The sequence below is a fragment of the Corynebacterium sp. MSK150 genome, assembly GCF_030229215.1.
Taxonomy (GTDB): domain Bacteria; phylum Actinomycetota; class Actinomycetes; order Mycobacteriales; family Mycobacteriaceae; genus Corynebacterium.
Window position 1 is genome coordinate 115,344 of the sequence record NZ_JASPHM010000002.1, and the last position, 115,343, is coordinate 230,686.

101 protein-coding genes and 4 tRNA genes (2 of these 105 cut by a window edge) are annotated in these 115,343 nt (G+C 57.9%); 63 read left to right on the top strand and 42 right to left on the bottom strand.

The genetic code is table 11. The features are described from left to right. Nucleotides 1-848, top strand: partial view of an electron transfer flavoprotein subunit alpha/FixB family protein gene (locus tag QP941_RS01740; protein WP_284867783.1) — the 3' portion only. 94 nt of this gene lie to the left of the window's left edge; 848 of the gene's 942 nt are visible here — the last part of the coding sequence; the start codon falls outside the window, past its left edge; the stop codon is at nucleotides 846-848. After that, nucleotides 848-1,963, top strand: a complete 1,116-nt coding sequence (locus QP941_RS01745; RefSeq protein WP_284766265.1) for a cysteine desulfurase family protein — start codon at nucleotides 848-850, stop codon at nucleotides 1,961-1,963. Before QP941_RS01740 ends, QP941_RS01745 begins: the two co-directional genes overlap by 1 nt. On the opposite strand, the gene QP941_RS01750 is transcribed toward QP941_RS01745, so the two are convergent. Next, the gene (locus tag QP941_RS01750) at nucleotides 1,960-3,129 is read right to left on the bottom strand and encodes an HNH endonuclease signature motif containing protein (protein ID WP_284867784.1); all 1,170 of its coding nucleotides are present in this window, start codon (nucleotides 3,127-3,129) and stop codon (nucleotides 1,960-1,962) included. The genes QP941_RS01745 and QP941_RS01750 overlap by 4 nt on opposite strands. Nucleotides 3,130-3,337: 208 nt before the next feature. Between QP941_RS01750 and QP941_RS01755 the strand changes: the two genes are divergently transcribed. After that, nucleotides 3,338-4,498 carry a glycoside hydrolase family 25 protein gene (locus QP941_RS01755; RefSeq protein WP_284867785.1) on the top strand — a complete coding sequence of 387 codons (1,161 nt, stop codon included), beginning with the start codon at nucleotides 3,338-3,340 and terminating at the stop codon, nucleotides 4,496-4,498. Here QP941_RS01755 and QP941_RS01760 read toward each other — a convergent pair. Further along, nucleotides 4,479-5,315: a spermidine synthase gene (locus QP941_RS01760; protein ID WP_284867786.1), complete on the bottom strand. Its 837-nt coding sequence runs from the start codon at nucleotides 5,313-5,315 to the stop codon at nucleotides 4,479-4,481. The two genes, QP941_RS01755 and QP941_RS01760, sit on opposite strands and share 20 nt — an antisense overlap. 94 nt (nucleotides 5,316-5,409) lie before the next feature. Between QP941_RS01760 and mnmA the strand changes: the two genes are divergently transcribed. Beyond that, on the top strand, nucleotides 5,410-6,495 hold the full coding sequence (gene mnmA / locus QP941_RS01765; RefSeq protein WP_284867787.1) for a tRNA 2-thiouridine(34) synthase MnmA: 1,086 nt from the start codon (nucleotides 5,410-5,412) through the stop codon (nucleotides 6,493-6,495). On the opposite strand, the gene QP941_RS01770 is transcribed toward mnmA, so the two are convergent. Then, a complete protein-coding gene (locus tag QP941_RS01770) occupies nucleotides 6,488-6,856 on the bottom strand; it encodes a PH domain-containing protein (RefSeq protein ID WP_284867788.1) in 369 nt (122 codons plus the stop codon). The two genes, mnmA and QP941_RS01770, sit on opposite strands and share 8 nt — an antisense overlap. Before the next feature lie 77 nt (nucleotides 6,857-6,933). On the opposite strand from QP941_RS01770, the gene QP941_RS01775 reads away from it, so the two are divergent. Next, nucleotides 6,934-7,848, top strand: a complete 915-nt coding sequence (locus tag QP941_RS01775) for a uroporphyrinogen decarboxylase/cobalamine-independent methonine synthase family protein (RefSeq protein ID WP_284867789.1) — start codon at nucleotides 6,934-6,936, stop codon at nucleotides 7,846-7,848. Here the strand turns inward: QP941_RS01775 and QP941_RS01780 are convergent. The 4 genes from QP941_RS01780 to QP941_RS01795 all read right to left on the bottom strand — a co-directional run bounded on the left by QP941_RS01780 (nucleotide 7,845) and on the right by QP941_RS01795 (nucleotide 11,508). After that, nucleotides 7,845-8,966, bottom strand: coding sequence for an ATP-binding protein (locus tag QP941_RS01780; protein WP_284867790.1), 1,122 nt, complete (start codon nucleotides 8,964-8,966; stop codon nucleotides 7,845-7,847). The two genes, QP941_RS01775 and QP941_RS01780, sit on opposite strands and share 4 nt — an antisense overlap. A 340-nt stretch (nucleotides 8,967-9,306) precedes the next feature. Beyond that, nucleotides 9,307-10,299: a serine hydrolase domain-containing protein gene (locus tag QP941_RS01785; protein ID WP_284766258.1), complete on the bottom strand. Its 993-nt coding sequence runs from the start codon at nucleotides 10,297-10,299 to the stop codon at nucleotides 9,307-9,309. Next, the gene (locus QP941_RS01790; RefSeq protein ID WP_284766257.1) at nucleotides 10,299-10,796 is read right to left on the bottom strand and encodes an ArsR/SmtB family transcription factor; all 498 of its coding nucleotides are present in this window, start codon (nucleotides 10,794-10,796) and stop codon (nucleotides 10,299-10,301) included. The genes QP941_RS01785 and QP941_RS01790 overlap by 1 nt, the downstream gene beginning before the upstream one ends. A 40-nt stretch (nucleotides 10,797-10,836) precedes the next feature. Continuing rightward, nucleotides 10,837-11,508 (bottom strand): 3'-5' exonuclease, encoded by a 672-nt coding sequence (locus QP941_RS01795; RefSeq protein ID WP_284867791.1) that lies wholly within the window; start codon nucleotides 11,506-11,508, stop codon nucleotides 10,837-10,839. A 45-nt stretch (nucleotides 11,509-11,553) separates the two neighbouring features. Here QP941_RS01795 and ligA point away from each other — a divergent pair, with 45 nt between their 5' ends. After that, nucleotides 11,554-13,623 carry an NAD-dependent DNA ligase LigA gene (gene ligA / locus QP941_RS01800; protein ID WP_502869188.1) on the top strand — a complete coding sequence of 690 codons (2,070 nt, stop codon included), beginning with the start codon at nucleotides 11,554-11,556 and terminating at the stop codon, nucleotides 13,621-13,623. 10 nt (nucleotides 13,624-13,633) lie between these two features. Here the strand turns inward: ligA and QP941_RS01805 are convergent, their stop codons facing one another. After that, nucleotides 13,634-14,293 (bottom strand): ACT domain-containing protein, encoded by a 660-nt coding sequence (locus QP941_RS01805; protein WP_225747070.1) that lies wholly within the window; start codon nucleotides 14,291-14,293, stop codon nucleotides 13,634-13,636. 180 nt (nucleotides 14,294-14,473) lie between these two features. Here QP941_RS01805 and gatC point away from each other — a divergent pair, with 180 nt between their 5' ends. The 3 genes from gatC (at nucleotide 14,474) to QP941_RS01820 (ending at nucleotide 16,863) form a co-directional block, all read left to right on the top strand. Next, entirely contained in the window at nucleotides 14,474-14,794 is a 321-nt protein-coding gene (gene gatC, locus QP941_RS01810) for an Asp-tRNA(Asn)/Glu-tRNA(Gln) amidotransferase subunit GatC (protein ID WP_218840749.1), read from the top strand. Further along, nucleotides 14,795-16,282 carry an Asp-tRNA(Asn)/Glu-tRNA(Gln) amidotransferase subunit GatA gene (gene gatA / locus QP941_RS01815; protein WP_284766254.1) on the top strand — a complete coding sequence of 496 codons (1,488 nt, stop codon included), beginning with the start codon at nucleotides 14,795-14,797 and terminating at the stop codon, nucleotides 16,280-16,282. Between the two features lie 86 nt (nucleotides 16,283-16,368). Beyond that, a complete protein-coding gene (locus QP941_RS01820) occupies nucleotides 16,369-16,863 on the top strand; it encodes an META domain-containing protein (protein WP_284867793.1) in 495 nt (164 codons plus the stop codon). Between the two features lie 73 nt (nucleotides 16,864-16,936). Here the strand turns inward: QP941_RS01820 and QP941_RS01825 are convergent, their stop codons facing one another. Further along, on the bottom strand, nucleotides 16,937-17,260 hold the full coding sequence (locus QP941_RS01825) for a hypothetical protein (protein ID WP_005323344.1): 324 nt from the start codon (nucleotides 17,258-17,260) through the stop codon (nucleotides 16,937-16,939). A 47-nt stretch (nucleotides 17,261-17,307) separates the two neighbouring features. Between QP941_RS01825 and QP941_RS01830 the strand changes: the two genes are divergently transcribed. The 3 genes from QP941_RS01830 to QP941_RS01840 all read left to right on the top strand — a co-directional run bounded on the left by QP941_RS01830 (nucleotide 17,308) and on the right by QP941_RS01840 (nucleotide 20,788). Then, complete coding sequence (locus QP941_RS01830; protein WP_284867794.1) at nucleotides 17,308-18,684, top strand: MFS transporter; 1,377 nt, start codon at nucleotides 17,308-17,310, stop codon at nucleotides 18,682-18,684. A 24-nt stretch (nucleotides 18,685-18,708) separates the two neighbouring features. Further along, a complete protein-coding gene (locus QP941_RS01835; RefSeq protein ID WP_005323342.1) occupies nucleotides 18,709-19,740 on the top strand; it encodes an ATP-dependent 6-phosphofructokinase in 1,032 nt (343 codons plus the stop codon). Between the two features lie 79 nt (nucleotides 19,741-19,819). Beyond that, nucleotides 19,820-20,788, top strand: a complete 969-nt coding sequence (locus tag QP941_RS01840; protein WP_502869189.1) for a bile acid:sodium symporter family protein — start codon at nucleotides 19,820-19,822, stop codon at nucleotides 20,786-20,788. A 14-nt stretch (nucleotides 20,789-20,802) separates the two neighbouring features. On the opposite strand, the gene QP941_RS01845 is transcribed toward QP941_RS01840, so the two are convergent. After that, nucleotides 20,803-21,588: a DUF4261 domain-containing protein gene (locus QP941_RS01845; protein ID WP_284867796.1), complete on the bottom strand. Its 786-nt coding sequence runs from the start codon at nucleotides 21,586-21,588 to the stop codon at nucleotides 20,803-20,805. Between the two features lie 57 nt (nucleotides 21,589-21,645). On the opposite strand from QP941_RS01845, the gene gatB reads away from it, so the two are divergent. The 4 genes from gatB (at nucleotide 21,646) to QP941_RS01865 (ending at nucleotide 27,060) form a co-directional block, all read left to right on the top strand. Beyond that, the gene (gene gatB / locus QP941_RS01850; RefSeq protein WP_284867797.1) at nucleotides 21,646-23,151 is read left to right on the top strand and encodes an Asp-tRNA(Asn)/Glu-tRNA(Gln) amidotransferase subunit GatB; all 1,506 of its coding nucleotides are present in this window, start codon (nucleotides 21,646-21,648) and stop codon (nucleotides 23,149-23,151) included. 138 nt (nucleotides 23,152-23,289) lie between these two features. Next, a complete protein-coding gene (locus QP941_RS01855; RefSeq protein ID WP_284867798.1) occupies nucleotides 23,290-24,342 on the top strand; it encodes an NAD(P)-dependent alcohol dehydrogenase in 1,053 nt (350 codons plus the stop codon). Nucleotides 24,343-24,545: 203 nt separating this feature from the next. Then, nucleotides 24,546-25,973: a YkvI family membrane protein gene (locus QP941_RS01860; RefSeq protein WP_284867799.1), complete on the top strand. Its 1,428-nt coding sequence runs from the start codon at nucleotides 24,546-24,548 to the stop codon at nucleotides 25,971-25,973. Between the two features lie 16 nt (nucleotides 25,974-25,989). Further along, complete coding sequence (locus QP941_RS01865) at nucleotides 25,990-27,060, top strand: aldo/keto reductase (RefSeq protein WP_284867800.1); 1,071 nt, start codon at nucleotides 25,990-25,992, stop codon at nucleotides 27,058-27,060. Nucleotides 27,061-27,079: 19 nt separating this feature from the next. On the opposite strand, the gene QP941_RS01870 is transcribed toward QP941_RS01865, so the two are convergent. Continuing rightward, on the bottom strand, nucleotides 27,080-27,772 hold the full coding sequence (locus tag QP941_RS01870) for a LysE/ArgO family amino acid transporter (RefSeq protein WP_284766245.1): 693 nt from the start codon (nucleotides 27,770-27,772) through the stop codon (nucleotides 27,080-27,082). Nucleotides 27,773-27,842: 70 nt separating this feature from the next. Here QP941_RS01870 and QP941_RS01875 point away from each other — a divergent pair, with 70 nt between their 5' ends. From QP941_RS01875 to QP941_RS01890, 4 genes are all read left to right on the top strand, one after another. Next, nucleotides 27,843-28,715: a LysR family transcriptional regulator ArgP gene (locus QP941_RS01875; protein WP_284766244.1), complete on the top strand. Its 873-nt coding sequence runs from the start codon at nucleotides 27,843-27,845 to the stop codon at nucleotides 28,713-28,715. Between the two features lie 69 nt (nucleotides 28,716-28,784). After that, nucleotides 28,785-29,735 (top strand): DoxX family protein, encoded by a 951-nt coding sequence (locus QP941_RS01880; protein ID WP_284867801.1) that lies wholly within the window; start codon nucleotides 28,785-28,787, stop codon nucleotides 29,733-29,735. An 11-nt stretch (nucleotides 29,736-29,746) separates the two neighbouring features. Next, nucleotides 29,747-30,325, top strand: coding sequence for a hypothetical protein (locus QP941_RS01885; protein WP_284766242.1), 579 nt, complete (start codon nucleotides 29,747-29,749; stop codon nucleotides 30,323-30,325). Next, on the top strand, nucleotides 30,318-30,632 hold the full coding sequence (locus QP941_RS01890; protein ID WP_250410889.1) for a transcriptional regulator: 315 nt from the start codon (nucleotides 30,318-30,320) through the stop codon (nucleotides 30,630-30,632). Before QP941_RS01885 ends, QP941_RS01890 begins: the two co-directional genes overlap by 8 nt. Here the strand turns inward: QP941_RS01890 and QP941_RS01895 are convergent. The 3 genes from QP941_RS01895 to QP941_RS01905 all read right to left on the bottom strand — a co-directional run bounded on the left by QP941_RS01895 (nucleotide 30,607) and on the right by QP941_RS01905 (nucleotide 34,412). Further along, complete coding sequence (locus QP941_RS01895; RefSeq protein ID WP_284867802.1) at nucleotides 30,607-31,881, bottom strand: glycosyltransferase family 87 protein; 1,275 nt, start codon at nucleotides 31,879-31,881, stop codon at nucleotides 30,607-30,609. The two genes, QP941_RS01890 and QP941_RS01895, sit on opposite strands and share 26 nt — an antisense overlap. Nucleotides 31,882-31,961: 80 nt before the next feature. Next, nucleotides 31,962-33,815 (bottom strand): dihydroxy-acid dehydratase, encoded by a 1,854-nt coding sequence (ilvD, locus tag QP941_RS01900; protein WP_284867803.1) that lies wholly within the window; start codon nucleotides 33,813-33,815, stop codon nucleotides 31,962-31,964. Nucleotides 33,816-33,869: 54 nt separating this feature from the next. After that, complete coding sequence (locus tag QP941_RS01905) at nucleotides 33,870-34,412, bottom strand: PH domain-containing protein (protein ID WP_198492929.1); 543 nt, start codon at nucleotides 34,410-34,412, stop codon at nucleotides 33,870-33,872. A gap of 308 nt (nucleotides 34,413-34,720) precedes the next feature. On the opposite strand from QP941_RS01905, the gene QP941_RS01910 reads away from it, so the two are divergent. From QP941_RS01910 to QP941_RS01950, 9 genes are all read left to right on the top strand, one after another. After that, nucleotides 34,721-36,571 carry an acetolactate synthase large subunit gene (locus QP941_RS01910; protein ID WP_284867804.1) on the top strand — a complete coding sequence of 617 codons (1,851 nt, stop codon included), beginning with the start codon at nucleotides 34,721-34,723 and terminating at the stop codon, nucleotides 36,569-36,571. Nucleotides 36,572-36,573: 2 nt separating this feature from the next. Further along, complete coding sequence (gene ilvN / locus QP941_RS01915; protein WP_284766237.1) at nucleotides 36,574-37,092, top strand: acetolactate synthase small subunit; 519 nt, start codon at nucleotides 36,574-36,576, stop codon at nucleotides 37,090-37,092. Nucleotides 37,093-37,191: 99 nt separating this feature from the next. Further along, complete coding sequence (ilvC, locus tag QP941_RS01920; RefSeq protein ID WP_239278007.1) at nucleotides 37,192-38,205, top strand: ketol-acid reductoisomerase; 1,014 nt, start codon at nucleotides 37,192-37,194, stop codon at nucleotides 38,203-38,205. A gap of 112 nt (nucleotides 38,206-38,317) precedes the next feature. Then, complete coding sequence (locus tag QP941_RS01925) at nucleotides 38,318-40,108, top strand: GmrSD restriction endonuclease domain-containing protein (RefSeq protein ID WP_284867805.1); 1,791 nt, start codon at nucleotides 38,318-38,320, stop codon at nucleotides 40,106-40,108. Beyond that, a complete protein-coding gene (locus tag QP941_RS01930) occupies nucleotides 40,098-41,003 on the top strand; it encodes a hypothetical protein (protein WP_284766234.1) in 906 nt (301 codons plus the stop codon). The genes QP941_RS01925 and QP941_RS01930 overlap by 11 nt, the downstream gene beginning before the upstream one ends. A 63-nt stretch (nucleotides 41,004-41,066) precedes the next feature. Then, complete coding sequence (gene serA / locus QP941_RS01935; RefSeq protein WP_284867806.1) at nucleotides 41,067-42,653, top strand: phosphoglycerate dehydrogenase; 1,587 nt, start codon at nucleotides 41,067-41,069, stop codon at nucleotides 42,651-42,653. Between the two features lie 117 nt (nucleotides 42,654-42,770). Continuing rightward, nucleotides 42,771-43,790: a 3-isopropylmalate dehydrogenase gene (locus QP941_RS01940; protein WP_284766232.1), complete on the top strand. Its 1,020-nt coding sequence runs from the start codon at nucleotides 42,771-42,773 to the stop codon at nucleotides 43,788-43,790. A gap of 175 nt (nucleotides 43,791-43,965) precedes the next feature. Next, the gene (locus QP941_RS01945; RefSeq protein WP_284867807.1) at nucleotides 43,966-44,775 is read left to right on the top strand and encodes a fumarylacetoacetate hydrolase family protein; all 810 of its coding nucleotides are present in this window, start codon (nucleotides 43,966-43,968) and stop codon (nucleotides 44,773-44,775) included. Between the two features lie 46 nt (nucleotides 44,776-44,821). Next, nucleotides 44,822-45,343 carry a class I SAM-dependent methyltransferase gene (locus QP941_RS01950; protein ID WP_502869190.1) on the top strand — a complete coding sequence of 174 codons (522 nt, stop codon included), beginning with the start codon at nucleotides 44,822-44,824 and terminating at the stop codon, nucleotides 45,341-45,343. On the opposite strand, the gene QP941_RS01955 is transcribed toward QP941_RS01950, so the two are convergent. Continuing rightward, nucleotides 45,340-46,443 carry an isochorismate synthase gene (locus QP941_RS01955; RefSeq protein WP_284867809.1) on the bottom strand — a complete coding sequence of 368 codons (1,104 nt, stop codon included), beginning with the start codon at nucleotides 46,441-46,443 and terminating at the stop codon, nucleotides 45,340-45,342. The genes QP941_RS01950 and QP941_RS01955 overlap by 4 nt on opposite strands. 100 nt (nucleotides 46,444-46,543) lie before the next feature. Between QP941_RS01955 and QP941_RS01960 the strand changes: the two genes are divergently transcribed. Next, nucleotides 46,544-47,659, top strand: coding sequence for a CE1 family esterase (locus QP941_RS01960; RefSeq protein ID WP_284867810.1), 1,116 nt, complete (start codon nucleotides 46,544-46,546; stop codon nucleotides 47,657-47,659). Nucleotides 47,660-47,737: 78 nt separating this feature from the next. On the opposite strand, the gene QP941_RS01965 is transcribed toward QP941_RS01960, so the two are convergent. The 7 genes from QP941_RS01965 to QP941_RS01995 all read right to left on the bottom strand — a co-directional run bounded on the left by QP941_RS01965 (nucleotide 47,738) and on the right by QP941_RS01995 (nucleotide 57,222). After that, complete coding sequence (locus tag QP941_RS01965) at nucleotides 47,738-49,186, bottom strand: choice-of-anchor M domain-containing protein (protein ID WP_284867811.1); 1,449 nt, start codon at nucleotides 49,184-49,186, stop codon at nucleotides 47,738-47,740. Further along, on the bottom strand, nucleotides 49,183-50,094 hold the full coding sequence (locus QP941_RS01970) for an anchored repeat-type ABC transporter permease subunit (protein WP_284867812.1): 912 nt from the start codon (nucleotides 50,092-50,094) through the stop codon (nucleotides 49,183-49,185). The genes QP941_RS01965 and QP941_RS01970 overlap by 4 nt, the downstream gene beginning before the upstream one ends. After that, nucleotides 50,091-50,825 carry an anchored repeat-type ABC transporter ATP-binding subunit gene (locus QP941_RS01975; protein ID WP_502869191.1) on the bottom strand — a complete coding sequence of 245 codons (735 nt, stop codon included), beginning with the start codon at nucleotides 50,823-50,825 and terminating at the stop codon, nucleotides 50,091-50,093. Before QP941_RS01975 ends, QP941_RS01970 begins: the two co-directional genes overlap by 4 nt. Next, entirely contained in the window at nucleotides 50,812-51,690 is an 879-nt protein-coding gene (locus tag QP941_RS01980; RefSeq protein WP_284867814.1) for a choice-of-anchor M domain-containing protein, read from the bottom strand. Before QP941_RS01980 ends, QP941_RS01975 begins: the two co-directional genes overlap by 14 nt. Next, nucleotides 51,683-53,194, bottom strand: coding sequence for an anchored repeat ABC transporter, substrate-binding protein (locus tag QP941_RS01985; protein ID WP_284867815.1), 1,512 nt, complete (start codon nucleotides 53,192-53,194; stop codon nucleotides 51,683-51,685). The genes QP941_RS01980 and QP941_RS01985 overlap by 8 nt, the downstream gene beginning before the upstream one ends. Beyond that, the gene (locus QP941_RS01990; RefSeq protein ID WP_284867816.1) at nucleotides 53,194-54,741 is read right to left on the bottom strand and encodes a choice-of-anchor M domain-containing protein; all 1,548 of its coding nucleotides are present in this window, start codon (nucleotides 54,739-54,741) and stop codon (nucleotides 53,194-53,196) included. Before QP941_RS01990 ends, QP941_RS01985 begins: the two co-directional genes overlap by 1 nt. Nucleotides 54,742-54,831: 90 nt before the next feature. Continuing rightward, on the bottom strand, nucleotides 54,832-57,222 hold the full coding sequence (locus QP941_RS01995; protein WP_284867817.1) for a choice-of-anchor M domain-containing protein: 2,391 nt from the start codon (nucleotides 57,220-57,222) through the stop codon (nucleotides 54,832-54,834). Nucleotides 57,223-57,455: 233 nt separating this feature from the next. Here QP941_RS01995 and gltX point away from each other — a divergent pair, with 233 nt between their 5' ends. The 4 genes from gltX (at nucleotide 57,456) to QP941_RS02015 (ending at nucleotide 60,115) form a co-directional block, all read left to right on the top strand. Next, on the top strand, nucleotides 57,456-58,949 hold the full coding sequence (gene gltX / locus QP941_RS02000; RefSeq protein WP_284867866.1) for a glutamate--tRNA ligase: 1,494 nt from the start codon (nucleotides 57,456-57,458) through the stop codon (nucleotides 58,947-58,949). Between the two features lie 239 nt (nucleotides 58,950-59,188). Beyond that, nucleotides 59,189-59,260 (top strand) — tRNA-Gln (locus QP941_RS02005). 39 nt (nucleotides 59,261-59,299) lie between these two features. Continuing rightward, nucleotides 59,300-59,372, top strand: a tRNA-Glu gene (locus QP941_RS02010). Between the two features lie 667 nt (nucleotides 59,373-60,039). Next, nucleotides 60,040-60,115: transfer RNA gene (locus tag QP941_RS02015), tRNA-Glu, on the top strand. A gap of 765 nt (nucleotides 60,116-60,880) precedes the next feature. On the opposite strand, the gene QP941_RS02020 is transcribed toward QP941_RS02015, so the two are convergent. Then, nucleotides 60,881-61,015 carry a hypothetical protein gene (locus QP941_RS02020; RefSeq protein WP_284867818.1) on the bottom strand — a complete coding sequence of 45 codons (135 nt, stop codon included), beginning with the start codon at nucleotides 61,013-61,015 and terminating at the stop codon, nucleotides 60,881-60,883. Between the two features lie 2 nt (nucleotides 61,016-61,017). Further along, nucleotides 61,018-64,398 carry a type ISP restriction/modification enzyme gene (locus QP941_RS02025; protein WP_284791312.1) on the bottom strand — a complete coding sequence of 1,127 codons (3,381 nt, stop codon included), beginning with the start codon at nucleotides 64,396-64,398 and terminating at the stop codon, nucleotides 61,018-61,020. Between the two features lie 647 nt (nucleotides 64,399-65,045). On the opposite strand from QP941_RS02025, the gene QP941_RS02030 reads away from it, so the two are divergent. Further along, a complete protein-coding gene (locus QP941_RS02030; protein ID WP_284867819.1) occupies nucleotides 65,046-65,255 on the top strand; it encodes a hypothetical protein in 210 nt (69 codons plus the stop codon). A gap of 152 nt (nucleotides 65,256-65,407) precedes the next feature. Beyond that, a complete protein-coding gene (locus tag QP941_RS02035) occupies nucleotides 65,408-65,830 on the top strand; it encodes a hypothetical protein (protein WP_284791310.1) in 423 nt (140 codons plus the stop codon). Here the strand turns inward: QP941_RS02035 and QP941_RS02040 are convergent. Together QP941_RS02040 and QP941_RS02045 are read right to left on the bottom strand one after the other, a co-directional pair. Further along, complete coding sequence (locus tag QP941_RS02040; protein ID WP_284791309.1) at nucleotides 65,827-66,669, bottom strand: hypothetical protein; 843 nt, start codon at nucleotides 66,667-66,669, stop codon at nucleotides 65,827-65,829. The genes QP941_RS02035 and QP941_RS02040 overlap by 4 nt on opposite strands. Before the next feature lie 454 nt (nucleotides 66,670-67,123). Then, the gene (locus QP941_RS02045; protein ID WP_284867820.1) at nucleotides 67,124-67,279 is read right to left on the bottom strand and encodes a hypothetical protein; all 156 of its coding nucleotides are present in this window, start codon (nucleotides 67,277-67,279) and stop codon (nucleotides 67,124-67,126) included. Between the two features lie 3 nt (nucleotides 67,280-67,282). Between QP941_RS02045 and QP941_RS02050 the strand changes: the two genes are divergently transcribed. Further along, nucleotides 67,283-67,504 (top strand): hypothetical protein, encoded by a 222-nt coding sequence (locus QP941_RS02050; RefSeq protein ID WP_284867821.1) that lies wholly within the window; start codon nucleotides 67,283-67,285, stop codon nucleotides 67,502-67,504. A gap of 46 nt (nucleotides 67,505-67,550) precedes the next feature. Further along, complete coding sequence (locus QP941_RS02055) at nucleotides 67,551-68,432, top strand: LAPAL motif-containing putative phage structural protein (RefSeq protein WP_284867822.1); 882 nt, start codon at nucleotides 67,551-67,553, stop codon at nucleotides 68,430-68,432. Nucleotides 68,433-69,016: 584 nt separating this feature from the next. On the opposite strand, the gene QP941_RS02060 is transcribed toward QP941_RS02055, so the two are convergent. The 4 genes from QP941_RS02060 to QP941_RS02075 form a co-directional block, all read right to left on the bottom strand. Beyond that, on the bottom strand, nucleotides 69,017-71,224 hold the full coding sequence (locus QP941_RS02060) for a YhgE/Pip domain-containing protein (protein WP_239279384.1): 2,208 nt from the start codon (nucleotides 71,222-71,224) through the stop codon (nucleotides 69,017-69,019). A gap of 3 nt (nucleotides 71,225-71,227) precedes the next feature. Beyond that, nucleotides 71,228-73,879 carry a YhgE/Pip domain-containing protein gene (locus QP941_RS02065; protein ID WP_239279383.1) on the bottom strand — a complete coding sequence of 884 codons (2,652 nt, stop codon included), beginning with the start codon at nucleotides 73,877-73,879 and terminating at the stop codon, nucleotides 71,228-71,230. 218 nt (nucleotides 73,880-74,097) lie between these two features. Next, nucleotides 74,098-74,391, bottom strand: a complete 294-nt coding sequence (locus QP941_RS02070; protein ID WP_234447205.1) for a hypothetical protein — start codon at nucleotides 74,389-74,391, stop codon at nucleotides 74,098-74,100. 183 nt (nucleotides 74,392-74,574) lie between these two features. After that, entirely contained in the window at nucleotides 74,575-75,258 is a 684-nt protein-coding gene (locus QP941_RS02075; RefSeq protein ID WP_239279382.1) for an IclR family transcriptional regulator, read from the bottom strand. 52 nt (nucleotides 75,259-75,310) lie between these two features. Between QP941_RS02075 and leuC the strand changes: the two genes are divergently transcribed. The 3 genes from leuC to QP941_RS02090 all read left to right on the top strand — a co-directional run bounded on the left by leuC (nucleotide 75,311) and on the right by QP941_RS02090 (nucleotide 78,456). Beyond that, complete coding sequence (leuC, locus tag QP941_RS02080; protein WP_284867823.1) at nucleotides 75,311-76,732, top strand: 3-isopropylmalate dehydratase large subunit; 1,422 nt, start codon at nucleotides 75,311-75,313, stop codon at nucleotides 76,730-76,732. 21 nt (nucleotides 76,733-76,753) lie between these two features. Then, nucleotides 76,754-77,344, top strand: a complete 591-nt coding sequence (gene leuD, locus QP941_RS02085; RefSeq protein ID WP_284867824.1) for a 3-isopropylmalate dehydratase small subunit — start codon at nucleotides 76,754-76,756, stop codon at nucleotides 77,342-77,344. Nucleotides 77,345-77,544: 200 nt separating this feature from the next. Further along, nucleotides 77,545-78,456 (top strand): hypothetical protein, encoded by a 912-nt coding sequence (locus tag QP941_RS02090; RefSeq protein ID WP_284867826.1) that lies wholly within the window; start codon nucleotides 77,545-77,547, stop codon nucleotides 78,454-78,456. Between the two features lie 104 nt (nucleotides 78,457-78,560). On the opposite strand, the gene QP941_RS02095 is transcribed toward QP941_RS02090, so the two are convergent. Next, nucleotides 78,561-79,559 carry an NUDIX hydrolase gene (locus QP941_RS02095; protein WP_284867828.1) on the bottom strand — a complete coding sequence of 333 codons (999 nt, stop codon included), beginning with the start codon at nucleotides 79,557-79,559 and terminating at the stop codon, nucleotides 78,561-78,563. A gap of 161 nt (nucleotides 79,560-79,720) precedes the next feature. Between QP941_RS02095 and QP941_RS02100 the strand changes: the two genes are divergently transcribed. Together QP941_RS02100 and QP941_RS02105 are read left to right on the top strand one after the other, a co-directional pair. Beyond that, complete coding sequence (locus tag QP941_RS02100) at nucleotides 79,721-80,719, top strand: NAD(P)H-dependent glycerol-3-phosphate dehydrogenase (protein WP_284867830.1); 999 nt, start codon at nucleotides 79,721-79,723, stop codon at nucleotides 80,717-80,719. Between the two features lie 22 nt (nucleotides 80,720-80,741). Beyond that, on the top strand, nucleotides 80,742-81,803 hold the full coding sequence (locus QP941_RS02105; RefSeq protein WP_239279360.1) for a D-alanine--D-alanine ligase family protein: 1,062 nt from the start codon (nucleotides 80,742-80,744) through the stop codon (nucleotides 81,801-81,803). Between the two features lie 13 nt (nucleotides 81,804-81,816). On the opposite strand, the gene QP941_RS02110 is transcribed toward QP941_RS02105, so the two are convergent. Continuing rightward, nucleotides 81,817-82,716 carry a DUF3515 domain-containing protein gene (locus QP941_RS02110; protein WP_284867832.1) on the bottom strand — a complete coding sequence of 300 codons (900 nt, stop codon included), beginning with the start codon at nucleotides 82,714-82,716 and terminating at the stop codon, nucleotides 81,817-81,819. Here QP941_RS02110 and QP941_RS02115 point away from each other — a divergent pair. From QP941_RS02115 to QP941_RS02150, 8 genes are read left to right on the top strand one after another with little or no spacing between them, the layout of a single operon-like run. Further along, on the top strand, nucleotides 82,664-83,701 hold the full coding sequence (locus QP941_RS02115; protein WP_284867833.1) for a thiamine-phosphate kinase: 1,038 nt from the start codon (nucleotides 82,664-82,666) through the stop codon (nucleotides 83,699-83,701). The two genes, QP941_RS02110 and QP941_RS02115, sit on opposite strands and share 53 nt — an antisense overlap. Nucleotides 83,702-83,703: 2 nt before the next feature. Beyond that, nucleotides 83,704-84,342 (top strand): uracil-DNA glycosylase, encoded by a 639-nt coding sequence (locus QP941_RS02120; protein WP_239279357.1) that lies wholly within the window; start codon nucleotides 83,704-83,706, stop codon nucleotides 84,340-84,342. A gap of 10 nt (nucleotides 84,343-84,352) precedes the next feature. Continuing rightward, a complete protein-coding gene (locus tag QP941_RS02125) occupies nucleotides 84,353-85,696 on the top strand; it encodes a DAK2 domain-containing protein (RefSeq protein WP_239279356.1) in 1,344 nt (447 codons plus the stop codon). Between the two features lie 2 nt (nucleotides 85,697-85,698). After that, nucleotides 85,699-87,831: an ATP-dependent DNA helicase RecG gene (locus tag QP941_RS02130; protein ID WP_284867834.1), complete on the top strand. Its 2,133-nt coding sequence runs from the start codon at nucleotides 85,699-85,701 to the stop codon at nucleotides 87,829-87,831. A 19-nt stretch (nucleotides 87,832-87,850) separates the two neighbouring features. After that, a complete protein-coding gene (locus tag QP941_RS02135; protein ID WP_005327804.1) occupies nucleotides 87,851-88,063 on the top strand; it encodes a biotin/lipoyl-containing protein in 213 nt (70 codons plus the stop codon). Beyond that, nucleotides 88,064-88,645, top strand: a complete 582-nt coding sequence (rsmD, locus tag QP941_RS02140; protein WP_284767381.1) for a 16S rRNA (guanine(966)-N(2))-methyltransferase RsmD — start codon at nucleotides 88,064-88,066, stop codon at nucleotides 88,643-88,645. A gap of 26 nt (nucleotides 88,646-88,671) precedes the next feature. After that, complete coding sequence (gene coaD / locus QP941_RS02145) at nucleotides 88,672-89,145, top strand: pantetheine-phosphate adenylyltransferase (protein ID WP_204609255.1); 474 nt, start codon at nucleotides 88,672-88,674, stop codon at nucleotides 89,143-89,145. After that, complete coding sequence (locus QP941_RS02150; RefSeq protein ID WP_179386437.1) at nucleotides 89,142-89,885, top strand: sulfite exporter TauE/SafE family protein; 744 nt, start codon at nucleotides 89,142-89,144, stop codon at nucleotides 89,883-89,885. Before coaD ends, QP941_RS02150 begins: the two co-directional genes overlap by 4 nt. An 82-nt stretch (nucleotides 89,886-89,967) precedes the next feature. Here the strand turns inward: QP941_RS02150 and QP941_RS02155 are convergent, their stop codons facing one another. The 4 genes from QP941_RS02155 to QP941_RS02170 are packed head-to-tail and all read right to left on the bottom strand — an operon-like array spanning nucleotide 89,968 to nucleotide 93,401. Continuing rightward, nucleotides 89,968-90,732 carry an amino acid ABC transporter ATP-binding protein gene (locus tag QP941_RS02155; protein WP_005323289.1) on the bottom strand — a complete coding sequence of 255 codons (765 nt, stop codon included), beginning with the start codon at nucleotides 90,730-90,732 and terminating at the stop codon, nucleotides 89,968-89,970. Further along, the gene (locus QP941_RS02160) at nucleotides 90,732-91,685 is read right to left on the bottom strand and encodes an amino acid ABC transporter permease (RefSeq protein WP_284767377.1); all 954 of its coding nucleotides are present in this window, start codon (nucleotides 91,683-91,685) and stop codon (nucleotides 90,732-90,734) included. The genes QP941_RS02155 and QP941_RS02160 overlap by 1 nt, the downstream gene beginning before the upstream one ends. Then, the gene (locus QP941_RS02165; protein WP_284767376.1) at nucleotides 91,678-92,565 is read right to left on the bottom strand and encodes an ABC transporter substrate-binding protein; all 888 of its coding nucleotides are present in this window, start codon (nucleotides 92,563-92,565) and stop codon (nucleotides 91,678-91,680) included. The genes QP941_RS02160 and QP941_RS02165 overlap by 8 nt, the downstream gene beginning before the upstream one ends. After that, nucleotides 92,565-93,401, bottom strand: a complete 837-nt coding sequence (locus tag QP941_RS02170) for a DUF368 domain-containing protein (RefSeq protein WP_284767374.1) — start codon at nucleotides 93,399-93,401, stop codon at nucleotides 92,565-92,567. Before QP941_RS02170 ends, QP941_RS02165 begins: the two co-directional genes overlap by 1 nt. A gap of 425 nt (nucleotides 93,402-93,826) precedes the next feature. Between QP941_RS02170 and QP941_RS02175 the strand changes: the two genes are divergently transcribed. Beyond that, nucleotides 93,827-96,010 carry a LamG-like jellyroll fold domain-containing protein gene (locus tag QP941_RS02175; RefSeq protein WP_284867837.1) on the top strand — a complete coding sequence of 728 codons (2,184 nt, stop codon included), beginning with the start codon at nucleotides 93,827-93,829 and terminating at the stop codon, nucleotides 96,008-96,010. Between the two features lie 227 nt (nucleotides 96,011-96,237). Then, entirely contained in the window at nucleotides 96,238-97,440 is a 1,203-nt protein-coding gene (locus QP941_RS02180) for an IS481 family transposase (RefSeq protein WP_284867838.1), read from the top strand. Nucleotides 97,441-97,493: 53 nt separating this feature from the next. On the opposite strand, the gene QP941_RS02185 is transcribed toward QP941_RS02180, so the two are convergent. Continuing rightward, nucleotides 97,494-97,567: transfer RNA gene (locus QP941_RS02185), tRNA-Leu, on the bottom strand. Between the two features lie 149 nt (nucleotides 97,568-97,716). Here QP941_RS02185 and polA point away from each other — a divergent pair. The 3 genes from polA to QP941_RS02200 all read left to right on the top strand — a co-directional run bounded on the left by polA (nucleotide 97,717) and on the right by QP941_RS02200 (nucleotide 101,740). Beyond that, complete coding sequence (polA, locus tag QP941_RS02190) at nucleotides 97,717-100,365, top strand: DNA polymerase I (protein WP_284867840.1); 2,649 nt, start codon at nucleotides 97,717-97,719, stop codon at nucleotides 100,363-100,365. A gap of 61 nt (nucleotides 100,366-100,426) precedes the next feature. Next, nucleotides 100,427-101,308 (top strand): DNA glycosylase AlkZ-like family protein, encoded by an 882-nt coding sequence (locus tag QP941_RS02195; protein ID WP_284867842.1) that lies wholly within the window; start codon nucleotides 100,427-100,429, stop codon nucleotides 101,306-101,308. A 75-nt stretch (nucleotides 101,309-101,383) separates the two neighbouring features. Further along, nucleotides 101,384-101,740: a hypothetical protein gene (locus QP941_RS02200; protein ID WP_284843957.1), complete on the top strand. Its 357-nt coding sequence runs from the start codon at nucleotides 101,384-101,386 to the stop codon at nucleotides 101,738-101,740. Here the strand turns inward: QP941_RS02200 and QP941_RS02205 are convergent. Together QP941_RS02205 and QP941_RS02210 are read right to left on the bottom strand one after the other, a co-directional pair. Then, the gene (locus QP941_RS02205; RefSeq protein WP_284867843.1) at nucleotides 101,704-102,174 is read right to left on the bottom strand and encodes an RDD family protein; all 471 of its coding nucleotides are present in this window, start codon (nucleotides 102,172-102,174) and stop codon (nucleotides 101,704-101,706) included. The genes QP941_RS02200 and QP941_RS02205 overlap by 37 nt on opposite strands. Nucleotides 102,175-102,183: 9 nt before the next feature. Beyond that, nucleotides 102,184-102,915, bottom strand: coding sequence for a class I SAM-dependent methyltransferase (locus QP941_RS02210; RefSeq protein WP_284867844.1), 732 nt, complete (start codon nucleotides 102,913-102,915; stop codon nucleotides 102,184-102,186). Nucleotides 102,916-103,166: 251 nt separating this feature from the next. On the opposite strand from QP941_RS02210, the gene rpsA reads away from it, so the two are divergent. The 7 genes from rpsA (at nucleotide 103,167) to QP941_RS02245 (ending at nucleotide 111,350) form a co-directional block, all read left to right on the top strand. Then, nucleotides 103,167-104,627, top strand: a complete 1,461-nt coding sequence (gene rpsA / locus QP941_RS02215) for a 30S ribosomal protein S1 (protein WP_023021654.1) — start codon at nucleotides 103,167-103,169, stop codon at nucleotides 104,625-104,627. 297 nt (nucleotides 104,628-104,924) lie between these two features. After that, nucleotides 104,925-106,976, top strand: a complete 2,052-nt coding sequence (locus tag QP941_RS02220; protein ID WP_284867846.1) for a glucose PTS transporter subunit IIA — start codon at nucleotides 104,925-104,927, stop codon at nucleotides 106,974-106,976. An 81-nt stretch (nucleotides 106,977-107,057) separates the two neighbouring features. Further along, nucleotides 107,058-107,657: a dephospho-CoA kinase gene (gene coaE, locus QP941_RS02225; protein WP_284867847.1), complete on the top strand. Its 600-nt coding sequence runs from the start codon at nucleotides 107,058-107,060 to the stop codon at nucleotides 107,655-107,657. Between the two features lie 90 nt (nucleotides 107,658-107,747). Then, the gene (locus QP941_RS02230) at nucleotides 107,748-108,110 is read left to right on the top strand and encodes a DUF4259 domain-containing protein (RefSeq protein WP_284867849.1); all 363 of its coding nucleotides are present in this window, start codon (nucleotides 107,748-107,750) and stop codon (nucleotides 108,108-108,110) included. A 40-nt stretch (nucleotides 108,111-108,150) separates the two neighbouring features. After that, complete coding sequence (gene uvrB / locus QP941_RS02235) at nucleotides 108,151-110,244, top strand: excinuclease ABC subunit UvrB (protein ID WP_179386448.1); 2,094 nt, start codon at nucleotides 108,151-108,153, stop codon at nucleotides 110,242-110,244. 129 nt (nucleotides 110,245-110,373) lie between these two features. Continuing rightward, on the top strand, nucleotides 110,374-110,826 hold the full coding sequence (locus QP941_RS02240) for a universal stress protein (protein WP_005323274.1): 453 nt from the start codon (nucleotides 110,374-110,376) through the stop codon (nucleotides 110,824-110,826). Nucleotides 110,827-110,909: 83 nt separating this feature from the next. Next, nucleotides 110,910-111,350, top strand: a complete 441-nt coding sequence (locus QP941_RS02245; RefSeq protein WP_239279280.1) for a universal stress protein — start codon at nucleotides 110,910-110,912, stop codon at nucleotides 111,348-111,350. A gap of 70 nt (nucleotides 111,351-111,420) precedes the next feature. Here QP941_RS02245 and QP941_RS02250 read toward each other — a convergent pair whose 3' ends face one another. From QP941_RS02250 to QP941_RS02260, 3 genes are all read right to left on the bottom strand, one after another. Then, the gene (locus QP941_RS02250; RefSeq protein ID WP_284867850.1) at nucleotides 111,421-112,437 is read right to left on the bottom strand and encodes an App1 family protein phosphatidate phosphatase; all 1,017 of its coding nucleotides are present in this window, start codon (nucleotides 112,435-112,437) and stop codon (nucleotides 111,421-111,423) included. Between the two features lie 20 nt (nucleotides 112,438-112,457). After that, nucleotides 112,458-114,683, bottom strand: a complete 2,226-nt coding sequence (locus QP941_RS02255; protein ID WP_284867851.1) for a HelD family protein — start codon at nucleotides 114,681-114,683, stop codon at nucleotides 112,458-112,460. A gap of 162 nt (nucleotides 114,684-114,845) precedes the next feature. Beyond that, nucleotides 114,846-115,343: the 3' portion of a DoxX family protein gene (locus QP941_RS02260; protein WP_239279283.1), read on the bottom strand. Its footprint extends 519 nt past the window's final position; only the last 498 of its 1,017 coding nucleotides appear in the window; its start codon lies beyond the right edge, outside the window; the stop codon is at nucleotides 114,846-114,848.

Below are 115,343 nucleotides of genomic sequence, written 5' to 3' on the forward strand. Positions count from 1 at the left end.
TGTCCGCAGTGGTCGTCGGCAACCAGGCCGATAAGTTCGATGCCGACCTTGCTGCCCTCGGCGCCGCACAGGTAGTTCAGGCAACGGCCGAGGATTATGACCAGCGTTTCCTTACCCCTGAGGTCGATGCCCTGCATGCGCTTGGCGCTGCGAACCCAGCGCCCATCGTGCTGGCCGCAACTCCGGCCAATAACGAGATTGCCGGCCGTCTCGCAGCTCGCCTCGCCTCTGGCGCACTGGTCAATGTCAATGGCATCGCCGCCGATGGCTCCGCCCAGATGAGCATTTTCGGTGGTTCCTATGAGACCACCTCTACCGCCGCTGGTCAGTGCCCGATCTATACCCTTCGCCCGGGTGCGGTTGAGGCTGCGCCACAGCAGGTGGAGGCACAGCCGGCGCCGATGCCGTTGCCGGCCGCCACGGCTAAAGACGTCAAGGTAACTTCCTTTACTCCGGCTCAGAAGTCCGCACGACCGGAAATTACCGAGGCCAAGGCAGTCGTCGCCGGCGGCCGTGGCGTGGGCGACGAGTTCGGCGCCGTCGTCGAGCCGCTTGCCGACGCCCTCGGGGCCGCAGTCGGCGCCACCCGCGACGCCGTCGATGAAGGCTTTTATGACGCCGCCTATCAGATCGGCCAGACCGGTGTTACCGTCTCGCCCGACCTCTACATCGGCTTGGGTATCTCTGGCGCTATCCAGCACACCTCTGGCATGCAGACTTCCGGCACCATTGTGGTAGTCAACCAAGACCAGGATGAGCCGTTCTTCCAGATCGCTGATCTCGGCGTCGTGGGCGACCTGCATGAAATCGCACCAGCCCTGACCGAGGAACTGAAGGCGCGCCAGTAATGCCGCACTACTTTGACTATGCCGCTACCCAGCCGATGCGCCAGAGCGCAATTGACGCGTGGGTGGCGGCGGCCGGCTCCCTCAATTCCGGCGCGCAGTATGGTTCTGGCCGCAAGGCTCGGTCCGTGCTGGATGATGCCCGCGAGAAGGTCGCTTCCCTCCTCGGTTGCGAGCCCATCGAAGTCATCTTTACTTCTTCTGGCACCGAAGCGGACAATATCGCCATCCAGGGGCTCTACGCGGCTGGGCAAACAAACCGCATTATTTCTACCGATATTGAGCACCCGGCCGTGCGCGATACCGTCTCTAAGCTGGAGAAAACCGGAGCAGCCGTCGATATCCTTCCCGTCGACCGTTCTGGGCACATCGCAGATCTGTCTGCCCTAAACACGCTTGCCGACGTCGCTACCTGCATGTGGGCCAACAACGAAACCGGCGCCATTCAGCCCATCGAAGAGATCGCAGCCCGAGCGAATGCGACAGGCACGCCCGTGCACGTCGACGCGGTCCAAGCCGTGGGCAAAGTTCCCATCAACTTTTCCTCGCTAGGGATCACCAGCCTCGCCGCCAGCGCCCACAAGTTCGGCGGCCCCCGCGGCATCGGTCTGCTTTTGGCCAAGCGGAGCCCCGCGCCACAGCCGATTGCCTACGGCGGCGGCCAAGAACGGGGCATCCGCCCTGGCACCGTGGATGTCGCGAGCGCATCCGGTCTTGCTGCGGCGTTGGAGGAATCAGTCTCCGAAATCACTGCCCAGGGTGAGCGAATAGCTGCTCTCCGCAACAAGCTGCGCGACGGAATTCTCGCCACCATCGATGACGTAGTGGTCAATTCCGCCGAGCCGTGCCTGCCTTCCCACCTGCACGTCTCTTTCCCCGGTGCTGACGGCGATAGCCTCATCATGCTTCTGGATTCATTGCAGATCGAGGCCTCTACCGGCAGTGCTTGCAGCGCAGGGGTAAACCGCATGTCTCATGTCCTCGAGGCAATGGGCGTAAGTGAGGCGGAAGGAATCGGTTCCCTGCGCTTTACTCTCGGCAGGCTTACTTCGGAAGAGGACGTTGACTACGTCTTGGCTCATCTTCCGGAGATCATTTCCCGAGCCCGTTCCGTCTAGCTATCATTCCTTTCCTTCGCCGCCGCCCGCCGAGCGGCGATAGCTTGGCCAACCGTTAGCGCCCAGTTCTTGTTCTTGGGCGCTAGCGGTCCTTGGGGCTCGTCGTATTCCCAGCGGCCATCGTCAAAGAGCCACACTATGTCCCCAGTATGCGGATCCATGATGTAGAAGGCACCACCATCGGTCTTGATGTTGTGGTGGTGCTGGCAAAGCGATGCCAAGTTGCTTCCCGCCGTTTTCCCTCCCTGTGCATGGTCAATCCGGTGGTCCTTTTGGCAGTTTTCTGCGGGGCGATTACAACCTGGCCAGCGGCACACGCCATCGCGGCCTTCTACGTAGGCGCCAATGAGCGGGGGAGTAACGTAGCTTTCGCTCTCCATCCTTTTTGCAAGGTCCATATCCCGCGTCTGCGTGGGACGCAGACTGTCAGCGGTCTCAGGGCTTACCCATCCGAATCCCCGGATAAATGCGGGAGCAGCCTCCTGGTCGTGGGCTCGGTACATATGAAGAACCACTTTTGCCCGCGACTCAATTTTGCCCAGAATCAACTTGGCTAGGGCTTCAGCTTTGGTGAGATTATGCTCTTCGGCTGCCTTACTGACGTGTTCATCGATGGCTAGCATGGTAGCTTCATCGAATTCCGCTGCTAGCCCGGCCTTGCCGCCGAAACTGTGGTAGGTGAAATAGGAGTCGTTCCCTGCATCAGGCTCTGTATCTTCATTGGAGTGTGAGTCCTCAACAGCGATGAGGCCATTTAGTTTTCGCCGCAAATTCGTATTCGAAGGCAGTACTTGGCCGGGCTTCGTGGGGGTTAGGTAACGCGCAAGCTCTTGGTCTATCCGCTCGAGAATTTCGGTCGGGATGTCACCCAGCTTGCTAAGCACGGCGTCGATAGTAATAAGCCGAGAGAAATCCAGGAAGTAATAGGTTTCCTGGAGTGCCTTTGTGAGTGGTAGCTCTGTGAGTCGATATAGGGCCATTATTATGTCTCGCGTGCGCCGCTCGCTTAAACCGGTGCGGGTGGAAAGTGTGTGGCAAGATATATCGAAATCTTCTTCTAGTTCTGGCTTCGCCTCATTCCAGAATAGGTATTCTTGTTTTCTTATTTCTGTGGCTTTTACTGCTATCGGATCGTTGGGGTCATTGACTATGTAGTAGGTGTCCAAGATTAAATCCCCCGAATAGTAGAACTAGTGTGCGTAGTTTCATGGTGTTCATTTTAAGCTGTGCCCTGCCGCTCCGCAAGGGTTATGAGCAAATATGTGTTCTAAAAGGTTGTATTCCCAGAAGGGGGAAACGGAAGTAAAGAAAAATATCTCAAGTGGTGCGTGTTAAAGATGTGGTGGGAGTGAAGGCGTTGCTAGACTCACGCGCATGACTTCAAAGAAGGCACTCCGAAAGAGCATTACTGCGGTGGTCACCGTGGCTGCACTAGCTGTAAGTGGAACCGCTGTTGCCCAGGCGGTGAACTTTGGTGCGCCAAAGGGCGTTGACGTGGCGGCGCACCAGCATCCGGGCGGCACGCCCATCGATTGGTCTAAAGTGCGGTCCGACGGCCAGTCCTTTGCATTTGTGAAGGCTACCGAAGGTGGGGATTGGGTAAACCCACACTATGTAGAGGATATTCAGGCGGCTAATGCGGCTGGACTCAAGACTGGTGCGTACCACTATGCACGTCCGGCTGGCGATGCCAAGACTCAAGCGGCCAATTTTGCCGCGCAGATCGCCCTTGCCCCGGATCAGACATTGCCTCCTGCACTTGATATAGAGGTGGCGGAAGGAAAGTCCGCGGCGCAGCTGGAGCAGTGGATTGAAGAATTTACTAGCGAGCTCAAGCGTCTTACCGGCCGCACGCCCATGATCTACACCTACAAGTACTTCTGGATGGGGCAGATGAATAACTCCCAGAAGTTCTCGGATATGCCACTGTGGCTTGCGGCTTATCAGGACCAGGCGCCTGAAGCGGTGGGCGGATGGAAGGAACTTTCCTTCTGGCAGCGTTCTGGTTCTGGCAAGGTAGCAGGCATTTCTACCGACGTCGACATGAACCTGTTTAATGGTTCCAAGCAGCAGTTGCAGTCTTTCAGTGACGGCAACTACGTCGACGTCGGCGGCGCGCTAGAGCAGCTGGTTGTCAGCGATGGGCTTGACTTGAGCTCCGATAGTACGCCGCTCATCGGTGCTATTTTGGCACTGGCGGCGGGGTTGATTGCATTGCCGCAGCTTGCCGACGCCGCCGAAAAGTCCGGCCTCGATCCCCAAGCGGCGGAGGGCCTGGCTGGCTTCGTCAAGACCCTTAAGGACAAGGATGCTCTTCCGGTGGAGGACCTAGGCGATATGGCCAAGGGCAACTTCTCCGTCAGCGACCTAGCTATCCTGCTGGACAATGCCGGTCACGTAAACAACGTGAAATCTGGCAACGTCTCCGAGTCGGAGGTATCGGAAGCTAAGAATGCCGCCAAGAACGCCGGCGCTGACGTTCCCGATTTCGATGCGGGTCAGGTAGCTACGCTGCTTAATCGCGTGCTGCAGTAGCACCGGTGAAAAACGCGCGGGTCCAGGACTCGTCTTTGTAATGGGCGGGCACGGCCCCGCCAAGGAGTGCCTTTGCCAGCTGGGCGGCTTCCATGGAGCCCTCGGCTGGCATTTCTGTATCTGAGGCCACCAGGATGATGTTTCCGTAGCGCCGGCCCTTGAGCATCGGTGGGTCCGCGATGACGGAGAGGTGGTCAAATACTTTATCTAGGCCCGCCAGCTCGCTCTTTGCCAGCTGTAGATCGGAATGGTCGCCGCAGTTGGCTACGTAGAGGCCACCCGGCGCCAGCGACTGCTTAGCAGCCTGAAAGAACTCCACGGTGGTGAGGTTGGCTGGTGTCTTGTCGCCGGCAAAGACATCGCGGATGATGATGTCGCGGCTGGACGGAAGGAACCCCTCGGTTTCTTTGCGGGCCTCGCCGGCACGGATCTTGACGGTGAGGGAACGGGGGACGTCGAAAAGCGTACGCACCAACTCGCCCAACTTGGCGTCCAACTCCACCACTGTGTGGCGGCTGCCCGGAAGCTTGCTGGCAAAATAGCGCGGAAGCGAGCATCCCGCGCCACCTAGGTGGGTGACGCGGAGCTTATTTGAGGGCCGAGTATTGAGGTGCTCAACCGCTGCCGCAATCCAGCGCATGTACTCAAACTCCAGCTCCTCCGGCTCACCTAGCACAATGTGGCTGCTCGGCACGCCATTAACGTTGAGAATATAGGCACCGTCGCGAAACTCATCCGGCACCACCTCGGCCGTGCCGGTAGAAATGTTGTAGGTGCCGGTGATTCCCGGGTCGGTGGAAGCTCGCTTTCTGCCCATGTCACCCAAGCTTAGGGAATGGATTCGATTTAAGCCGCGTTGGGGCTAGGGAGTAGACTTTCGGGCCTGTAGTCAAGGTGAAATGGGGAGCACAATGCGAGTATTGGTTGCCATGTCCGGCGGCGTGGACTCATCGGTTGCCGCCGCCCGCGCAGTAGAAGCCGGCCACGAGGTGATTGGCGTTCACCTCGCGCTGCACAAAGACGCGCAGCAGACTAGGGAAAAGGCACGTGGTTGCTGCTCGTTGGAGGATTCGGCCGACGCCCGTCGCATCTGCGATAAGCTGGGCATTCCATTTTATGTGTGGGACTTTTCGGAAGAATTCAAAGAAGAGGTCATCACGGACTTCGTGGATTCCTACGCCCGCGGCGAGACGCCCAATCCCTGCTTGCGCTGCAACGAGAAGATTAAGTTCCGGGCACTGCTGCAAAAGGGCATGGCGCTTGGCTTCGATGCGGTTGCGACGGGGCACTACGCCACCATCGATGAGGACGGCTATATGCGCCGGTCCTTGGACGAGAATAAGGATCAGTCTTATGTGCTCGGCGTGATCTCGGCCGAAGAGTTGAAGCATTGCTTTTTCCCCATCGGCGACACCCCTAAGCCACAGATCCGCGAAGAGGCAGCGGCGCATGGCTTTTCCACCGCGAAGAAGCCGGATTCCTATGACATCTGCTTTATTCCAGACGGCAATACGCAGGCCTTTTTGGGTGCCCGCATTGGGCTGCGCCCCGGCATGATCGTGGATCAAGAGGGTACGGAGCTCAAGGAGCACGATGGCGCGTGGAACTACACCATCGGCCAGCGCAAGGGCCTGGACATCAAGGCGCCGGCTGCCGACGGCCGCCCTCGCTACGTCACCGATATTGATGCTGCTACCGGCACGGTTACCGTCGGTGCCCGCGAGGACTTGGCCGTAACCTCGATTCAGGCCGATCGCCTGAAGTACCTCCACCCGGGCATGGATGGGGATTTCGAGTGCGAGGTTCAGGTGCGCGCACACGGCTCCGTGGTGCCATGTACCGCCCACGTTGACCGCGAGGCGGACGAGATGCGCCTCGAACTCAAGGAGCCGTTATCTGGTGTCGCCCGCGGCCAAGCGGCGGTGCTGTATTTGCCTTCGCCGGACGAGTTGGGAGACATCGTCATCGGCTCCGGCACCATCTGCGGAACTAAATAAGCACGCAGTTGGCGATGAGCCGATCTAGCGCTCGGACATCGATATTGGGGCCAATGTTGATTTTGAATTCGCCGGCCTTGGTCCACAGCTGCAGTTCGGCATTGACGTCAAGGAGCTTTCCCGCGTTTTCCGTGGACCACATGTTGATGGAGGAATAAGGCAGGGAATACATCTCTACCTTATTGCCTGTCAGGCCTTGCGCATCGCGGATGATGAGGCGCCTATTGGTAAATACGGCGGCATCGCGGACGGTCTTGAAGGCGCAGACAGGATATTCCTGTTCAGCCAAGACAGTGGAGATGTCCTGAGGGATGTCGCACTCGTTGTAGAAGGTCCAGCCGGAGTATTTTTCCACGCCCATAGTAAGGTTCCTTTCCAAGTGATACGTCGCGTATCGAATAGATAATTCTGAGAAATAATACTAGCGCCGAGGTGAATATGGACGCTTTTGGCTTAGGCCCTATGCCGGGATACTCCATGAGTGAGGCGGCAGACATCGTGATGGGTGAGACGGGTGGTCTCCCGCACCTTCCGCAGTTGCCGGACCGCGGGATTCACGCTGGGGCCATTGGGCGAACAGCGGGCTTGTTGGAAGCAGTCTCCATTGACCGCGGACCGCGCTCGTGGGTGCTCAGTGATCGGCCGCAGCTCATCTCGCATCGGATTGGCGACCAGATGAGCCGGGACCTAGACGAGATTCAGGAGGTGTGGGGCGAGTCAGTTCCCCGTATCAAGGTCCAAGCGGTAGGCCCGTGGAGTTTGGCGGCCGCTGTGGAGCTAGGAAACGGGCACCGCGCGATTACTGATTCGGGCGCTTTCCGGGACCTGTGTGGTGCGCTGTTGGCCGGAATTCAGGAACACACGGCGCAGGTGGCACAGCGCTTTGGGGCAAAAGTGCGAGTGCAGCTGGACGAGCCCCTGCTTGCCGACGTCCTTTCGGGCACCCTGCCAGGCACCACCGACTTCGATACGATTAGGGCTGTTCCCGCGGACCAGGTCAATGCGGCGTTGGCGGAATTTAGCGCGGACTACCTACGGCTTCGCGAGCCACTATGGGAAGTAGCAGCGAAGACGGTGTTGCTCGATTTCGCTGGTCTAGCCTCGCCCGAGCATCTCGATGGCTTGGGGCAGTGGATTGATGGCGGCGCTCGCATTGGTCTCGGCGTGGCAGGGCACGATGCTCGCACGGAGGCTATTTCTATTGCGCATCACTTCGACCGCATGGGATTGTCTCGGGAGCGAATTCCAGGGCAGGTTGATATCTTCCCGTGGCCGGTGGAAAAGGCCGCGCACAGCTATTCTTTTGCCGCTGAGGTGGCGGGAATCCTCATCCGCGACGCCGGCGATCTTTAATCGACGCGACCGCGGCTATCCGTGGTGGTGAAGTATTCGCCCATATAGGGGATGACGTAGCGCAGCTTGCCATGTGCGGTGGGTTCGATGAGGTCGGCGTCGATAAGCCGCTGGCGGGTGGCCGATAAGGAGCGCACCGTCCGGTCCATGTGGCCCGCGATGTCTGCGATGGTGGCGATGCCATCGACTTCGACTGCGGCCATCGCTTCCAGGAACTCCCGCTGCGCCGGCGGCAGGGCTAGCGTCGCAGGTTGGTGCACCTGCGCGCCCATGATTGATATTGCATCAGGGGCGATTGTGGCGATTGTCTGCTGGGAAATGCCGTTTTCTTGGTTCCGGCGACTGCGCTCCCATGCCAGTGAGCCGACTAATTGCACGAGGTAGGGGTAGCCGCGGGTGAGCGCGGCGGCGTCCGTAATCGCTTCGTGGCTGAACTCCAGCCCTGAGCCCGAGGCTGTATGCTCGAGCGCCTGCTCTGCATTGGCCGGCGACAAGGGGCCGAGCACGAATTTCTGGGCTCGGCGCAGGAAGGTTACCCCGGGCAGGTCCAGCAAGTGGTTGACCCCCTGCGGCAGGCCAGCGGCCACCAAGGCGATGTCGATTTCATCGCGCACCAAGTCTTGGTAGGCCACGGCGATGGTGGTGAGCTCTTCGACGTCGGCGTCTTGGACCTCATCGATGGTAAGGAGGATGCCGGTGCCGTTCAGCTCGGCGGAAAGCTCGCGTAGACGGGTATTCAACGTGGGGGTGAAGCGGTCTTCCTTCTGGTGGTCGAAGCCAATCGATCCTACGCCGCCGATGCCGATGCGGCTGACCTTCTTCTTATCGCTGGGTGAGAGCCGCTCGAGAAGCCTCGGAATCGTGGTGTTGACCAGTTCCTCCACCATGGTGGAGCGCCCGGAGGCACGTAGCGTTACCCAACCGCGCGCTTCAGCAATGTCTTCCAACTCGTTGATGAGGACCGTTTTGCCGATGCCCCTAGCGCCGCTTAGCACCATGGAGCGGGAGGCATTGCCTGCCGAGCCATCCAGGGCGGTGCGGAAACTATCGAGCACGACGCCGCGGCCGACCCAGAACAGGGGAGGGGCGCCGAATGTCGGGCGGAATGGATTGTCCATGCGGCTAGTGTAACCGGTCTTGTCGGAGATTTGGGAGACTTTCGGCTCGAAGTGGAGATTTGGGAGACTTTGTAAGTTTCCTGGTGTGGAGAGAGCTTAGGCCCCAGGCGATGGCACCGATATGGAGAGAGCCAGCGGCTACAAATGCGTACCACCATCCAAAATCTACTGCTCTGTACCACGGCATTGCAATGCCGACGAGCGTAATGATGGCGATTGTGAAGATTGCGTCTATAACCAGCATAGGGCAGGAAACTGGCTTCCTGAGGGTCTTCCATGCAGACCAAAGCTCGAACGCGGTGATAGCGGCAGGGATTAACGTGAGGAGCATTGTGGTTTCCTAAATCCTCTCGAAAAGCGCTTCTGTGAGGTCTTCAGTTCCCGCCGGCGAGTCATTATTTGCGAAGGCTGCGCGATTTTCCTTCGGGTCAATGATGAGCATTGTGGAGTAGCCGTAGGTGCCGCCGTTGTGCCAAAAGCTCTTGCCGTCATCATTCTTCTGCCATCCATAGCTAGTGTCGCCATGTTCCATAAACCATGTAGCGAAAGCCGCCATGTCATGGGCAGTGGACCGAAGAGCTCCCGCTGCGGCGGAGCAACCTTCCATTTCCCAAGGTTCAGCTTCTCGGCCTGCGGCTGTGAGTCCGCGAGGGGCATTGTCGGGGACGGAACCTGGTGTCATGAGGTAGGTTTCCTTCATTCCGGCGGGCTTTAGGATTCTCTCGTGGAGCAATTGTTCGTATGGCGTATCGGCAGCCGTTTCTAATGCGTGGCCGAGTAGCGCGTATCCCAAATTGGAATAGGATTCTGTGCCACGATCTGCAAGCTTCGATTCGGTTGCTGAATCTACGATATCTTGTGTGGATACACCTGCGTACGGGTTTGAACCGGTGATGCTAGAGACAGCAGAAGAGAAAGTCATGGCTTTTGCCTGTCTGGGCAAACCCGAGGTGTGATCGAGTAGCTCCCGAATTGTTACGTCGGAGACTGGTGAGTCACCGACCTCGAGGACTTCACCCATCGTGGTGTCGAGGCGAATTTTTCCCTCTTCTACTAGTTGGTGGGCAATTTCTCCGGTGAACATCTTGGTGACAGAACCGATCTCTACTTCGGTGTGTTCATTGGCGCCGAGTCCGGCGAAGGTGGCCTTTCCCTGATCAAGTGTGAAGGCTGTGAGGTTGTTGAAACCAGCTACCGAGTGTTCCCGTAGGTGTGTGGAGAGTTCTGGATCTCCGGTTGCGGTATCGGCTATCGAGATTCGCTGGGGTCCAACGATGAGTAAGAAGGCGGCCGATACCACGGCTACGACGGCGGCGAGGGCTATTCTGCGCATTAGTGAGCCTCGCTTGCGGTAATGATGGTCAGGAGGGGAACCACTCGGGCAGGGCGAAGTGCGAATTTTCCGCCTGTTTTGGTGGTCCAACCCGCGCTAGTGAGGGCGCTGAGGTGGTGATAGGCCGTGCCGGTGGAAGTGACGATTTCTTCTTCGACAAGTTCTGTGGCGCTGGCCGGTGCGGTAAGGAGTCGGCGCAGGATCTCGCCACGATTGGGGTGGGCCAGAGCAGCAAGGCGATCGAGGTTTTCGGACCAGTCTCCATTGGCTACTGCCCCAGTTGGTCGCTGCCATTGGTAGGTATAAGAGCTCTCGCCGATAGTGAGGTTGCCGCCAAAGATTACGGACCCCTCGGGAAGCTCTTCAGAAGGCTCGAGGGCGTCCGCAAGCCACATGGTGGAATCGCCTGCGGAAGCTTCTACTGGGGCCGGTATGGGTTGTTCGAGCTTGGCGACGCGCTTCTCGAGGGCTAAAACTCGGGATTCTATAGATTCCATAGTTCTAGAATTCCAAAACTCTAGAACTTTGGCAACGGGTTTAAGAAATCAGCGGCCACGCCGTCGAGACATCCGAGGCATCGCGGCCCTTGCCTTCCAAGTACTTCTTGAAGGCGATACGGTCCTCGTACCACTTGACGGCCTGGAATTCCATGAGTTCGTTCTCATCCATCTGTGCCAGGTTGGGGTAGTGCTGGCGAACCTGCTTCCACGCCACGCGGGCGGCGGCGAGGGCGTCGGCAGTAGCTTCGTGGGCATTGCCAAGCTCAACGCCATAGTGCTCGCAGACGGCGCCGAGGGTGCGCTTGCCCTTGCGCCATTTATCGCTGACACGGTCAATCACGTAGGGGTCATAGACCGGGCCGGTCACCGTAAAATCTCCGGTCAGGCTGCGCAATACGGTGAGATCAAATGCTGCGTTGTAGACGATCAGCGTGAGGCCATCCTCCCAGGCGGCCTTGATTGCGTCGACCGTATCTTTTAGAACCTCCTCGTGCGGGCGACCCTCGGCGCGAGCCTTTTCCGTAGTGATTCCGTGGACATTGGTCGCTTCCTGCGGAATTTCGATTCCGGGATCGGCAAGGTGCTCTACTTTTTGCACATCGCGGCCGTCAATGCGGACTAGGGCAGAGGTAACAATGCGGGCTTCTTTAGGGTTGGCCGAGGTGGTCTCAAGGTCGAAGGCGAGCATGCGGGAGGCGTCGAAATTCATGATCCATACCTTAGTAGCTAGCCCCGACACGAGGGATAGCTACACTTGGGCAGCGTGACTAATCCAGTTGATCTGCACCGTGAATGGAATGACCTCGCGCAGGAAGTCCGCCGCCACCGCAACCTGTACTACAACGGTGAGCCGGCTATTCCCGACGCCGACTTTGATGCCCTCTTCCAGCGCCTTCTTGCGCTAGAAGAAGAGCACCCAGAGCTTGCCGTGCCCGATTCACCCACCCAGCAGGTTGGTGCTGCCCCGAGCGCCGGCGAGGATATTGAGCACCTTGAGCGCATGATGAGCCTGGACAATGTCTTTAGTGCTGGCGAGATGCAGGATTGGCTGGATAGAACCCCGGCTAAGACCTATCTCACCGAGCTGAAGATCGATGGTCTGTCTATCGACTTGGTCTATCGCGATGGGCACTTGACTACCGCTGCTACTCGTGGCGACGGCACGGTGGGCGAGGAAATCACTGCTAATGCTCGTGTTATCGAGGACATTCCGCACGAGTTGACTGGTACTGCTGAATATCCGGTCCCTGAGCTTATTGAGATTCGCGGTGAGGTATACATGCGCCCCAGGGACTTCGCGGAGATCAACGAGGAGCGCGCAGCTGACGGTAAAGCAAAATTTGCTAACCCGCGCAACGCCGCGGCAGGTGGACTGCGTATGAAGGATCCCGCCGAAGTGAAAAAACGCCGCCTGAAAATGGTGTGCCACGGCTTGGGTGCGCGCGAGGGATTTTCGCCGACCTCACAGCACGATGCCTATAAAGCGATTGCGGCGTGGGGCCTGCCCGTGTCCCCGTATACCAAGCAGGTGCACTCGGCCAAGGAAGTCCAAGACGAAGTCGCGTATTGGGCAGAGCATCGCCACGATGCCATTTTTGAGATGGACGGACTGGTGGTCAAGGTCGATGATTTGGCTTCGCAGCGCGCACTTGGTGCGACTTCCCGTGCACCGCGCTGGGCCATTGCCTATAAGTATCCGCCGGAGGAAGTGACCACGAAGCTCAAGAACATTGAGGTGGGGGTAGGTCGTACCGGGCGAGTAACCCCGTACGCAGTGATGGAGCCAGTCTTCGTTTCCGGATCTACGGTGGAAATGGCTACCCTGCACAACCAATCCGAGGTCAAGCGCAAGGGCGTGCTCATTGGGGATACCGTCATTATTCGCAAGGCGGGCGAAATTATCCCGGAGGTCCTTGGGCCGGTGCGCGAGCAGCGCGATGGTAGCGAGCATGAGTGGACCTTCCCAGAGAACTGTCCTGCGTGCGGCACGAAACTGGCCCCACAGAAGGACGGCGATGCCGATTGGCGTTGCCCCAATACGCAGTCCTGCCCGGCGCAGCTCTCGGCGCGATTGGAGTATCTGGCTTCCCGCAAGGCGCTGGATATTGAGGCCTTGGGCGAGAAGGGTGCGATGGATCTGATCGACAACGGCATTCTCGTCGATGAATCGGAGCTTTTTGAGCTCACTGCGGAAAAGCTTTTGTCCTCAGATGTCTATACCGCAAAGAAGGACACCAAAGACAAGCGCTCTAAGAGGGAGGGCAACGTCAAGGTCAACACGGCAGGCCAGAACTTGCTAAACAACTTGGAGGAGGTCAAGGGTCGCGACTTTTGGCGCGTCTTGGTCTCGCTGTCTATACGTCACGTGGGCCCGATTGCGGCTCGGGCGCTTGCTTCCCGCTATGGATCCATGGACAAGCTGCGCGCCGCAAAGACAGACGAGCTCGCTGAGGTCGATGGCGTGGGCATGACCATCGCGCAATCCTTCCACGATTGGTTCGAAGTGGATTGGCATCGCATGATTGTGGACAAATGGGCTGCTGCGGGCGTGGCCATGGAGGTAGCGGCCGAGGACCACAAGGAGCAGACTCTCGAGGGCTTGACCATTGTGGTTACCGGCAGCTTGGAGAACTTCACCAGGGATTCCGCGAAAGAGGCTATTGTTTCTCGCGGCGGCAAGGCCACCGGTTCGGTGTCGAAGAAAACCTCGTACCTCGTTGCCGGCGAAAATGCTGGCTCGAAGGAGGATAAGGCCCGCGAGCTAGAAATCCCGATCCTCAACGAGACGCAATTCCAGCAACTACTAGAAACCGGCGAAGTCTAATTCGCTGCGGCTATTTGAGGAAGCTGCCCAAGATAGTGCCGATGTGGCCCAGGTGCTCGACCTCGGAGGCGAGGTAATCAGGACCGCCGGTTCGCCCCATGGCGATGACCAATCCGGTATCGCCGAGTGGGGCGGCGGCGAGTGCGGAATCGAGAAGCGACCAACTTTCCGGAATCCATGCATCGCGCTCGGGGCTGAGCACGCGCGCGCTTTCAACCTCGATATCGTGCGGCACGGTTCCATCATCTTCGGGGGCGGCGTTGGAGGAGGCAACTCGGTGGATGGGCTCGTTATTGTCGATGACGATTGCCCATGTCGAGGTCAGCGCCCTTGGGATCGCAGCAACTACTTCTTCCATGGCCGCAGTGACATTGGTGGCATGAGCTACGCGCGCGAGCAGCTCAATCTGGCCGCGGCGGTCTACTCGGCCGCTAAACGGGCGGATGGAGTCAATTTCCACGCCGTCCACGGAAGAGGCGGCGGTGATAAGGACATCGGCCATGGCGCCTTGGGGTAGCTCAATGACGATGTCATCCATGACCGTTCCGTCGGGGAAGTTTTCTACGATGTCGACTGACTGGATATTGCCGTCGACGAGTCCAAAGGCGTCGGCAAGCTGGCCCAAGCTGCCAGGGGAATCGGGGAGCAGTACACGGATCAAAAAGGACATGGTCTCGCACGCTTTCGGTTGTTTGTAGTCGCGAACATGATACGTGCGTCACAATGGCGGCTTCAAGCAACGCAAATTTGGGGTGACGCGGCAGCCGTCGCGGTAGGTGCAGTACCATGGGTCGTTAGCAATTCACATAGTACATGCTTAGTGTGAATATTTTTCACGGGCATGTCGATTATGCAGATAAAGGATGGAGTTCGCGTGTCTGAGATTTCGCGTGATGAGGTAGCCCACCTCGCCAAGCTTTCCCGCCTGGCCCTCAGCGAGGAAGAGCTAGCCCAGTTTGCAACGCAGATTGATGAAATTGTTGATTCCGTTTCCGCGGTAGGAAACGTGGATACCGAGGGTGTGGAGCCGATGAGTCACCCGCACTCCGTGGACGCCCCGATGCGCGAGGATGTTATTGTGCGCACCCTTACTGCAGAACAGGCTTTGGATCAGGCGCCGGCCGTAGAGGATGAGCGCTTCGTCGTGCCACAGATTTTGGGAGGAGAATAAATGTCTAACCTGACCGTTCCTGCGGAGGGCTTGACCTCTCTGACTGCCGCCGAGCTGGCGGAAAAGATTCACTCCCGCGAAATTACCTCCCGCGAGGTAACTCAGGCCTTCCTGGACCGCATCGCAGAGACCAATGAGGAGCTAAATTCCTTCCTGCACGTGGGGGCGGAAGAAGCCCTCGCGGCTGCCGACGCCGTGGATAAGGCCCTCGATGCCGGCGAAGAGCCTGCCTCTGGTCTGGCAGGCGTGCCGCTGGCGCTGAAGGACTTGCTCGTTACCACCGATGCGCCAACCACGGCGGCGTCCAAGATGCTGGAAGGCTACGTTTCTCCCTACGACGCCACCGTGACCAAGCGTCTGCGCGAGGCTGGAATTCCCATCCTGGGCAAGACCAACCTGGATGAGTTTGCCATGGGTTCTTCCAATGAAAACTCCGCCTTTGGCCCAGCGCATAACCCTTATGACACGGAGCGCACCCCGGGCGGCTCGGGCGGCGGTACCGCCGCTGCACTTGCTTCCGGCCAGGCACCGCTTGGCATCGGTACCGATACCGGCGGCTCTATCCGCCAGCCAGCCGCGCTGACCAATACTGTGGGTGTTAAGCCAACCTACGGCACCGTGTCCCGCTACGGCCTTATTGCTGCTGCATCTTCCCTGGATCAGGCCGGCCCCTGTGGCCGCACCGTCCTGGATACCGCGCTGCTACACGAGGTCATCGCCGGCCACGATGCCTTCGATGCGACCTCCGTGGATAAGCCGGTAGCACCGGTTGTCGCCGCCGCCCGCGAAGGTGCCAAGGGCGACCTCTCTGGTGTCAAGGTGGGCCTCATCAAGCAGTTTGAGCGCGATGGCTGGCAGGAAGGCGTGATGGAGAATTACCACGCCGCCGTCGATCAGCTGCGCGAGCAGGGTGCCGAAATTGTTGAGGTTGATTGCCCGCACTTCGATGACGCACTGGCGGCGTACTACCTGATCATGCCGTGTGAGGTCTCGTCCAACTTGGCACGTTTCGATGGCATGCGTTATGGCCTTCGTGCGGGCGATGACGGCTCCCACTCTGCGGAGCAGGTCATGTCCCAGTCTCGTGCGGAGGGCTTTGGCCCCGAGGTAAAGCGCCGCATCATGCTGGGCACCTATGCGCTGTCCGTGGGCTACTACGACGCCTACTACCTGCAGGCGCAGCGCGTGCGTACCCTTATTGCGCAGGACTTTGCCCGTGCCTTCGAGCAGGTTGACGTGCTCGTTTCCCCGACTACCCCGACCACCGCATTCAAGCTGGGGGAGAAGGCCGAGGATCCCATGGCAATGTACAACTTTGACCTGTGTACGCTGCCGCTGAACCTGGCCGGCCTGTGCGGCATGTCCGTGCCGTCCGGTTTGGCTAGCGATACCAACCTGCCGACTGGCCTGCAGATCATGGCGCCGGCCTTCGAGGATGACCGCCTCTATAAGGTGGGCGCTGCCTATGAGGCTGGCCGCGATAAGTAAATCGCCGCCTGTGGAGTCCCTGACGATTCCATAAGGGTTTCTTTACCCCCGTTGAATTTAAATTCGGCGGGGGTAAATTATTGGGTATGCATTTCAAAAAGATCGCACTACTTTCGCTGTCCGCCGCTGCGCTGATGGGCGCTGGAGCTGCCAACGCTGCGCAGGTCCCCGACATCGATCCGGGGTTTAGCATGACTGCGCCGACTCAGTCTGACCTGATTTCTCCGCTCCCAGAGGGCGCCGAGAAGCTGGAGCCTCACATTGAAGGACAGACCATCACCGGCGAGCTCCACTCCGTTAAGGAAGATGGCAAGCTGAGCGTCACCTTTGCCAAGGATCGCACCTTGGCGGTCAATGATGGCTGCAATACCTACACCACTACCTACGAGGTGGCCAAGGGCGGCACCATCAGCGTGGGCGAGTTCAATTCCACCCGCGCGGCCTGCGATGAGCATACGCAGCAGCTTTCCGACGCCCTCCGTGGCCTCCTCGAATCCAACCCCTCCTTCTATAACCTCCCCGGCGGCACCGTTGCCTTGGGTAGCGAGAATGCTGCGGTTGAGTTCACGGTAGCCAAGTAGAAACTAGCGACACGCAGGATAAAAGTATGCGCACCATGTCTAGGGACGTGGTGCGCATTTGTGTGGGTGGGGACTATTTGGCGTCGGAAAGCGCATAAGCCGCGCCCGCCGAAGCCGCGGTGACGCTGAGTACTGCCGGCCACGCACCGATCTTCTTGGCCAGCGGGTGGGAGGCGCCGAATGCACCCACGTAGAGCGCGCACAGGCCGGCGGTGGTAGCCGGGGTGGTTTTCTTGGCCCAAGAGCGACCCGCCCATACACCGGCAGCGGCGAGGATCACGCCACCCAGCGGGCGAATGCCGGTCTCGCGGGCCGTGACCCAGCCACCGATGAGGCCGAGGGTGACAGTGGTGGCGGTTGAAACGTCTTGGGGCTTTTTAATATCGATCATGGACATGCAGCCAGTCTAGGTCGACATTTCTCTGCCCGCTAGACTCTAAGGCCATGACTGTGGAGACGCATCTGCCGCCCGAGCGCCAAGCATGGCGCGCCATGTTTGCATTGTCCCTCGGATTCTTTGTATCCCTGCTGGACCAATCCATGGTGGCGGTGGCGCTTCCTGACCTGCAACGCGAATTGAACGCAGGGGTAAACCACACCATGTGGGTATCCGCGGCCTATTTGTTGGCTGTGGTGGTGCCGCTGCTCTTTACCGGACGCTTGGGTGATGTTTTGGGCCAGCGCCGGATGTTCTGTTTAGGCGTGGGCATTTTCGGGCTGGGAGCAGTGGCGTGTGCCGTGGCTCCCACAGTGGAAGTGCTCATTGCGGCGCGTGCCGTGCAAGGCGTGGGTGCGTCCCTCCAGATGCCACAGACCATGTCCGTTATCAATCGCATCTTTGCGCGTGAGCGCCGTGGGCGCGCACTAGGAGTGTGGGGCGTCATTGGCTCGGTAGCGGCACTTGCCGGTCCACTCGCCGGTGGCTTTCTGGTCGGGCACTTTGGGTGGCAGGCCGCCTTTTGGATACACATTCCCTTCGTGGTGCTAGCCATTGTCTTCGCGCTGCTGTGGGTGCCTGAGCTACCCACGACCGTGCAGTCTATCGATGCGCCCTCGGCCATCGTTTCGCTCATCGCCTTGGCGGCAATCGTCTTTGGTATTCAGCAGGGCCCGGTGCTTGGCTGGGGATGGACCATTTGGCTGATCCTGCTCGCCGGAGTTGCCGCTATCATCTGGTTTATTCGATTGCAGGCAACTGCCCAGGCCCGCGGGTCGAGTCCGCTGGTGCCGCTGGCGCTATTTAGTGACCGCAATTATTTGGCGGGCTCGGTAGGCATCATCGCAATGGGGTTTATGGCTGCTGCGGTGATGCTGCCCATCATGCTGTGGCTGCAGACCATGCAGGGAGTGCCTGCGGGCGAAGCCGGCATCATCGTGGCTCCTATGGCGCTGGTGTCTCTCCTGATATCTCCGTTGGCTGGAATTATGGCGGATCACGTCAATCCGCGGATTCTTGGGGTAGTGGGATTTTCTATCCTTATATTCTCGCTCCTTGCGGCATGGTGGGTCATGCAGGTCGACGCCCTTCCGTGGGTACTCGGGCTGCCTATCGCCGGCCTAGGTGTGGGGCAGTCGTTCATTTGGGGTTCCAACGCAGCCACCACCTTGCGCGATATCTCGCCGGAACTCATGGGCGCTGCCTCCGGTGTGTACAACACCTCCCGTCAGGTGGGATCTGTGGTGGGAGTTGCCCTGGTATCCGCAGTTATGCAAACGGGTAGCCCAGAGGCGGCAATTATTAATTCGCTGCTCGTCATCGTGGCTGCGCTGGTGGTGGGCCTGGTTTCTGCCCTAGGTTTTAGGGACACTCTGCAGGCCTAAAAATCGCGCGCTAGATTGGTAGGTATGCGTCTAGGTGTTTTAACGTCCGGCGGCGATTGCCCCGGCCTCAATGCTGTAATCCGTGCGGTAGTGCGTACCGCATCCAATGAATTTGGAGATACCGTTGTAGGTTATGAAGACGGCTGGGTGGGCCTGATGGAAGACCGCCGGCGTGATCTTTATGACGATGCGGAAATCGATCGTATTCTGTTGCGCGGCGGCACCATCCTGGGCACCGGCCGCCTGCATCCGGATAAGTTCAAGGCCGGCCTTGACCAGATTAAGTCCAACATGGCGGATGCCGGGGTGGATGCCCTTGTCGCCATCGGTGGTGAAGGTACCCTCAAGGGCGCAAAGTGGCTTTCTGATAACGGCGTGCCGGTAGTGGGCGTGCCGAAGACCATTGATAATGACGTTAACGCCACCGACTACACCTTTGGTTTCGATACCGCCGTTTCTGTGGCCACCGATGCTATCGACCGTCTGCACACCACCGCAGAGTCCCATAACCGCATCCTGATCGTGGAGGTTATGGGCCGCCACGTGGGATGGATTGCCCTGCACGCGGGCATGGCCGGCGGCGCGCACTACACCGTGGTACCGGAAGAGCCCTTTGATATCGCGGAGATTACGAAGGCGATGGAACGCCGCTTCCAGATGGGCGAGAAGTACGGCATTATCTGCGTGGCAGAAGGCGCCCTCCCGAAGGAGGGGACTATGGACTTCGAGGCCGGCGGCGTCGATCAGTTTGGGCACCAGACTTTCAATGGCATCGGCCAGGTAATCGGCGATGAAATCAAGGCACGCACCGGGTATGACGTGCGTACGACCGTGCTGGGGCATATTCAGCGCGGCGGCACGCCGACTGCCTATGACCGCGTGCTTGCTACTCGCTACGGCGTGCACGCAGCGCGCGCCATCCACGAAGGTGAGTCTGGCATGTGCGTTGCCCTCCATGGCGAGGATATTGACCTCGTCCCGTTGGAAGATGCCGTGGGCACGCTGAAGACGGTGCCGGAATCGCGTTACCGCAACGCCCAGGCGCTCTTTGGCTAGGGGCATTCTGCGTTCCGAATATTAAGATAGCGCTCCCACTGGGTGGGAGCGTATTCTTTTGTCCATGAGTATCGATAGCATGACAGATAATCGGGTGAAGGTGCCCTCTGCGCCTTCCTCAGCGCAAGACCGTCAAGCGCTCATTGCAGCGCTAGGCTTTCCCGTGCTCGTGATTATCGGTGGGGTGATGGGATACCTCGCGCCAGAGACCGCAGCTTCCTTCGCCCCGCAGGTCACCCCGCTGCTGGGTATTGTCATGTTCGGTATGGGCCTAACCCTCAAGCCGGTGGATTTTGCCTTGGTGGCACGCCGTCCGCTGCCCGTTCTCATCGGAGTAGTAGCGCAGTTCGTCATCATGCCGCTGGTGGCGCTGCTGGTGGTCGCTGTGATGGATCTTCCCGATGCTGTAGCGGCCGGCGTTATCTTGGTGGGCTGCGCGCCCGGCGGTACGAGTTCGAATGTGGTGTCTTATCTCGCGCGCGGTGATGTGGCTTTGTCAGTGACCATGACATCCATTTCCACCCTGTTGGCGCCGGTCCTTACCCCATTGCTGACCTTGTGGCTGGCAGGGGAGTACATGCCGGTCTCCGCCTCCGCCATGGCTTGGTCCATTGTGAAGGTTGTGCTCATTCCGGTTGTTGCCGGCATTCTCATCGGCATGCTAGTTCCGCGCGTGGTGGCAAAGATTAACGCGGCATTGCCGTGGATCTCGGTTGCGGCCATTTCGGCCATTGTGTGCATCGTGGTCGGCGGCGCGCACGACACCATCGCTACCGCCGGCGCACTCGTCTTTGCCGCAGTGGTAATCCATAACGCCTGCGGCTACGGCTTGGGATACCTAGCCGGAATGCTGACCAAGCAGCCGGTCGCCGCACGGCGCACCATGGCCGTCGAGGTGGGAATGCAAAACTCCGGCTTGGCCACCTCCCTGGCATCGACCTATATGAACCCATTGGCCGCCCTGCCAGGTGCCGTCTTTTCGGTGTGGCACAACCTCTCTGGTGCGGTGCTGGCAGCCATCTGCCGCTATTCGGATTCCCGGAAGTAGGACCGGGAAACCCGCTAAAAATTAATCGTGACCGCAGGATAGGACTCGTCTACAAACCAGGGCTCTTTCTGCACGGTCAGAGGGGGCTGGTCTTGCTCGAAAGATAGGGTGTCGCCGTCTTTGACGGTGGCGCCTTGCAGAACATGGTCTGCGATATTGGCCAGCTTGTAATAGAGATCGGTGGGATCCATGGATTCGGCGGCCGCCTGGACTTCAGGGTGTCCGGCTTGGACCAGCCCAACGGTATAACCCAAGATTTTGTTTTCTTTTTGGGTAAGCCACACCGGAGCGATGTGCATTGGGGCAAGGTTATCCCGAAAAGCCTCGAGGAAAGTATTCGGCGCGATAGAAACGTTGCCGCGCGGGTTATGGACTATCAGGCAGTCGGGGTGCTCGGCTACCACCGCAGTGGCCTTGGAGAGTAGCTCAAGGTGATCACGGCGGGCCTCGCGGAATTGCTTCGCGCGTTCATGTTCGGTCTCACGGGGAAGCACGGACACGAGGATTTGTGCGGTGGCAGAATCGAGGCCGCGGGCATCCGCGCTCAAAATGGGGTGGAGGCCATAGCTATCGCGGGTGGGAGGAGTATCGACGGCTTGGTAGTGCAATAAGAAGGAATCATCCAGCTCGACCATGATGCTTCCCGGATTCTTGCCCGGCGTGATATCTCCCAAGCGATCACCAAAAGTGGTGGTCAGGCGCTCGCTTACCTCTTCAGGGGTAGGAGCAGTGCGGAAGACTGCGATGTTGATCAACGGGGCATCGATAAGCGCGGCATCAACGCTATGTGGTGTAGTCATAGTATTCAGCTTAGGGGCGTGAGCGCGCGGGCGCATGGACGTATTAAGATGGCACGCATGACTGCTGCGATGTATGACCTGATGGACTTCGATGAGGTCCTAGAAAAGTTCGAACCGGTAATGGGCATGGAAGTCCACGTAGAGCTGGATACGGAAACCAAGATGTTTTCTACCTCTCCTACGAACTTCAACGCAGCGCCTAATTCCAACGTTGACCCGGTCTCCCTGGGCCTGCCCGGTGCGCTGCCGGTAGTTAACTCCAAGGGCGTGGAGGGCGCCATCAAGATTGGCCTGGCGCTTAATTGCTCCATTGCGGAGTCCTCTCGCTTTGCCCGTAAGAATTACTTTTACCCGGACCAGCCGAAGAACTACCAGATTTCTCAGTACGATGAGCCGATTGCCTATGACGGCTACCTGGATGTTGTGCTGGAAGACGGCACCGAGTGGCGCGTGGAAATCGAGCGTGCACACATGGAGGAAGACACTGGCAAGTTGACCCACCTCGGTGGCGCGGACGGCCGTATTCACGGCGCCACGGCATCCCTGGTGGATTGTAACCGTGCGGGTATTCCTCTCATTGAGGTCGTTACCAAGCCGATCATTGGCGCCGGTGAGCGCGCGCCCGAGGTGGCTAAGGCCTACGTTTCCGCCCTGCGCGAGCTCGTTGCAGCCTTGGGCGTTTCCGACGCCCGCATGGATCAAGGCTCCATGCGTGTGGACTCCAACCTGTCCCTGCGCCCGGTGGGCCAGGAAGAGTTTGGTACCCGTACCGAGACCAAGAACATTAACTCTCTGCGTTCCGTGGAGCAGGCGGTTCGCTTCGAGATGCAGCGCCAGGCGCAGGTGCTTGAAGATGGCGGCATCATTGATCAGGAAACCCGCCACTATCAAGAGGCCGATGGCACCACCTCCAAGGGGCGTCCGAAGGAAACCGCGGAAGACTACCGTTACTTCAATGATCCGGACCTGCCGCCGGTCATTGCTCCGCGCGAGTGGGTAGAAGAGCTGCGCCAGACCCTTCCGGAGCTGCCATGGGTTCGCCGTGCGCGCATCCAGGAAGAGTGGGGCATCAAGGATGAGGAGATGCGTGACTTGGTTAATGCCGGCGCCCTCGACCTCATCGTGGATACCGTCGAGGCCGGTGCGAAGCCGGACGAGGCACGCTCCTGGTGGGTTTCTTACCTGGCCGGCAAGGCCAACGAGCAGGATACCGATCTTGCTGGCCTGTCCATTACCCCGCAACACGTGGCGCGCGTTATCGCGCTCGTCAATGAGGGCAAGCTGACCACCAAGCTCGCGCGCAAGGCCGTCGATGGTGTGTTGGCGGGCGAGGGTGACGTCGACGAGGTCGTCGAAAAGCGCGGCTTGGAGGTCGTGCGCGATGACGGCGCCATCGAGAAGGCCGTAGATGACGCGCTGGCCGCCAACCCGGACATTGTGGAAAAGTACCGTGCCGGCAATAAGAAGGTCACCGGTGCCATCGTGGGTGCGGTCATGAAGGCTACCCAGGGCAAGGCCGATCCGGGCCAGGTCAATAAGCTCATCGCAGAGAAGCTGAACTAAGACCCCCAAATAGCCAGCCGCGTCTATCCCTCCTCAACGAGAGGGGCGTGGCTGGCCTTTTTGGTTTTCCTTCCCCGATAGAGTTGGTGATTATTTTCGTTAGGCGAGGTCAGTGGGGTTACGCGTAGGGTCGTGGGCATGACAATTAAGAGCAAAGTATTGCAAAAGGAAAACCCTGAAGCACCATTCAAGGTCGTAGAAATTGAGCGCCGCGATCCGCGCGAAGACGACGTGGTCATTGATATTAAGGCTGCAGGCATCTGCCACTCCGATATTCACACGATCCGCAACGAGTGGGGCCAGGCCCACTTCCCCCTGACGGTGGGCCATGAGATCGCCGGCGTTGTGGAAGCTGTGGGCGATAAGGTCACCAAGTTCAAGGTGGGCGACCGCGTTGGCGTGGGCTGCCTGGTGAACTCCTGTGGCGAGTGCGAACAGTGCCGCAACGGCCAGGAGCAGAACTGCCTGAATGGCAATGTGGGCACCTATAACTCCGAAGATGTAGACGGCACCATTACTCAAGGCGGCTATGCTCAGAAGGTAGTAGTCAACGAAAACTTTGTGTGCACCATCCCGGAGGGCATCGACTTTGACGTCGCAGCCCCGCTGCTGTGCGCCGGAATCACCACCTATTCGCCGCTGGCTCGCTGGCAGGTCAAGGAAGGCGACAAGGTTGCCGTAGTGGGCCTTGGCGGCTTGGGCCACATGGGTGTGCAGATCGCTGCGGCAAAGGGCGCGGAAGTAACCGTGATTTCCCGCTCCCTGCGCAAGGAAAAGGAAGCTTATGAGCTGGGTGCTAAGCACATTTTGGCCACCGGTGAGGACGAAGAGTTCTTTGCCAACCACCGTGGTGAATTCGACGTCGTCTTGTCCACCATTTCTGCCCAGTACTCCCTCAATGACTACCTGCAGCTGCTGAAGCCGCGCGGCATCATGTCCGTTGTGGGACTTCCGCCGGAGGAGCTGGGGATTCATATGAGTAGCCTCGTCGGCGGCGGCAAGGTGCTAACCGGCAATAACATCGGCGGCATTGCAGAGACCCAGGAGATGCTGGACTTCTGTGCCGAGCACGGTATCGGCGCCGTTATTGAAAAGATCGGCGTCAACGATGTTGATGACGCCTATGAGCGCGTGGTGGAAGGCGATGTAAAGTTCCGCTTCGTGATTGATACCGCGACCTTCGACGACTAAAGCGTTAGGTTGATTTCGCTGCATCCCCAAATGTGATTTATCACAACATCGGTATGTGTCAGTAGGTGTTTAACGGGTCACTTACGTACCATTCCTTAAGGAACGCATATCGGTGTTGTGTTGCCCACGTGCTGGGGGAGTGGGGGACAAGGGGCCGCGCGCACCAGTATGCGAGAGATATTCGCTACAAAAGTTAGGCAACTGTGTCTTCTAAAAACATTATCGCCATCGCTATGTCCTTCGTGGGCTTGCTGGTCGGCGCCGGCTTTGCCACAGGCCAAGAGGTGGTGCAGTACTTCACCGCCTTTGGTTCCTGGGGTATTCCCGGCATCATTATCGCCGCACTCATCATGACCCTTGCCGGTACAGTGTTCTTGCAGCTGGGCAGCTACTTCCACGCTTCTGAACACAACACCGTATTCCGCAATGTCACTCACCCGATCGTCTCCAAGTTGCTGGACGTCGCGGTCATCATCACCCTTTTTGCTATTGGCTTTGTGATGTTGGCCGGCGCGGGTTCCAATATGGAGCAGCAGTTTGGCTGGAAGACTTGGATCGGCTCCACGCTCATGCTGGTAATGGTGCTTATCGTGGGCATGCTCGACGTGGATAAGGTATCCAAGGTCATCGGTGCTGTAACACCGACCATCATCATTGCGGTCATTGGCGTAGCCATCTACACCGGCCTCAATATGCCGGATGACATCGGTGCCGCTATGGACGCCTCCAGCCAGATCGACACCCCGATTGGTAACTGGCTCATTTCAGCACTCAACTACAACGGCCTTGCCCTGATGCTCGCCGTGTCCATGTCCCTGGTTATCGGTGGCGATAATATTAGTCCGCGCGAGGCCGGCTGGGGCGGCGTTGTAGGCGGCATCATCTACTCCATCATGATGGGCCTTGCCGGATTCTCCTTGCTGATGAACTCGGACAAGGCACAAGGTTCCGATATCCCGATGCTGTCCTTGGTAGATGACGTTAACCCGACGCTGGGCGCCATTATGGCGGTCATCATTTACTTGATGATCTTCAATACCGCTATCGGTATGTTCTACGCGTTGGGCAAGCGCCTATCTGCCGGCCATGAGAAGCGCTTCCCACTGATCTTTGTCATCGGCTGCTTGGCCGGTTTCGCCGTGTCCTTCGCCGGATTCAAGACCCTGATGAACTACATCTACCCCGTCATCGGCTACATGGGCATTCTGATGGTGGCCATCCTGGTCTTTGCTTGGTTCCGCAGCCAGTCTCAGATCCAGGATGAGGCTGTGCGCCGGGAGCGTGTACGTGCCCTCATGCACCTGAAGCTGCACCCGGACAAGGCATATGATGCTGAGCGCTATGACGATGAAATTGGCCAGCACATCGAGGACTCCAATATGGACAATGAGGCCCTCTACGATGAGCTGGTGGAGGAAGTCACCGAAGAGCTCGATGGTGACGACGACGTGGACTTTGACAAGGAAAAGTACGAAGAAAAGCGCCACGATTACTCCTACTACACCGAGCGTGATGCGGTAGAAACTGACCGCACCCCGGAAGAAATTGAAAAGTGGGTCGAAGAAACCGGCGCATCCGGCGACCCTGAAGAAGATGAGGAGCTGCCAAAGGCTGACAATTCCAAGAATTAAGCGGACAATGGGGGCCATGAGTATCTATGCACCCCCATCTGACCGTTATGATTCGATGGAGTACCGCCGAGTAGGCAACTCTGGGCTGAAGCTGCCGGCCATTTCCCTTGGCCTATGGCAGAACTTCGGCGACGACCGTCCCCTGGCCACGCAGCGCGAAATCCTGCGCGCGGCGTATGACCGGGGGATTACTCATTTCGATTTGGCCAATAACTATGGCCCTGAACCAGGCGCCGCGGAGGACAACTTCGGCAGCATCTTCGCCCGCGATTTCCGCCCCTTCCGCGATGAAATGATCATTTCTTCCAAGGCGGGTTGGGTAATGAATGATTCACCCTACGGTTTCGGCGGCTCTCGCAAGTACTTGGTGAGCTCCTTGGACGCTTCCCTGAAGCGCATGGGCTTGGATTACGTGGACATCTTCTACCACCACCGCCCGGACCCGGACACTCCGCTGGAGGAGACCCTATACGCTCTGCGCGATATCGTAGCTTCCGGCAAAGCCCTGTATGTGGGCATTTCCTCTTATGGTCCGGAGCTCACCGCAGAGGCCGTGGAGTTTATGGAAGATGAAGGCTGCCCGTTGCTGATCCATCAGCCGAGCTATTCCATTTTGAACCGCTGGATTGAGCGCCCGGGCGAAGACGGTGAGTCGCTGCTTGACGTTACGGCGCGCAGCGGCCTGGGCGTTATCGGCTTCGGCCCGTTGGCACAGGGCATGCTGACGGACCGCTATATCGACGGCATCCCTGCAGATTCGCGAGCGGCGAAGAATAAGACCCTGGAAAAGGACTGGCTCAATGAGGAAAACCTTTCCATGATCCGCTCGCTCAACGATATTGCAGGCGAGCGCGGTCAGTCTCTGGCTCAGATGGCCATCTCGTGGGTGCTGCGTGACCAGGGGGATCGCACGCTTACCTCGGCGCTGTTGGGTGCTTCTTCTGTGGAGCAGCTCGAGCACAACCTGGGCGCGCTGGACAAGCTTGACTTCAGTGCGGAGGAGCTGGCTGCGATTGACGACGCCGCCCATGACGCCGGCATCAACCGCTGGGCAGGCGCCACCGCCTCGCGCGTTCGCGGCAACTAGGCGCGGTGGTGCTCGTTCCCTAGAGCAGGAGCAACTTGAGCGTTAGGCCAATCATGATGACGCCGATGCCGAAGTTGATCCAGCGCCACACTGTGGGTCGGGACAGCACGTGGGAGAAGCGCGCCGCGCCAAAGCCGATGAAGGGGAACCAGGTGAAGCTGGCGCAGATTGCACCCACGGCGAAAAGCCAGCGCCCCGATTCGCCATATTGATTAGCAATGCTGCCGAGCATGACCACTACGTCTACGTAGGCGCCTGGGTTGAGCCATGTTAAGGCCAGGGCGGTCAATAGCGGCTTAACCCATGAAGGGGAGCGCTTGATCTCGACGCGAGTTGCAGTCTTGGTCGTGCTGCGCGCCCTAGAGCCATCGAAGGAAGCGACTTCCTGCGGTGCCTTCGGCTGCGTGGATTCCACCTCGATGGCCTCGCCTTTGGTCTTGAACGCATCGCGGAAGCAGGTAAAGGTGAAATACGCCAGGTAAGCGGCGCCAACATATTTCAGAACCTGCAGGGCGTTGGGGAATTTTTCTACCAAGTAGCCCACGCCGGCCGTGCCGGAGGTGATCAGGATGACGTCGGAAAGCGCGCAGACGACAATGATGAGGCCGATGTGGTCGCGGCGGATGCCGTATTTGAGCAGCATGGCATTTTGCGGACCGACGGCCACGATGAGCGATAATCCCAGGAAGAAACCAGCAAGCACGATGGACATGCCTTCCAGTGTGAATTCCTGGCCTGAATTAGTCCAGTTAATGAATCTACAGTTGGTTTAGAATAGCTTCATGAACCCGGTGCACTTAGAAACTTTGCTTGCCATCGTGGACGAAGGCAGCTTCGATGTTGCCGCTGCCGTACTCGGTATATCGCCGTCTGCGGTAAGCCAAAGAATTAAGGCCCTAGAGTCGAGCACCGGTCGAGTGCTCCTTCGCCGTGCTACCCCGGTAACCGCGACAGAAGCGGGGGAGATCTTGGTGCAATCCGCACGCCGCATGGCGTTGGTACAGGCAGAGACGGATGCCCGCCTAGGCCACCGCCTGGCCCGGGTCCCGCTCTCTGTTGCAGTGAACTCGGATTCCCTAGCGACATGGTTTCGTAGGGTCCTTAGCGATACCGCGCGGCGGGGCGATGTTGCCCTGCGCATTCGGATTGAGGATGAGGCCCGTACCTTAGCCATGCTGCGGCGTGGAGATGTGCTTGGCGCGGTAACGAGGGAAGCCACACCGGTCTCAGGGTGTGAGTCTAGCTTTTTGGGTACGATGCGTTACTTCCCAGTCGCGGCGCCGCATATTGCAGAAAGCTTTCATAGTGGCCGCTTGACCTGGGAAACCATGCCGCTGGTGGGATATGGGCCTAACGACCAGGTTTTGGACGATGCGATGCGGGAGCGCTTCATTGATTCGTCCGTGGTGCGTGCCCGGGTGTCACAGATCCCTTCGTCCGAGGGCTACCTCGAGGCCGTTCGCGTTGGCCTGGGGTGGGGATTGCTGCCCCAAGCTCAAGCGCTGCCCCTACTGGCGGCAAAAGAGCTGGTGCTTCTCGACGACTCCCCGCTCGATATCGACCTTTACTGGCAGCGTTGGCGATTGGAATCGGAGGTATTGGGTGAACTTACGCGTTCGGTCATCGAAGCTGCGAGCGGCTTGGTGGCCACATAGCGCGCAAGCTCGTGCGGCGCGCCGTGGTGGGTACCACAAAAGTGCAGGCACGTGCCCTAAGTTGGAGCTATGAGCGATAAGCAGCAACCGGATAAAGCCACCCCGTTTGATGAGGATATGGACGTGCCTACATACAACGCGAAGCCCGCTAGCAAGGATTCTGTCTCCGGCCAGAAAAAGTCGAAGCCCGGGCTTTTCGAGCGCGCCGGCCGCGCCGAGCCACAGGAGATCAAGCCTTCTCAGGCGCAGCAGAACCACCCTGAAACCGAGGTACTGTCCTATTCCAGTGCAAATGAAGCCGCACGTCAGGACAGCAGCGCCGGCGAGGAGACCGTAGCCTTCACACAACCGGAGTCCACCACGCCGGCTAGCGTAGAGGAGGAGACGGAACTTGCTACTGCCGACGCCCCCGTGGACAGCACCCTCAGCACCGAAACCGCAGAGGAGCGCGAGGCACGCCTACAGGCGGAACAAGAAGAAAAGGAAGGCTATCAGCGCTATGGTCGCCGCGGCACCATCGACTTCGGCCTTCTATTCATCCGCTTGGCGCTGAGCGCTTACCTTATCGTCGCGGGAGCAAAGACCTTCTTTACCCTTGGCGATAGCGAAGGCTTGTCCGGCCTGGAAGGCGATTTTGCTAACTATGCATGGGATACCGCACTGTCTATCGCGGTGCCGACCATGCAGCTTATCGCTGGTGTGTTCTTGCTGCTCGGCCTCATTACGCCGCTGGCTGCCATGCTTGGTCTGGTGGTGACCGGCTTTACCGCCGTCCACGAGCTCGCCCAGACCGATGCCGGCCTGGATGTCTTTAGCTGGCCGGAATCCGTATGGCTTTCCTTGGTCCTCTTTGTCATAGCAGTGGGCCTGCAGTTTACTGGCCCAGGCTTTATCTCCCTAGACTTCAAGCGTTCCTGGGCACGCCGCCCGCTGGGTACTTCCTGGGCCTTTGTTCTCATCGGCATCGCCATCCTCGCCGCACTCTGGTTCTTCGGCGCAGGCGTTAATCCGTTGAACTAGGCGCTAATAGATTGTCCGTCGCAATAGCGGCGGATTTTCTTTTGCTCTTGCTTTCCATGGCGGAAAGTATGATACTTTCTAAAGTGGAAAACAACGAAAAGTCGAAGGTGAAAGGAACGGCGAGAATGGATGAAAGCGTGCACGAGGCACTGTCCTTCAACGAGGAAGTGGAGAAGGAGCAAAGCGACGGACGGAAGACTGCGCTTAATGCCTTGTTTGCTGCAGCGTTGGCGGTACTTTGGTTTATCTTGAGCCAATGGGGGAATGGCATACCGTGGTGGTTGTCCCTTGGTTTAGTGGTGGTCTGCGTGGGAGTGGCTCTCTGGGTTGGCGCTCAGAAGCGCAACGTGCGCGCAGGTTATAGGCAAGATCCCTTCGCCCAGCCGCAGCCGGATAAGAAATACTATTTCGGAATCATTCTGATATTTTGCCCTACGTTCCCCCAGATCTTCCTCGAAGGACACCTGGCCACTGCGGCTGTAGTATTCACGCTGTGGGGCATCGCTGTATTTTGGGTTTTCAATTCCGGTGCGATGGATCTGTCCACGCGGGACAGTGCAAGTGGCAAGCGGGCAAGCGGCGATGAATGAGCTCGATCCAGTAATCCACCCGCTTAATCGCTTTAAAATTTGTGCGGTGCTCAACGCGGCTGGAGCAGTGGAAGGCGCCATCAACAAAGAGATGCGCTTTGCCGCGATTCGAGACAAGGTGAATCAATCCGATGCCACGCTGTCTAAGCAGCTAAGCGCACTGGAAAAAGAGGGGTATATCAGTCGCTTTCGCGAGTACGGGTCCTCGCGTGGCAAGGACACGGTATGGGTGATGCTCACGGCAAAAGGTAAGGCCGCATTCGATTCGCACCTTGCAGCGCTTAAGACACTAGCGGGGCAGGAGTAGCGGTACTCGTGTTCCGGTTATTGCGCCGGGAGGCATAGAAAGCGGCTGCGAAAAGTGCGACGGTAAGCACGGTGAGCCAGACAAAGTCATCCACCCAGAACTTTTGGTAGCGCTCCATGGCGTGGACATCGACTTGATCGCCCCACCACCATTTAGGAGGGACGGTCAGCAGCATGGCTGCCCAAGCGATAAGGACGGTCAGGAGGCTGCCCGCAGCCCATCCAGACGGCAGCCAGGTCCACGCGCGGTAGACAAAGACCGGGATGATGAGCGTGAGCCAGACCCAGTGGTGCGACCAGGAAACAGGGGAGATGAGGAGGAGGGTGAGGGCGGTGACCAATTGGGCGTCGACAAGCAGATGCTCCTCGCACAGTCGCTTGATGAGCCACGCAGCAAAGGCAATAACCACTAGGCAAGCTGCGAGCCACGCGAGGTTGATGGTCAATCCATTGGCGTCCATGGCTTCCGAAGAAGAATACATGCGCTGAATGGCTCCCTTGATGGAACTATTGGACTGGTAGTCGGTTGCCACGCCGAAGTTGCCGCCAGATCCCATATCTAGCAATTTAGAGCTGAAGAACTCCACGAACGCGTCCCAGCGGAAGGCCGCGGAAAGCAGCGTGGCAGCGACTGCGGAAAGGAAGGCCGTGGCAATCTGCTTCCATTCCTTGCGCACGAGGAAGTAGAGCAGCATCGCCAGCGGGGTAATTTTGATAGCGGCGGCCAAGCCAATCAAGACACCTTGCGGCAAGAAGCGCTTGCGCGGAACGAGGTCGAGGATAACCAGCGCCATCACCACGATGTTGATCTGCGCAAAACCATTGTTGAGATCAACCGGTTCGAAGCGCAAGGCAATGGCCCAGGCAATGGCGGTAACTGGCAGGAGAAAATCCGGCTTCTTCAGCACCGCCCTGAAAACGAAGTAGAGGCAGACGAGCAGGAGTAGATCGGAGAGGACGACCATGATGTCGCCCGCCATATCGTGGTCAATGCCGTCAAAGGCCGTGAGTGGAACCATGACGAGCGCGCCAAAGGGTGGATAAATGAAGGGAAGTTCAATATCCCCGGCGAGCATGGGCTCGCTATAGACGGAGCGGTGATCAAGGAAGGCTTTGACGCCCTCGCGGTAGATCACCATGTCAATGGGAAAGTCCGTGATGCGGGTGTCTTGAACAATCTTCCAGGCGCCAAAAATGAGGCCCAGCAGAGCTAAGGCATAACGAAAAAGTGGGGTGCGCGCGAGTTTCATCGCAGTACACTTTATGCGATCTGCAGGTAAACGGGCGTGCACCCCACCGAGGCTCACAGGGATTTAGCAGTTAATACTGGCTAATTTACATGGCCATCGACCACACGCACCGCGCCGCGATCGGCAGAGGTGGCCATGGCTGCATACGCACGCAGCGCCTTGGTGATGGGGCGGTTGCGGTTCACTGGAGTCCACGGTTGCTCGCGCTGTTCCTGGGCGGCTCTGCGGCGCTCCAGCACGTCCTCGTCCACATCCAGGGTGAGTTGGCGCTCGTGGATGTCGATGGTGATGGTGTCGCCGTTTTCGATGAGTCCGATAAGGCCCTGGTGGGCCGCCTCGGGGGAGATGTGGCCGATGGAAAGGCCGGAGGTGCCGCCGGAAAAACGGCCGTCGGTAATCAAGGCGCATGCCTTGCCCAAACCGGCGCCTTTCAGGAAGGAGGTGGGGTGGAGCATCTCCTGCATGCCAGGGCCGCCGGACGGGCCTTCATAGCGAATGACCACCACGTCGCCCGGCTGAACTTCCTTGTTCAGGATTATCGATACGGCCTCCTCCTGGGATTCGACCACACGGGCGGGTCCAGAGAAGGTCCACAGCTCTTCTTCCACACCCGCTGCCTTCACGATGGCCCCGTCGGGGGCCAGGTTTCCGCGTAGGACAACCAGGCCGCCGTCGGAAGAAAAGGCATGATCGGCGTCGTGAATGCAGCCATTAGCGGCGTCAGTATCGAGCTCGTCCCAGCGGTTGGATTGGGAAAATGGTTCGGTAGTGCGCACGCCGCCCGGCGCGGCGTAGTACAGTTCGCGGGCCTCATCGGTGGCATGTGGGTTGCGGATATCCCAGTCATCGAGCCACTGCTCGGCGTTGTCATATAGCGCCGTATGCACCTTCAAGTTCAGGTGCCCGGCGCGGCGAAGCTCTCCTAAGATAGCGGGGATACCGCCGGCGCGGTGGACATCCTCAATGTGGTAGGTGCCATTGGGCGCGACCTTGGACAGGCAGGGCACGCGGTAGGAGATGTCATTTATGTCATCGAGGGTGAAATCCACCTCGCCCTCCTGCGCGGCTGCGAGCGTGTGCAGGATGGTGTTGGTGGATCCGCCCATGGCCATGTCTAGCGCCATGGCGTTGGTGAAGGCTTCCTTGGTGGCGATTTTGCGGGGGAGAACGGATTCGTCCTCCTCGCCGTAATAGCGGCGGCACATATCGACGATGGTGGAGCCGGCCTTTTCAAATAGGCTACGGCGAGCCGTGTGGGTGGCCAAGGTGGTGCCGTTGCCAGGCAGTGCCAAGCCGAGTGCCTCGGTCAGGCAGTTCATGGAATTGGCGGTAAACATGCCAGAACAGGAGCCGCAGGTGGGGCAGGCGGATTCCTCCACCTGGGTCAAGCCTTCATCGGATACCGCGTCATTGGCCGAGGCGGTAATGGCGGTGATGAGGTCGGTGGGGGCGTGGGCAACGCCATCAACTACGACGGCTTTGCCGGCTTCCATCGGTCCGCCGGAGACGAAGATGGTGGGAATGTTAAGGCGCAGCGCCGCATTGAGCATGCCCGGGGTGATTTTATCGCAGTTGGAGATGCACACCAGGGCGTCGGCAGTGTGGGCATTGGCCATGTACTCGATGGAATCGGAGATGATTTCGCGTGAAGGCAGCGAGTAGAGCATGCCGCTATGACCCATGGCGATGCCATCATCGACGGCGATGGTATTGAATTCCTTGGGTACGCCTCCGGCCTCGCGCACGGCGTCGGCGACGATATCGCCAGCGTTTTTAAGGTGTACGTGGCCGGGGACGAATTGGGTGAAGGAGTTGGCTATGGCGACAATCGGTTTGCCAAAGTCATTTTCCTTGGTGCCGGTGGCCCGCCAAAGGGCGCGGGCACCAGAGGCTTGGCGGCCGACGGTAGTTACTTTTGAGCGCAGCGGGAACATGGTTTTCAGTCACCATTCCTTCAAGGGATGTGGGGGAGAGCGTAGGCGGCGTATTTAGTTTTCGGCCGAAGGCTTGAGCTCGGGGTGGCGCTCAAGGTAGTCCTCATACTCTTCCTTGCTGAGGAGGACTTGTTGGCCGTCACGGTGGACAATGACCACCTTGTCATCTGCCGCTTCACGGCCCTGGGTAAGGGCGTCAGGGATGCGGCCGCGGGAGGCCTCCGAAAGTCGCGGGAGCGAGTTAAAGGTAACGCCGGGCAGGCTGTGCTCCGCACCAGCCTTGGTGCGGGCGAAGGCGCGGGCGCGTTGGAAGCCGATTCCGGCAAAATCGTCCCATGCGATCTGGATATTCTTCCGGAAGGCGTAGGAGATAGCGATTCCGGATTCGGAGACTTTGGTGCGGGATTTTATGACCCACCACAATCCGAGGATGGGGATAATGAACAGCCATGCGAGGTATTTGGGGGCCCATCCGATGCTCAGCAGAGCAATGGCGGACAGGATGAGGATGCCCAGGATATGGTCGCGGGATGGCTTGAAAACCTCTGCCTGGGTGGTGGACTGACGAGGTTTATTGTCCTTAGGTGGTGGAGTCATAGTGTGCAAGCCTAATTCACTTAGGCGGGCAAGGGCGAACCTATTTTTCAGGCGTGTCCCATCACATGGGAATGTGATCCCAAAAGGGGGTAATCGGCACGTGCGCAATACCTATCAGTGTATAGTCATGCCCATGATCATTATTCGACTTCAGGTAGTACCAACGCGGTGGTGACCGCGACGACCGATGACGTCGACGCATTTCGCCCCCGCAGACAGACAAGCCCGCGGGGGCTTTGTTCATATCTGGGGCCGGTATCGATGATGATCAGGACCTGTAAAAGACCAATTCAAGGAGCACATTAACCGTGGTTACGACAACTTCGCCCACGCCCGCTTCGGTGGCTGCGGCCTCACGCGCCCACGCTCCGGAGCGGATGAGTGGTGCCCACGCCATTGTCCGCACTCTCGAAGACTTGGGAACCGATCTCGTCTTCGGCATTCCAGGCGGTGCCGTGCTTCCTCTTTACGATGCTTTGCACACCTCGACCAAGCTGCGGCACGTGCTCACCCGCCATGAACAGGGTGCCGGCCACGCTGCCGAAGGCTATGCCCAAGCTTCCGGCAAGGTAGGCGTATGCATTGCCACCTCCGGGCCGGGTGCGACCAACTTAGTGACAGCGCTTGCCGACGCAAACCTGGACTCCGTTCCCATCGTCGCCATCACCGGCCAGGTGGGCAGCAACCTATTGGGAACCGATGCCTTCCAAGAGGCCGATATCCGCGGCGTGACGATGCCGATTACCAAGCACAACTACATCGTGACAGAACCCAGCCAGATTCCAGCTGCCATTGCAGCCGCATTCCATCTGGCTTCTACGGGCCGTCCGGGGCCGGTCTTGGTGGATATCCCAAAGGACGTGCAAAACGATGAATTGGAATATTCCTTCCCGGCTACGTTTGATCTGCCTGGATATAAACCGACGACCAAGCCGCATCATCGCCAGATCGTGCAAGCGGTTGAGCTCATTGCACAGGCAGAAAAGCCGGTCATCTATGCCGGTGGCGGTGTCATCAAGGCTGAGGCGGCCAAGGAGCTGCGCGAGTTTGCGGAATTTTCCGGAATCCCCGTCGTGACTACGCTCATGGCCTTAGGTGCCTTTCCGGAATCTCATCCGCTGCACATGGGGATGCCGGGCATGCATGGCACCGTCCCTGCAGTTGCGGCCATGCAGCGAGCTGACCTGTTGATTACTATCGGCGCGCGATTTGATGATCGAGTAACCGGTGATACCTCCACTTTTGCCCCTGGGGCCCAGGTAATTCATGCTGATATTGACCCGGCTGAAATTGGGAAAATCCGCGACGTTGCCGTGCCAATCGTGGGTGATGCCCGCAACGTGTTGGCAGGTCTCTTAAAGGAGTACCGCAAAAACTCCGCGGTGAATTCTCCGCAGGTAGGCCCATGGCGAGATTACCTCGATAGGCTCAAGAAACGGTTCCCCCGTGGCTATGATCCCACTCCGGATGGGCAGCTCAATCCCCAATTTGTGTTGGAAAAGCTGAGTGAAACCGTAGGTCCTGAGGCTATCTACTGTGCCGGTGTGGGGCAGCACCAGATGTGGTCGGCACAGTTCATTGACTTTGAACACCCACGCTCCTGGATCAACTCCGGCGGTGCCGGAACTATGGGCTATGCCGTGCCGGCGGCCCTCGGTGCCAAGGCAGCATGCCCGGATAAGGAGGTGTGGGCGATTGACGGTGACGGTTGCTTCCAAATGACCAACCAGGAGCTCACCACCGCGGCATTGGAGGGCTTTCCGTTTAAGGTTGCCGTCATTAATAACGGCAACCTCGGCATGGTCCGTCAGTGGCAGACACTGTTTTTTAATGAGAACTACTCCAATACCAAGCTGCGAGAACGGGATGTCTATACCCCAGACTTCGTACGACTAGCAGAGGCGCTGGGGTGCGAGGCCATCCGCGTCACCTGTGAGGAAGAAGTGGTGCCGGCCATTGAACGGGCCCGCGCAATCAATGACCGCCCCGTGGTCATTGACTTCATCGTTGGTGAGGATGCCCAAGTCTGGCCAATGATCGGTGGTGGGGCGTCTAACGAGGAAATTCAGTATGCCCGCGGCTTGCGCCCGCTGTTTGATGAAAATGAATCGGCAGCAGAAACTCCTGCCGATATCGACGAGACTATCCAGGAGGTATAGGCATGGCCCCCAGTGACGTTTCCCGGCATACCCTGTCGGTCCTGGTAGAAGACGTAGAGGGAATTTTGTCGCGCGTGACGGGCATGTTTTCCCGACGTGGATACAGCATCATTTCGCTGGTTTCTGCCCAAACGGAAAATCCAGGGATTAACCGGCTGACCATCGTGGTCGATGCTTCCGAAAGGATTATGGAACAGGTGACCAAGCAGCTCAACAAGATTGTGCCGGTCATCAAGGTGGTGGAGCTCGAAACGGACTCGACCGTGGCGCGAGCCCTGATGCTGGTCAAGGTGGCTGCGAATAATGCCAACCGGCCGCAGGTGGTCGATGCCGTTAATATCTTCCGTGCCCGCGTGGTAGACGTGGCACAAGAATCGGTGGTCGTGGAGGCTACCGGCACCCCTGGAAAGCTGGCGGCGCTTCTCGATGTCCTGGAGCCATTCGGTGTGCTCGAGCTGGTGCAGTCTGGTGACGTGGCCTTGGGGCGTGGTCCCAAGGCGATGGCACCCCCGCGAAATTAAATCCCATCATATGGGCATAGCGTCTCATGCAGTGGTACAGTGCTAGGTGGGACGTTGATTCATTGAACTTACAATCACTACAGAATTGAGGACTACAACATGGCTATTGAAACCTTTTACGACGATGATGCGGATCTGTCTATCATTCAGGGTCGTAAGGTAGCCGTTATCGGATACGGCTCCCAGGGGCACGCGCACTCGCAGAACCTGCGCGATTCCGGCGTGGAGGTTGTTATTGGTCTGCGTGAAGGCTCCAAGTCGGCCGAAAAGGCTGAGGAGGCAGGCTTTGCGGTCAAGACCGTTGCAGAGGCTGCCAAGTGGGCGGATGTAATCATGCTGCTGGCACCAGATACCTCTCAGAAGCAGATCTTTGAAGATGAAATTGCCCCCAATCTGGAAGATGGCAATGCGCTGCTGTTCGGACACGGCTTGAATATTCACTTCAAGCTGATTGAACCACAGGCCAATGTCACTGTCGGCATGGTTGCCCCTAAGGGCCCTGGACATCTGGTTCGCCGCCAGTTCGTTGACGGCAAGGGCGTTCCGTGCCTGATTGCTACCGAACAGGATCCTAAGGGCGAAGGCCATGATCTGACCCTGTCTTATGCAGCAGCTATCGGTGGTGCGCGTGCCGGCGTTATCCCGACTACCTTCGAAGCAGAGACGGTTACTGACCTCTTTGGCGAGCAGGCCGTCCTGTGCGGTGGCGTAGAGTTCCTGATTCGTACCGGCTTCGAGGTTCTGACTGAGGCTGGCTACGAGCCGGAAATGGCCTACTTTGAGGTACTGCACGAGATGAAGCTCATCGTGGACCTGATGTTTGAGGGCGGCATCGCCAACATGAACTACTCGGTATCTGATACCGCCGAGTTTGGCGGCTACATTTCTGGCCCTCGTGTTATTGATGCCGATGCCAAGCAGCGCATGAAGGATATCTTGTCCGATATCCAGGACGGCACCTTCACCAAGCGCCTGCTGGCCAATATTGAGGGCGGCAACAAGGAGCTGGAGAGTCTGCGTGAGGAATTTGCGCAGCACGAAATTGAAAAGACCGGCACCAAGCTGCGCGATTTGATGAGCTGGGTCAAGAACCCGCTGGATGCTACTGCCTAGGAATAACAGGCGGCGTCTGTGGCGCACACCCACGGTGAACAGGCATGTTTACCGTGGGTTTTGCTTTATTTGTGTCAGGTAAAACTCCGGTGCGGGGAGTAGGATGAGGGCCATGGGTTTTACGACGCCAAGCTATGATCTCAAAGACCTTTTTGCACGAATTGATCGCGGGGATATCCAGCTACCTGACTTCCAGCGCAGCTATGCCTGGGATGAAGATCGTATTCGATCTCTTATTGTTTCCGTGCTGCGCGGCTATCCCATCGGCGCGCTCATGGCTCTTGACACCCGAAACGAAAAGATGCGCTTTCGTCCCCGTGCCCTTGCGGGCGCACCTGACACTGGCGTCGACCCCGGCTTGCTCCTGTTGGACGGGCAACAACGCCTGACCACCCTGTATCACTGCTTCAACGGCGAAGGCTTCGTAGACACCACTGACTTCCGCAAGAAGAAGATTCACCGCCGCTTTTTCATCGATATTCGCGCGGCCGTGCGCGGTGATCTCATGCCGGATGACGCCATCTTCGCGGTCAATCAAGACGGTAAGATTCGTTCGCACTTCGCACCGGCAATTGAGGGCGACATCCTATCGCGTGAAGATGCACTAGAGAATATGTGCATTCCCGTAGCTTCGTTGTTGAGCGAAAACGGCGTCAGCATGCTCTTTGAACTTGCAGCAACCAAGCAGGAATACAGTGCAGAACTGGCGGCTTTTAATAATCGCATCATTCGGCCATTGTCCGGTTATGACCTGCCAATGATTCGACTTTCCCGCGAGACGGAGCGAGCCGGCATCGGCTCGATTTTTGCCCAAGCAAACTCGGCTGGTCTGCAGATGGACGTATTTGACCTTCTTACTGCCGTTTTCGCCTCTGAGGACCCCAGCTTTCACTTGGCCGCTGATTGGCAGGAAGTGGAAAAGGACCTGCGTAAGTCCCCAGCCTTGGACGGAATTGGGCGCACCGAGTTTCTTTCCGCAGTATCGCTTCTGGTCTCCGGCGAAAAGGGCTGTGCCGGTGGCCAGCGCGAGGATATTTTGAAGTTGTCTTTGGCGGAGTACAAGTCGGCGGCCAACGATCTGCGCATTACTTTCCGCGAAGTCTCCGAGTTCCTCGCGCAGCGCTGCATCCTTAGCATGGACCAAGTTCCGTTTAATGAGCAGATCGTTCCCCTGGCAGTCATCATCGCCCGGTTGGCTAAGCGCGGGGGAGCGCTGTCTACCCAGCAGTCGTGGGACCGCATCAACCAGTGGTTCTGGTGTGGTGTCTTTGGCGAGCTCTACGGTTCTTCTGCGGTGCAGCTGCGCGCTGCTCGCGACGTCGATGAGGTCACCGAATGGGTAGCCGGTGCTACGGATGAGGCTCCGAAAACTGTCACCGATGCCGCCTTCCGTGAATCTCGTCTGCTTTCCGTAGATGACAAAGACGGTGTCTGGCATGGCCTTTACGCCCTTCTCATGGCGCGCGGCGCGAAGGACTGGCGCACCGGAAAGGCCTTCAATCGCCATACGTTTGAAGAGCTGAAGCCAGGATTCTTCCCCGTGTTTCCTCTGAACTGGTGCAAGCGCCACGGAGTTGATCCCGTTTTGGCAGAGTCAGTCATGAACTACACCCCGATGGGCAAGCGTACCGAGGTGGTGCTCGACGGTTTCGCTCCTAACCGCTACCTTCCCCGCGTTCAGTCCAAGTCCATCATGGAAGATGTGCAATTTGATGAGGTGCTAGCATCTCACGAAATGAATCTGGATTATCTGCGCGCATCACAGCCGCGTGAATTCCTTGCGGATCGCCGCCATAGGTTCTTGGACATCGTGGAATATGCTTTAGGTAAACCCGTTATTCGTGATGTGGATGAAACAAACCTTTGTGGTGGAGAGGAAGGTCCGCAAGCTTTTGATCGCTAAATCTGTGCGCTTGGCAGCCACAGTGCTGGTTGCTGCACTAGCGCTATCAGCCTGTGGCACTTCGGTCACAGAATCCAGGCTGGTCAAACGTGGTTTGTCCGATTTGGACGAGTCTGAAATTGACCTCAACAAGGCCAAGGCGGAAAACCAAAATCGGCTCATTGATCCGAAATTTGATCAAAGGTTTGTCATTGTCGATGACACCATTGGGATTGAAGCCAGCCGCCTATTTTTTGAAGACTCGGATTCCCTGGTCCTTTTCGCAGGGGATGATAAATCAACCCTTCGAGCAGCGACTTTGGCGGTAAACCAGCATTTGCCGGCGGTGCAGTATGACGATGATAGGCGTTTGGAAATCCATAAGCTGCTCACGGACTTAGGGGTAAGTCGCTTGGTGGTTATTGGAGACGTGCCGTGGACGGAAACATCTGGGGACTTCAACGTGATCAAGGATCCGGGAACGCATAAAGCATTGGGGGAGTTCACGGCATTCCAGTACGGCTCCAAGGTGGTTGCTTCCCCAGAACAGATGGTGAAGGATATCGCGCGTTTGGATAAGACTCCCCAAGTGGAGCTGCGCCCTGCGTGGGTGCCGTATGAAGGCGAGGCGCGCACTGATGAGAAAAAGAAGAACCCCATACCAGCGCAGTCCCGCAGGGACGGCCAAATGGCGCCGAATATCGTCGCAACTAAAGATAGCCCCATCGCAAACGTCATTACGGCGGCGGCCTACGGTGGAAGGGTTTTGGTGATGCCGACTGCCGATCCGTTGCAGGATAAACACAGTATGGCCGCTGTTGCCGGCCTAGAGGATGGCGCCCTAGTGGCCCTGGGGCCGGAATTCGGTCGAGTGAAAGAATTTAAGGCAAAAATCAAGCAGGGCAACCCCGACTGAACTACACTTCCTTGACACGCGGACATCCCGCGTGCACCGCATTTCACTTAAGCGAAGGAAGATATGTCGAAGCCGGTAGTTCTCATTGCCGATAAATTAGCTCAATCTACAGTTGCGGCCCTGGGGGATTCCGTTGAGGTTCGTTGGGTAGATGGGCCGAACCGTGCGGAGCTCCTCGCTGCGGTTCCGGATGCAGAGGCTTTGCTGGTGCGCTCTGCCACAACCGTTGATGCAGAGGTATTGGAAGCGGCCACAAAGCTCAAGATTGTGGGCCGTGCCGGGGTAGGACTGGACAATGTCGATATTCCGACGGCCACAGACAAGGGCGTCATGGTGGTCAATGCGCCAACATCGAATATTCACTCTGCGTGTGAACAGGCAGTTGCACTGCTCTTAGCGACGGCGCGCCAGATACCAGCGGCCGACCAGTCCCTGCGCGAAGGGGAGTGGAAGCGCTCTTCTTTCAAGGGCGTAGAGGTCTACGGAAAGACCATCGGCATTGTCGGCTTCGGACACATTGGCCAGCTCTTTGCCCAGCGTCTGAAGTCCTTTGAGACGACCATTGTCGCGCACGATCCCTATGCCAACCCGGCTCGCGCGGCGGCGCTGGGCGTGGAATTGGTTGAGCTGGAAGAACTGATGTCGCGTTCCGATTTCGTGACCATTCACCTGCCAAAGACTCCCGAGACTGCCGGAATGTTTGATAGAGAACTTTTGGCCAAGGCGAAGCGAGGACAGATTCTCATTAACGCAGCGCGAGGCGGTTTGGTAGACGAGGCGGCCCTGGCTGAGTCTATCGAGTCGGGACATCATCGAGGTGCGGGCTTTGACGTTTATTCCACGGAACCGTGCACTGATTCTCCGCTCTTTAAGCTGCCGCAAGTCACCGTGTCCCCGCACCTAGGCGCATCCACTGTAGAAGCTCAGGACCGTGCGGGAACAGATGTAGCGGAGTCGGTCTTGAAGGCTCTCGAAGGAGAGTTTGTGCCGGATGCGGTCAACGTCTCTGGCGGGGCAGTGGGAGAAGAGGTTGCTGGTTGGTTGGACCTCGCCCGCAAGCTAGGACTTACTGCTGGCCGCCTTTTGGGTCAGGCTCCCGTTGCCGTTGAGGTGGAGGCCTGCGGCGAGTTGTCTACCGAAGACGTAGAAGTGCTAGGACTTTCTGCTGTCCGAGGACTGTTTAGCGGCGTTACTTCGGAGCCGGTGACCTTTGTCAATGCAATGCAGATCGCAAAAAGTCGCGGGGTAGAGGTGGAGGTAACTACTAATACGGAGTCCAAGGGGCATCGTTCTTCCCTGCAGGTGAAGGTTATTGGCGCCGATGGCGAGAGCTCCTCGCTCACCGGCGCACTTATCGGCATCGATGGAACCGAAAAGTTTATTCGCATCAACGGCCGCGGCGTAGATATGCGTGCGACCGGCCGCAACCTCTTCTTCCGCTACGCGGACGCCCCAGGTGCATTGGGGACGGTAGGAACCAAGTTGGGTGCTGCGGGAATCAACATCGTGGCAGCCGCTCTTACGCACGGTAAACAGGAATCTGATGCTGTGCTGATTCTGCGCGTGGAGGCCGAGGTGCCAGAGCATCTCATCGCCGACATTAATGCGGCCTTGGGAGCTGAATGCGAACAGCTAGACATGGAAGCATAAGGCTGCGGACTGCAACAGAGTCTGAACCCGCGTGGTGTTAGGTAATTTACTGCGCCGCGCGGGTTTCTTTTGGTAGGGTAAGTCCATATCCACTCTGTGAGAAAGGAATCCTACATAATGAAACTTGCGGTGATTGGCGGCGACGGAATTGGGCCAGAAGTGACGGCCGAGGCGCTCAAGGTGCTGCGAGCCGTTCGCTCCGATATCGAGACCACTGATTATGATCTCGGCGCGCGCCGTTATCTGCGCAATGGGGAGCTTCTCACGGACGCTGACTTGAAGAGCCTGCGCGAACACGATGCGATCCTGTTGGGGGCGATCGGCGCCCCCGGTGAGGTGCCACCAGGCGTGCTGGAGCGAGGGCTGTTGCTTAAGATGCGGTTTGCGCTGGATCATCACGTGAACCTGCGCCCGTCCAAGCTCTATCCCACCGCTTCCTCGCCGCTCGCTGAACCGGGTGATATCGATTTCGTTGTGGTGCGCGAAGGTACCGAGGGGTTGTACTGCGGAAACGGCGGTACCTTGCGAGAGGGAACTGAGCACGAGGTGGCCAGCGAGGTATCGCAAAATACTCGTTTCGGTGTGGAGCGTGTGGTGCGCGATGCGTTTGCGCGGGCAGCGCAGCGCAGTAAGCATCTGACCTTGGTGCATAAGACAAATGTCTTGGTCAATGCTGGTGGGTTGTGGCAGCGCACCGTTGATGAAGTCGCCGCCGAGTTTCCAGAGGTTCGGGTGGATTACCAGCATATTGATGCTGCAACCATTTATATGGTGACCGATCCGGCGCGCTATGACGTCATTGTCACCGATAACCTTTTTGGAGACATTCTCACCGATTTGGCGGGCGCGGTAACTGGCGGTATTGGCCTTGCTGCATCCGGAAACATCGATGCCTCAGGCGCGAATCCTTCCATGTTCGAGCCGGTGCATGGTTCTGCGCCAGATATTGCAGGTAAGGGGATAGCAGACCCAACGGCGGCAATCTTGTCCGCCGCCATGCTTCTTCGTCACCTGGGCGATGAGTCCAATGCGCGGCGTATTGAGGATGCGGTGGCACAGGATGTGGCGGACCGCGGTGCCGAACCAATAAACACCGTCGAAGTCGGTGACCGAATCGCCAAGCTGCTCGTCGAATAGAAGCGGGCTTTTTGCGCTGGGCGCTTGCCGACGTCCCCAACCCCCGCGTCCTGGCGTAGTCCGCACTGGGGTTAGCAACGGTGATTAAAGGACAATGGGAATTTACTCAAATTAACTAATTAACACCATATCCTTTGCACACATGTGAAGGTGGCTATTGAGTAGGATTACCGCTATGCGTTTAGGACGAATTGCACACCCAGAAGGAATCTGTTTCGCCATTATCGATGGGCCAAAAGATGCCCCAATGGAAGAGCTAGTAGCAAAGGAAATTGCCGGCACGCCCTTTACTCCACCGGAGCCGACCGGCCGCGAGTGGAAACTTAACGAGGTTCGCCTCTTGGCACCGACCCTTCCCACCAAGGTGGTAGCGCTTGGACGCAACTATGCGGACCACGTTGCCGAGGTTTTCAAAAAGTCTGCAGATAGCCTTCCTCCCACCATCTTCATCAAGCCATCTACCGCGGTGATTGGCCCGGACGCCGCGATCAAGATCCCGGACTACGCCACCAATGTCGAATTTGAGGGCGAGCTAGCCGTGGTCGTTTCTAAGCCATCGAAGAACATCAAGGCCGAGAACTGGAAAGACCACGTGTTGGGATACACCATCTGTAACGACGTTTCCTCCCGCGACCTGCAGTTCAAAGACGGTCAATGGGCCCGCGCCAAGGGTATTGACACCTTCTGCCCGCTCGGCCCGTGGATCGAAACCGATTTGGATAGCTTGAATCTGGACGATCAGAAGATTAATGCCTACCTGACGCACGAGGGTTCTCGCGAGCAAAAGCAAGATTCCAATACGGACCAGATGATTGTGAAGATGGGCGGCATTTTGGAGGAGATCTCCGCTGCCTACACTTTGCTGCCCGGCGATGTCATCACCACCGGCTCCCCAGCTGGTACCGCTCCTATGGTCCCAGGTGACACCATCGAAATCGAGATCCCAGGCCTCGGCACCCTGCGCAATTCCATCCATCGTGCATAACCCAAGCCACCAGGAGCACCGCGCCTACGTACCCACTTCCGCGGAAATGGAGGAACGCTACCAGAGTTCTGAGCGGGTGTGGTCGGGCAATCCCAACGAGACCCTTGTCGATTATGCTGCGAAGCTGACCCCTGGCACTGCCCTTGATATCGGGTGTGGAGAAGGCGCGGATGCGCTCTGGCTAAAGAACCACGGCTGGGATGTGTTGGGCATTGATTTCGCGCCGACTGCTGTGGCGCGCACTAAAGCCCACGGCGTCGCGGCGCAGGTCGCAACGTTTAGTGACTTTAGCCATGAACCTTTTGACTTGGTCAGCGTCCACTATGGCGGGGTACGCGCCACGCCAGAAGAGGTGGAAAAGCTAGAGCGATTGGTGGCGCCAGGCGGAACACTGCTCTATGTCCATCACGATATGGAGTCGGAAGAGATAGCGATGCCGGAATGGCTAGCGGAAAACCTGCGCGAGCTGGAGACGGTCGAGCTAACTCGTCGTGAACGCCACTTGACTGAAGGCGCGGGGGCGCACCACCGCAGCGACGTCGTACTCGTCGCCAAGCGTGCAGCTTAGAGGCTAAGCGCCTTCAAAATGGTGCGCAGCTTGGCCGTGGTTTCTTCCAACTCGGCGTGGGCATCGGAATCGCCCACAATGCCACCGCCGGCCCAAGCACGCGCCGATAGCCCATCGCCGGCCACTTCTGCGCAGCGGATGGCGACCATGTACTCGCCGTCGCCGGAGCTATCACACCAACCGACCGCTCCGGCGTAGAATCCACGGTCCGTTTCTGCAGTCTCAATGAGGGCTTGGGCGGCCTCTGCAGGGGTGCCACAGATGGCCGGTGTGGGGTGTGTCGCCAGGGCAAGCTCAAGAGCGGTCAAGCCTTTATCCTTGAGTGTTCCGGAAATTGGCGTGCCAAGGTGCCACATCTCATTGGTGCTAATGAGATGCGGGGCGTCCGGAATGTCTAGCTGCTCGCATAGCGGGCTAAGCACTCGGCGCAGGTGTTCCACTACGAAGGAATGCTCGTGGAGATCCTTGGCGGAATGCAAGAGATCTTGACCTGCGATGTGGTCCTCAGCCGCTGCGGTGCGGCGCGGTGACGATCCGGCCAAGGGGAAAGCAGAAACGGTCGAGCCCTGACGCTTGACCAAAACTTCTGGAGAAGAACCAACCAGCATCGCGCCCGGCCGCCCGGCGGGGGAGAGATCGGCAATGAAGCCATCGCGGTTGGCGGAAAGGTCGATAAGGCGAGCCGCCACGAGGCGCGGATCAATAGCCTCAGGGAATTCGATATCTACGGCGCGTGCCAAAACCACCTTTTCCAGTTTGGAGGTCTCGATCGTGCCGATGGCCGCTTCAACTCGGCGCAGGTGCTCCTCGGGCTCTGGATCGAAGCCAACCACGCGGGAGCTCAAACTCTTATTGCGGTAGTAGGCGTGCGGTTCCAGCGGACCCTCTTCGCGGATGATGGCCTCCGGCACCGTTAGCGCGGCGGGCGTGTCAGAGTCGAACGGAATCGCACCGACGACCATGTCAACATCTTTGCTGCGCAGGGCGGAAATCGCCGCGTCGGTGTCATTAAAAGTGTGGCGCGCACCTTGGGTACGGACAGACCCCGTTGCTCGCGAAAGCAAAAAATCGGGGGCGGTGTTTGGTCTGTCTTCGTGCATGGGGATCTAGCTTAGTGCCTTGGGCTTTTCTTACAGAATTGAGTGTGCACTGGGCGTGTAAACAGTGAATCAAGTGAATGATGTGGTTAATTTTAACCTTGTGGCTAATGTTACTAAGTTTCTTTATCGTTCCCTTTACCTAATCCTCGCTGCTGCGCTGGCTAGCGCTGCGCTTGTGTGTGCTGCGCCTGCCCATGCACAAGAAGGGCCAACCCCCGCTCCTGCACCGGCCCCAGCTCCAGTACCTGCTCCCGAAAACGCAAAGCCGGTTACCCCGCAGCCCGATGGGTCCCACCTGGTTCCAGAAGGTGTTAAGGAATCCACCCCGGCACCAGTAGAAGGCGGCAGCAGCGATGACAATGCAGCCCCTGTTCCGGAGGGATCATCCCTTCCCGAGCCAGCGCCGCGGCCGGCAATGGTTGATACCAGCATCAATCCGAACCCGCCGTTTGCGCCGGGTTCCATTCAGTCCCTAGAGATGGAGCACGAGGGTAAGACTCGCAGGTACTTGTTGCGTATTCCAAACCACTATTCGCCGGAAAAGGCGGCGCCCGTTCTCTTCGGCTTTGGTGGGTGGGGAGATTCCCCGGAGAACTACTCCAGCTATGCACGCATGCAGACCACTGAGGCCAATAACGAGGCCATCATCGTCTATCCAGAGGGATTTGAGCGAGCTTGGGAGGCGGCGCCTTATGCTAAGACGCGCGATGGGGAGGATATCCGCTTTATCAAGCGCATTCTTGATTCGGTAGACAAGGACTACCACGTTGATCGAAACCGCGTCTATGCCATGGGCATGTCTAATGGTGGCGGCTTTACCTCGGTGCTTGGCTGCCACGCACAGGACACCTTTGCTGCCGTAGCTATGGTTTCGGGTGCCTTCTACAATCCAGTTGAGGTCAACTGTGCCGATGCGCCGATGAATACCCTCATCATGCACGGCGTTAACGACAAGATGATGACCTATGAGGGCGGTGACCGGCACGAGGCTGGATACCTTCCCGTGCGCACGGTCCTCGGCGGCTACCTGAAGCGCAATCGCTGCGATATGACCTTCCAATCCACTCCGGAAGCCGGCGGCTCGGAACGCCTGAGCTTTAACGGCTGCCAAAAGGATGTGCAACTGGTAAAGGTTCCGCAAGACCACACCTGGTTCTGGCAGCCAGATACGCCGAACGTGGTCTGGGACTTCCTATCGTCCAAGACCCGGGTATAAAAGCAGTAGCTCTTAGCCACCGCTAAAGCCCAGAGGAGAAATCCTCTGGGCTTTGTGCTTTCTTAAGCCGGACCTGCGCTAATCGACGCCCGGTAAGTTCGCCGTGGCATCACTGGCCTGGTGCTGGTGTGGTGTCTTCTTTTTGCGGAAGAACTGGACATAGACCAACAACCCGATGCCGAGTGCTAAGGCGAATGCGCCCAGTCCGGCCAGGATCCCCGCCCAGAAGCTGCTTTTTGCGAGGGTAGAGGTATAGGCAGCGGCATCGGTCAGCACATTTTTGCTGTCCTTATTCTCTGTGTCGGTTGCATCTGGAACATGCTGTGCACTGCGGGCGTCGGCGGACTTTGCTTTCGTACGGGAGGAGGATTTTGTGTCCTTCCTACTGGCGGACTTCTTGGCAGTCGAGCGGGAAGAACCGCTGGTGGAAGCCGAGGAGTGCGAGCCAGATGACGTGCTCTTGCCTGATTTTGCGGTGGAGGCAGAGTCGTTGACACGGCTAGCCGAGTGGTGGGTCGTAGTTCGTGAACCAGAACTGGACTTTTGCGCAGGGGCAGTGGATCGGGTTGATGTCGGAGCGTGGGACTTTTGTGGCGCTCCAGACTTTTCAGTATTCGCCGGCTTCTTGGGTGTTGAGTGCTTGCCCTTTTCTGCATCGTCAGGTGCGCCGCCGTCAAGGAATTTTTGGCCTTCCTGCAGGGTCTTCTCCAGTTCCTTGTCCAACCCGGCAATGGATTTGTCTACATCTTTGATGTCCTTTTCCAGTTGCTTGGGGCGACTATCCGCGCCGTTGCCAGAACCAGTGGCCGCATCCGCTTCGGAATAGTCCACGCCGCATAGATCCTTCGCCTCAGCCTGCTTTCCTACGAGGAAGCCGGCATGGAGGTGGTGGCGGGAGCCATCGGGAAGCTCAAAGGTAAAGCTCACCGCGTAGGTTCCGGGCTTGGTAAACGCAAATGCCGGGTGGGAATGCGAATTGCCTGGGTAATCCCAGGCGGATCCATCTTCAGTGTCCATGAGCACCGTGGGTTCGCCTAGCTCCGCCTGGTAGGCCACAATGCGCCCATCTTCCGGGCCCTGTGCGATCGCCATGCTTAAGGTTGCGGTGTCATCAGCAGCGAGTAGGTCTTGGGATAGCTCCTGGGTGTTAAAGCCCAGCCAGGGAGCGGTGGGGTCTTGGGTTTGAGGCAGCACCCAGCCTTCTTCAGGAAGGGAACTATCGCCGAGCCCAGATAGTGGCTGTTTCAAGCCATCGGACACCTCAATAGCAAAGGTCCCAGAGTCATGCTTGATGCCTTTGTCATCGTCTTTGACCGTGAAGCTGAGGTCGCCGGAATCGCCGCTAAGCGCCATGTCTTGGTGGCCCTTGGTAATGAGATCGAAGTCGCTGGCGGAGCAGGCCGTGGCGGACTCTTCTGCGTGGGCGGAGGTGGAGGCTATGCCGGCTACGCCCGTCCCTGAAAGTGAGCCGAGGCCGATGAGACTGGCAGCGCCTAGGGCCACCGTGGTGCGGCAGACTGGTTTCATGAGGTAACGGATTCCTTTCGCGGGGTGTCGGGACGTGGGGCGTCGGAAAGCGAGGCACCGGCGTGCTTGCGGGCGCCGAGGAGTGGATGTACGGCCCAAACGCTTAAGAAAATAACGGTGAGCGTGAGCACGATGGTGGCGCCGGCCGGAAGATCAATGGCCCATGCCAGGTAGATGCCGAGGAAGCTGGACAGCGCGCCGATGAGGGCGGAAAGCCACATCATGGTCGCAAGATGCGTGGTAAGCAGGCGTGCCGTCGCGGCCGGGGTGATGAGAAGCGCGAGGACCAAGATATTGCCAATGGTGCTCACAGAGATGACCACGGCGGCGGTGACACACAGGTACAACATGATGTCGAGCACAACAACGGGAAGCCCCATGGCGCGGGCTGTTTCCCGGTCCAGGCAGGTGGCGTTGAGCTGGGGGCCAAAAGCTACGACGACGGCGATAACCAGTGCGCACACGCTGGCCGCGACGATGATATCGCTGCGGGATACGCCGGTGAGCGAGCCGAAGAGAAAGCTGGTCAGCGAAGCACTATAGCCATCGGTGCGCGAGATGATCACCATGCCTAAGGCAAAGGCAGCGGCGAAGAAAATGCCGATGATGGAATCTGCCCGTACGTGGCGGCGCTGCGAAAAGGCGGCGATGAGCAACGCCACAACCGCTCCGGCCACCGCGCCACCAACGAGCACAGAGGCCTGTAGGGCGAAGGCAATGGCTAGTCCAGGAAAGACCGCGTGGGAGACGGCGTCGCCGATAAAGGCCATGCCGCGCAGCACCACGTAGCAGCCGACGACGCCGCAGACGATGGCCGCAAGCACAGAAATACCTACCGCGCGGGCGAGGAAGTCGAGAAGGGGGTTGGCGAGGTCACGCAGGAAATCGAGGAAGGAAATTTCTATCATGCGGAGACTCCAATGGCAGAAAGCAGGGGAGAGCCGGCGCGTACGCCAAAGGTTTGCGTCCACGGAGCGGTCTGGTGAAGAAGGCGCGGAGCGGAGTCATCGGCCACCACGGTGCCGTTAAAGAGCACCAAGCGGTGGCAGGAGTGCGCTGCTTCAGACAGGTTGTGGGTGGACATGAGGATGGCTTTGCCGCGCTGGGAAAGCTCTTCGAATAGCTCGAGTAGTGATTCGGTATTGGGGGCGTCGAGGCCGGTGAAGGGCTCGTCGAGCAGCAGCACGTCTGGTTGCGTGGCGAGCGCTCGGGCGATGAGGACGCGTTGGCGCTGACCACCGGAGAGCTCTTCGATAGGGCGCGTGGAAAAATCCTCCATGTTTACCAGGCGAAGAGCTTCTGCCGCCGCGGCGTGGTCTGCGGCACGCGGCCGCTTGAACCAGCCGATGATGCCGGTGCGCCCGCTGAGTACGGTGCGGTAGACATTGATGGGAAAGCCCCATTCCACCTCGTGCCGCTGGGGCACGTAGCCTACGATTCCCCCGATCTCTCGGGTACCGGAGGAGGGGATGAGACCTAAAATGGCACGCATAAGTGTGGTCTTGCCCGCGCCATTGGGGCCTAAGAGCCCAATGAATTCGCCCGGGTGGACCTCTAGGTTCGCACCGGTGATTACGCGCCGGTGGGATAGCGATACTTCCAGGTCGGCAACGGAAATGAGCGGTTTAGCCACGGCTATCGCCTCGCTTGGAAGCGCGCAGTACTAGGCCAAGGGCCAGCAGGAGTACGACAGCACCCACGCCGGCGAGGATAAAGACCCAAGTGGGGATGGAAGAGCCTGCGGTCTGGGCATCGTCTGGATTCCAAGCAGTATCTTGGGCCGCCTGGATGTCAGCATCATCGCCCACAGCAAAGGTGAGCACGCCATCGGTGCTGAAATCGGCGCCATCCTTGGTCTTACCTTTGACTCTGATGCCTACCTGATGGGTGCCTGGCTCTGTAAACGTCCAATTGGCATGGGTGTGGGTATTGAGGTCTACCCAGAATTCTTCGTCGCTCTTTTGCGCGGTAGACCACAGCAGCTGTGGTGCTTCAAAGCCGCCGTTTTGCAGGAATAGGGAGAAATCGCCAGGACCGGAGTGGCCGAGAAATTCCATGGTGACTCCGCGATCGGCGGCGTCGACAAGCGAGGGCGCCTGGGTATTCCAACCCAGCCAGGGAACCCCGACCTGCTCGGTTTGGGGCACCACCCAGACCTTTTCGCCGGAATCGGCGCCAACAAAGCCAAAGTCATCGGTCTCCGGCAGGGTTTGCTGCGCCTTATCGCCCACGGCAAAGACAAGATCATCTAGGTGGCGCCAGATGGGTGTGTCTCCGGCATCATCGCGGGCCATGAGTTCGGAATCGGTGCCGTCGAGCAAAGCGCCAACGTCAACGTGGCCGGTGTCGATGACCTTGTCCTCGCCCTGCGGGGCTATCTGTTCCTCGGCGCCAACCACTTGTGCGAGGTCGCCGGCCCAGGCAGGGCTCGTAGAAAAAGCAAGGCCGGCAGTAAGGGCGCAGGCGGCGGTGCGAATAGCGGTACGGGTAGCTAATTTATGCATTGTTTTCTCCATCAGTGGAATTGGGGTTCAGGCAACGCTGGAGGGAATCAGCGTTGAACTTCATGAGGTCGATATAGGAGCCGACGGTGCCGTCCAGCGTGTCGCCATAAATGGGGCACAGCGCCACGCCTTGTTCCGCGGCGGCCTGGGTAAGGGTCTCGGCGCTGGCCTGTTGCACGGGCTCGACAAAGACGGCCGGCAGATGCAGGTTCTCCAGCGTGCGACGCAAGGCTATGACCTCCCGCGGGGAAGGCTCGATGGCCGGGTTGGGCGTGACAAAGCCTGCCACCGAAATGTCGTAGCCCTGCTCGAGGTAGGCGTAGCCATGGTGGGTAGTTACTAGGTGCCGGTTTTCGGCAGGGATAGAGGCAATGGCGCGGTCCACATAGGAATCCGTGTCCCGCAGGCGCTTGGTATAGGCCGCTGCCCGCCGCCGGTAGGCGGCGCCGTGGGAGGGATCTGCTTGCGCCATCTCCTCCGCAATGACATCGACATAGGCGATAGCGTTGTCCACGTTGTGCCACAAGTGCGGATCCACCTCGCCGTGGATGTGCTTGCCCAGAACGGCCTGCGGCAAGAGGTAAGTATCCGAGCCCGGCGCGCCGAGGAAGCGGTAGGCCGGATCCGGCGGGATGGGCTGCAGTACTGACGAGGGGATAGATACTGCGGTGGTGGCGGGGTCAAAGCGCTTGTCTTGGTCGCGCAGGTCGATGCGGTGCTGGGCCAGGTTTGCCTCAATGTCCAAGTGCCCGGAATCAATGGCCCGCATTCCAGCGGGTGGGTTGACGCCCACGGCCACGGTGAGGTGCTGGACTTCGGTCCCGTCGGCCTGAAACCCAAGGCGGTAGATCCCTGGCTGGGAAAAACCCCAAGAGACGTGGGTGTGGGCGTTGGCAGGAAGGGCTACTGCATCCTCTTTGCTATCGACGCCATCGGCCGAGTTGAAGAGGACCTCCGGGGTACCGAAGGCGGAGACCACGTAGGCTGCCACGTCGCCCGGTCCGTCGGCCGAGACCATGCGAAAGTCCACCCCGGAGGAGTGTGGCGCGGCGCCGCTGATGCGCAGGCCCAGCCAAATGGCATCCAAGGAGACATCTTCGACCAGCGGCACCAGGGTGGCACCGCGGGTAGAGGCAGCGTCGGCGACCTCCACCACGGGAGCGTCGGTGGACTCGTGCAGCGTATCGATAAGTGCTTGCGGCTCCAGCAGGTAGCCGTTGCTTAGCGCCAGGTTGGCGTTGGCAATATCGCGCACCGTGCGCAGCGTTGGCTCGAAGGTATGCGGATCCTTGCCGCTGGGGATGAGGCTTTTGACCTGGGCATCTTCTCCTGCTACGTTGCGCGCTAGGTCTGCCAGGATTGGGGTGGTAGCCACCACGCTGAATCCTTCTCTGGTCCCAGCATCATGTGCGGCCGAGGACGCACAACCGGCGCTGAGCAGGCAACAACCCAGAACTGCCCCTACGGTAAGGCGCCGGCGATTGAGGGAAAATGAACGCCCCATTAGTCCGCTGCCTTAGCTACGGCCAGCCGCGCAATGCCCAGGCCGAGGAAGAGCATGCCTAGGCCCAACACCCCGATGCCGAGGGGCACGATAGGGGTCCCAGTATTGGCTAAAGAACCGCCCGTGCCTTGTGCCTGCGCCGACTGCCCGTTGCTGGATCCGGTGTGTGCGGCAGAGTTGCTTGCGCTTGCCGACGCCCCACCTGCCGCCGCGCCATTCCCACAGTCGCCGCCGTCTGGATTCACGGCAGCTCCCAAGTCGAAGTGTCCGTTGTCAAACGCCTTGGCCGGTTCATCGCCGCCGACGACGAAATGGAGAGTCGCCTCACCGGCAACCTGCTTTCCCTCGCCGGTCTTAGCCACCTGCCGGATGGTGACGTCATAGGTTCCCTGGGCGCCAAAGACCCAATTGGGGTGCACGTGGGTATTCGGGGCGATGGAATGGGTGCCTTCTGCTGCATCTGCGTTGCCACGGAACCATTCCTCGCCGACGACCTTGCCCAGCCCGCCCTGGGAGTAGACCATCATCGGGCCGGGGCCCTTGAAACCCACCAGCTCCCAGGTGACATCGCCGGGGATATTCTCGCGCATCGACGGGCTATGGGTATTCGCACCTAACCACGGAACACCCTCGACCTGGGTAGAACCAATCATCCAGGCCTTTCCTGCTGGCACTGGTCCTACTTCTTGGGGGAGATCCACGCTGGATTTATCGGAGAGGTAGAAGGTGGCACCATCGGCATCGCGCCACTCGGAGGGCGAGACCGTATCGTCTTTGATTTGCGGGGTCATGCCCGGGGTGCATTCTTCGCCTGTTGCGGCGCCGGACGTGCCCGAGCCTGTCGCGTCGCTCTTGCCTGCAGGTCGCTTTGTGCTTGCAGCTTCCTGGTCAGTGGTGGCGTCGCCGGAGTCAGCCGCGCGATCCGCGGTGGAGGCATCGCCGCCGTCGCCCACCTCCCAGGTGTAGGTCACCGCATTGCTGGATTCACCATTGGAATGGGCGCGCACCGTCATGGTGTAGGTGCCGGCCTCACTAAAAGCCCAATTGACGTGCCGGTGGGCAGGATTGGGCTGGTTGATGACCTCACCGCTGGTGAGCTCCATGGAACCAGAATCGGTCACAGCCTTGACGTCGCCAAAGCCGCTGGTTTCAAAGACATACACAGAACCGGGGCCGGAGACCTCAGCAAACTCCAAATCAACGCTTTCGAAACCGCCATCGCGGGCGGGTTGAGTATCCCAGCCCGGCCAGATGATGCGCTGGTCTTGGGTCTGTGGCAGGAAATAGGTGGGTTGGCCGATTTCTGGCACAGCTTCGGTGGCATCGGACCAGGCATCTTCAACGACCTTGAGCGCTACATCATCGCCAGAGCGCGGAACTGCTGACCCAGTGATGTCTTCTTTCATCGAAAGGTGCAGCGTGCCATCAGGGGCCGTGACATAGAAGGCGTCGACGTGCCCGGAATCAAAGACCTCATCGAAGGCCAACGCTGCGCCGGGGGAGAAGAACGCTAAGACTGCGGCAAAGACGGCAGCAAGTACCGACATGAACCGGCGCCTCTGTGGGGCGCGCCGGGTGGCAGGAGAGTGGGATTGATGCATTGTGGTGTCCCGTCTAGTTAGGTGGGCTGGTGTGGGTTAGAAATTGAGGCCGAAGCGCCGGCGGATGAGGTCTTCGTTATCGCGGAAGAAGTTATAGAAGGCCTTGAAGACCACCACGAGGACCGCTGGGAGGACTAAGCTCCACGGGCTAAACGAGGAGCCCGTTGGCTCTTCTGGCCTAGGGGCATCGTCCGGCTTCTCGTCCGGCGTCTCGGTCGGCCTCTCGCTGGGGGTCTCGCCCTCGGAGTCGCTCGGCTTGCGGGAGGAACAAGAATCTAGGGTTTTATCGCCCACGGCAAAGGTCAGTGTTTGCGGCTCGGACTCAAGTTCCTTGCCGTCTTTCCCCGTGGCCGTATAGGTGGCCTCGAACGTATAGAGGCCAGGCTTGGAAAAGGCCCAGTGCGTGTGGGTATGGGCCGCAAAGTTGGTCTCGATGGTGTAGTCCTCGGCTGCGGAGTTCGCCAAGACCGAAAAGCCCTTGCCATGGGAGGCGTCGATAAAGGCGCCCCACTCGGCCCCGTCTGGGGTGGAGGTGGGCTTCAGGTTGAGGTTGACGGCATTGTCTTTGGTCGCGGAATAATCCAAGTCCTGAGTGTTATAACCGGGCCAGATAATGTGTTGATTCTGTGTCTGCGGTAGGTGATAGAAGCGCTCACCGGGTTTTCCGAGGAAGTCGAACTCCTTGCCCGCAAGCTTGTCGTTGCGTCGGGTGAGCGCATTATCGTGTACGCCGAGCACCACGTCATCGAGTTTGCGGTCGACGGACTTCTTATCCACCTGTGCCGTGTCATCGCGCAGAACGGTAGTAAAGCCGCCTTCGGCAGGCTGAGCCTTGATGTCCACGTGCCCACGGTCCAGTAGGTATTTCTCGCTGCACTGGTGAGTGTCGGCTTCCGCTTCATTTGCGCCAGGCTGCGGCGCTTGCGATGGCGAGTCTTCCTTGCCAGGAGTGGTGTCCGGTTCCTCATTGGAAGTGGAGAACCGCCCCGTGGTTTCGTAGTTTTCGCCGAAGGCAAAGGACTCGGTAATTACGCTGCTTGCGTGCCCAGCTTTCACGGTGGAATGAGGAAAGAGATTGACCTTTGCATAAGAGCCCGTGAAGTATTCGCCCTCGTCAAAGGAAACCTCGCCGTGCCCGTTGGTAATAGGGGTTTCCAGATCCACGGTGGGGTATTTGGAATCCTTGGCATCATAAAGACCGCCGGTGAGAAGGCCGTTGAAGTTTTTATCCTCGGTATCGACCACGATCTTGGTGCCACCCTTGCCCTGCTTGCGCATCCGGATGGTATAGCCCAGTTCCTGCAGCTCGGTTTCCTGGGTGGGGGCAAGCTGGCGCGGGTGGGAGGCTTCCTGCCACGTCTCGGCGGCAGAAGAAGAATCTGTCTGAACGGACGCGCCGGGCTGGACATCAAGGGGATTAGAAATCCAGCGCGGGGCATCACCCTCTGGGGTAAACACAGCCTGTACCTGGGAAGGCTCTGGCCCCATGTACTCGTCCCACTGCGCGCGGCCATTCTTAACGGGGAGGTCGGTGAGGAAGTAGCCGTCGATAAGCAGCGTCAGGGTACCCTGTGCCTTATTTTTAGCGTCGAAGGAAATAGTGGTGAGCTTGTCATCGCCGTCTTTTTCGGGATTGTGCTTTGGGGCCATGCGTAGGCTGTAGCCGGCAGCGGCGGCGTCGCCAGTCGCGGACTGGGCAAAGCGTTCCTGGAGGCTTGGAGTCTTCTCATTCTTGGGCTTGTGGCCGCCTACTTGAATCGTTGTGGTCTGTGGTTCATTGGCAATGAGCTGGCCGTCCTTGCCGCGCGCACTGGTGCGGTAGGTCAGGCGGTAACGGCCGGGCTTGGTAAACAGCGTGGAGTTGTGGGTGTGCGTGCCGGCAACGAGATAGGCCGAATGTGGTGAATCAGGGAAGGAGCCGAGCATACGGTGCAGCTGGGTTCCGTCCGCATCATCTTTATTGGTGAAAAGCTCGACCTCGCCGGGTCCATCGACGCTGAGCAAGTCAAGGAAGGCTATGCCATCCCGGAATTTGTCAGTGGGCAGGGAGGTATCGGCGCCAAAGCCTAACCAGATGGGTGAAGTATTGCCGGACACTTGGTGCGGCGCGGTGTAGTACGTGGTTCCGGGCGCCCCAATATAGTCCTGAGTGCCGTTTTCCGGCAGCGTATAGAGGTACTGGTTGTGGCCGTCCATAGCGCTGTAGCCTCTGCCTACCCAGGCGACGGTGTCTGCGATCGGTGGTTCCTGGCCGCCAAATTCAGACTTCAGCACGAAGTCGTTGTTCTCCCAGAAAGACTTAGGGGAGTCAACATGGGTATCGGTGGCAATGTGCTTGCCATCATCGGGGCCGGCGACGGCCGTGGCGGGCGTGATAAGCGCTAGCGTGCTGAGCGCGGCAAGGAAGCGGATACGTGGGGAAGCCACTGTTGGGGAGGCCTTTCTACAGTTCTCATAAGTCCACCAGAAACTATAGAAAATGAATTTCATAAACTGTTAGTGGTAATGGAAGCGGTTTTCACTGACCTGTGTATTTCTGCTGAAAGCTATTTCCAATTACCCCTATTTGTGTGTAGGGCACACGGTAAGTGGCCCCGCGCGCCGGGGTGGTGTGGGGCCGCTTTGGGCTGGTGCGGACTGAGATTGCGACCTCCACTACGATGGTGGGCATGACTGAAGTACGCGTTAGATTCTGTCCGTCCCCAACCGGTACGCCGCACGTAGGCATGGTGCGCACCGCGTTGTTCAACTGGGCCTACGCCCGCCATACCGGCGGCAAGCTGGTATTCCGCATCGAAGACACCGATGCCGCCCGTGACTCCGAGGAGTCCTACCAGGCCATCATTGATTCCCTGACCTGGCTTGGCCTGGGCTGGGATGAAGGCATCAATGTTGGCGGCCCGCACGAGCCTTACCGTCAGTCCCAGCGCATGGACATCTACAAGGAGGTTCTGGACAAGCTTATCGACGGCGGATTCGTCTACCCGGCATACTCCACCGCCGAAGAGGTGGAGGAGCGCCACAAGGCTGCTGGCCGTGACCCGAAGCTGGGCTATGACAACTTTGACCGCGATCTCACCCAGGAGCAGGTCGACGCTTTCGAGGCTGAGGGCCGCAAGCCGGTCTGGCGCCTGCGCATGCCGGAGGAGGACTGGACCTGGACCGACCTGGTGCGTGGCGAGATGACCTTCAAGTCTGAGACCCAGCCGGACTATGTGGTGGCTCGCTCCAATGGTGCGCCCCTCTACACCCTGGTTAACCCGGTCGATGACGCCCTGATGCGCATCACCCACGTGTTGCGTGGTGAGGACCTGCTTTCTTCTACTCCGCGTCAGCTCGCACTTTACGACGCCCTTAAGAAGATCGGCGTTGCCGAGTTCACCCCAGAGTTTGGCCACCTACCCTTCGTGATGGGCGAGGGTAATAAGAAGCTGTCTAAGCGCGATCCGCAGTCCAACTTGTTTAATCACCGCGATAACGGCATCATCCCTGAGGGCATGCTCAACTACCTGTCCCTGCTGGGCTGGTCGCTGTCCGCGGACCAGGACATCTTCAGCATGGATGACTTGGTAGAAAACTTCGACGTCCACGACGTGCTGGGTAACCCCGCACGTTTTGACCAGAAGAAGCTCGAGGCTATCAACGCGGACCACATCCGCCAGCTGGACCCGGAAGAGTTTGCCTTCCGTCTGCGCAACTACTTGACCGAGTACACGGATTTCCCGGCCGACTATGACGGCGAGAAGTTCGCCTTCGCAGCGGACCTTGTACAAACCCGTATCAAGACTCTGTCTGATGCCTATGGCCTCATGAGCTTTTTGGTGACCCCGGATGCTGACCTAAAGCTCGATGAGAAGGCAGCGAAGAAGAATCTCAAGGAAGAGGCCATTCAGCCGCTCGAGGTGGGCATCGAAACTCTCGAGGGCATTGCGGAGTGGAAGACCGAGAATATCGAGGCGGCGCTATCCAAGGCCCTTATTGAAGACCTTGAACTGAAGCCCCGTAAGGCCTATGGCGCACTGCGCGTAGCCATTTCCGGCGCCCAGGTTTCCCCTCCGCTCTTTGAGTCCATGGAGCTGCTGGGCAAGGAGTCCACCCTGGCCCGCCTTCGTGCGGCGCGCGAAGTGACTCCCTACGTGCCGGCAGCACAGTAGGAGGAGTGCCTCCAGCAAGGCGGTGATAGATATCTAACCCCGCCCTTCGATGCGGCGAATGACAGCTGAACTACAGCGCTGTCATTCGCCGCATTTTTATTAACCATTCTACTGGCCTGAAAATGCGTTGTGTGCTGGCGATTTGGCAGTTTACGCGATGATCATTATAGTTATTACACGTTGCAGCGAGCAAGGGAGAACAGCCGGAAGGCGTTGAGCTTCCAACGCAAGTTAGCAAATGGCCTATGGTGTAATTGGCAACACAGCGGTTTCTGGTACCGCCATTCTAGGTTCGAGTCCTGGTAGGCCAGCAGTGAAAATGCATTAAACGGCAGGCTCACTAGTTCTATGCCCCGTTCGTCTAGCGGCCTAGGACGCCGGCCTCTCACGCCGGTAACACGGGTTCAAATCCCGTACGGGGTACAAAGACCTCCAGCCCAAGGGCTGGAGGATTTTTCATATCCGGGGCAATTCTTTTCTTGGCGTCGTCATTTCCTGGCGCCATACGGGGGGCGAGTAGCGGGCGGCTACAACTGGTTATAACCTACCCCCAGACCATTGGCCTCGTCCGCGCAGGCAGCTGCCTGCTGCCAATGAGACCAGGGTTAAGACCACTGCGAAGTTGTGCAAAACCCTTCCTGTCCTGCACATGCAGGCATAGACTGCAAGTACAGCAAAAACAAACAGAAAGGAGAGCGGGTGACAGAAAGCGAAACGCACCACAGCCAAGGCGCACAGCCCGAAAGCACAGCCAGGTAGTAACGCTATAATCCACAACTTCCTTCCCATCAACGTTTGTACGAAGTATAGGAGCCTGCAGCATATGCACTTCGACGCACAGCGCCATCCCGAGTCCTACTAGCACAGCGTTCTCGGCCACGGACTATCCACAGATTGCTTGCGGAATAACCACTGATTCGATCCGCACCTCGGCCACGAAGAACCCTCACTGCAGTACTGGACTCGGGAGTTTCTGCGTTTTCGTTCGACTGCCCTCAAAACCGGCCTTGACCGCGCGATTTGTGCTGAATTAACCCATCGTTTACTCTTAACGAGTCCGCAACGCACAGTGTGCGATTGCTGCGAACGCGCCCCGTTCGTCTAGCGGCCTAGGACGCCGGCCTCTCACGCCGGTAACACGGGTTCAAATCCCGTACGGGGTACCAACGAAAGCTGCGAGCCACACGGCTCGCAGCTTTTGCTTTACCCAAAGCCAGCGTGGTCTGGCGGTACGGGTTAAGCATCAATCAACGCCGACGCAAGCAGCTACTCTGAATATTCCTAAAGAATGTCCGCATCCACTTCTGCCCCTTAGCCCACAGATGAGTTCGTCAGCGATGCCGCTGTGCATAAAGTGGTGAATCCGTGTGGCTCGCAGGCGGGCGGACTTCGGGGCTAGACCTTTCGAGTGATACGTCGTAGAGATATGGGACGCGACGTTGCTTCGGTCTGCCTTGGCGCTGGCAGGAGCTAGGACAAACTGATGGGGGTGGAGCTGGTCTTTGCCATGGGCCAACGGAGCGACGTAGCGGCAGCGCACGGATACGCCGCGCCCTGCCACATCGAGCAGCATCACACCTGCTTCATCCACGTAGACCTGTTGCCGCGTGAGGTAAGAAGCTTCCTTGCCCCTCATACTCTCGCGCCAAGGCACAGAGAGACCACCAGCTGTTTGTTGAGTACGTCGGTCGCAGCATTCGCCGCGTAGTTCATCCTGACTCGATTTGCTCGAACTCTGTTGGCGTATACAGCTTCGGAGTGGAGTCAGGTTCGGCAGGGGCGAATGCGTGCGGTTCGACGTAGCTGGGATTGACGATGCGGGCGATGGCTCGCAGTCCAGAGCGGCGGCGTTGCGCGGTTCCCGGGGCGTAGGCGGAGATGAGGGATTCGGCGTAGGCGTTAATGGTGTCCCAGTCGAGTACGTACTCCGTCTACGATGCGTAGCCTTGCTTCTCAACAGCCCACGTCACGAGAGCAGTCTGGACGAGACTGTCCTGCGAGTCAGGGGACAGGTCTGGATGGGAGAGCAGCTGGGCTACGAAGTCGGGGATAGGGGTGGTGGACATGACTATTCTAGATCCAGGGTGGCTTGCGTCCTCGGTTGCTCTTTCGGCTTGGAGCTTTCAGACTTGCTTGGGGCTCCAAATAGTCGTGGCGGGATCTTGGGCTCTGTAATCAATCGTTCCAACAAGTGCCCAGCTCGGGCTTCTGCATTAACGAAAAATTCCAGCTGCCAAAGAAGTTGTAAGAGCTCGCCATCCCCCGACCATTCGTGGGCTTGAATCTTGTCTAACCAGGAATCGGAAAGTCCACGTGCATCTTTCATTCTGTACCCGAGCCAAGAGTCAACTACGCGCATGCCGGAGACTTCGAACTCCATAACTTTGGGTGAAACATTGATAATCTGAAGTTCGCCCACGCTCAGAACCCGGGTAGTACGGTCGTAGCTCCAGGATTCAGGGTAAGAACCCGCAGGGGTCACCTGTTTGATTGATGCTGAGCCGCGAGACATAGTCTTGGTCTGGACACCAAATTGATTGATGTGGCCGCCGCGCTCGCCCCATGTAGCCTCGAAAATTAGCTCGGCTCCGAGTTCAGCCACTTCCTTAAAAAGGGAATGGTTGGTAGGGAAAATCACCGTTGGGGTTGATTCTGTTAGCTCATCTCCGAATCGTTGAGAATACGCAGATGTGCCCAATTGACCTACAACAAATTGTGCCACTTCCAGTCCCGTTATGGCTTGCTGGTACATATCTGTTAGCACGGGGAGAATTGAGTGCAGGAGATTGAAAGACTCGTCGCTGACGTCACGGTACAGAGGACGGACATCTTTGGCCCCACGATTACTGAAGAAGTCGAAATCGACCGGGTAAGGGCTCATCGTGAGTGCTGGGCCTTGTCCGATTGCTGTGGACGACAGAGACACGAAAAATATTTGTTTCGTGCTTCCTTGGTCGCGCCACACAGAGCCGGGACGATCGATCAGTCTGTGATCTGCAAAGCAAAACTGACGATCGAAACTCCTGTATCCATAGCGCTCAATTGAAATCGTGTCTAGTGATGGATCCTCAGAGATCGCTGTCGATTTATCCGCTGACGAGGGGATCATCGAAGATCTAGAAGGCTTATTGAATTTTTGACCCGATGGAGAATTGTCAAAAATCTCTTCGCCTACGGAGTCCTTTTGGTGCTCAATGAGTGCGCCCATCCGTCGCGTCAACGCTTCAGCGGTTGGCGCGATCGGCCATTTGCGTCCAGCCTTTGAACCGGAGAAATACCACGGGAAAACCGACTCAAGTGGAATGCCATCGCTAAGTGAAGCTGCTGTGGATGGAACAAACTTATCCGACCAGTCGGCGTCTTCGAGCCTTATCCATTCATGGGACGTATCCGGCGCGCTGACGTTGTTGAGTGCGTCAAGTTTTTCCTTGCGAGTTCCGTGAATTCGGCGATAGAAGATCTCCGCCTTTTGCTTCATGCGATTGTCCTGGCGTTTCTTGACGAACTCCCCTGTCTGTTTGTTGAGTGTGTTTTGATGTTGTACGCCCACAAAGATTGCAACTGGTGTCTCAATCGTGAAGACATTTTCATCCTTGCGCGCTCCTCGGTTATCTCCACCGAGATCGATTATCCAAATCTCGTCAAAGACTTTTCGCATATAGGAGCGCACCCCAGCGAAACCTGGTCCGCGCAGGTACGAGGACGAAGTAATGAACGACACCACGCCAGGTTCCTGAGGATTTTGTTGGCACGCTTTCCACAGTGCCCAGCGGATGAAGTACACGTACAAGTTGTAGAGGTTCTTAGCCTGTCCGCCCGCACCAAGTGCCCTCAACGGAGCAATGAAGTCATTGATAAGCGGTTCATTGCCGTCAAAGTCTTGGAGAACCACGTTGGGAATTTCTGCTGTACCAAGAGAATCTTTGCGTTTTCCGCGCTTATATGGCGGGTTGCCGATAATAACACGAACGGGAGTTTGCTTGTCTTTGATAATGCCGGCTCGCTTTGACTCTTCGCTAAGGTCGGCCTCGACATGCCACAGCGCATATTGGGAAGAGTCTTGAGACAAGTCTCCGGCGGCGAGCAGCGTGTTAGTGAACAGAACCTGCACGCCGTCCTTGGCGAGTTCGAGACCAGTTGCTTCGAGCGTCTGGGTCATGCGCAGGTGTGCCACTGAGTAAGGGCCCATTAGTAGTTCAAAGGCACTCAGTCGCTTCGACAGTGAGCGGGCCGCGTCCTGAGGTGCTGCGGAATCTTTGAGGACATGCTCGGTGATAGCCAACGGGTAAGTTGCGGTGCCGGCGGCGGGGTCGAGGATGTTGACCGAATCATCACCGAGGCCCTTAGGGCGACCAATTCGGGTCCTGATTGCATGATCAACAAGGCGGACCTGCGCGCGGACAATCTCGACTGGCGTGTAGTAGACACCGGACTCTTTGCGCATTTTCGGGTCGTAAGCGGCCAGGAAGTCCTCGTAGAAGTAGAGCCACGGGTCCGTTTCTTTGGTGAACTTCGCTGAGTCAACGGCACCGAGGGTGGCTTCTAGGAGGTTAATCGGATCTTCGACAAGCTCGCGGAACTGTTCTTGACCCATCAGTTCCAGCACAGAACCCAAGAGTTTGTGTCCGTTGCGCCGCAGCCCTCGGGTAAGTGTGTTCACGCTGAACTCGTCGGCGGGGATATCAGTCTCTACGCGAGCAAGCAACAAAGCGTAAGTGAACGTCTGCGCGAACGAGTCAGCGAACTGAGCCTTGGTCGCACCAGGCATGAAGTCGATCTTCCAACGGGCATACAGACCATCAAGGGCATCATCCTCGTTGTCCCCAATAACTTCCTTGACACTGTCACGTAGGAAAGCCGTTAGCGGAGCAAGCAGATCGGCCAGAGCGCGGGGAGATGAGGGAGTAGTTGGTTTCCACGTCAGGAACGCTGTGAGAAGCTCAGCCAGGATTTCCAGCTGATTGTCGGGCACGTTACCTTTCGAGTCGGCGTCGAGGATTACGTGATAGAGCGGAGCCTTGAGCCCCTGACGGACTAGGGACCACTCCCAGCCATTTGTGTAGATGAGGTTGGCGTGGTTCTTGAGTTTCCTCCACTGGGCTTTGTCGTGCTTGGACCAGCCTTGAGCCTTGTATGGGTTTGCGCCCTTTAGCGAGGATTTGAGCTCAACATGTCCGATGAGTGGACCTGTGGTCCGCTTGATAGCCATATCGAGTCGAACACCCTGAATATCATCAGCTGCGGTCTGCCGATGCTCTGTGACAACACGGATCTTGCGTACCATAAGCTCAGCCGCGCCCATGAGGAAGTTGTGGATCGGTGTCTTGAGCTGATCCTCGGGACTGGTTCGGCGGTCCTTTCCGAGTTCGTCATCGATTACCGCAAGTTCACGAATGAGCGTAGAAACAAGCACGACGAAGTCAGCCGAGCTGGGAGATAGGGCAACCACATTGATCCTTCTGGTCGGGGATAGCTGGGTTTAGCTTATCGATTCAGGACTGGGGCGGAAATGTTTACGGCAGCGTGTTTGGTCAATTCGGCTGCTCTGGTGCTTCTACGCACCTACGATCAGTCACAGCTGCCGTTGCCTTACAGGGGAGGTCGTATGCCCGCTCAGAAGCGTCTCGTGGACATGTATCCCGACTGGCCCAAAACCGATCCTGCAGATGCGCGCAACGAGGTTCATCGTCGCTTGGTCCTGATGGCGAAGAACGTACAGATGCAGGCTGGTAAACATGGCTCTGTTCGCTATGTGGCGGAGTGCTCGCAAATCTCGCGCACGATGACGACTCGCTTCGTGCGCGGCGAGTCGATCCCATCATGGCGATTGAACAATTCGTCGAGACTAGCGTGTGGCCGGTACGAGAGACCTCAGCTGCGCCCGTCGAGTTGCCTAAGGGATCCTGGACCCGGTAGACCGGCAGGTCATACTTACTACCTCGAAACTAAAGAGAGAAATGGCCAGCGAACATGGCCTTCGAAACCTACCAACCCTCCACCATCCCCAACGAGCGCTGGGAAGCGATTCGCGATTTCACAGTGACCCTTGGGCAGCAATACCGCGACCTCCACCTCGAGACTGCCTACAACCGCTACATGCCTGTCCTAACGTGTCTGGTCGATGTGGTGTGCAACAGGGACGGCTATGAGCAAGACATTGAGGTCGTGCTTGACGTTGAGACGATCGAGATGATGATCTGCGATGAGCTAGACGCTCTCTCCGCTCATTCACGGGGCGTGTGCAAGACCACGCTGCGTAGGTTCGGGGAAGCGCTCAACCCGAGCTGGATTGGGCAGACGATCTAAAAGAAGCACGCTCGTACGACCTCACAACCGCCGTACACCCAGCTGAGATCACAGACGTACTCGATTGGTGTGTAGACACGGACGAGATCATCAGCTGCGAGCGGCGCAAGATTGTGGGGCTGGGGTTAGTTGCAGGGTTGACGAGCCGACAAATGAGTGGGCTGAAGTGGTCAAGTGCCGAGGCTGATGAGCGGGAAGTGCTCATCCAACTGCCCGACCGCACGATCCCCGTCACGGCTCGCTGGGTCTACCTTCTCGACCTAGACAAGGCGGGGCGAGATGGGTACATATTGCGCCCCAAAGTGACGAGCCGAGAGCCTGATGATGTGACGGGCAGGACGGCACGCAACAAGGTCGAGTCAGCAATGCGGCCTGATATTCGCAGACTCAAAGCGACATGGAACGTGGACTTGGTGAACCGCTATGTGCTCGATGCGTTTATTTGTCAAGCGGCGAGGATCAGGACGTTGAGGCGCAACGAGCAGTACCGCCCAGACCTCGGAGATAAGGATTTAGTGGCGGTGCGGGGGCTGTTTCATGGAGACAGACGTGGCGAGGGCCTGCGGGTGGTTTAAGGCGCGGGAGCGACGTTGTTTTCGGTCATCCAAGCTACGAACTCATCACGGATGGATTTGCGTATGCCTAGCAACATGTCGAGGTTAGAGTACGCAGTAGCAGTCATTGTCGTATCTCGATAGTTGAAGAAGGAGCGTGCAGCGTAGTCAGCTGCTGCTAACGCGTCTAAGACGAAGCGAATCGTTCGGAGCTCTAACGGCAAAGGGTTATACATGACGTAATTGCTGTGCTTGTAGGCTGTCCAAGCATGCTGGTGCGTATATGCGCTCGTCTCCTTGTACATCCGGTAGCCGCCCAAGACTTTAAGCGTTTCACGTACTAGGGCGGTATTGCTAGGGAACTCAAATTTCGTCCCACGGTGCCGGGCCGTGTGGACCTTTGTTGCTTCTTTGAGTCGGGGGAATACACCTGGAACGAGGTCACGCTCCTTTTCATAATGAATCTTGTCTGTGACCGCTCGCATGGCCCAGAAGCATCGCTCGGTCGGTTCAAATGCATTTAGGTATGCGATCTGCGCACTGGTCTCGATTGCTGCACGAGTAATGGGCGCGATGGTCACGGGGCTGACGAAAGGACCATCGAGAAGGTTATTGACTGTGTAGAGCCACCCTCCAACGAGGTCTGCAGACCCACCGGTTATCTCTTCGCCGATGAGAGCAACGTTGTAATCCTCGGCTTGGAAATACTCGTTGATTCCTTGCTTTTCTTCCGCTGTGAGACTGAAGTTGGCTTGGCCTATCGTCTGTATATTTTGAGCTGTTTCTCGACACAGCCTTGCTAATGCCGGAAACCAATAGTCAGGGAAGGGGCGAGAATAATTGGCGTGGGTTTGCATCATGTCGAATAGGATAGTTGGAGGAGTGGACTCCGAACTTGGGGGTTCATGGCGCAGAACCTCAACATTCCTGGCCTGAATTTCCAATACCGCTTTTGACACCAACCCCGTTCTGTTGACTCGCCTGAGCGGGGTTCGCTGATCCTGCTCCCATTCGTCATACTTGTTCCTGTCCCTACGACGCAGGAGAGCAACAACTGACTCCCTATTCACATCAGATTGCTACTGGATCATTGGAGCCGAGACCAAAGCCGCAATCCCACAATCAGAGCTCCCGCCCGACGTCGTTGCGATGATCGACCTTGTGGCAGCTCGCAGGTACTGGCCTTACCTCCCTTAGGTGGATCTTGACGCTATGGATCAACACCACCCAGGAGCCAAGCTACTTATCACTGACCTGAATAGCGCTTTGCACAACGAGTGGGACATGCTCGGCGGCTGGACGGGGCTTTACGAGTTAGGTCATGTCCTGCTGATCGTTGAGGGTGTCACGGCTGAGGTTGAACATTGAGAGTTGGTTTCCTTTTGCAGCGGCATCATCGAGGATCTGTTCCTGTGGGCCATGAACGATGAGCGGTCGGCGATGGAAGTCCGCAAGGTGCTCAAGGAGCATGGGGTGCAGGATCCCGAGGCCCTGTTAGCGTTCCCGTATGACCCAGCTGGTCTTGCTGACGGCGAACTGGAGATGTGGCACTCGGAGCTGCGGCGGAACTACTTGCATTGGCTTATTCAGAATGCCGTGGCAGCGGAGATGGAAGGGAATAAGTTACCGGCGTGGCAGGTGACGGGGTACGCGGCGGTAAGGGAGTGGCTGATGGGCGTGATTGATCATGAATAGTTGTGCGTACAGCTCGTTCCAAGCGTGTACCCGTTAGTATATTTCCATGTCTGAAGAGTCTTTCCTGCTGAAGTACGATGGCGCACGTTTGCAGTTCGAGCCGATGTCGGTCGCAGAGATCGGTCCCGTCTTCTTGGCGTTGGACGAACTCGTTAAGGCTATCTACCGCAACGTCGATCCACTGTCCGCTGAAGTACCTGAGCTGGAGATCGTTGGAGTCGAGCAAGGCTCGTATTCGGTCTACTTTGATATTGGAAGTCAGGCTCTTGATGGGGTTCTGAACTGGGCCTCGGATCCGAAAGCCAACACTGCAATCACCCTTGCGGGTGGTATTGTGACTGTCAAAGAGATCATCGGCTGGGTCATGAAGGCTCTGTCAAACAAAGCCGCAATGCAGGAGCAAACAGAAGTTCCATATCCAGATCTTCGTGAGAACTTGCAACTTGAAAGGCTAGCTGATGCACTCTTAGCAAAGTCTCGAGGGCGCAAGAATGTTGCAGCGATCGTAAAGCCGACTCTTGAACCAGGGATTGAAACAGTAGAACTCGCCGGCTCTCGCAGCGTTGAAGTGCACATCAACGAAGAAGAGGCACGGAGAATGGTCAAATACGCGGAGACGCTTCCAGAGCCAACAGCTCAAGTTGTGACCGTCTCGGCTCGCTTTGCCACGGCGAATCTCATTGAGCCTCTTAAGCGCAAATGGCGAATTGAGACCGCAGAGTTTGGAACGATATCCATTCGTATGCTTGACGAAGAGTTTGCAGCTCTCGTTAGCTCGGGCGAAGCGAACCTTGCGAAGACGTACGACATGCGGATCCGCATAGAGACTCAGGTCGGACCGGACGATGAAGAGAAGACGAGCTATGAGCTGTTGACCGTATGTACAGACGATGGCGAAACTACTGAACAGATGGAGTTGGAACTCTAGACTGTGAGCGAAGTGACTCGTGGATTAGTGAGCATCCTCGCTGGGTGAGAACGCCGAGGTAGTTCTCTTGCCGTGGTGCAAGCTCTGAAATTCTGTGGTGCAGGGGTATTAGCAGGTCAGACGTTCTGGCTGGTGGGGGAGTTTCGTGAAACCGCCCAACGGAAAGCTGCGAGCCACATGGCTCGCAGCTTTTTCTTTACCTAAGACCTGTGCGGTCTAGCGGCTTGTAGGACAGGTCTCGATGTCCAAGGGCTAACCATCCTGCCCACGGGACGGTATGGGAGCTGGGGTAAAGCGGGGCGCAGACTCCCGTAGCGGTGCTTCAGTAGGGACTCAGGTATGCCGTAAGTGGCTACGCGTACGCAGGCTGCGTTCGAGGGAATCCCTTAAGGAGGAATCTAGACCTAGCGATAGGAAAGGTATCCGAGTCCTTGTTAGCGGATGGATATGCGGCTTTCTCAGCCGCTTCTAGGTCTTTCGGGCACTAGCGTGGGACCCGACCATGAAAGAAGCCCACCAAGCCGTGAAAAAGGGCTTGGTGGGCGGTGTAGGAAGGGCGGAAGGGGAGACGTCGCCAAGCGAGGCTACGCCATTACCTTTGTCTTCTTAATCGCCTTCTTGAGGCGCTTGTGATAGGCATCCATAGCGCGGCGGAGAATGAGGCCGACGATGAGTGCGGGGATGGTAAATAACAGTAGCATGCCCAACTCGCGCCATATATCGCCGTGGTAGATGCCCGCAATGGCGCTGCGGAAAGCATCAATAGCGTACGTCGCTGGCAGCCACGGGCTCACGTTCTGGAACCACTCAGGCAGCAGGGGCAGCGGGTACGCGCCGCCGGAGCCAGAGACTTGTATCACGAGCAACAACACCGCCAAGGCCTTGCCGGCACTATCGAGTGTGATGACAAGTGAATAGATGATCAACATAAACACCAGGGAGACTATCCATGCAGCGAACATGAGCATGAATGGGTGCGCGGGCTCGATCTGGACGAAGAAGATAAGGCTGAGAACCACCAAGGTGGCCTGCGCGAGGCCAACTAGGCCGAGTGTGGCAAAGCGACCGAAGAACGCTTGACCACGGGTGAATTCGCTCTCGTCGTAATTGCCGTTCTCGTCCTTGCGCAAGTATTTACGCTCGGCGTTGGTATGCACCAGCACGCATGCCAGAAGGGCCCCTACCCACAGCGACAAAGCGAGGTAGAACGGCGTCATACCCACGCCAAAGGCAGCGACAGGGTAGACCGGCTGGCGGTCTACAGCCACGGGAGCGGCAATGCGGGAGGCGAGCAGTTCTGGATCGTTGCCGACGATATCCGCTAGCTTGTCTAAATCGCCGCCACGGCGCACCTCGTCGATTTTTCGGCCCATGTCAGCAAAACGGCCGCTTTGCTCCCGCAGGGTGCTGGCAAGGCTGGCGGTGGTATCGCGGGCGCGCGCCAGGCTTTGCTGTGGCGACCCCTCCTTCTGGGAGACCGAAGAGCGAATGCCTGCGATGTCCTGCTTGACAGCATCAATATCGTCCGCGACCACCGAGACGCTCTGGTTGAGCTGGTCTAGCTGCGGCTTGAGGTTCTCGTTATAGGAATTGCGTGCCTTTTCAGCAGCCTGCTTGGCATTGGCGATGGCACCCTTGGTGCGCTGTCGGGAGTCTTGGGACGTGCCACGGCCTTGCTCAAGGTCATCGGCGGTAGATACCAGCGAATCATGCAGCGCGTTGCTCTGCGCAATGGAGGCATCAATCTGGCCCATCATCGCCTTATATCCACCCGCGACTGGAGCTGGTAGAGCTACCTTATCGGCTTGGTCCTTGAGGGAAGCGCGAACTCCCTCAAAGGCCTTTGTCTGCTCGTCTACACGCTCAGCTGCGGTGCGGTAGGTCTGCGCCGTTTGTGCGCTGGTGGTGCTTGCATTATCGAGCAACTCATCAACCTGGGCAGAGAGCGCATCGTAGCTTTGCGTTGTAGCCGCCAAGGAAGCGTCGAGTGAGCCAGCCGAGTCATTGAGGGTAGAGCGCAGAACGTCGATGGGGTTTTCGCCTTGGTCATTGTCGGTCTCCGTAGCCTGGCGGCCAGCCTCGGCGAGGATATTGTCCGCAGCCTGCGTAAGCGGCAGGGTGGAGTCGACCAGATTGCTTAGTGCACCTACGGTGCCAGCCGCAGCATCGAGGCGAGTGCTGACGTTATTGACGCGGTTGTGCAGGTTATTGAGTGCAGTCTGGGTATCGTCCTCATTAAGGTATTTATCAAAATCCGAGACGACGCCAAGGCCGACATTGGATACCACGCGGGTGAAGGACTCGTTGATTTTCTGGATGACGCCGTCCGCACTCTTTTGCGTGATGATGGTAGACAGCGCATTCTTCTTCTCATTGGTATAGAGGTTGAGCTTGCTTGGCTCGGTTCCTTCTACATAAAACGTGAGCAAATCCGCGCTGAAGTCCTTGGGCAGAACAATGCCGGCATAGTATTCGCCAGACTTCGTTCCTTCGACGGCATCGGCGCTATCAGTAATGACCCAATCGATATCTTGATTGCGGCTGAGCTGTGAGAGCACCTTATCGCCCAAATTCAGTTTCAGGGAGGCGAGGTCGCTTTCGTGGCCTTCATCCTCGCTGGCCACAGCGATCTTGAGTTGGTCGGTATTAGAAAAGGGATCCCAGCTGGCCAACACGTTGAAGGAGGTGAAAAGCAACGGGATGATGGCAAGGCCAAAGATGATGACCGCGGTCATTACATTGGTGCGAATGGCGTGGAGGTCATCGCGGAGAATGGTCAGGATGTTTTTCATGACTTACTCGCCTCCCTTTCCGGAGCCATCGCCATCAACGGCGGGCATTTCCTTGGTCTCGCTGGCATTAGAAAATGTGGATTCCTCGTCTAAGTCCTCTAGGAGGTAGCGGTTTGGGTGTTCCTGTCGGTGCTCGAGGTGCTCCTGGATTTCCTCATCACTGAGATCCGCCAGGCGGCTATCGTGCGCGATGCTCTGCTTGACGTACTCAAGGGAGCAGATAACGCCCACCGCAATGAGCGTCACCAGGCAGGCCAGGCCGAAGATGATGGCCTTTTCTTCAGGGTTAATGCGTGAGTAGATGCCCAAAGCGACGACTAACGCTAGGCCTACCGCGACGGTAATCTTCATCAGCTGGGAGTAATTCCTGCGGGCCATGCTCCACTTATCCTCCAAGCTTTGTTGGTACGCCTCGCGGTCATTCAAGGCATAGAGGAGGTCGGTAAAGCGGTACCGGCTGCCGACCAGGTGGACCTGCTCATTGATAACGAGACCGCCCTTATGCAGTTCGTCATTGACCAGCATGTTGACGTTGGACAGGCCGCGGCGCATCACAGTACCGATGAGGTAAGCGATCGCGGCCATGCCGATGAGCGCGGCAAGGTCGCGCGCATAGTGGTTGCCGTAGAAACCACCGACGGTCTCGCGCATGGCATCGATGCCGTAGGTAAAGGGCAGGAATGGATGCACCGCGCGGAAGAAGTCCGGCGTCATCTCAATGGGGTAGAGGCCGGATGCGCCCGGAATCTGGATGAAGGCGAAGACCACCGCGATGCCGCGGCCTACGTGTCCAAACGTAGAAACCAAGCTATAGGTAATGCTCAGGTAGCACAGGCCCACGATGACCGCGGTAGCGACGTAGGCCAATGCATTGGCATGTTCAACACCAATGGCCAGGTTGCCGATGGACACGATGAGTGCCTGGGCAATGGCAAAGAAGGAAAGCAAAAGGAAGCGGGCAAGGTAAGCCTTGGTAATGGTGAGGTCCTTGCGGCCCTGCGGGTCTACCTCAGCACGGAAGATGATGAGCAGCATGAACGCGCCGATCCACAGCGTGAGGTTGATAAAGAGCGAGGACATGCCGGAACCATAGTGCTTTACAGGGAATACGGCGTGGCTTTCCATCTCCGCAGGGGAGGCAAGGAAGGAAGACACCTCATCGGTGTTAAGGCCCTTGACAGACTGCAAAATGGAATTGTTATTGGCAGTATTGCTCAGCGCAATCACGTCGCTGCGGGAGGCACGAAGCCCCTCCTCAATACCGTCGAGGTCCACAGAAAAACGCTCAACTACTTGCTGGGCCTGGCTTAGCTGCTCGTCGACGCCGCCCAAGAGCCCATCGGTTTGCCCGACCAGTGCCTGCTGGCTTTCGAGTGAGGCGGATAGCTTTCCGGTGGTAGCGGTGACGGCGGAAAGCGCAGCGTTGAGCTTGGGTAGGCCTTCGGCTACATTATCGCGCAGCGCGTGGGAATCATCGCGCGTTTGGGCGGCCATCTTTTCCAACATGCCCGTGGTCTTATTGAGCGAATCGATGGTGTCGTTCGTATCGCCGTTGAGAGTATCTAAGTCACCGAGAACGGCCTTATTTTGGTCATTGCGTTCGCGGAGTTCTCCTACCTGATCCTTAATCTGTTGGGAAACCTGCGGGGGCAGGGCCGGTGAAGCCGCAAGCTTATCGAGCTGATCGATAGCCCGATCAGCTTCACCGACGATTCCAGACGCGCCAGCGGATGCGGCAGCAACGCGGTTGAGGGCGCCGCGCAGTTTGCCGGAGACCGAGCCCACGGTGGCATTGGCGGAGGCGGTGCCGTCCGCCATAGCGGTCGTGCCTTCTACGTAGGCAGCGGTGGCATCGTCCGAGAAAGAAGTGACTTCCCGCTGGACCTCTGCGGTTATAGCGTTCAGCTCATCCAAGGCGGTCTGGGCATCGTCGAGGGTCTTTTGCACCGTGCCCAAAGACTCGCGGGCTTGCGCGATAGTTGGGCGCGCATCCTCGATGGTGGAATGCACGTCAGCAAGTTGGCTGCGGGAGTTAGCTACCGTATCTGCGGTCTCTGAAAAAGAATCCGCGGTCTTGCTTGCGGTACTGTTAATCTTCTGGCTCAAATCGCCACCGGAGTTCTTTAGCTCCGTAGCCACCGAATCCGCTACCTGCTCCTTGAAGGTCGAGCTGATGGTGGTGTCTAGTGTCGAAGCGCCAGTATCAGTAATCTTCGGTGCAATGGCGTTGAGCTTCTCATTGACGTGATATTCCAGCGTGGGCTGAGAATAGGTACCTTTAAAAAGGTTCACGAAATCGGCCGAGAAGTCTTCGGGGACAATCACCGAGGCGAAGACGTCACCCTTCTTAACGGCGTCTTCGGCTTCCTGCCTGTCCATGAACTGCCAGCCCAGCTCGTCATTGTCATGCAGCTTGTCAATCATCTGCCCGCCAACGTCTAAGTGGCCAGTCATCTCCGAGGATGCGCCTTTGTCCTCATTAACTACGGCGACCTTGAGGTGTTCTGTGTTTCCGTATGGGTCCCAGAAACCGGAGATGTTTACCCAAGAATACAGGGCTGGGGTGATCATCAAACCAATGAGGATCACCCAGACCTGCGGGGTCCGCCACAAGCGGACAAAATCTTGAAGAAAAATCTTCCAACTAGTAATCACTCGAAAAACCGTAGCACCCAACCGGAAAGAACTAATAGTCTGACTGTCATTTTAAACAGAAATGAGAGAGCGCGTCCCGCCGAGCTTGCAGATATGTTTCTGGTGTGAATTTCGGGGAGGATTTCAGCAGTAGGGGGTGGGCATAGAGAAGGCCGCCTGGGCCCATAGTTGAAGGGGTCCAGGCGGCAAGCGGTATGGGGCTATGCCTCGATAAGCGCTTAGTGCTCGTCGTAGTGATCGCCGTGGGCGGCGTGGCGGTGGCCGTCGTGCAGGTAGTCCACGTGGTCGCCGTGCGGGATCGCTACGTGGCCGCAGCCTTCACCATGGGTGTGGTCGGCGTGCGCCTCGGCTTCAACGTGCTCGGTGGTCTCGCACTCGTCCCAGTGGCCATCATGCTCACGGTGAATGTGGCCTTCGTGGAGGTAGTCGGTGTGGTCGCCGTGTGGGAAGGAAACGTGGCCGCAATCGGCGCCATGGGTGTGGGTATGGTCTTCGTGGGTGGTGTGGGTCATGATGCCTGATCCTCTCTGGTGGGGGGAAGCCCCGTTGTTTTCAGTGTGTTTTCATTAAACCGCATTTTCATTTCGGTTTCAATAGGCGTGGGCGCGTTTCTCTGATTTTTCTGGTTTGGGAAATAAATCGGCCCGCCTCCTTGGGGTTAGGTGGAGGCGGGCGTCGTAAAGCTAGGGAGGGCCTTAAAGGAGATTGCTCAATTCGCGTGCGGCGGAAGTGAGAATGTCGGCGTATTTCTGGGCCGGGGAAGGTTGGAAGCGCTCGGCAGATCCGGAAATCGACAATACTGCGAGGAAGGTGCCGGAACCATCGAAAACCGGCGCGGAGATGGAGGCTAAGCCGGCTTCGCGTTCCTCAATAGACTCGGAATAACCTTGGTTTCTGGCCGCCTCAATGTCTGCTTGGGTAAACGAGGCGTTATCGGTATTAATGTCTACAAATGCGGCAATGATGCGCGCGGCAGAGCCGGAGCTAAGCGGTAGCTGGCGCCCGACTGGTACGACGTTGTGGAGGCCGGATTCCGGCTCCTTAGTGGCAATGCAGGTGCGGGTATTTCCAGTGACTTCGTAGAGCTGGATGGATTCTCCGGTGTGTTCGCGCAGTTTCTCCATGATTGGTCCCGCTGCCTCGAGGAGGTGGTCGCGGTTGCCGGGAAGGGCAGGGCCGGCCTTCCACTTTCCATCGGGGGTGCGAACGAGGATGCGGTGTGCCTCGAGCGCGGTGGCCAATCTATGTGCCGTCGCCCGAGGTAGCCCCGTGGTTTCGCATAATTCATTGAGGGTGGAGGGGTGGTTGGCGGCGGCCATCATAATGGCCATTGCTCGATCCAACACCTTAATTCCGGAAACTGCGCTATACTCTCCCATACAATGAAATCTACGTCCCAACTCATGAGATTTCAAGTGTGGAGAGATGTTTATGAACCAGAAGCTGACATTGGCAGAAAAAGTGTGGCGCGATCACGTCGTCCAACACGGCGATGCTGGGGCACCAGACCTCATCTTTATTGACTTTCAGCTACTACATGAAGTTACCAGTCCGCAGGCATTTGATGGCCTGCGGCTGGCCGGCCGCACGTTGCGTCACCCTGAGCTGCACTTGGCCACCGAAGACCATAACGTTCCCACGCAAGGCATCAAGACCGGAAACCTCTTGGAAATCAAGGATGAGGTTTCACGCACCCAGGTATCGACCCTGCGCAAGAACTGCGAGGAATTTGGAGTGCGCTTGCACTCGATGGGTGATGCCCAGCAGGGCATCGTGCACACGGTTGGCCCGCAGCTGGGCATCACCCAGCCAGGTATGACAATCGTGTGTGGCGACTCGCATACTTCCACGCACGGCGCCTTTGGATCTATCGCCATGGGTATTGGCACCTCTGAGGTAGAACACGTCATGGCTACGCAGACGCTTTCTTTAAAGCCATTCAAGACCATGGCTATTGAGGTGACTGGAGAGCTGCAAGAGGGCGTATCTGCCAAGGACCTCATTTTGGCCATTATCGCCAAAATCGGTACCGGTGGCGGGCAAGGCCACATCATTGAATACCGCGGTGAGGCCATTCGCAAGATGTCCATGGAAGCGCGTATGACGATGTGCAATATGTCTATTGAGGCAGGGGCCCGCGCTGGGATGGTCGCTCCCGATGAGACGACTTTCGAGTATGTCAAGGGGCGCGAGTTCGCTCCCACAGGAGCAGACTGGGATGCTGCAGTTGAGTATTGGAAGACGCTTCCCACGGACGAAGGCGCAGAATTCGATACCGTCGTGGAAATTGATGGCTCCTCGCTGACCCCATTCGTTACCTGGGGAACCAATCCTGGGCAGGGCCTTCCGTTAGGGGAGAAGGTCCCAGATCCGGAAGACTGTGGTGACGACAATGAAAAGGCCACTGTGGAAAAGGCCTTGCAGTATATGGACCTGCAGCCAGGTACTCCACTGCGTGATATCAAGATCGATACCGTCTTCGTCGGGTCCTGTACCAATGCCCGCATCGAAGACCTGCGCGCTGCGGCCGACGTGGTGAAGGGACGCACCATCGCTGCCGATACGCGGATGATGGTCGTGCCGTCCTCCGCCGTGGTCAAAGCCCAAGCGGAGGAGGAAGGCCTCGACGAAGTCTTCCGAGAGTTCGGCGCGGAGTGGCGTACCGCCGGCTGCTCGATGTGCTTGGGTATGAACCCAGATCAATTGGCTCCGGGCGAGCGATCCGCCTCCACCTCCAACCGCAACTTCGAGGGCCGTCAAGGTCCTGGTGGGCGCACGCACCTTGTCTCCCCGCAGGTGGCTGCCGCAACTGCCGTGACCGGCTACCTGTCTAGCCCTGCAGACCTGGATTAAGGGCTTAGAAAGGCATTGACAATGGAGAAATTTATTACCCATACGGGAACGGGCGTGCCCCTGCGCGCTTCCAATGTGGATACTGATCAGATCATCCCCGCGCGCTACTTGAAGTCGGTTAAGCGGACCGGTTTTTCTGAAGGCCTATTTTCCAATTGGCGCTCCGATGACAATTTTGTGCTCAACCAGGCGCAATTCAAGGATGGCTCGGTGCTTTTTGCGGGTAGTGATTTTGGCACCGGCTCCTCCCGGGAGCACGCAGTGTGGGCGTTGAGTGAATACGGCTTCCGCGCCGTGTTTTCTTCCCGCTTTGCAGATATTTTCCGCGGTAACGCTGGAAAGTCTGGACTGCTTACTGGGTTGATGGAGCAAGAAGATATCGAGCTCATCTGGAAGCAGCTCGAATCTGGAGAAACTCAGGTCACCGTGGACCTGGAGGCTCGAACAGTCACAGTGGGTGAAAATACCTACCGCTTCGATATTGATGACTACACCCGTTGGCGGTTGATGGAAGGGCTGGATGATATCGGCATTACGCTCCGCAACGAGGATGCAATCGCTACGTACGAATCGCGTCGCCCCAGCTTCAAGCCTGCTGTTCACGCCCAATAACAGAAGAATCGATGGCGATCGGCGGGCCGGCGGTGCCCCTACAGTCCTAAAGGCGAAAGGGCTGTAGGGGTGCCGTGCGTTCATACGTGAACCTTAAGCTTTCGCCTTGGGGTAGAGGTGGGGGTACAACTCGGTAACGTATAGGTAACAATTGCTTTCTCCAGTTTCCCGCAACACAGTAGCACCCTAGCTTTAGACTTATGAGCAATCCCTATTCGAATAATGATTCCTTCAATTCAGGAAACAACGGTGCAGAGCACCCTGGAGCCGGCAATGAGTCTGCATCTCGTGGGCACGACGCGAATGGCCAGTCTGGCTACGGGCAACAGCACTATGGTCAACAGCAGTTCGGCCAGCAACAGTATGGACAGCAGCAATACGGCCAACCCGGATATGCCGGAAGCCCGTATCCGGGAGACGATTCCCTGTTTGGCCGAGACGTAGATGCCATTCAGGTAATCGGCGATAGCTTCCGCTATTTCGGCCGCAATTGGGCGCAGTGGATTTTTGGTCCACTGATCCAGGGCGTAGTGATGTTCATCCTCTATTTAGTGTTGATTGCGGTCCTAGCGGGCAGCGGATCATCCATTGATGCCCTAGCCAACAGTAGCTCGGGGTCTGATGCTGCTCTTACTGGCGGGCTGGTCGCGGTGATGGTTCTTGTCTTTATTGCGATGTTCCTCGTGATGATTTGGGCATATAGCACCTGGTACCAGGCCGCCAATAAGCAGGTGGATACCGGCACTCTGCAGATAACGGACTTCCTTAGCTTTAAGAATATCGCCGGACTCATGGCGGTCTATGTGCTGTCGTTCGTGGTTGTTATTCTAGGCTTTTTCCTCCTGATTATCCCGGGCCTCTTTGCTGCCTTCTTCTTCACGTGGATGCCGGCCGTCAAGGCCGCACGCCCAGAGCTATCCGTGGGCGAAACCTTTGGTGCATCCATCGAGGTAGCAAAGAAGAATGTTGGAGTGACCATCTTGGTGCTCGTCCTAATTGCCGTCCTGTACGCCGTGCTGAGCTTTACCATCGTCGGCATCATTTTGTTCCCGGCGCTGAATACACTCATTACGGTCCTCTTTGTCCGCCGCACCCTTGGACTGCGCGGCTAGAAAGCTGCGTAGTCGCACAATAGGAGTGCACAGAAGGCCCTGCCGGTCCACCGAATCAGGTGGCAGGCAGGGCCTTAGTAGTAGCGTGCGGAAGAGCCGAGCAGCTAGCGCACGGGCAGCGGGCTAGCCAGGTAGTCGGCACCGGTGAGCTCGCCGTCGTTAAAGGACAAGACCCATACAGAGGCCTTCTTAAACTTCAGCTTGTCCACGGGCTTCTTGAGGAACTTTGGTGCGAGGTCTTCAATGATGCCAGGAATGGTGGCGCCCTGGCTTACGATGACGGGAACGCCGCCTTCGTTGACCACGCGGCGGAAAGCTTTCTTGGCTGCTTCTGGGTCGTTCTCCCAGGCCTCGTCGCCAAAGTTTTTGTTGATGGAAATGTCCTTGCCTAGTTCGTCGGCGAGCGGGGCAGCCGTCTGCTGGCAGCGCTGGGGCAAGGCTGAGTAAATCGCGGTGGGGTGGAAAGCACTCAGCATCGGCACCAGCATCTCTGCTTGGCGGCGGCCCTTCTTATCCAGTGGCCGCAGGTTGTCATCGCCTTGCCAGCTCACCCTCTCATGCGCGCGTGCGTGGCGCACATAGAGCACGCGGGTAGCGGGCGCGATGCGTAGGCGCTTAGCCGCCTTGGCCACTACCGCGGTATCAACGTCGTAGGACAGGAGGTCTTGCGCTTCATCGATGGGCAGCCACCGTAGCTCATCGGTTTCACTATTGGCGGAATAGGTTCCGCCCAGGTACTTGGCCACCCAGTAGTAGACCACCTTAGTGCGGCCTTGGACTGGGTACGTTACCTTGCCGATGAGCTTGCCTAGACGCACGCTAAAGCCGGTCTCCTCCAGGATTTCCCGGGCCGCGGTAGTGGGCAGGGATTCGCCGGGATCGACCTTGCCCTTGGGCAGGGACCAATCATCGTAATGGGGGCGGTGAATGAGCGCGATTTCTGGGTCCTGCGGGGAGCCGCGCCAGATTACGGCGCCGGCGGCAAGGGTAGTGCGGTGGAATTCCTTGGCGGGGTCCACCGGGATTTCCTGGTGGCGGCCGGAAATAAACTCCTCGTGCTGCTGATCCTTGTCGGTTTCGTGCATCTTTTTAATATTGGGCATCGTCTGCCTCCACGGGGCCTTTCCACAGTAATTGGGTTTATAAGAACAACGTCTAAGGGCCCATTGTCCCACGGGTTAGGCGCGTTGTGCATCCTTGCCCCACGGGGGACGGGCATGCTTTAAGGTTGGGGTTATAGATTTGCACGTTTGGAGGAGACACCATGGTTAATGTTGCCGTGATGGGTGCTGGTTCTTGGGGCACTACCTTGGCCAAGGTCTTTGCGGACGCCGGAAATGACGTTCGCCTGTGGGCGCGCCGCGCGGAATTGGCGCAAGCCATCAACGAGACCCACACCAATCCGGACTATTTGCCGGATACCCGGCTCCCAGCCGCAGTGAGGGCCACCCACAATGATGCGGAAGCTCTGGCGCTTGCCGACGTCGTCGTGTTCGGCGTTCCCTCCCAAACCTTGCGCGCCAACGTGGAAAAGTGGGCGCCGCACTTGCCGGAAGATGCCACCTTGGTCTCCATTTCTAAGGGTGTAGAGACCGCCACGCTCAAGCGCATGAGCGAGGTCATTATGGATGCGGCGGGCGTGCCAGAAGACCGCGTGGCGGTACTGTCTGGCCCGAACCTGGCCAAGGAGATTGCTGCCGGCCAAGTGGCCGCAACGGTGATTGCCTGCTCCGATGAAGACCGCGCTCAGCGCGTGCAAGCAGCGGTCGCCGCGCCGTACCTGCGGCCCTACACCAATACCGACGTCATCGGCGCAGAAATCGGTGGCGCCTGTAAAAATGTCATCGCCTTAGCCTGTGGTATCGCCTCCGGCAAAGGGCTGGGCAATAACACCATGGCCACCATCATCACCCGCGGTTTGGCGGAAATTACCCGCCTGGGCGTGGAGTTGGGGGCGGATCCATTTACTTTCTCCGGCCTCGCAGGCATGGGCGACTTGGTGGCAACATGCACCTCGACACTCTCGCGCAACCGCACCTTTGGCTACCGCTTGGGTCAAGGCGGCACGATTGAAGAGGCCAAGGCTGCGACCAATGGCCAGGTCGCGGAGGGCGTCTACTCCTGTGACTCCATCTATCGCCTCGCCCAGCAGGCCGGAGTTGAGATGCCTATCACGCACGCGGTTTATGGCGTGTGCTACGAGGGTATGGCGGTGGAAGATATGATCATCGCTTTGATGGGTCGGTCCAAGAAGTCGGAGTAGGTCGAGGGTAAAATCTGCGGGCATGACTGAAAAGACCCGCGTGGCCGTTATCTATGGCGGCCGTAGCACCGAGCACTCCGTATCCTGCGTATCCGCAGGCGCGATCATGAACCACCTCGACCCAGAGAAATTCGAGGTGGTGCCCATCGGCATTACCCGTGAGGGCACGTGGACGCCCGGCACCACTGAGGGGTTAGAAATTGTCGATGGTGTCATGCCGGAGGTCAGCCCAGGTGTAGAACTGACCCTTTCTCTTGATCCCAATGCCAGGGGACAGTTCCACAACGTCACCGATGGCACGCTCTTCGCAGAGGTCGACGTGGTATTTCCCATTCTGCATGGCCCCTTTGGTGAGGACGGCACGGTCCAAGGACTCTTTGAGCTTTCCGGCTTGCCCTATGTAGGCCCAGGGGTATTGGCTTCCTCGGTGGGTATGGACAAGGAATTTACCAAGAAGGTGCTGGCGGCCGCAGACCTGCCAGTAGCACCCGAGGTTATCCTCAAAGGCCGCACCGAGCTAAGCGAGGACGAAAAGCAGCGACTAGGCCTGCCCGTCTTTGTAAAACCCGCACGCGGTGGATCCTCCATCGGCGTATCCAAGGTCACTACTTGGGAGGAGTTTCCCGCAGCCGTTGACCTCGCCCTGGAAGATGACGAAAAGATCCTGGTGGAGCCGGAAATCGTAGGCAAAGAGGTAGAAATCGGCGTACTTCACTATGCCGATGGCACCTTGCTGGCCTCCGTCCCAGCGCTGCTCGCCGGTATCGATGATTCCGATGAGGGCTTTTATGGCTTCGACACCAAGTACCTCGACAATGTGGTCACCGCCGAAATCCCTGCACCTTTCGCACCTGAGCTGACCGAGAAATTACGAGGCATGGCAATCCGCGCCTTCGAGGCCCTCAACTGTGAGGGTCTGTCCCGAGTCGACTTCTTCGTCACCGAGGACTCCGTGTACATCAACGAGATCAATACCCTGCCGGGCTTTACCCCGATCTCCATGTACCCGCAGGTGCTCGCGGCTTCCGGGGTGGAATACTCGGCGCTGCTCGAGGCGCTTATCGAGCAGGCCCTAGCCAAGTAGGCCCGAGCGCTGCCTACTTTTCGGTCGTGTGCTCTGCGAGCACATCGCCGAGTTCCACGAGTGCCGCTTGTGCGGCATCTTGTGGGGCGTGTAGCGCAAGGTAGTCTTCGCGGCCGAGGGCAAACCACGTGCCTGCGGTCGTGCCATGGGCCAAGGTGGTGTCCTCGAACCACGGAATATCGTTAACCTGCTGGAGCTTGACTCCGGCGCGATAGTTCTCCGGCTTGGCTACGCCGCATCGCGCAACGATGTCTTCGCGGCCATCGGCGCTCCACACATAGGTATTCTCTTCTTCTACCTCGCGGCGGCTGTATCCCTCAGCCACCGAATCGGGCAGGGCCTTGTCCACCTCGGCGCACATCTGGTCATCGCCCGCCTTGAGCGCCTTGAGTGGCGCCTCGTGCGCGGTGGCTGGCCTTTTCTCGAGGGACGAAAGGGCGTCGTTCAGCTCGCCCGGCTCTGCATCAGTGGAGGCGGTCACCGCGACAATAGGGAAACGCTGCGGCGCATACCAGGTGGTGAGGTTGGAGCCAGGGGTGGCATCGCGCACCTGGAACCACTGTTCGCCCTCTACGTCCTGGGTCTGGGAGTACTCGGTGTACTGGAAAGGCATATCCACGCCACAGCGCACGGTGACCTTATCGTCTGAAGTAGCGGCCCAAGCTGCGACACCGGAAGGCACGGGTTCGGCAATATCTGCACGTTGCTTATCCATGACCTCATCCGGAAGGGCGTCGATAAAGCTGCGGCAGGCTTGCGAGTCTGCTTCCTTAGACTCCACGGGGGAGACCGCCACGGGTGCTTTGGCGACGTTATTGAATACGTATTTTGCGCCGAAAAGGACCGCCAGAACCATCACTATGGACAACCCAAGTGAAATGAAGATCGCGGTGCGGTTAAATTGGGATGTCATAAGGGCTCATAGTATCGAAAGGAAGCTGGTGAACTTAACTCAGACTCTCGCAGATGTGGGAGAACGCGCCGCTATCCGCGAAATTACCTCCGTGGCCTCCAGTGGGCTCAATGGAGACGATGCCGCGGTTCTGCCCAGTGCGCCGCCGAATTCCCGCACCGTGGCGGCCACCGATTTGATGGTGGAGGGACGTCATTTCCTGCGCGAGTGGTCTACCCCGCGCGAGATTGGCAAGAAGGCCATCTTGCGCAATTTTGCCGATGTGGAAGCTATGGGTGCCCGCCCGGTTGCCGCCCTCCTTGCAATCGCCGCGCCAGGCGATACCCCGGTGCCCTTCGTGCGCGGCATTGCCGAGGGAATTGCGGAGCATAGCTCTTTCTATAACGCCGAGTTGGTAGGCGGCGACCTTACGAAGTCCGATCTCTTGGTCATCAATATCACGGCCGTAGGCTTCCTCGGCGGCAGCCTTCCTGCCTTGACCTTGGACGGGGCGCGGGCAGGCCAGCAGGTAGTAGCGCACGGCAAGATCGGCCACTCGGCCGCCGGCTTGGCCTTGTTGGAGCGCTTTGGCCGGAACCTTCCTGCAGGGCATGAGCACCTGCAGCCGCTTATCGACGCCCACTGTGCCCCCTGGCTCAACCCCGGCCGCGGCGTCATTGCCCGTGCCGCGGGGGTGACCGCAATGACCGATAACTCAGACGGTCTGATTCAAGACTGCACGACGATGGCCGAGCACTCCTGCGTGCACATGGACTTGGATCCGCAGGCCTTGCAACCGGAAGAATTGCTGTGCCAGGCCGCGGATCTACTCGGCTGCGATCCCTGGGAATGGGTACTCAGCGGCGGCGAAGACCACACTCTCATCGGCACGACCGCAAAGGAAGCACCCTCGGGATTCCGAAAGATTGGCACCGTAACCCGCGGCTTCGGGGTTACGCTGGGAGGCACTACACCGAGCTATCAGAAAGGCTGGCTGAGTTTTTAACCATGCATCCCACTTACCACCCTTCCTGGGAACCGGTGTTGGCGCCGGTAGTAGAAAGCCAATGGCCACAGATTTCTCACGCTCTTGAGGGACAGGACTATTTGCCCCCGGCGGAGGACGTCTGCCGTGCGTTGCAGATGCCGCTGGACGAGGTCCGAGTGCTCATCGTGGGCCAAGACCCTTATCCCACCCCAGGACACGCTATGGGCATGGCCTTTTCCACCCGCCCAGGTGTGAAACCGCCGCGTTCCTTGGTCAATATTTACCGCGAACTGCACGATGATCTGGGTATCAACGGCCGAGAGGATGGTGACCTGAGCGCCTGGGCGGACCAGGGAGTGCTGCTGCTTAACAGAGTGCTTACCGTAGCCCCAGGCCAAGCCGGTTCGCACCGCCGCATCGGTTGGGAAGAGATCACAGAGGCTGCCATTCGCGCGCTCAACCGCAGCCCCATGGTAGCGATTCTCTGGGGCCGGGATGCGCAAGCGTGTGAGCGCTTTCTTCCCGACGTCCCCTGTATCAAGTCCCCACACCCCTCACCGCTTTCTGCCAGCCGCGGCTTCTTTGGTTCTCAGCCCTTTTCCCGGGCAAACGCCCTTTTGCGGGACCAAGGCGCACAGGAAATAGATTGGCGCTTGTAAACTATTGCGCATGTCCTACCCCAGCACGCTGGATTCCCACGGAATGCGCAATTGGGCCACCCGCGCCGTGGGGGAATTAGCCCATCGCCGCGATGAGATCAACGCGCTCAATGTCTTTCCCGTACCGGATTCCGATACGGGCTCGAATATGGCGCACACTATGGAGGCAGCGGTAGCGGAGCTCGACAATGGTGGCGATGTCGCCGATTCACTCGCGCTCGGGGCGGTGCGTGGTGCCCGCGGGAACTCGGGAATGGTGCTGTCTCAGGTTCTGCGCGGCATTGCCGAGTCAACTGTGGACTCAGTTATCGACGGTGCTGTCTTTGCCCGCTCCCTGCAGCATGCCGTGGAGCTGGTGGACCAGGCTATCGCCGAGCCGGTGGAAGGCACAGTTATTACGGTCTTGAAGGCAGCAGCCGAGGCTGCCGACGACGCTGCAGCGCAATCAGGCGCAACCTTGCACAGTATTGTCAGCGCCGCAATCGCTGCCGCGGAAACGGCCCTCGAGCGCACTCCTTCGCAATTGCCAGCCCTGCGCGAGGCAGGAGTGGTGGATGCTGGCGGCGCTGGTCTCGTTATCCTCTTAGAGTCTCTGCTCGCAGAAATCGAAGGATCCACCGGGCACACAGGCCTGCCCGAAACGGAGCCGGAAACTGAACTGGAAGTGGTCTTTTTCTTCGAGGGAGATTTAGACACGCTGCAGGTAGCAATTGAACCGTTGGGAGACAGCCTCGTTATCGCTCGGGCCACCGAGGACAGCGCTAATGTACATATCCACTCCTGGCGGGCAGGCAGGGTCATTGAAACCGCCTTTGGTATAGGAAAGGTATCCAACCTGCACCTTGAGGTGTTGCCTGCTCACACCGAATCTGCCTCCGAAGCACCGATCGCTCGCCGGGTAATTGCTGCCGCACCGGCCGGGCCTATCAGCGATCTTCTGGCATCTGCGGGGGTGAGCGTTGTGTCACCGGATGATCCCATTGCGGCGGAAGAGGAGGACATCGTCCTTGCTACCGGTTTGAGTTCGGAGACCAGCGCCGGGCGAGTAGTGCCCGCGCAGTCTTTGGCTGCAGCTCTGGCTGCGATTTCCGTCTATGAACCGGATAACCCAGATACTGGTGCCGTCGTTGCTGCCATGCGTGATGCTGCCAAGTCCATGCGAGTGGCTTACCCAAGCCAGGAAACCCCGCAGTCAATCATTACCACCTGCCGCGATCTCTTAGCAGAAGGCGGTGAGCAGGTCACAGTCTTAAGCGCCCTTGACCTGGACCAGGAGGACCTAGCTCAACAGCTTCGCGTGGACGTTATGGCACTGAAAGTACCGGATATCGCAACCGAAATCGGAGTGGAATAGCAATGCTCGGCTGGCAGGACAACCGCCCTTTGACAGAGGTGCTTGCGGCGAAGGACGCCGCGAAGATTACCAAAGCGCTGGGGTATGAGACCTGCGGCGAGCTCTTAGCTCACTATCCCCGAGACTATATCCGCCACAACAAGGACGTCGGCCTAGGAGACGCTGCGGAGGGCGATATCGTCACGGTTACCGGAACCATTACCGGATTCACCCGCCATGACTCGGGCAAGACCACCATCATCAATGTGCAGCTCGATGGCAGCATCGTTGCGACTTTTTTCAATGCCAATTACGTGATGCGGATGTTGCACCGCGGACAGCGCGTCATGATGAGCGGCAAGCTTAAGTTCTTTCGCAACCAGCCGCAGTTGCAGCAGCCGGACTTTGTAGAGATCGATGCGTTTGGCCGCCCCGATGGCGAACTGGATGATTACCGCCAGCCAGCGGCCGAATCCGGCAAGAAGCAACGCCCAAAAGCCACCGGCTCGCTGCGGAACCTGTCGCAGTTTGGCAGGCTCGACCAGCTCCTCTTGGAACGTGAATGGATACCGGTGTACCCGGCCACGTCCAAGGTGACCTCGTGGTACATCATGGGCGCCATCCACTACGTCCTATCTAAGACTCCGCCGATTGCGGAACCGCTGGATTATCAGATGATCATCAGCCTCGATAAGGCAGTGCGGGAAATCCACGAGCCCGGGAAAGCGGGCCCGTACCGTGCGATTCAGCGGCTAAAATACAACGAGGCGCTGTCCATAGGTTTGGTGATGGCATTGCGCCAGCGAGATGCCGAAGCCCGGACCGCTTCTACCATGCCGGCCACCCTAGGCGGCTATCGCGAAGAATTGCTGAGCCATCTGCCCTTTGATCTGACCGAAGGGCAGCGTCGCGTCATTAGCGAGATCGAAGACGATCTGGCTCGTCCGCTGCCCATGATGAGGTTGCTGCAAGGCGAGGTTGGCTCAGGCAAAACCATGGTGGCTACCTGCGCTATGCTGCAGGCTGTCGACGCAGGAACGCAGGCAGCACTGCTGGCGCCGACGGAAGTACTCGCCTCCCAACACGCTGCCTCCATCGGGACCTCGGTTCCCGAAGGCGTCAAGGTCGTACTCCTGACCGGCTCCATGCGAACGGCGGACAAGCGGCAGGCTTTATTGGATATTGTCTCAGGTGACGCGGACATCATCATTGGAACCCATGCGATTATCCAAGACACCGTGGAGTTCTTTAACTTGGGATTGGTCGTCGTAGATGAGCAACACCGGTTCGGTGTAGAGCAGCGCGATAGCCTGCGGTTAAAAGCACGTGAAGGCCTCAGCCCCCACGTGCTGGTGATGACAGCAACACCGATTCCGCGCACCATTGCGATGACCGTCTTTGGTGACCTCGCCGTATCAACGCTGACAGAGCTGCCCGGTGGTCGCAAACCTATTCAGTCAGCAGTGGTGGCCGAGTGGCGGCCGACCTGGGTGCTGCGCGCACTCGAGCGGATACGCGAGGAGGTTGCCCACGGCCATCAGGCTTATATCGTTTGCCCGCGCATTGAAGGCAAAGGCGGAGTTCTAGAGCTTGCACAGCAGTTAGAAAACGGTCCCTTCAAGGGACTACGGATTGCCATTTTGCATGGGAAGATGCCCAATAAAGACGAGGTAATGACGTCATTTGCTAGGGGAGAGATCGATATCCTGGTCTCTACCACGGTCATTGAGGTGGGCGTGGATGTTCCCAATGCCACGGTGATGCTCATTCGCGAGTCCGAGCATTTCGGCGTTTCCCAGTTGCACCAGTTGCGTGGGCGTGTGGGACGAAGTGGCAATGCCTCCGTCTGCCTTTTGCACACGACGGCAGCCGATAACACTCCGTCCTTCCGTCGTATCACTCAGATCGCCCAAACGTCCTCGGGTTTTGAACTAGCCGAGCTTGATTTGCGCCAGCGCCAGGAGGGAGACATTTTGGGCACCATGCAGTCCGGAACGCACCGCACATTGCGGCTACTGAACTTGGCGGATGACCAAGACATTGTGGAGCGCACCCACACGGATGCGCGTGCCATGGTGATGCGCAATCCCGAGTTGGCTGAGGAACTCACGCGCAATTTGAGCGAAAGCGAACAGGAATACTTGGAGAAGAACTAAGACGGGTTAACCTAGAAGCATGAAAATTTACGCCCCCTTCGCGGGCATCGTCCGCTGCCATGTGAATGTGGGAGACACTGTTGATACCGGAGTCCCGCTTGCGACTGTCGAAGCCACGAAGCTCGAGGCTCCCGTAGAAAGCCCGGGACCAGGAAAGGTCCACCGTATTGTGGTCTCTGACTTTAGTGATGTGGTGGGCGGAGACCTTTTGATGGAGATTGGAGAAGCATAAATGACGCGCATTATTGCCGGCGAAGCCCGCGGCCGCACCATTAAAGTGCCCGCAGAAGGAACTCGGCCTACCGCAGATCGCGCCCGCGAAGGGCTGTTTTCATCCCTCACTGCACGGTGGGGCTTTGCTGGATCTTCGGTGCTCGACCTTTTTGCCGGCTCTGGTGCCCTAGGCCTAGAGGCGGCGAGCCGAGGGGCAGAGGAAGCAGTACTGGTGGAATCTTCGGCCGATGCGGTAAAGATCATCCGGCACAATATGGGCGTCGTCAAGCATCCCGGCGTGCGTGTGCAAGAGATGAAGGTAGGCACTTACCTCGCTAGTGCCCCGCGCAAACACTTCGATCTGGTCCTGGCGGACCCGCCGTACGCATTCGACGAGGTGGATGCACTCATTGCTGCCATCGAACCAGTGCTTACCGACCGCGCAATGGTAGTAATTGAGCGCCACGTTGATTCCGCGGATACTGTGTGGCCTGCTGGTTTTGAGCCCACCGGCCAAAAGCTTAAGAAGCGCACCTTTGGCATCGCACGCATGGATATGGCGGTTTATACCCGTCCCGGCAGCGAAGACGCCGAAGACTAAACCCCTGAAAAGAAAGCGAAAGTAGCATGACTAAGGCCGTCTGCCCTGGATCCTTCGACCCCGTCACCTTAGGTCACGTCGATATCATCAATCGCGCTAACCAGATGTTCGATGAGGTCACTGTGTTGGTTACCGGTAATCCCGACAAGCCCTCTGGGCTTTTTAGCGTGGAGGAGCGTATGGAACTTATCCGCCAGAGCGTGGATTCTTCCATCAAGGTGGATTATTGTTCCGGGCTGTTGGTGGACTACACCACGGAGCATGGGGCAGACGTCCTAGTGAAGGGACTGCGTAGCTCTCTGGATTATGAATATGAGCTGCCCATGGCGCAGATGAACCGGCGCCTTTCTGGAATCGATACTGTCTTCCTGCTCACGGACGAGAAGTACGGCTATATCAGTTCCTCGCTGTGTAAGCAGGTAGCTAAGTTTGGCGGCGACGTAACGGGTATGTTCCCCGAGCCTGTAGGTCGTGCGGTAAAGGAGAAATACCGGCAGTGAGCCTCGCACTGGTTATTTTCCTCGTCGTTGTCGTTGGTTCGACTCTGCAACGGGTATCCGGAATGGGGCTCGGCCTCATCGGCGGCCCCATCCTCATGCTCATTATGGGGCCGGTCGAAGGCATCCTGGTGATCAACGTTCTGGCCTGCATAAATGCGATACTGACCACCTATTCCGTGCGTGAAAATGTGAGCTGGAAAAAGTTCGGCCTGATCGCCCCAGTTATGGTGATTGGCTCCTTGGCCGCGGCGTTGCTCATTAGGCGCATGGACACGGCAGGGCTCATGATCGTGGTGGGCGCTGCGCTTCTGGCTGCATTAGCCGTAGTGACATTTGGAAAGAAGTTTGTCCCGCCGATGGAGGGCAAAGGCCCTGCCATCTCCGCGGGTATTCTCGGCGGCTTTACCAATACCTTGGCGGGCGTGGCCGGCCCGGTTATTACCGTCTACGCCCAGGCGGCAAAGTGGCCCCAACATGTTTACGCAGCTACGCTGCAGCCGATTTTTGTCGTAGGCGGATTCTTTTCCGTGATGACCAAGACGCTAACTGGTGCGGCCCACTTTGATGGTCTGCCTTGGGTGATGTGGCCCGCCGGAGTCTTAGGTATGTTCGTCGGCATTTGGGCCGGCACCCGCATTGCTCGGCGTGTTCCACGAGAAAAGGCCCGCGTGCTCTCGCTCAGCGTTGCCGGGTTGGGCGCGGCCAGCGCACTGATTCGGGGCATTTTGACGCTTTCGTAGGCGAGTGAGCGACGGCAAAGCCCGCCGGTCCTCTTCGCGGAAGACGGGCGGGCTGAAGGTACTCTTTGGAGTGTAGTGGGGGTTATAGCAACGAAGCCAAAAAGTCCTTGGTGCGTGGTTGTTGCGGGTTATCCAAAACTTCAGCTGGGCTGCCGGACTCAATGACCACGCCGCCGTCCATGAAGAAGACCTTGTCGGCTACCTCGCGCGCAAAACCCATCTCGTGGGTGACTACGAGCATGGTCATGCCTTCGGCCGCGAGGTCCTTCATAACGCGCAGCACTTCGCCGACGAGCTCTGGATCGAGGGCGGACGTAGGTTCGTCGAAAAGCATGAGCTTAGGGTCCATGGCCACCGCACGAGCGATGGCAACGCGCTGTTGCTGGCCGCCAGAGAGCTGCACCGGGTAGTTATTGGCCTTGGACGCCAAGCCAACGTCTTCCAGCAGCTCCATAGCGCGGGCGCGGGCGGTTTCTTCCGGAATCTTTTTCACCTGCACCGGTGCCTCGATGATGTTTTCAATCACCGTGCGGTGGGGGAAGAGGTTGAAAGACTGAAAGACCATGCCGATATCGGAGCGCTGCTCTGCGGCTTCCTTTTCGCTGATCTCATAAAGGGTGCCGTTCTTTTCGCGGTAGCCAATCAGCTCGCCGTCGACGTAGAGTCGGCCCGCAGTTGCCTTATCAAGGTGGTTGACGCAGCGCAGGAAGGTGGACTTGCCGGAGCCCGAGGGGCCCAACAGGCAGGCCACTTCGCCGGGCTGGACCTCAAGGTCAATGCCTTTGAGGACCTCGAGTTGTCCGAAGGACTTATGGACGTTCTGGGCGGAAATCATGGGAGTAGCCATTAGTTTTTAGCCTCCGAAATCACGGATACGTTGCGGGGGATAGTGCCTTCAGCGTCTGCCAGCGCAGCAAGTTGGCGGCCAGTAAGTTCGCGGGTCGCACCGCGCTCAAAGCGGCGCTCCAGGAAGTACTGACCCACCATCAGCAGGGACGTAACTACGAGGTACCAGGAAGCTGCGACCAGCAGCAGCGGGATGGGCTGGAAGAGGGCGGCGGAAATATCCGTGGTGCGACCGAAGATTTCCTCGGTATAAGGAATAGCCACCACGAGGGAAGAGGTCTTGAGCAAAGAAATGAACTCATTGCCTGTGGGCGGAATGATAATGCGCATGGCCTGCGGAAGGACGGTGCGGCGCATGGTCATCCACCAGGACATGCCCAGTGCCTTGGAGGCTTCCTTCTGGCCCTCGGGAACGGAGGTGATACCGGAGCGCACGATCTCGGCCATATAGGCAGCTTCATTAAGGCCCAGTCCCATCACCGCAAGGAAGAAGGCGTTGGTGAGGATCGTCTGCAAAGACACCTCGGTAAAGCCCAAGTTGATGGATTGGTAGATGGCGGAGAGCAGTCCCCAGAACACCAGCTGCACATAGATCGGTGTTCCGCGGAAGACCCAGAGGAATATCCAGGAGACGCTGCGCAGCACCGGGTTGGGGGACATGCGCATAACCGCAAGGATGGCACCACCGACAACGCCGATGATCATGGACAAAATGGTGATGGCGATGGTGTGCAAGGAAGCAAGCGCGATGCGCTCATCAAAGAGGTACTGGAAGTAAGTGTCCCAGCCAAATGCCTCGTTGCGGGCGGAAGCAATGATAAACCACACGCCGAGCACGATAAGCAGGCCGGCGAAGACCCAGCGCCACGGGTGACGTAGAGGTCGCGCCTCGATCTTGGCGGGCTTTTCCTTAGGCTCTGCCGTAGCTGGCGTCGCCGCATTTTCATTAACCATTGATCGGCCTTTCATTAATCATTGCCTGGTCTATTAAGCCATCCTCGATGCCCCAGCGGGACAAAATTTCTGCATACTCACCGGTTTCGATGAGGTGTTGCAGTGCCGCAGCCGAGGCCTTGCCCAAATCGGAATCCTTGGGTACGGCAAAGCCATAGGGCGATGCTTGGAACATATCGCCTACCTGCCGCATTTTTCCTTCGGAGCGATTGACCGCCCACGCCGTTACTGGGGAGTCTGCAGACAGGGCATCTGCGCGCCCCATAAGTACTGCCAGCGCGGCGTTGTCACCGGTGTCATAAGACAAGACTGTGAGATCGCCGTTGCACGCATCCTTCTTAGGGCGCACATCGTCGGTTTCAGATACCGTGGTGCGCTGCACCGCAACGGTCAAGCCGCAAGGATTATCTGGGTCAACCTTCTTAGGTCCATCTACTCGCTCGGCCCACTGGATGCCAGCGTAGAGGTGATCTACAAAGTCGAATTCATTGCGGCGCTCGGGGTTATCCGTGAACCCGGATGCGCCCATATCAATCTGGCCCGATTGCACGGCGGGCAGGATCATGGAGAAGTCCTGTTCCACGGGCTGGAAATCGAGGCCCAAGACGCCGGCAACGGCGCGAGCAAGATCGAGTTCGACGCCTTGGAGTGCGCCGTGGGAATCCTTAAGCTGAAATGGGGCATAGGGTGGGTTAGTTCCGGCAGTGAGGACGCCATCGTTGTCGTTATACATGGCGGCAATTTCCGGCACCATTGCGGAATGGGGTTCTTCCCAGCCGTCCGGTGTGGAATCTTCCTCGTTGGTGACGCAGGCGCCCAGGCTCAGCGTGGGGACGAGGACCGCGGCGATAGTTGCGCGGCGAGAAAACGAGCGCGGCATTATTTTTGCGCCGTCCTTTCATCTATAGCGCGGGCCTTCCTCATGTCTACGAAGATGAACGCGGAGACGATAAGCGCACCGAGGATGAACATGCCGATGATGATGCCGCTAGAGGCATCTTGGTCAGCTCCCCACGGCCACAGTGCGCGCAGAGAACCGAGCATGAAACCTGCCATGGCCATCAGCGTGGGGGCGCGGTGATGATCCAACAGGAAGTTCAATACCTTGATAAACGCCGCAAGACCACACAAGGCACCTAAGGCGAAGACGGCGATAGTGCCCAGGTCCCGATCCGAAACGGCGCCAATGATGGGCTGGTAGAGGCCCATGGTCAGCAGGATGAGCGAACCGGAGATGCCAGGCAGGATAAGTGCGCATACCGCGATGGCGGCGGCGAAGAAGACCACAATAAGGCTGGGGTTCTCGTGCGGTTCGGAGGTGAAGCCGGTGATAAAGAAGATGGCAATCGTGGCAACGACGAACGCGATGATGGACGAGGGGTGTAGCCGTTCCTGCTTGGAGAGCATGGATAGCGGTACAAAAATGGACACGGCCACCATGCCCAAAAAGAGCGCCCCGGACGCCGATACGTGATTATCTACGAAGTTAGATAGCACGGTGGACATTCCGAAGACGGCGATGAACATGCCGATTGCTACGGAGATGAGGAAGCTCCATTCCACCTTTTTGAAGCGGCCGGAGATGAGATCGTTGGCGTTGTGGACTGCGCGTTCATAAATGCCCACGATGAGCGCCACGGTGCCACCGGAGATGCCCGGTACAAGCTCGGCCATGCCGATGAGGGCGCCGCGGATTGCGTTCAAAATGTATTGCATAAATTAAAAATCTACCTGGGAGGGGACTGGTGCGGAGGGCGACTGGCCTAGCAAGGCGACAGAAAAGTGCCGAAGCGTGAGGCTAGGCGAACCGCCGTGAAGCGTAATGCATATCTTTCATTAGAGGGCGGTGGGCTACCTACCGCGGGAGGGGAGGATCTTCTCCCTAACCGTAGAGGTAAAACCGTATTCATGAATATTCTGTCAGTTTAATGCACCCCAATGCAACTATGCAGTTTGGGGCAGGTTATACGGAATCTCACACGGGAAGATGTCTTTTTCAGAGGCAACCATAAGTTTCCCATTATTCAGTCTTCTGTTTACGCGGGTGTCAACTAACTGAAAGGTTCGCACCCTAGAATCCCTCGCGTATTCCCGCCATTTCCCCTGTGCAAGCATTCCTTTCCAGTCTTAAAGGACTCTCTATGAAAAATCGATTTGTCCTGCCAGCGCTAACTGCAACCGCGGTGGTGGGCAACCTCATCGTTGTACCGGCAGCAGGCGCTGCGGAGGTTGGGGCTGAGGGGGCGTCGCCCAGCGAGGGTTCTCGCTTTAGCATCGGCGTCCTACCGGATACCCAGTTCTATTCGCGCTATTCCACCCCGGAGACGGGCAACTTGGCCCAAGCTCGCTACGGAAGCGAACCCTACTTGTCCCAAACTCAATGGTTGGTAGACCACCAAGACGAGCTGAACATGGACTTCGTCACCCACCTGGGTGACGTTGTAGACCAGTGGAACGTGGAGGGCGAATGGCAGGTAGCTGATAAGGCTATGCAGGTCCTCGACGATTCGGACCTGAACTACTCCATTCTGCCCGGCAATCACGACATGGACGTCGAGGGTGCGTCGGCTCACCCGTATGACAAGTGGTTTAGCGCCGATCGTGCCAAGGCCGCTAATCCGGAGACTTTCCAAGAACGTTACACTGCGGTCAATAATGACTCCGAGGCCCACATCTTTGAAGCCGAGGGTCAGAAGTACCTCAACCTTGCGCTGGGCTGGCGCGCCGATGAAAAAGCCATTGAGTGGGCGCAAGGCATCATTGATCAGCACCCAGACCTTCCGGTCATTGTGACCACCCATGAGGCCCTCAATATCGATGGCGAGGGTAACGTCTTCTATTCCGATGACTATGGCAAGGGCCTGTGGGATAAGTTCATCAAGCGCAACGACCAGATCTTCCTGGTGATGGGCGGCCACCACCACGGTGCGGGCTACCGCGTGGACAAAAACGATGCCGGGCACGACGTCGTTTCCATCTTGCAGGACTATCAGATGGCCTACCAGGGCGGAAATGGTCTGCTGGGCGTGCTAGAGTTCGACCTTTCCGGCAAGCAGCTGGAGATGACCGCGCTCTCGCCGTGGGTGGCGCAGAAGCCGCACGAGGAGCTGACGCAGTTCGACAAGCTCACCCTAGATGACAAGGGCGATAGCTACGCCATCCCGTTCGACTTTGAGCAGCGCTTTTCCTCCTTTTCCCCGGAGTTCACCGTGGGTGAGGGCCACCAGCCGGACCTGGCGCAGCGTGCGCGCGACATCGCCGCGGAAGGCTATAGGCCCTATACCATCGCGGAGGATGAGCTGCCCAAGGGTGCGGATGACTTTGCCAAGAACGACCACACCGTATTCCACTGGCGTCCGGGCCAGGCCCAAGACAAGGACGGGCATGCGCTTGCCGACGGCGCCCCTGCCGGCCGTGGCACCACCATCCCCGACGTTTCCAGCGATTCCGGCAGCGACCTGCACCGCTCTGGCGCGATGCTAGGTGATCGGGTGACCTATAGCTCCGATCACCACCCGCTGTCCTCTGATTCCGGATCCCTCTTCTGGTCCGACCCTGCCGGCAAGGTCGGCAACGCCGAGTTCCGCACCGACAAGGGCGCGCCGGCCAATAGCGTGGATACTACCAAGGGGTACACCTTCGAGTCCTTCGTCAAGATTCCGAAGGACTTCAATGGTGCCCAGCATGGTTGGGGAAGCGCGCTCAGCCGCGACTCTGCCATTAATAAGCTGGTGGACGGCTCTAATGACACGGACCCCACCGTCATGTTTGGTATCTCCAATCTCCGCGAGCTGCGCTGGTGGGCGGAGCCGAAGCAGGGAAGCGGTTCTACCGTATGGTCCCACGAGGTACCCAAGGACGAGTGGATGCACATCGCCGTGGTCAATGATCCGGAGCGCGATAGCGTGGAGATGTTCATCAACGGTGCGCCTATCTTGCGCAACGCGGTAGGTGCCGAAGGTCTTCTCCCGCGTGACCTGCAGTGGGTTATGGGCGGTGGTTTTGATAACCAGCGCCCGCAGGACCCGTGGTACGGCTGGATCGGCGAGACCCGCCTGACCCAGGGTGTTCTGGGCAAGGAGGAATGGCTTACCGCCCGTGCACACGATGACGGCGAACCGGCCGATACTACGCAGCCGTCCGCAGGTAGCTCCGCTTCGAGCAGCGACGCGAGCTCCAAGCCCGCAGTTCTGGGAGCAATCCTCGGCATCGCGGGCGTGGCCGGACTCATCGGCCTAGCCCTGCCGCAACTGAAGACTTCGATCCCGCAAATCAACGCGCTCCTGCGCAAGTATCACCTGCCAACCTTGCCTGAACTGGGCTAAAGCAAAGACCTCGGCTTCCCTGACTTGGTGGAAACCGAGGTCTTATCTCGTTGTGCCCCTGGTGATGTCTGGTTCGGCGAGATCGTTCCGCATGTCTCATGAGATCGTTCCGGTTCCACCAGCTCAGATGTCTCACCACATCGATCCGGCAGAAAGCCGTGAGGCTAAAACTGCCCAGAGATGGCGAAAAGCGATGTGTCGAGACATCGATCCTCCATGCTTTAAAAATGGAGAAGAGCTCAAAACCAAGCCCAAAAATCATCATCGAAACCATGCTCGCCACCGGTATGACCCAGGCCGAAGCAGCTGAACACTTCAATGTCAGCACACGATGGATCCGAACACTTCAAGCCCGCTACCGAGATGGCGGAATCAAGGCGCTAGAACCACGATCTAAACGCCCTCGCACGAATCCTCGAGCACTCGATCCCAGTACTGTCGACCGCATCCTTCAACTGCGCCAAGACCTCACAAAACGCGGTACCGATGCCGGTGCCCACACCATTCGATGGCACCTACAACAAGATGGAATCGACCCACCACCAGCACCGTCAACAATCCACCGAGTTCTGACAAACAACGGTCACGTCACACCACAGCCACAAAAGCGTCCCCGCAGCTCATGGACACGATTCCAAGCCGATCAACCTAACGAAACATGGCAAATGGACTACAGTGACTGGACCATCGCAGGACACAAGCGCGTAGTCATCCTCACCATCTTGGATGACCACTCCCGGTTCATCATCTCGTGCCACGCCTACAACAACGCTACCGTGGCAAACGTCATGGAAAGTTTCATTAACGCAGGGCAAATACACGGCTTTCCGCAATCCACCCTCACCGACAACGGCCGAGCATTCACAACCAGCGCCGATCGGACAAACCCCGCACGAAACGGCTTCGAGCAACTACTCATCGACCTAGGAATCAAGCAGAAAAACGGCAAACCCTACCACCCCCAAACCCAAGGAAAAGTCGAACGCTTCCACTACACCCTTAAACTAGCCCTTTCGAACAAAACACCAGCTCACAACCTCGATGAACTCAACGCTCAGCTAAAAGAAATCATCGGATACTACAACTACAAACGCCCCCATAGAGCCCTAAACAGAACCACCCCCGCAGAAGCCTATACAGCCCTACCAAAAGCGCATCCAACAGAAATCAAACCAGACCGCGACTACCGACTACGCACCGACAAAGTAAGCACCAACGGCAAAACAACCCTGCGATGGGGCGGCAAACTACGCCGCCTCTACATCGGACGCAGATGGGGCGGACAACCCATCACAATGGTCTGCGTCGACAACCATGTCGACATCAAAATAACCGCCACCGGGGCACAAATCGCCGCCTACACACTCACCGAAGAAAAGATCTACTACAACAAGAAAGACAACAAACTCAGCCCCCAACGGGGCAACTGAAAACGAAAAATCTCGAGACACCGACCGGAACGATGTCTCGAGACTTCACATTGTGCCCCTGGTGAGACTCGAACTCACACTGGACGGGTTTTGAATCCGTTGCCTCTGCCAATTGGGCTACAGGGGCGCACAGTGTAAAGGCGGATTGCCTTTGACTGTGAAAATAGTAGCGCAGGCACTAGGCGAATTCCTAATTGGGTAGGGGCAGTGGGGGAATGCCCACGTCATCCACAATATCTACACCGGGGTGTTCGGATGTCGGGGGGCTTCTCTAGGATGGGGCAGGTGACTACTAATCAGCCTCGACTTCTGCTCATTGACGGCCACTCTATGGCCTTTCGTGCCTTCTATGCCCTGCCGGTGGATAATTTCTCCACCTCAGGAGGTCAGCACACTAATGCCGTGTATGGCTTCTTATCGATGCTCTCTAATATCGTGGCGGAAGAGACCCCCGACGCCATTGCGGTGGCATTCGACGTGGGGCGCAAGACCTTCCGCACTGAGATGTTCCCGGACTATAAGGCCCAGCGCGAGGCTGCGCCGGAGGAATTCAAGGGTCAGGTAGACCTCATTCGCGAGGTGCTCGAGGTACTGGGCATTACCACCCTCTCTCGTGAGAACTACGAGGCCGATGACATTCTGGCTACACTCGCAACCGAGGCACAGGACTATGAGACCCTCATCGTTACCGGTGACCGTGACTACCTGCAGTTGGTTAATGAGTCCACGACGGTGCTCTATCCCATGAAGGGCGTATCCACGCTCCACCGCTTTACCCCATCCGCGGTAGAAGAAAAGTACGGTCTCACCCCCGCGCAGTACCCAGACTTTGCCGCGCTGCGTGGCGATCCTTCCGATAATTTGCCGGGCATCCCAAAGGTGGGCGAGAAGACTGCCACCAAGTGGATAGTCAAGTATGGAGACTTGGCATCCTTGGTAGAGCACGCCGAGGAAATTAAGGGCGTGGTGGGCAATAACTTCCGCGAGCGCATCGAGCAGGTGCAGATGAACCGGAAACTAACCCAGATGATCACGGACATGGACTTAGAAGTCGGTCCCGACGATTTGGCGTTTAAGGAAGCCAAGGTCGCCGACGTTGCCGCCAAGTTCGATGACCTAGAGTTCGGTACCAACCTGCGCGATCGCGTACTCGCCGCCATTCCCAATGATGGTGCTGAGGCAGCGCAGCAAGCCGAGGAAGTCCAAGAGCTAGAAACAGTCATCGACGATGAGCCATTGTCTCAGTGGCTGCCAGGCCGTAAGCACGTTGCAGTTTATGTCCAAGGCGAGGGAAACCCGGGGCAGGGTGATGCTTCGGCGATTGCTTTCGTGGACCAAGAACGCCACGGCCTGCAAGTGGAGCTGGGCGATCTTACTGCCGAGGATGATAAGGCCCTTGCGCAGTGGTTGGCCTCCGATGCGCCGAAGTATTTCCACGAAGCGAAGGCCGCTTTCCATATGCTCGCCGGCCGCGGGATTGAGCTGGCAGGCATCGCTCATGACACGGCCCTTGCCGCTTACCTGTTACGCCCCGGTCAGCGCACTTATGCGCTTGCCGACGTCTACCAGCGCCACCTCCAAAAGACCCTCGGCGCCGCCACGGAACAGCTTTCCCTGCTGGATGATTCCTCTCTAGTGGACCAGGCCGCAGCAATTATGGAGCTTGCAGAAAGGCTCACCGCAGAGCTACAGGAGATTGACTCTTTCGAGCTCTATACCGACCTGGAGCTGCCGCTGGTAACCATTCTGGCGCGCATGGAGGCTACCGGAATTGCCGTTGACGTTGACATTCTCGAAACGCAAAAGGACGCCTTTGTAGAGCAGGTTGCCGAACAAGAGCGCGCCGCCCGCGAGCTTGCCGGCGATGACAAGCTCAACCTCAACTCGCCAAAGCAGTTGCAAACCGTGCTCTTTGAGACATTTGAGCTGCCCAAGACCAAGAAGACGAAGACGGGCTATTCCACCGCGGCCAAGGAGATTGAACAGCTCGCGGCTAAGAACCCTCACCCTTTCCTCGATCATCTCTTGGCACACCGCGAGTACCAGAAGATGAAGACCACCTTGGAAGGTCTCATCAAAACCGTGCAGCCTGACGGCCGCATTCACACCACGTTTAACCAAACCGTGGCCTCTACCGGCCGCTTGTCATCCACCGAACCCAACCTGCAAAACATCCCCGTGCGCACCGAAGCAGGCCGCCAGATTCGTTCTGCCTTCATCGTGGGCGATGGCTTCGATGAACTCATGACTGCGGACTACTCCCAGATTGAGATGCGTGTCATGGCGCACCTCTCCGCAGACCCGGGCCTCATCGAGGCCTACAAGGAAGGCGAAGACCTGCACAACTATGTTGGCTCTCGAGTCTTTGACGTTCCAGTTGACCAGGTGACACCCGAGCTGCGCCGCCGGGTCAAGGCCATGTCCTATGGGTTGGTTTACGGTCTTTCCGCTTTCGGTCTATCCCAGCAATTGGGCATTCCGGCGGGCGAGGCAAAGTCCATTATGGAAAGCTACTTTGAGCGCTTTGGCGGCGTGAAGAAGTACCTCGATGAAGTCGTGGTCCAAGCCCGCAGGGATGGCTACACGGCAACGCTCTTTGGCCGTCGCCGCTACTTGCCAGAGCTCAACTCCGATAACCGCCTAGCACGCGAGAACGCGGAGCGCGCAGCACTTAATGCGCCGATTCAGGGCACTGCCGCTGACATCATTAAGGTGGCAATGATTCGCGTGGACCGCGCACTGCAAGGGTTGAAGTCCCGTGTGCTGCTTCAGGTGCACGATGAATTGGTAGTTGAAGTCGCCTCCGGTGAGGCGGACAAAGTTCGAGAGATTCTCGAGCGCGAGATGGACTCAGCGATTGAGCTGAACGTGCCGCTGGAGGTCTCCGCCGGTGCCGGCAAGGATTGGGATGCCGCAGCCCACTAGCTCGGTTACTTTCTCTCGCCGGGAAAAGGCGCGCCTGAGGCTCGCCTCGCAAGGCCTAACCATGCGGCGGTGGGAGAGTGTTGAGGAGGCGGCCCGCGCCTTCGGTGTCATGCAAGGCCAGGACCTGCATTCGGTTCGCCGGTCACTGGCTTTGCGGGCGAAAGACCATTCGGATGCTGGAAACATTGTGCGTGGGTATCCCATGCGGAATACGCTTTTCGCGGCTTCTATCAAGGACATAGGCTGGATAACCGAACTCTGCGCCAAAGGGCGCAAGGGTGATACCGAGCTGCGGGCAGAGGTAAACAAGCTCATTGATCGTCCGCTTTCGCGCGCCGAACTCAAGGACCGGGCTGCAACAGCGTTGCCCGACGTACCCTTTTGGCATGTTGTGCGTGTAGCAATGGAAAGCGGTCACGCCGTCTATTCCGGAGCGGAACAGCTCATCTCGCCGGTGGATCTGCCGGGGCTAGAGGAGACCTTCAACGGTGATAAAGTTGCGGCGACTGCGGAGCTGATGACTCGGTACTTCCGCACTCACGGTCCCGCAACGTTGCGGGACTTTGCCTGGTGGGCAAAGCTCCCACAAAAACTGATACGGCCCGCAGCCGAATGCCTCCCGCCGGACATCGTGCGCTGCGGCGATGATTCCCAGGACCTTGTTTCGGCTGAGATAGTGGGAATGGCCGAAGCGCGAAAGAAGCAATCGGTATTGCTGCTGGGAGCATTTGACGAGTACATCTTGGGTTATCAAGACCGTCTATTTGCGATGACAAACGAGGTCCATGAAGTACTGGTACCGGGAAATCGTGGAGTATTTCGCCGCGCCATCGTGGTGGATGGACAGGTTCGTGGGACGTGGAATAAGCAAGCCATTGAGGACTTGGGCATGCCCGGCTATGCAATACGGAAAGTTCAAAAGTTGTCGCGCGATGCGCACTAAGTTTTTAGGTAGCCTTTTCTGTGCGGAAAAAGTTATGAGTGTAAGTCGAAAAGTCAAGAAGGGAATTGCCGAGCAGTGACGTTAGAAGAGAAGACGAATAAGTGGATCCTCCGCGTCTTTGAAAGCCTGTGGGCCATTCAAGTAAACTTTCTAGCCATCGATATTGCTGGCCTCGGGCTTGAACGGTTTCTTGCAGAACATAAGGCCTATGCCATCGGGTACGGAATTATTGCGGTGTCTTATGTTGTGGCCGCCATGACCATCGCCCGCGTGGCAGCCAACCCGAAGGTCAGAAGACTAACGGCCGCCGCGGTGATGGTGGTAGCTACGGCACTAGCATTCCTTTTCCCATCTTCCTGGATGTTCGCTGTCCTGGTAGTCCTTGCGCTCCTGTATTATTTGGTGCCGCGAAAAGAAGGCGTGTCCATCTGAGGCCGGCGCTCGACTAGGCAATTGGCCAGCATGTCAAAAGGGGTTTGGCCGAAGGCGAGGACACTCACGCTTAGGACGCCGAGTAGCAACGGCACAATAAACGGTACTCCCGTCAGCGTGAGCATAGAAAGTAACAGCCAGGAATTGCGGAGGCAGGCTGCGCGCCATCCGGGGTGGGTAGCGAGGATCTCCAGCTTGAGTGACCATTTTCCCAGCGAGGTTGTCTTCGTGGCCTCGGCCCATACCCGGTAGGCGTAGAAGACTAGGGCGAGGGCCACAGCGTTGTAAATCTCGAGGGTGTGGCCGGTTAAGGGGGCGTCGGCAAGTGCATTGATTGCCCAGCGCCCCACAACGATCACGGCCGCTGCCAGGAAAGCGTCGATCCACCATGCGAGGCCACGGCGCAAAAGTAGGCCAATTCGATCCAGAAACATGCCCATAGGTTAGCGGCAATTCCGGCAGACGAAAATAATCGTGCCGGGGAAGATTTCGCCTCGCTCTGGCGACCATTGGCCCCAAGTGGTGGTGAGATCCTTAGGCCATTCGGGCTCGATAATGTCCTCGATTAGGAAAGGGCCTTCGCCCTGTAAAGCCTGAAACCAATCGGCGATAGTGCGGTGGAACTCCGCATAGGTCAGGTTGCCATCGTGGTCTTGCTCCAGATAAGCACGATCGAAATAGCTGATATCGGCCGTCAGATCGGCGGGGTCATCAGGGAATATCCAGCGCATCGGGTGGTTGGCCGAAAGGACAAAGCGACCGGTTGGTTTAAGAACGCGGGAGACTTCGCTTAGGGCTAAGTCAAGGTTGGCAAGGAAGGGAAAGGCGCCGAAAGCCGAGAATGCGGCGTCGAAGGAGTCGGTGGCGTAGGGGAGTGAAAGCGCATCGGCTTGGGTTAAGGGGAGTCCGAGTGCAGCGTGGTTGAGCATGCCGCGGGAGATATCGAAGCCGGTGGCGAAGTGCGCGCGTGTCTGGAGCCATTGGGTACACGGGGCGGAGCCGCAGCCAATTTCGAGGACGGAAGAAGCCGAGACGTCGCCTAGCAAGTGTGCTTGGTCCTCGTGGAGCATTTCTGGGCACCAATAAAAGGAGGAAAGGTAGTCGGGGTGCTCGGCGTGGTAGTTGGTGGCGTCGCTATCCCAGTAGGCTTGGTTCGCGTGCGAGGGGGAAGTCACGGTGGGAGAAAATCCTTTGCAAAATAGTTGGTCCGTGTATTTGCCCTTTAAGCTGGACAGATGTAGTGTTGGACGGGCGTGTCTATGCCACGGGTTGTTCTAAGTCCCTGTAGGAAGGCTTTAAGTAATCACGAGGCGGGATCGAATATTTCTCGTTTTAGCTGCATTTGCGCAGCTTAGCAAGCTTTTTTCGAGAGACGCGCAGTTGTCCAATTTCGATTTCCTACATTTATTCGGAGCATTTTTTCAATATGCCATCTTCTAACACCCCGCAGGTTGCGATTAACGATATCGGAACCGCAGAGGACTTCCTCGCAGCTGTAGACGCCACCATCAAGTACTTCAACGATGGTGACATTGTCGAGGGTACCGTCGTCAAGGTTGACCACGACGAGGTACTGCTGGACATCGGATACAAGACCGAAGGCGTTATCCCTTCCCGCGAGCTGTCCATCAAGCACGACGTCAACCCGGACGAGGTTGTTGAGGTCGGCGATGAGGTTGACGCACTTGTTCTCACCAAGGAGGACAAGGAAGGTCGCCTGATCCTGTCCAAGAAGCGTGCACAGTACGAGCGCGCATGGGGCGCCATCGAGGAGCTGCAGGCCAAGGAAGAGCCTGTTACCGGTACCGTTATCGAGGTTGTCAAGGGCGGCCTCATCCTGGATATCGGCCTGCGTGGCTTCCTGCCTGCATCCCTCGTTGAGATGCGTCGCGTCCGTGACCTGGAGCCGTACATCGGCCAGGAGCTGGAAGCAAAGATCATCGAGCTGGACAAGCAGCGCAACAACGTTGTCCTGTCCCGCCGTGCATACCTCGAGCAGACCCAGTCCGAGGTTCGCTCCGAGTTCCTACACCAGCTGCAGAAGGGCCAGGTCCGCAAGGGCGTTGTTTCCTCCATCGTCAACTTCGGCGCCTTCGTCGATCTCGGCGGTGTCGACGGCCTGGTTCACGTTTCCGAGCTGTCCTGGAAGCACATCGACCACCCATCCGAGGTTGTCACCGTTGGTGATGAGGTAACCGTTGAGGTTCTGGACGTTGATCTGGACCGCGAGCGCGTTTCCCTGTCCCTGAAGGCTACCCAGGAAGATCCGTGGCGCGTATTCGCCCGCACCCACGCTGTGGGCCAGATCGTTCCAGGCAAGGTCACCAAGCTCGTTCCGTTCGGCGCCTTCGTTCGCGTCGAGGAGGGCATCGAGGGCCTGGTTCACATCTCCGAGCTGGCTCAGCGCCACGTCGAGGTTCCGGACCAGGTTGTCACCGTTGGCCAGGAAGTTATGGTCAAGGTCATCGACATCGATCTCGAGCGTCGTCGTATCTCCCTGTCCGTTAAGCAGGCAGACGAGGATTACACCGAAGAGTTCGATCCGTCCAAGTACGGCATGGCTGACTCCTACGACGAGCAGGGCAACTACGTCTTCCCTGAGGGCTTCGACCCTGAGACCAACGAGTGGAAGGAAGGCTTCGACGAGCAGCGTCAGGCTTGGGAGGCACGCTACGCAGAGTCCGAGCGTCGCTTCAACCTGCACACCGCTCAGATCGAGCGCAACCGCGCTGCAGCCGCTGAGGCTGCTGAGTCTGCAGAGTCCTCCAACTACTCCTCTGATTCCTCCGATGCAGCTCCGGCATCCGAGACTCAGGCAGAGGTTGGCGGCTCCCTGGCTTCCGACGAGCAGCTCGCTGCACTGCGCGACAAGCTCGCTGGCAACTAAAGCTTCCGCTTAGTTTCCGCTAAGCCTGAAGGCTTGGCTCACGGCCGCGCCCACTTCATCACCTAGATGGGGTGGGCGCGGCTTTTGTGATCTTTTAGACAGTTTGTGCAATCGTTTGCCGGGATGTTCGTCGCCTTTAGGTGGTTGACCAGCGGACAAGCAGTGACAAATGGAAAAACTCCCTGGCAAGTCCACAAAACGGGCTTTTGTTCATGTGGGAATCCTCTTATACTCAAACCTGACGTTATAGCCAGTGCAGTACTGGTTATAAGTGGTATTTGAACTGAGGAGTAAGAAGTGGCATCTATTAAGGACACTTCCACCCACATCGTTGAGAGTATCGGTGGCGCCGACAACATCACGTCGCTGACGCACTGCGCGACGCGCCTGCGCTTCCAACTTGCAGATGCGGGGAAAGTTGATCAAGAAAAGCTCGATAGCGACCCAGCGGTGCTTGGTACCGTGCCCCAGGGCGCTCACGGCTACCAGGTAGTCATGGGCGGCGGCGTCGCTGACTACTACAACGAGATCATTAAGCAGCCCGGTGTGCATGCTTCCGGTGATAAAGAAGCGTCCTCCAAGAAGGAGTATGACGGTGTTCGCGGTAAGTATGACTGGGTAGATTACTGCTTCGAGTTCCTTTCTGATACCTTCCGCCCAGTCCTGTGGGCATTGCTGGGTGCCTCACTCATTATCATGCTGCTCATCCTGGCAGACACGGCGCACATCCAGGATTTCCGCGCACCGCTGGAGGAGCAACCAGAAGGCTTCCGGCTGGCTCACGCAATGTTCCAGTCGGTCTTTTACTTTTTGCCGGTAATGGTCGGTGCGACCGCGGCCCAGAAGCTGGGTGCGAATATGTGGGTCTCCGCGGCTATTCCCGCAGCGCTTTTGACCCCCGAATTTATGTCGCTGGGTGAGCAAGGCGATACCGTCAACGTATTTGGCCTGCCGTTGGTCATCAACTCCTATGGCTCCCAGGTCTTCCCGCCCATTTTGGCCGCAATCGGCCTCTACTGGGTGGAAAAGGGGCTAAAGAAGATCATTCCGAGCGCAGTTCATATGGTCTTCGTGCCGTTCTTCTCCTTGCTCATCATGATTCCGGCAACGGCCTTCCTGCTCGGCCCGTTCGGCATTGGCGTAGGCAATGGCATTTCTTGGGTCCTGTACCAAATCAATGATTTCTCGCCGTTCATCCTGGCTATCGTCATTCCGCTGCTGTACCCGTTCCTCGTTCCGATGGGCCTGCACTGGCCGCTGAATGTCATCATGATTCAGAACATCGCAACCTACGGCTACGACTTCATCCAGGGTCCGATGGGCGCATGGAATTTCGCCTGCTTCGGCGTTGTGGGCGCGGTCATGGTTATCTCTTTCAGGGAGAAGAACAATGCCATGCGCCAGGTCTCTATTGGTGCCTTCGCAGCGGGCATCCTCGGTGGCGTGTCGGAGCCTTCCCTCTACGGCATCTTGTTGCGCTTCCGCCGCAGCTACTACCGGTTGCTGCCAGGTTGTGCGGTAGGCGGCGCAATCATCGGTATCTTTGATGTCCGCGCTGAGGCCTTCGTCTTTACCTCTGCGTTGACCACTGGTGCTATGACGCCGCAGCTGGGCTACGTCCTTGGTATCACGGCTGCATTCCTTACCTCTTTCTTCCTGACCCTGTTCTTCGGCTACCGCACAGCAGAAGAAAAGCAGGCAGACTTGGAGCGCATCGCCCGCGAACAGGGCGAATCTGTGGATGACGTAGCTGCTCGTTCGGAGTTTAAGTCCACCCAGGCCGACAAGAAAGAGTCCTCGCATGCGGGTGGCGCCGTTGCTGCCAGCGCTGCGGGCGCTGCTGCTACTGGTGTTGCCGCCAAGCAGGTTGGCAAGGACGACATCGTGTTGGATTCCCCTCTAGAGGGCGAGGCAGTGGACCTCTCAGAGGTCCCAGATCCTATCTTCGCAGGCGCGAAGCTGGGGCCTGGCATGGCAGTCCAGCCAACTGGCACTACCGTCTATGCGCCTGCCGACGGCAAGGTGCTCACCGTTCAAAAGTCCGGCCATGCGGTAGGCCTAAGCCTCGACAATGGCGTGCAACTGCTCATCCACGTAGGCCTCGATACCGTGGAACTGGGCGGCGAAGGCTTCGACGTGCACGTGGAAAAGAAGCAACGCATTTCCGCAGGGGATAAGCTGATTAGCTTTGACTCGGAGTTCATCCGCTCCAAGGGCTATAACCTGATTACTCCGGTTGTGGTCACTAACGCCACCAAATTCGGCGCGGTCTCCGGCGAAGCCGGCCAGGTTACCCCGAGTGATGAACTGCTCCGCATTCCCCCGAAGCCAGAGGAAGCAGCGGAATAAAGTAACGCTGACACCTATAGCGACAGAGGAACCCCGCATCATCGTGTATGGCGGGGTTCCTTTTCGCGTAGGGTGGCTGCCATGAAACTCATTGGCCTTACAGGCGGTATTGGCAGTGGCAAGTCAACAGTCGCAACGCTCTGCCGCGAGCGCGGATGGGAAGTGGTCGATGCCGATGGCATTGCGCGCGACGTCGTCAAGCCCGGGCGGCCTGCGTTAGCGGAGCTGGCGGCAGCATTTGGAGAAGATATTTTGCTGCCGGACGGCAGCCTCAACCGCAAGGAATTGGCTCGGCGAGCTTTTGCGGACAAGGAACATACCGAACTGTTGAACTCCATTACCCATCCACGCATCCAAGCGGAAACGCAGCGCCAATTCGCGGAGGCACGTGAAGACGGCTATGACTTCGCCGTTTACGATATGCCGCTTTTGGTGGATAACGGCTTAGACAAAGACATGGACTACGTCATTGTGGTCGACGTGGCCGTAGAAGAGCGCGTCCGTCGCCTCGTAGCTTCACGCGGGCTGGAAGAGGACGATGCGCGCCGTCGCATAGCAGCGCAGGTAACTGATGAGGTAAGACTCGCCGCGGCCACTCACGTCATTGACAACAACGGCACGCTGGAGCAGCTGCGCGCACGAACGGCCGAGGTCATGGACCGCATAGAAGCGGAGTCTTAGAAGTGGAGTCACCCAAACTTTAACCATTGGGCGGTTAGAGTTTACGCAGTTTAGACGTTGCGTTAACTTTCGCGCCTTAGGCTACTCGCCGTGGGAACGTGGGATACAGGGCCTTTTGATAATCACGCAGCGCGAGAACTGCTCGCTAGCTTGCGTGATGGCTCTTTCGATCTCAAAGCCTTTCAACAGTCATGCTCGGGAGAGCCCATGGACTCCGATGACGCGGAAACCATGATCGCGCTGGGTGCTTTGTTAAAGCTGAAGGCTGAGGCATTGCCGGAGGGAATTCACCGCGAGGATCTCGCGCCTCTGTATACGCCACAGTCTAAAGCATGGCTGCGCCGTCGCATCAATAGTGCAATGCGCCCAGAGACCTCCTCGGTTTATGCGCTGTGGGAGACCACCGGCGAGTTGGAAGAGTGGCTGCGCACCGCGCAGGACTCCTTGCCGTGAACATAGCTAGCCGCGCCATATAAGCAGTAGAGTAGTGGGCATGGCTTTTGCTGCTGAACATCCTCTTATTCCAAATTCCGAGCACCGCGTCGTCAGCGAGGTCGAGCGCACCCCAGGTGAGTTTCAGGTTGTCTCTGAATACGAACCGGCCGGCGACCAGCCCGCTGCTATTGCAGAGCTCAACGAACGCCTCAACCGCGATGAGCGCGATGTAGTACTCATGGGTGCTACCGGTACTGGTAAATCCGCTACTGCCGCGTGGTTGATTGAAAAACAGCAGCGCCCCACGCTGGTGATGGCACCAAATAAGACCCTGGCAGCGCAGCTAGCGAACGAGCTGCGCCAACTTTTGCCGCATAACGCGGTGGAGTACTTCGTGTCTTATTATGACTACTACCAGCCAGAGGCTTATATTGCGCAGACGGATACCTATATTGAAAAGGACTCGTCCATCAACGAGGACGTAGAGCGTCTGCGCCACTCGGCCACCTCGGCGCTGCTGTCCCGCCGAGACGTGGTGGTTGTATCCTCCGTGTCGTGCATTTATGGCTTGGGTACCCCGCAGTCCTATTTGGATCGCTCGGTCATTATTTCCGTGGACGAGGAGCTGGATCGGGACCGCTTCCTCCGTTTGCTGGTGGATATCCAATACGAACGCAATGACGTGGGATTTACCCGCGGTACCTTCCGCGCCAAGGGTGACACGGTCGATATCATTCCGGCTTATGAGGAGCGCGCGGTGCGCATTGAATTCTTCGGTGATGATATCGATTCCCTTTACTACATTCACCCCGTCACTGGTGATGTCATCGAGGAAGTAGATGAGGTGCGTATCTTCCCAGCGACCCACTACGTGGCAGGGCCCGAACGCATGGAGAAAGCTGTGGCTGCCATCAAAGAGGAATTGGCCGAGCGCTTAGAAGATCTAGAAAACCGCGGCAAACTGCTGGAGGCACAACGACTTCGCATGCGCACCGAATACGATCTAGAAATGATCGAGCAGGTAGGTTTTTGCTCTGGCATTGAGAACTACTCCCGCCACGTCGATGGCCGTCCGGCCGGCTCCGCACCGGCAACTCTGCTGGATTACTTCCCCGAGGATTTTCTCACCATTATTGACGAGTCTCACGTCACGGTCCCACAGATTGGCGGCATGTTCGAGGGCGATATGTCCCGCAAGCGCAACCTGGTGGAATTCGGTTTCCGGTTGCCCTCCGCAGTGGATAACCGCCCGCTGACCTTTGATGAGTTTGAACAACGCGTGGGACAAACCGTCTACATGTCCGCCACCCCAGGTGACTTTGAACTTACGTCCTCGGACGGTGAATACGTCGAGCAGGTGATTCGCCCGACAGGTCTGGTGGATCCGAAGGTTACCGTCAAACCCACTAAGGGCCAGATTGATGACCTTATTGATGAAGTGCGCACCCGCATTTCGCAGCAAGAGCGTGTACTGGTGACCACGCTGACCAAGCGTATGGCAGAAGACCTCACCGATTACCTGCTGGAGCAGGGGATTAAGGTGCGTTACCTGCACTCGGATATCGATACCTTGCAGCGCGTTGAGCTATTGCGGCAATTGCGCTTGGGCGAGTTTGATGTGCTGGTGGGCATTAACCTTCTGCGTGAGGGCCTTGACCTCCCCGAGGTATCGCTCGTTGCCATCTTGGATGCAGACAAGGAAGGTTTCTTGCGCTCTACCACCTCGCTCATCCAGACCATTGGCCGTGCTGCCCGTAACGTCTCTGGCGAGGTGATTATGTATGCCGATAAAATCACCGATTCGATGCAGGAGGCAATCGAGGAGACGGAGCGACGCCGCGAAAAGCAGATAGCCTATAACAAGGAACATGGCATCGACCCGCAGCCTTTGCGGAAGAAGATTGCCGATATCCTTGACCAGGTCTATGAAGACGGTGGGGACGAAGAGTCCAACTCTGACCCCTCTGCAGTGGTGGAGAAGCGGGATATTTCCAGCATGGCTACCGATGAGGTGCAGGCGCTTATCGACGACCTCTCGGCCCAAATGGGTGCCGCCGCGCGCGAGCTCAAATTTGAATTGGCTGGACGCCTGCGCGATGAGATTGCTGATCTAAAGAAGGAACTGCGTGGATTGAAGGAAGCGGGAATCTAGTTTTCTCCCCCTGAAAGTGATGATTGGCTCCGCGGGTACTTTTCTAAAGGGCTGCGCTAGTTATACTGGATAAGTGCCAGAAGCGCCGTTTAGTTGTCACTGTGAAGTAGTTCAACTGCAAGGAGAATAATGCTTACTTATAAAAACATTGCCGTCGGCACCGATGGCTCTGAAACCTCCCTGCGCGCAGTCCGCGCTGCGGCGTCCATGGCACGGGCGTACGACGCCAAGCTGATTATTATCTCAGCTTTTTATAACCACGCTGGATCCATGCTTGGTGCTCCGAGGGGCGACGAAGCCGGTCTGCCCGTTGTAAGTGAGGACATGGCCGGTACCTACCTGACCAATGCCACCCGTATCGCTGAGTCAGAGGGTGCGGAACACATTGAAATCGTAGGGAAATCTGGAGACCCAGTAAAAGCCTTGTTGGAGGTAGGCCAGGACTATGATGTGGACCTGTTCGTGGTGGGCAACCGCGGCGTGAACTCCGTTCGTGGTCGAGTCTTCGGTTCTGTGCCAACAGAACTAACCCACAAGTCAAAGGTAGACGTCGTCGTAGTTAATACCAGCGAGAAACGTTAAACATTTTTCGTTGTTACACTGGCAGTAAAGCCTTTGTAGGCTAAATAAACACTCTGGGTACACACCCACAAAGAAAGGTCATCATGAGCGACTACAACACGATCGTTGTCGGTACTGACGGTTCTAAGTCTTCTCTCCTCGCTGTAGAGCGAGCAGCTAAGATCGCCGCCGCATTCGATTCCACTCTGATTATCGGTTGTGCTTACTACGAGAACCAGGAGCAGGCTTCCAAGACCCTGCGCCAGGATTCCGTAACCATCTTGGGCGATGAGAAGGCCGAGGCAAACCTCAAGGACGCTAAGGCACACGCTGAGAAGTTCGGTGCTTCCAAGGTCGAAACCGCTGTTCGCCCGGGCACCCCGGTACAGGCCCTGATGTCCATCGTCAACGACAACGATGCTGACCTACTCATCGTGGGCAACCGCGGCATCAACTCTCTCACCGGCCGCCTGCTGGGCTCCGTGCCGGCAGATGTTGCTCGCCAGTCCGACTGCGACGTAATGATTGTTCACACCGTCAGCTAAGAACGGCAATTAAAACCCGCCTTGGTCTTGCTTTGAAAAGACCAAGGCGGGTTTCGTCGTTAAGCGCAGCTTACTCCGTAGGGTGTGCAGCGTTGAATGCGGCGGCAATGGCGTTGCCGTTCGCGCCCTGAATCAAGGGGATAGAGAAGTGGCCCTCCTCATTGGCATCGGCCAAAGGGCTAAGGGAGCCGTGGGAGAGCAACTGCTCCTGCGGGCTCAGATTGCGGATAAGCACAGAGTGAATCCGGTCCGGATGCTCATTAGCCACATCGCCGTAGGTCAATGGATCATGTTGTCCGTCATCGCCAATGAGAATCCATTGCATATCCGGGTAGGCGATGAGTAGATTGCGCAGCTGAACACGCTTGTGCTCCTGACCACTGCGGAAAAGCCCCGTTTCCGTAGGGCCCCAGTCCGTCAGCAGCATGGGACCCGCGGGGAAACCATGGTGGGACAGGAATTTCTTGAGCGAGCCAAAGGTATTCCAAGCGCCTGTAGAAAGATAAAACACTGGGGCTTGGGGGAAGCGCCGCTGCAGCTGAGCATAGAATTCGGCCATTCCGGGAACGGCCTGTCGCTTGCTAGGGCGCTTGGCCCAGGAATTCCACGCCGCGGTGAGCGCGCGCGGCAGCCACGTGACAAGCACCGTGTCATCGATATCGCTAACGATGCCGATCTTGGCCGCCGGATCAACGATAAGTAGTTGGACTTCCACGGCATTCGCGTTTGCGGCCTCGATCATTGCCGTATGCCAGCCGGGCTCTAAATCGTGGTCATGGACTAGTAAGTCAATGTATCCGTTTCGATCGGTGGTACCGGTGACAGTCTGTTCCCCAATAGTTACCGAAACGTCGTGGTGTCCTACTTGAATGGTAAGAAACTGCTGGTAGCCGCGCTCACCCCACGTATCCCTCTTGCCTTCATCAGGATCATGCATGAGTACGCGGCCGAAGATTCTCACCTGATCGGTGGTGCCATAACCGGTATATCCCACGATCAGGGGCTGCCATCCACGCCGTTGAGAGCGCTTCAAAGTAAAGGAGTTTAGTGAGCTTTCAGCTTTGCGCATGATGTCAGATAAGGCCATGGCACAAAGCTTACGGGAGCCTAAAGAACTTCGCCGCAGTCACCGACGAGCGTGAGCGATTGGGTGGCACGAGTGATGCAGACATAGAGGTTCTGCAATCCCTGTGGGGAGGCATCCACGATGCGCTGCGGATCGAGCACAACCACGTGATCAAACTCCAGGCCCTTATAGCGCTCCGCCGTGGCGGCGTCAATAACCGCTGTGAGCCTGCCGTCCTCTTCGCTGTGTACTCCAGGGGTGTAGGCGCCTTGCTCAAGCCGGCGCACCTGCACGCCATCGCGGATGGCTGTCGCCGGAATGGCGTCAGGGTTAATCATTTCCAAAAGTCCATTGGCCAATTCCGTGATGGGCTGCGGGGTGCGATAATTGACGGTAAGAAAATGGTGACGAAAGCGCTGAGCTACAAAGGGCTCGAGGGCCTCGCCCCAGTCATCAACACCTGCCGGGGAACCAGTCTGGGAGGTATCACCCACCAAAGTCATCCACCGCGAAGGGCAGCGGCGGAAGAGCATTCGCCACTCCATAGGCGTTAATTCCTGGGCTTCGTCCACGATGATGTGACCATAAGCCCATGTATGGTCTTCGCGTGCGCGTTGGGCAGTGGTGCGCTTATCGCGTACCTCCTGGCGGTGCGCCAAGGTTTCGGCGTCAATGACATCGTGGGCAGAGAGGATTTCTGCTTCAAACATGTCATCGTCATTATCTGTGGACTCGGAGGAAGACAAGATATCCAATGCGTCTTCCGCATCCGCCACTTGCTCGCGCCACGCGGCGTCATCGGCTGCCTTCTTTTCTTCAGGGTTGGGCAGGCCGATGAGGACGGCAAGCTCGTCTAGCAAGGCCGCGTCCGAATCCGTCCATGCTCGTCCCTCTGCACGGTAGAGCGCTTCTTGGGTTTCCTCGTCATACCCGTGCGCGGCAGAAGCGATGCGCTCGCGCGAGGAGACTAGAGCAGCAAGTACATCGGTGGGGTGTAGTTCGGGCCAAAACTCATCGATCAAGGCAGTAACGGCCGCGTCCTCAGCAAGGTCATCGTGGAATTGATCGATATCGGCGCGCGACAGGAGATTCTTTCCGCCAAGCGGATCGGCACCGACCTTTTCTGCCATTTGCTGGGCTAGGTCTTCTACGAGGTGCTCGATGAAGGCACCACGCGCCTCATTGTGCGGCTTGCGCGAGCGCCGTGCACGTGTGCGGGCGCTTTTCACCATGTGTGGTGTGACGCTTAAGGTAAGGCCGTCGACGGTCAGCTCGCGAGGGGCGTCGGGAAGCAACTGGTAGTCCTTGACCGCAGTGGAGAGGATTTCCACCATGGCGTCACTGCCCTTGATTTCCCGGGCTACGAGGTCTTCTTCGTGGCTTGGTTCAATTCCAGGGAAGAGCCCACCAATGGTGGAGAGCACTACGCCGGTCTCGCCCAGTTCTGGGAGCACGCGCGAAATATAGTCCAAGAAGCTGCTATTGGGGCCCACGATAAGTACGCCGGTGGCAGAAAGCAGCTCGCGGTGGGTATAGAGCAGATAGGCAACGCGGTGTAGCGCCACTGCGGTCTTACCGGTGCCGGGGCCGCCTTCTACCACCATCACGCCGCGGGTGTTATCGCGGATAATCTCGTCCTGCTCCCGCTGAATGGTCTCCACAATTGAGGCCATGTGACCGGTACGGGCCCGTTGCATGGCGTGATAGAGCGCAGATTCGCTCGCTACGCCGGCCTCTTCTTCACGCACTCCGGGGCCAGCAAGGACTTCATCATGAATACCAGTGACGGTGCGCCCCTTGGTGCGGATTTGGCGGCGGGTGTGCACGCCTTCTGGCTGGGCGGTAGTAGCGAGGTAGAAGGGCCGTGCCATTGGGGCACGCCAGTCAAGCAGTAGCGTGCGATAGTCATCTTCACGCGCATCGAGTCCCATGCGGCCGATGTAGCGGCGATCTAGGCCTTCCGGAGTGGGATTGTCACCTGGGGCGTCGATGTCGATGCGGCCAAAGACCAATCCCATCTGGGCCACATTGAGACGATCCAGCTTGGCTTGGAGCCCGTGGTATTCCGTTTCGCGGCGCACCAAAGCATCCGCGTCCGGGGTGGAGGGATCAACGTCCGCCTGCACCTCATTGAGCCGTTTATTTGCTGCAGCCACCTCATCGTCGAGGCGGGCGAAAAGGCCGTCCACATAATCTTGCTCCGTAGCGATGGCTTCGCGCTCCGAGGAACCTGCAGCCGTCGCGTGCTTATGGGATGCTGAGTTCACGTGACTCCTTGGTAATTGGACGTTGATGGGGAGGAAGCTGCCGGGCACGCTGTCCGGCGAGGGGGAGAGATGAGTTTAGACCCTGCCGTGACAAAGAACAACGGCCCAGCATAAGGCTGGGCCGTGTGTCACCGCCGAGTTATTCGACCGAAGAAGTCGTGGCTACTTCGAGCGCTTTTCCAGCTTCTTGATAGCTGCCTCAATCTTCTTATTTGCCTCCTGCTGCAGCTTGTCAGCGTGCTTGGATGCCTTCTTGTTGGCGCGCTTGGACTGGGCGGTGTCCAGCTTGGCGACGGCCTTGTCGGCGCGTGCCTGAGCCTTGGTAGCTGCCTTTACAGCACGGGTACGGGCGATCTCGCGATTTGCCTGTGCGGTTTCGAGCCAGTCACCCTTATTGTCTTCAACGTAAGTCTTGGCGTTGTCGACCGAGTCCTCAATGAAAGACTTGGCGTTGCCCAGCAAGCCGCGGCCAGACTCCTGCCAATCGTCCTTGTTGTCCTCTACGTAGGTCTTGGCATCGTCAACATAGGACTTTGCGGTGTCTAGCAGACCACGGCCGGTGGACTGCCAGTCATCCTTGTTGTCGTCTACGTAAGCCTGTGCCTTAGCAGAGGTCTCGTTGATCCAGTCGCCAGCCTTGGAAGACAGTTCGTTAGCGCG

Coding starts and splice junctions, on each gene's coding strand:
- QP941_RS01745 (WP_284766265.1), top strand. CDS start 848: ATGCCGCACTACTTTGACTATGCCGCTACCCAGCCGATGCGCCAGAGC.
- QP941_RS01755 (WP_284867785.1), top strand. CDS start 3,338: ATGACTTCAAAGAAGGCACTCCGAAAGAGCATTACTGCGGTGGTCACC.
- QP941_RS01760 (WP_284867786.1), bottom strand. CDS start 5,315: ATGGGCAGAAAGCGAGCTTCCACCGACCCGGGAATCACCGGCACCTAC.
- mnmA (WP_284867787.1), top strand. CDS start 5,410: ATGCGAGTATTGGTTGCCATGTCCGGCGGCGTGGACTCATCGGTTGCC.
- QP941_RS01770 (WP_284867788.1), bottom strand. CDS start 6,856: ATGGGCGTGGAAAAATACTCCGGCTGGACCTTCTACAACGAGTGCGAC.
- QP941_RS01775 (WP_284867789.1), top strand. CDS start 6,934: ATGGACGCTTTTGGCTTAGGCCCTATGCCGGGATACTCCATGAGTGAG.
- QP941_RS01780 (WP_284867790.1), bottom strand. CDS start 8,966: ATGGACAATCCATTCCGCCCGACATTCGGCGCCCCTCCCCTGTTCTGG.
- QP941_RS01785 (WP_284766258.1), bottom strand. CDS start 10,299: ATGCGCAGAATAGCCCTCGCCGCCGTCGTAGCCGTGGTATCGGCCGCC.
- QP941_RS01790 (WP_284766257.1), bottom strand. CDS start 10,796: ATGGAATCTATAGAATCCCGAGTTTTAGCCCTCGAGAAGCGCGTCGCC.
- QP941_RS01795 (WP_284867791.1), bottom strand. CDS start 11,508: ATGAATTTCGACGCCTCCCGCATGCTCGCCTTCGACCTTGAGACCACC.
- QP941_RS01805 (WP_225747070.1), bottom strand. CDS start 14,293: ATGTCCTTTTTGATCCGTGTACTGCTCCCCGATTCCCCTGGCAGCTTG.
- gatC (WP_218840749.1), top strand. CDS start 14,474: ATGCAGATAAAGGATGGAGTTCGCGTGTCTGAGATTTCGCGTGATGAG.
- gatA (WP_284766254.1), top strand. CDS start 14,795: ATGTCTAACCTGACCGTTCCTGCGGAGGGCTTGACCTCTCTGACTGCC.
- QP941_RS01820 (WP_284867793.1), top strand. CDS start 16,369: ATGCATTTCAAAAAGATCGCACTACTTTCGCTGTCCGCCGCTGCGCTG.
- QP941_RS01825 (WP_005323344.1), bottom strand. CDS start 17,260: ATGTCCATGATCGATATTAAAAAGCCCCAAGACGTTTCAACCGCCACC.
- QP941_RS01830 (WP_284867794.1), top strand. CDS start 17,308: ATGACTGTGGAGACGCATCTGCCGCCCGAGCGCCAAGCATGGCGCGCC.
- QP941_RS01835 (WP_005323342.1), top strand. CDS start 18,709: ATGCGTCTAGGTGTTTTAACGTCCGGCGGCGATTGCCCCGGCCTCAAT.
- QP941_RS01840 (WP_502869189.1), top strand. CDS start 19,820: ATGACAGATAATCGGGTGAAGGTGCCCTCTGCGCCTTCCTCAGCGCAA.
- QP941_RS01845 (WP_284867796.1), bottom strand. CDS start 21,588: ATGACTACACCACATAGCGTTGATGCCGCGCTTATCGATGCCCCGTTG.
- gatB (WP_284867797.1), top strand. CDS start 21,646: ATGACTGCTGCGATGTATGACCTGATGGACTTCGATGAGGTCCTAGAA.
- QP941_RS01855 (WP_284867798.1), top strand. CDS start 23,290: ATGACAATTAAGAGCAAAGTATTGCAAAAGGAAAACCCTGAAGCACCA.
- QP941_RS01865 (WP_284867800.1), top strand. CDS start 25,990: ATGAGTATCTATGCACCCCCATCTGACCGTTATGATTCGATGGAGTAC.
- QP941_RS01870 (WP_284766245.1), bottom strand. CDS start 27,772: ATGTCCATCGTGCTTGCTGGTTTCTTCCTGGGATTATCGCTCATCGTG.
- QP941_RS01875 (WP_284766244.1), top strand. CDS start 27,843: ATGAACCCGGTGCACTTAGAAACTTTGCTTGCCATCGTGGACGAAGGC.
- QP941_RS01880 (WP_284867801.1), top strand. CDS start 28,785: ATGAGCGATAAGCAGCAACCGGATAAAGCCACCCCGTTTGATGAGGAT.
- QP941_RS01890 (WP_250410889.1), top strand. CDS start 30,318: ATGAATGAGCTCGATCCAGTAATCCACCCGCTTAATCGCTTTAAAATT.
- QP941_RS01895 (WP_284867802.1), bottom strand. CDS start 31,881: ATGAAACTCGCGCGCACCCCACTTTTTCGTTATGCCTTAGCTCTGCTG.
- ilvD (WP_284867803.1), bottom strand. CDS start 33,815: ATGTTCCCGCTGCGCTCAAAAGTAACTACCGTCGGCCGCCAAGCCTCT.
- QP941_RS01905 (WP_198492929.1), bottom strand. CDS start 34,412: ATGACTCCACCACCTAAGGACAATAAACCTCGTCAGTCCACCACCCAG.
- ilvN (WP_284766237.1), top strand. CDS start 36,574: ATGGCCCCCAGTGACGTTTCCCGGCATACCCTGTCGGTCCTGGTAGAA.
- ilvC (WP_239278007.1), top strand. CDS start 37,192: ATGGCTATTGAAACCTTTTACGACGATGATGCGGATCTGTCTATCATT.
- QP941_RS01925 (WP_284867805.1), top strand. CDS start 38,318: ATGGGTTTTACGACGCCAAGCTATGATCTCAAAGACCTTTTTGCACGA.
- serA (WP_284867806.1), top strand. CDS start 41,067: ATGTCGAAGCCGGTAGTTCTCATTGCCGATAAATTAGCTCAATCTACA.
- QP941_RS01940 (WP_284766232.1), top strand. CDS start 42,771: ATGAAACTTGCGGTGATTGGCGGCGACGGAATTGGGCCAGAAGTGACG.
- QP941_RS01945 (WP_284867807.1), top strand. CDS start 43,966: ATGCGTTTAGGACGAATTGCACACCCAGAAGGAATCTGTTTCGCCATT.
- QP941_RS01950 (WP_502869190.1), top strand. CDS start 44,822: ATGGAGGAACGCTACCAGAGTTCTGAGCGGGTGTGGTCGGGCAATCCC.
- QP941_RS01955 (WP_284867809.1), bottom strand. CDS start 46,443: ATGCACGAAGACAGACCAAACACCGCCCCCGATTTTTTGCTTTCGCGA.
- QP941_RS01965 (WP_284867811.1), bottom strand. CDS start 49,186: ATGAAACCAGTCTGCCGCACCACGGTGGCCCTAGGCGCTGCCAGTCTC.
- QP941_RS01970 (WP_284867812.1), bottom strand. CDS start 50,094: ATGATAGAAATTTCCTTCCTCGATTTCCTGCGTGACCTCGCCAACCCC.
- QP941_RS01980 (WP_284867814.1), bottom strand. CDS start 51,690: ATGCATAAATTAGCTACCCGTACCGCTATTCGCACCGCCGCCTGCGCC.
- QP941_RS01985 (WP_284867815.1), bottom strand. CDS start 53,194: ATGGGGCGTTCATTTTCCCTCAATCGCCGGCGCCTTACCGTAGGGGCA.
- QP941_RS01990 (WP_284867816.1), bottom strand. CDS start 54,741: ATGTCGGTACTTGCTGCCGTCTTTGCCGCAGTCTTAGCGTTCTTCTCC.
- gltX (WP_284867866.1), top strand. CDS start 57,456: ATGGTGGGCATGACTGAAGTACGCGTTAGATTCTGTCCGTCCCCAACC.
- QP941_RS02020 (WP_284867818.1), bottom strand. CDS start 61,015: ATGTCCACCACCCCTATCCCCGACTTCGTAGCCCAGCTGCTCTCCCAT.
- QP941_RS02030 (WP_284867819.1), top strand. CDS start 65,046: ATGCCTGTCCTAACGTGTCTGGTCGATGTGGTGTGCAACAGGGACGGC.
- QP941_RS02035 (WP_284791310.1), top strand. CDS start 65,408: ATGAGTGGGCTGAAGTGGTCAAGTGCCGAGGCTGATGAGCGGGAAGTG.
- QP941_RS02040 (WP_284791309.1), bottom strand. CDS start 66,669: ATGATGCAAACCCACGCCAATTATTCTCGCCCCTTCCCTGACTATTGG.
- QP941_RS02045 (WP_284867820.1), bottom strand. CDS start 67,279: ATGCTCCTTGAGCACCTTGCGGACTTCCATCGCCGACCGCTCATCGTT.
- QP941_RS02055 (WP_284867822.1), top strand. CDS start 67,551: ATGTCTGAAGAGTCTTTCCTGCTGAAGTACGATGGCGCACGTTTGCAG.
- QP941_RS02060 (WP_239279384.1), bottom strand. CDS start 71,224: ATGAAAAACATCCTGACCATTCTCCGCGATGACCTCCACGCCATTCGC.
- QP941_RS02070 (WP_234447205.1), bottom strand. CDS start 74,391: ATGACCCACACCACCCACGAAGACCATACCCACACCCATGGCGCCGAT.
- QP941_RS02075 (WP_239279382.1), bottom strand. CDS start 75,258: ATGGGAGAGTATAGCGCAGTTTCCGGAATTAAGGTGTTGGATCGAGCA.
- leuC (WP_284867823.1), top strand. CDS start 75,311: ATGAACCAGAAGCTGACATTGGCAGAAAAAGTGTGGCGCGATCACGTC.
- leuD (WP_284867824.1), top strand. CDS start 76,754: ATGGAGAAATTTATTACCCATACGGGAACGGGCGTGCCCCTGCGCGCT.
- QP941_RS02090 (WP_284867826.1), top strand. CDS start 77,545: ATGAGCAATCCCTATTCGAATAATGATTCCTTCAATTCAGGAAACAAC.
- QP941_RS02095 (WP_284867828.1), bottom strand. CDS start 79,559: ATGCCCAATATTAAAAAGATGCACGAAACCGACAAGGATCAGCAGCAC.
- QP941_RS02100 (WP_284867830.1), top strand. CDS start 79,721: ATGGTTAATGTTGCCGTGATGGGTGCTGGTTCTTGGGGCACTACCTTG.
- QP941_RS02105 (WP_239279360.1), top strand. CDS start 80,742: ATGACTGAAAAGACCCGCGTGGCCGTTATCTATGGCGGCCGTAGCACC.
- QP941_RS02115 (WP_284867833.1), top strand. CDS start 82,664: ATGGACAACCCAAGTGAAATGAAGATCGCGGTGCGGTTAAATTGGGAT.
- QP941_RS02110 (WP_284867832.1), bottom strand. CDS start 82,716: ATGACATCCCAATTTAACCGCACCGCGATCTTCATTTCACTTGGGTTG.
- QP941_RS02120 (WP_239279357.1), top strand. CDS start 83,704: ATGCATCCCACTTACCACCCTTCCTGGGAACCGGTGTTGGCGCCGGTA.
- QP941_RS02125 (WP_239279356.1), top strand. CDS start 84,353: ATGTCCTACCCCAGCACGCTGGATTCCCACGGAATGCGCAATTGGGCC.
- QP941_RS02130 (WP_284867834.1), top strand. CDS start 85,699: ATGCTCGGCTGGCAGGACAACCGCCCTTTGACAGAGGTGCTTGCGGCG.
- QP941_RS02135 (WP_005327804.1), top strand. CDS start 87,851: ATGAAAATTTACGCCCCCTTCGCGGGCATCGTCCGCTGCCATGTGAAT.
- rsmD (WP_284767381.1), top strand. CDS start 88,064: ATGACGCGCATTATTGCCGGCGAAGCCCGCGGCCGCACCATTAAAGTG.
- coaD (WP_204609255.1), top strand. CDS start 88,672: ATGACTAAGGCCGTCTGCCCTGGATCCTTCGACCCCGTCACCTTAGGT.
- QP941_RS02155 (WP_005323289.1), bottom strand. CDS start 90,732: ATGGCTACTCCCATGATTTCCGCCCAGAACGTCCATAAGTCCTTCGGA.
- QP941_RS02160 (WP_284767377.1), bottom strand. CDS start 91,685: ATGGTTAATGAAAATGCGGCGACGCCAGCTACGGCAGAGCCTAAGGAA.
- QP941_RS02165 (WP_284767376.1), bottom strand. CDS start 92,565: ATGCCGCGCTCGTTTTCTCGCCGCGCAACTATCGCCGCGGTCCTCGTC.
- QP941_RS02170 (WP_284767374.1), bottom strand. CDS start 93,401: ATGCAATACATTTTGAACGCAATCCGCGGCGCCCTCATCGGCATGGCC.
- QP941_RS02175 (WP_284867837.1), top strand. CDS start 93,827: ATGAAAAATCGATTTGTCCTGCCAGCGCTAACTGCAACCGCGGTGGTG.
- QP941_RS02180 (WP_284867838.1), top strand. CDS start 96,238: ATGGAGAAGAGCTCAAAACCAAGCCCAAAAATCATCATCGAAACCATG.
- polA (WP_284867840.1), top strand. CDS start 97,717: ATGGGGCAGGTGACTACTAATCAGCCTCGACTTCTGCTCATTGACGGC.
- QP941_RS02195 (WP_284867842.1), top strand. CDS start 100,427: ATGCGGCGGTGGGAGAGTGTTGAGGAGGCGGCCCGCGCCTTCGGTGTC.
- QP941_RS02205 (WP_284867843.1), bottom strand. CDS start 102,174: ATGTTTCTGGATCGAATTGGCCTACTTTTGCGCCGTGGCCTCGCATGG.
- rpsA (WP_023021654.1), top strand. CDS start 103,167: ATGCCATCTTCTAACACCCCGCAGGTTGCGATTAACGATATCGGAACC.
- coaE (WP_284867847.1), top strand. CDS start 107,058: ATGAAACTCATTGGCCTTACAGGCGGTATTGGCAGTGGCAAGTCAACA.
- uvrB (WP_179386448.1), top strand. CDS start 108,151: ATGGCTTTTGCTGCTGAACATCCTCTTATTCCAAATTCCGAGCACCGC.
- QP941_RS02240 (WP_005323274.1), top strand. CDS start 110,374: ATGCTTACTTATAAAAACATTGCCGTCGGCACCGATGGCTCTGAAACC.
- QP941_RS02245 (WP_239279280.1), top strand. CDS start 110,910: ATGAGCGACTACAACACGATCGTTGTCGGTACTGACGGTTCTAAGTCT.
- QP941_RS02250 (WP_284867850.1), bottom strand. CDS start 112,437: ATGGCCTTATCTGACATCATGCGCAAAGCTGAAAGCTCACTAAACTCC.